This window comes from Hymenobacter artigasi (assembly GCF_012275535.1).
GTDB classification, from domain to species: domain Bacteria; phylum Bacteroidota; class Bacteroidia; order Cytophagales; family Hymenobacteraceae; genus Hymenobacter; species Hymenobacter artigasi.
On record NZ_JAAVTK010000007.1, the window covers coordinates 56,383 to 171,481 of the forward strand.

General features: G+C 60.9%; 97 protein-coding genes and 3 pseudogenes (2 of these 100 running past the window's edge). 58 read left to right on the forward strand and 42 right to left on the reverse strand.

The features are described from left to right. Both HBN54_RS12575 and HBN54_RS12580 read right to left on the reverse strand, forming a co-directional pair. On the reverse strand, positions 1-603 hold the start of the coding sequence (locus HBN54_RS12575; protein WP_168673563.1) for a PD40 domain-containing protein. Its footprint begins 2,676 nt before the window's first position; 603 of the gene's 3,279 nt are visible here — the first part of the coding sequence; it begins with the start codon at positions 601-603; the stop codon falls past the left edge of the window. A gap of 200 nt (positions 604-803) precedes the next feature. Beyond that, the gene (locus HBN54_RS12580) at positions 804-1,880 is read right to left on the reverse strand and encodes an NAD(P)/FAD-dependent oxidoreductase (RefSeq protein WP_168673564.1); all 1,077 of its coding nucleotides are present in this window, start codon (positions 1,878-1,880) and stop codon (positions 804-806) included. 154 nt (positions 1,881-2,034) lie between these two features. Here HBN54_RS12580 and HBN54_RS12585 point away from each other — a divergent pair, with 154 nt between their 5' ends. The 5 genes from HBN54_RS12585 to HBN54_RS12605 all read left to right on the forward strand — a co-directional run bounded on the left by HBN54_RS12585 (position 2,035) and on the right by HBN54_RS12605 (position 10,324). Then, positions 2,035-2,676: an MBL fold metallo-hydrolase gene (locus HBN54_RS12585; protein ID WP_168673565.1), complete on the forward strand. Its 642-nt coding sequence runs from the start codon at positions 2,035-2,037 to the stop codon at positions 2,674-2,676. A 119-nt stretch (positions 2,677-2,795) separates the two neighbouring features. Further along, positions 2,796-3,491, forward strand: a complete 696-nt coding sequence (locus tag HBN54_RS12590; protein ID WP_168673566.1) for a CDP-alcohol phosphatidyltransferase family protein — start codon at positions 2,796-2,798, stop codon at positions 3,489-3,491. Positions 3,492-3,639: 148 nt separating this feature from the next. Then, positions 3,640-7,662, forward strand: a complete 4,023-nt coding sequence (gene porU, locus HBN54_RS12595) for a type IX secretion system sortase PorU (protein ID WP_168673567.1) — start codon at positions 3,640-3,642, stop codon at positions 7,660-7,662. Positions 7,663-7,712: 50 nt separating this feature from the next. Then, positions 7,713-8,936 (forward strand): type IX secretion system outer membrane channel protein PorV, encoded by a 1,224-nt coding sequence (gene porV / locus HBN54_RS12600; protein ID WP_168673568.1) that lies wholly within the window; start codon positions 7,713-7,715, stop codon positions 8,934-8,936. 68 nt (positions 8,937-9,004) lie between these two features. Beyond that, positions 9,005-10,324: a M16 family metallopeptidase gene (locus HBN54_RS12605; RefSeq protein WP_168673569.1), complete on the forward strand. Its 1,320-nt coding sequence runs from the start codon at positions 9,005-9,007 to the stop codon at positions 10,322-10,324. Positions 10,325-10,563: 239 nt separating this feature from the next. Here the strand turns inward: HBN54_RS12605 and HBN54_RS12610 are convergent, their stop codons facing one another. From HBN54_RS12610 to HBN54_RS12620, 3 genes are all read right to left on the reverse strand, one after another. Beyond that, entirely contained in the window at positions 10,564-11,937 is a 1,374-nt protein-coding gene (locus HBN54_RS12610; protein WP_168673570.1) for an NAD(P)/FAD-dependent oxidoreductase, read from the reverse strand. A gap of 42 nt (positions 11,938-11,979) precedes the next feature. Continuing rightward, positions 11,980-12,291: a GxxExxY protein gene (locus HBN54_RS24130; RefSeq protein WP_168673571.1), complete on the reverse strand. Its 312-nt coding sequence runs from the start codon at positions 12,289-12,291 to the stop codon at positions 11,980-11,982. Positions 12,292-12,373: 82 nt separating this feature from the next. Beyond that, positions 12,374-13,060 carry a carboxypeptidase-like regulatory domain-containing protein gene (locus tag HBN54_RS12620; RefSeq protein ID WP_168673572.1) on the reverse strand — a complete coding sequence of 229 codons (687 nt, stop codon included), beginning with the start codon at positions 13,058-13,060 and terminating at the stop codon, positions 12,374-12,376. 101 nt (positions 13,061-13,161) lie between these two features. On the opposite strand from HBN54_RS12620, the gene HBN54_RS12625 reads away from it, so the two are divergent. The 4 genes from HBN54_RS12625 (at position 13,162) to HBN54_RS12640 (ending at position 16,791) form a co-directional block, all read left to right on the forward strand. Continuing rightward, positions 13,162-13,551 (forward strand): ArsR/SmtB family transcription factor, encoded by a 390-nt coding sequence (locus tag HBN54_RS12625; RefSeq protein WP_168673573.1) that lies wholly within the window; start codon positions 13,162-13,164, stop codon positions 13,549-13,551. A gap of 69 nt (positions 13,552-13,620) precedes the next feature. Continuing rightward, the gene (locus tag HBN54_RS12630) at positions 13,621-13,944 is read left to right on the forward strand and encodes a (2Fe-2S) ferredoxin domain-containing protein (protein ID WP_168673574.1); all 324 of its coding nucleotides are present in this window, start codon (positions 13,621-13,623) and stop codon (positions 13,942-13,944) included. 125 nt (positions 13,945-14,069) lie between these two features. After that, positions 14,070-15,338 carry a BamA/TamA family outer membrane protein gene (locus HBN54_RS12635; RefSeq protein ID WP_168673575.1) on the forward strand — a complete coding sequence of 423 codons (1,269 nt, stop codon included), beginning with the start codon at positions 14,070-14,072 and terminating at the stop codon, positions 15,336-15,338. A 214-nt stretch (positions 15,339-15,552) separates the two neighbouring features. Further along, complete coding sequence (locus HBN54_RS12640; protein ID WP_168673576.1) at positions 15,553-16,791, forward strand: glycosyltransferase; 1,239 nt, start codon at positions 15,553-15,555, stop codon at positions 16,789-16,791. Here HBN54_RS12640 and HBN54_RS12645 read toward each other — a convergent pair. Genes HBN54_RS12645 through HBN54_RS12655 form a run of 3 tightly spaced genes read right to left on the reverse strand, consistent with a single transcriptional unit; the run spans position 16,788 to position 19,366 of the window. Continuing rightward, positions 16,788-17,384, reverse strand: a complete 597-nt coding sequence (locus tag HBN54_RS12645; protein ID WP_168673577.1) for a class I SAM-dependent DNA methyltransferase — start codon at positions 17,382-17,384, stop codon at positions 16,788-16,790. The two genes, HBN54_RS12640 and HBN54_RS12645, sit on opposite strands and share 4 nt — an antisense overlap. Then, complete coding sequence (locus HBN54_RS12650) at positions 17,381-18,124, reverse strand: PIG-L deacetylase family protein (RefSeq protein ID WP_168673578.1); 744 nt, start codon at positions 18,122-18,124, stop codon at positions 17,381-17,383. The genes HBN54_RS12645 and HBN54_RS12650 overlap by 4 nt, the downstream gene beginning before the upstream one ends. A 39-nt stretch (positions 18,125-18,163) precedes the next feature. Further along, positions 18,164-19,366 (reverse strand): acyl-CoA dehydrogenase family protein, encoded by a 1,203-nt coding sequence (locus HBN54_RS12655; protein WP_235955518.1) that lies wholly within the window; start codon positions 19,364-19,366, stop codon positions 18,164-18,166. A 184-nt stretch (positions 19,367-19,550) separates the two neighbouring features. On the opposite strand from HBN54_RS12655, the gene purH reads away from it, so the two are divergent. The 8 genes from purH to HBN54_RS12695 all read left to right on the forward strand — a co-directional run bounded on the left by purH (position 19,551) and on the right by HBN54_RS12695 (position 28,772). After that, complete coding sequence (gene purH, locus HBN54_RS12660) at positions 19,551-21,161, forward strand: bifunctional phosphoribosylaminoimidazolecarboxamide formyltransferase/IMP cyclohydrolase (RefSeq protein WP_168673579.1); 1,611 nt, start codon at positions 19,551-19,553, stop codon at positions 21,159-21,161. Positions 21,162-21,523: 362 nt separating this feature from the next. Next, positions 21,524-22,549 carry a rod shape-determining protein gene (locus HBN54_RS12665; protein ID WP_168673580.1) on the forward strand — a complete coding sequence of 342 codons (1,026 nt, stop codon included), beginning with the start codon at positions 21,524-21,526 and terminating at the stop codon, positions 22,547-22,549. Positions 22,550-22,694: 145 nt separating this feature from the next. Beyond that, complete coding sequence (gene mreC, locus HBN54_RS12670) at positions 22,695-23,633, forward strand: rod shape-determining protein MreC (protein WP_168673581.1); 939 nt, start codon at positions 22,695-22,697, stop codon at positions 23,631-23,633. Then, positions 23,630-24,157: a hypothetical protein gene (locus tag HBN54_RS12675; protein ID WP_168673582.1), complete on the forward strand. Its 528-nt coding sequence runs from the start codon at positions 23,630-23,632 to the stop codon at positions 24,155-24,157. The genes mreC and HBN54_RS12675 overlap by 4 nt, the downstream gene beginning before the upstream one ends. Positions 24,158-24,282: 125 nt before the next feature. Beyond that, the gene (gene mrdA / locus HBN54_RS12680; RefSeq protein ID WP_168673583.1) at positions 24,283-26,142 is read left to right on the forward strand and encodes a penicillin-binding protein 2; all 1,860 of its coding nucleotides are present in this window, start codon (positions 24,283-24,285) and stop codon (positions 26,140-26,142) included. A 198-nt stretch (positions 26,143-26,340) separates the two neighbouring features. Beyond that, complete coding sequence (locus HBN54_RS12685; protein WP_168673584.1) at positions 26,341-27,057, forward strand: 3-ketoacyl-ACP reductase; 717 nt, start codon at positions 26,341-26,343, stop codon at positions 27,055-27,057. Between the two features lie 84 nt (positions 27,058-27,141). Beyond that, positions 27,142-27,894 carry a ribose-5-phosphate isomerase RpiA gene (rpiA, locus tag HBN54_RS12690; protein WP_168673585.1) on the forward strand — a complete coding sequence of 251 codons (753 nt, stop codon included), beginning with the start codon at positions 27,142-27,144 and terminating at the stop codon, positions 27,892-27,894. Then, positions 27,894-28,772, forward strand: a complete 879-nt coding sequence (locus HBN54_RS12695; protein ID WP_168673586.1) for an EamA family transporter — start codon at positions 27,894-27,896, stop codon at positions 28,770-28,772. Before rpiA ends, HBN54_RS12695 begins: the two co-directional genes overlap by 1 nt. Before the next feature lie 153 nt (positions 28,773-28,925). On the opposite strand, the gene pgl is transcribed toward HBN54_RS12695, so the two are convergent. From pgl to gndA, 3 genes are all read right to left on the reverse strand, one after another. Then, complete coding sequence (gene pgl, locus HBN54_RS12700; protein WP_168673587.1) at positions 28,926-29,651, reverse strand: 6-phosphogluconolactonase; 726 nt, start codon at positions 29,649-29,651, stop codon at positions 28,926-28,928. A gap of 91 nt (positions 29,652-29,742) precedes the next feature. Next, positions 29,743-31,269: a glucose-6-phosphate dehydrogenase gene (gene zwf / locus HBN54_RS12705; RefSeq protein ID WP_168673588.1), complete on the reverse strand. Its 1,527-nt coding sequence runs from the start codon at positions 31,267-31,269 to the stop codon at positions 29,743-29,745. A gap of 146 nt (positions 31,270-31,415) precedes the next feature. After that, entirely contained in the window at positions 31,416-32,918 is a 1,503-nt protein-coding gene (gene gndA / locus HBN54_RS12710; RefSeq protein ID WP_168673589.1) for an NADP-dependent phosphogluconate dehydrogenase, read from the reverse strand. 169 nt (positions 32,919-33,087) lie between these two features. On the opposite strand from gndA, the gene HBN54_RS12715 reads away from it, so the two are divergent. Further along, a complete protein-coding gene (locus HBN54_RS12715) occupies positions 33,088-33,651 on the forward strand; it encodes a hypothetical protein (RefSeq protein WP_168673590.1) in 564 nt (187 codons plus the stop codon). 182 nt (positions 33,652-33,833) lie between these two features. Here the strand turns inward: HBN54_RS12715 and HBN54_RS12720 are convergent, their stop codons facing one another. The 4 genes from HBN54_RS12720 to HBN54_RS12735 all read right to left on the reverse strand — a co-directional run bounded on the left by HBN54_RS12720 (position 33,834) and on the right by HBN54_RS12735 (position 38,999). Then, on the reverse strand, positions 33,834-34,484 hold the full coding sequence (locus HBN54_RS12720) for a M15 family metallopeptidase (RefSeq protein ID WP_168673591.1): 651 nt from the start codon (positions 34,482-34,484) through the stop codon (positions 33,834-33,836). Positions 34,485-34,569: 85 nt separating this feature from the next. Continuing rightward, complete coding sequence (locus tag HBN54_RS12725) at positions 34,570-35,970, reverse strand: NADH-quinone oxidoreductase subunit N (RefSeq protein WP_168673592.1); 1,401 nt, start codon at positions 35,968-35,970, stop codon at positions 34,570-34,572. 122 nt (positions 35,971-36,092) lie between these two features. Beyond that, on the reverse strand, positions 36,093-37,559 hold the full coding sequence (locus tag HBN54_RS12730) for a complex I subunit 4 family protein (RefSeq protein ID WP_168673593.1): 1,467 nt from the start codon (positions 37,557-37,559) through the stop codon (positions 36,093-36,095). Positions 37,560-37,661: 102 nt separating this feature from the next. Beyond that, positions 37,662-38,999 carry a serine hydrolase gene (locus tag HBN54_RS12735; RefSeq protein WP_168673594.1) on the reverse strand — a complete coding sequence of 446 codons (1,338 nt, stop codon included), beginning with the start codon at positions 38,997-38,999 and terminating at the stop codon, positions 37,662-37,664. Between the two features lie 156 nt (positions 39,000-39,155). Between HBN54_RS12735 and HBN54_RS12740 the strand changes: the two genes are divergently transcribed. Together HBN54_RS12740 and HBN54_RS12745 are read left to right on the forward strand one after the other, a co-directional pair. Further along, positions 39,156-39,548, forward strand: coding sequence for a VOC family protein (locus tag HBN54_RS12740; protein ID WP_168673595.1), 393 nt, complete (start codon positions 39,156-39,158; stop codon positions 39,546-39,548). Between the two features lie 19 nt (positions 39,549-39,567). Beyond that, positions 39,568-40,485, forward strand: a complete 918-nt coding sequence (locus HBN54_RS12745) for a glutamate--tRNA ligase family protein (RefSeq protein WP_168673596.1) — start codon at positions 39,568-39,570, stop codon at positions 40,483-40,485. 92 nt (positions 40,486-40,577) lie between these two features. Here HBN54_RS12745 and nfi read toward each other — a convergent pair whose 3' ends face one another. After that, positions 40,578-41,267: a deoxyribonuclease V gene (gene nfi, locus HBN54_RS12750; protein ID WP_168673597.1), complete on the reverse strand. Its 690-nt coding sequence runs from the start codon at positions 41,265-41,267 to the stop codon at positions 40,578-40,580. A gap of 146 nt (positions 41,268-41,413) precedes the next feature. On the opposite strand from nfi, the gene HBN54_RS12755 reads away from it, so the two are divergent. Together HBN54_RS12755 and HBN54_RS12760 are read left to right on the forward strand one after the other, a co-directional pair. Further along, the gene (locus tag HBN54_RS12755) at positions 41,414-41,992 is read left to right on the forward strand and encodes a DUF1990 family protein (protein ID WP_168673598.1); all 579 of its coding nucleotides are present in this window, start codon (positions 41,414-41,416) and stop codon (positions 41,990-41,992) included. After that, positions 41,985-42,704, forward strand: a complete 720-nt coding sequence (locus HBN54_RS12760) for a DUF1990 domain-containing protein (protein ID WP_168673599.1) — start codon at positions 41,985-41,987, stop codon at positions 42,702-42,704. The genes HBN54_RS12755 and HBN54_RS12760 overlap by 8 nt, the downstream gene beginning before the upstream one ends. 14 nt (positions 42,705-42,718) lie before the next feature. Here HBN54_RS12760 and HBN54_RS12765 read toward each other — a convergent pair whose 3' ends face one another. After that, positions 42,719-43,024, reverse strand: coding sequence for a DUF3817 domain-containing protein (locus HBN54_RS12765; RefSeq protein ID WP_168673600.1), 306 nt, complete (start codon positions 43,022-43,024; stop codon positions 42,719-42,721). A gap of 185 nt (positions 43,025-43,209) precedes the next feature. On the opposite strand from HBN54_RS12765, the gene HBN54_RS12770 reads away from it, so the two are divergent. Beyond that, complete coding sequence (locus HBN54_RS12770) at positions 43,210-44,256, forward strand: NAD(P)-dependent alcohol dehydrogenase (protein WP_168673601.1); 1,047 nt, start codon at positions 43,210-43,212, stop codon at positions 44,254-44,256. Between the two features lie 93 nt (positions 44,257-44,349). On the opposite strand, the gene HBN54_RS12775 is transcribed toward HBN54_RS12770, so the two are convergent. The 3 genes from HBN54_RS12775 to HBN54_RS12785 all read right to left on the reverse strand — a co-directional run bounded on the left by HBN54_RS12775 (position 44,350) and on the right by HBN54_RS12785 (position 49,413). Next, complete coding sequence (locus HBN54_RS12775; RefSeq protein WP_168673602.1) at positions 44,350-46,920, reverse strand: T9SS type A sorting domain-containing protein; 2,571 nt, start codon at positions 46,918-46,920, stop codon at positions 44,350-44,352. Positions 46,921-46,976: 56 nt separating this feature from the next. Continuing rightward, entirely contained in the window at positions 46,977-48,521 is a 1,545-nt protein-coding gene (locus HBN54_RS12780; RefSeq protein ID WP_168673603.1) for a serine hydrolase, read from the reverse strand. 94 nt (positions 48,522-48,615) lie between these two features. Further along, positions 48,616-49,413: a 3'-5' exonuclease gene (locus tag HBN54_RS12785; protein ID WP_168673604.1), complete on the reverse strand. Its 798-nt coding sequence runs from the start codon at positions 49,411-49,413 to the stop codon at positions 48,616-48,618. Positions 49,414-49,574: 161 nt separating this feature from the next. Here HBN54_RS12785 and HBN54_RS12790 point away from each other — a divergent pair, with 161 nt between their 5' ends. The 6 genes and pseudogenes from HBN54_RS12790 to HBN54_RS12810 all read left to right on the forward strand — a co-directional run bounded on the left by HBN54_RS12790 (position 49,575) and on the right by HBN54_RS12810 (position 59,018). Further along, entirely contained in the window at positions 49,575-50,945 is a 1,371-nt protein-coding gene (locus HBN54_RS12790) for a helix-turn-helix transcriptional regulator (RefSeq protein ID WP_168673605.1), read from the forward strand. Between the two features lie 88 nt (positions 50,946-51,033). Further along, positions 51,034-51,414: a hypothetical protein gene (locus HBN54_RS12795; RefSeq protein WP_168673606.1), complete on the forward strand. Its 381-nt coding sequence runs from the start codon at positions 51,034-51,036 to the stop codon at positions 51,412-51,414. 140 nt (positions 51,415-51,554) lie between these two features. Next, positions 51,555-52,253, forward strand: a pseudogene (locus HBN54_RS24135) (carboxypeptidase regulatory-like domain-containing protein); the annotation flags it as partial. A gap of 96 nt (positions 52,254-52,349) precedes the next feature. Then, positions 52,350-54,047, forward strand: coding sequence for an outer membrane beta-barrel family protein (locus tag HBN54_RS12800; RefSeq protein WP_394353995.1), 1,698 nt, complete (start codon positions 52,350-52,352; stop codon positions 54,045-54,047). Positions 54,048-54,386: 339 nt separating this feature from the next. Continuing rightward, positions 54,387-55,289 carry an ABC transporter ATP-binding protein gene (locus HBN54_RS12805; protein ID WP_168673608.1) on the forward strand — a complete coding sequence of 301 codons (903 nt, stop codon included), beginning with the start codon at positions 54,387-54,389 and terminating at the stop codon, positions 55,287-55,289. Positions 55,290-55,358: 69 nt separating this feature from the next. Beyond that, positions 55,359-59,018 carry an ABC transporter permease/M1 family aminopeptidase gene (locus HBN54_RS12810; RefSeq protein ID WP_168673609.1) on the forward strand — a complete coding sequence of 1,220 codons (3,660 nt, stop codon included), beginning with the start codon at positions 55,359-55,361 and terminating at the stop codon, positions 59,016-59,018. An 82-nt stretch (positions 59,019-59,100) separates the two neighbouring features. Here the strand turns inward: HBN54_RS12810 and HBN54_RS12815 are convergent, their stop codons facing one another. The 6 genes from HBN54_RS12815 to HBN54_RS12840 form a co-directional block, all read right to left on the reverse strand. After that, positions 59,101-59,583, reverse strand: coding sequence for a carboxypeptidase-like regulatory domain-containing protein (locus HBN54_RS12815; RefSeq protein ID WP_168673610.1), 483 nt, complete (start codon positions 59,581-59,583; stop codon positions 59,101-59,103). 447 nt (positions 59,584-60,030) lie between these two features. Beyond that, positions 60,031-60,435 (reverse strand): carboxypeptidase-like regulatory domain-containing protein, encoded by a 405-nt coding sequence (locus HBN54_RS12820; RefSeq protein ID WP_168673611.1) that lies wholly within the window; start codon positions 60,433-60,435, stop codon positions 60,031-60,033. A gap of 241 nt (positions 60,436-60,676) precedes the next feature. Then, positions 60,677-61,339, reverse strand: a complete 663-nt coding sequence (locus HBN54_RS12825; RefSeq protein ID WP_168673612.1) for an SdpI family protein — start codon at positions 61,337-61,339, stop codon at positions 60,677-60,679. A 28-nt stretch (positions 61,340-61,367) separates the two neighbouring features. Beyond that, on the reverse strand, positions 61,368-61,622 hold the full coding sequence (locus tag HBN54_RS12830; RefSeq protein ID WP_168673613.1) for an autorepressor SdpR family transcription factor: 255 nt from the start codon (positions 61,620-61,622) through the stop codon (positions 61,368-61,370). Positions 61,623-61,740: 118 nt separating this feature from the next. Then, on the reverse strand, positions 61,741-62,124 hold the full coding sequence (locus HBN54_RS12835; protein ID WP_168673614.1) for a hypothetical protein: 384 nt from the start codon (positions 62,122-62,124) through the stop codon (positions 61,741-61,743). 119 nt (positions 62,125-62,243) lie between these two features. Beyond that, a complete protein-coding gene (locus tag HBN54_RS12840; protein ID WP_235955519.1) occupies positions 62,244-62,846 on the reverse strand; it encodes an RNA polymerase sigma factor in 603 nt (200 codons plus the stop codon). 281 nt (positions 62,847-63,127) lie between these two features. On the opposite strand from HBN54_RS12840, the gene nuoK reads away from it, so the two are divergent. The 4 genes from nuoK to HBN54_RS12860 all read left to right on the forward strand — a co-directional run bounded on the left by nuoK (position 63,128) and on the right by HBN54_RS12860 (position 68,778). Next, entirely contained in the window at positions 63,128-63,472 is a 345-nt protein-coding gene (nuoK, locus tag HBN54_RS12845; protein WP_168673615.1) for an NADH-quinone oxidoreductase subunit NuoK, read from the forward strand. A gap of 98 nt (positions 63,473-63,570) precedes the next feature. After that, complete coding sequence (nuoL, locus tag HBN54_RS12850) at positions 63,571-65,520, forward strand: NADH-quinone oxidoreductase subunit L (protein ID WP_168673616.1); 1,950 nt, start codon at positions 63,571-63,573, stop codon at positions 65,518-65,520. Between the two features lie 311 nt (positions 65,521-65,831). Next, on the forward strand, positions 65,832-67,427 hold the full coding sequence (locus HBN54_RS24005) for an OmpA family protein (RefSeq protein WP_168673617.1): 1,596 nt from the start codon (positions 65,832-65,834) through the stop codon (positions 67,425-67,427). 136 nt (positions 67,428-67,563) lie between these two features. Beyond that, entirely contained in the window at positions 67,564-68,778 is a 1,215-nt protein-coding gene (locus HBN54_RS12860) for a hypothetical protein (RefSeq protein WP_168673618.1), read from the forward strand. A 79-nt stretch (positions 68,779-68,857) separates the two neighbouring features. Here the strand turns inward: HBN54_RS12860 and HBN54_RS12865 are convergent, their stop codons facing one another. Continuing rightward, entirely contained in the window at positions 68,858-71,503 is a 2,646-nt protein-coding gene (locus tag HBN54_RS12865) for a TonB-dependent receptor (protein WP_168673619.1), read from the reverse strand. Between the two features lie 49 nt (positions 71,504-71,552). Further along, complete coding sequence (locus tag HBN54_RS12870) at positions 71,553-71,912, reverse strand: winged helix-turn-helix domain-containing protein (protein ID WP_168673620.1); 360 nt, start codon at positions 71,910-71,912, stop codon at positions 71,553-71,555. A gap of 255 nt (positions 71,913-72,167) precedes the next feature. On the opposite strand from HBN54_RS12870, the gene HBN54_RS12875 reads away from it, so the two are divergent. Together HBN54_RS12875 and HBN54_RS12880 are read left to right on the forward strand one after the other, a co-directional pair. Further along, positions 72,168-72,569 (forward strand): NUDIX hydrolase, encoded by a 402-nt coding sequence (locus HBN54_RS12875; RefSeq protein WP_168673621.1) that lies wholly within the window; start codon positions 72,168-72,170, stop codon positions 72,567-72,569. Positions 72,570-72,674: 105 nt separating this feature from the next. Then, on the forward strand, positions 72,675-74,012 hold the full coding sequence (locus tag HBN54_RS12880; protein ID WP_168673755.1) for a PQQ-dependent sugar dehydrogenase: 1,338 nt from the start codon (positions 72,675-72,677) through the stop codon (positions 74,010-74,012). A 296-nt stretch (positions 74,013-74,308) separates the two neighbouring features. On the opposite strand, the gene HBN54_RS12885 is transcribed toward HBN54_RS12880, so the two are convergent. From HBN54_RS12885 to HBN54_RS12920, 8 genes are all read right to left on the reverse strand, one after another. Next, positions 74,309-75,775, reverse strand: a complete 1,467-nt coding sequence (locus HBN54_RS12885; protein WP_168673622.1) for a hypothetical protein — start codon at positions 75,773-75,775, stop codon at positions 74,309-74,311. Between the two features lie 85 nt (positions 75,776-75,860). Then, the gene (gene uxuA / locus HBN54_RS12890; RefSeq protein ID WP_168673623.1) at positions 75,861-77,027 is read right to left on the reverse strand and encodes a mannonate dehydratase; all 1,167 of its coding nucleotides are present in this window, start codon (positions 77,025-77,027) and stop codon (positions 75,861-75,863) included. A 101-nt stretch (positions 77,028-77,128) separates the two neighbouring features. Beyond that, a complete protein-coding gene (locus tag HBN54_RS12895) occupies positions 77,129-77,950 on the reverse strand; it encodes an SDR family oxidoreductase (protein ID WP_168673624.1) in 822 nt (273 codons plus the stop codon). Positions 77,951-78,132: 182 nt separating this feature from the next. Next, positions 78,133-80,403 (reverse strand): beta-glucosidase BglX, encoded by a 2,271-nt coding sequence (gene bglX, locus HBN54_RS12900; RefSeq protein ID WP_168673625.1) that lies wholly within the window; start codon positions 80,401-80,403, stop codon positions 78,133-78,135. 273 nt (positions 80,404-80,676) lie between these two features. Further along, positions 80,677-82,080, reverse strand: coding sequence for an agarase (locus HBN54_RS12905; RefSeq protein WP_168673626.1), 1,404 nt, complete (start codon positions 82,078-82,080; stop codon positions 80,677-80,679). A gap of 143 nt (positions 82,081-82,223) precedes the next feature. Continuing rightward, on the reverse strand, positions 82,224-84,095 hold the full coding sequence (locus tag HBN54_RS12910; protein WP_168673627.1) for a glycoside hydrolase family 2 protein: 1,872 nt from the start codon (positions 84,093-84,095) through the stop codon (positions 82,224-82,226). Positions 84,096-84,279: 184 nt separating this feature from the next. Further along, complete coding sequence (locus tag HBN54_RS12915; RefSeq protein WP_168673628.1) at positions 84,280-85,782, reverse strand: RagB/SusD family nutrient uptake outer membrane protein; 1,503 nt, start codon at positions 85,780-85,782, stop codon at positions 84,280-84,282. Between the two features lie 188 nt (positions 85,783-85,970). Then, positions 85,971-89,195 carry a SusC/RagA family TonB-linked outer membrane protein gene (locus HBN54_RS12920; RefSeq protein ID WP_168673629.1) on the reverse strand — a complete coding sequence of 1,075 codons (3,225 nt, stop codon included), beginning with the start codon at positions 89,193-89,195 and terminating at the stop codon, positions 85,971-85,973. 308 nt (positions 89,196-89,503) lie between these two features. Here HBN54_RS12920 and HBN54_RS12925 point away from each other — a divergent pair, with 308 nt between their 5' ends. Further along, positions 89,504-90,517: a LacI family DNA-binding transcriptional regulator gene (locus HBN54_RS12925; protein WP_168673630.1), complete on the forward strand. Its 1,014-nt coding sequence runs from the start codon at positions 89,504-89,506 to the stop codon at positions 90,515-90,517. A 210-nt stretch (positions 90,518-90,727) separates the two neighbouring features. Here the strand turns inward: HBN54_RS12925 and HBN54_RS12930 are convergent, their stop codons facing one another. Continuing rightward, positions 90,728-96,100 (reverse strand): carbohydrate-binding protein, encoded by a 5,373-nt coding sequence (locus tag HBN54_RS12930; RefSeq protein ID WP_168673631.1) that lies wholly within the window; start codon positions 96,098-96,100, stop codon positions 90,728-90,730. 500 nt (positions 96,101-96,600) lie between these two features. Between HBN54_RS12930 and HBN54_RS12935 the strand changes: the two genes are divergently transcribed. Then, positions 96,601-97,536 carry an NmrA family NAD(P)-binding protein gene (locus HBN54_RS12935; protein ID WP_235955520.1) on the forward strand — a complete coding sequence of 312 codons (936 nt, stop codon included), beginning with the start codon at positions 96,601-96,603 and terminating at the stop codon, positions 97,534-97,536. An 81-nt stretch (positions 97,537-97,617) separates the two neighbouring features. Here HBN54_RS12935 and HBN54_RS12940 read toward each other — a convergent pair whose 3' ends face one another. Then, positions 97,618-98,289, reverse strand: a complete 672-nt coding sequence (locus HBN54_RS12940) for a T9SS type A sorting domain-containing protein (RefSeq protein ID WP_168673632.1) — start codon at positions 98,287-98,289, stop codon at positions 97,618-97,620. Positions 98,290-99,125: 836 nt separating this feature from the next. Between HBN54_RS12940 and HBN54_RS12945 the strand changes: the two genes are divergently transcribed. From HBN54_RS12945 to clpB, 16 genes are all read left to right on the forward strand, one after another. Beyond that, positions 99,126-99,698, forward strand: a complete 573-nt coding sequence (locus tag HBN54_RS12945; RefSeq protein ID WP_168673633.1) for a hypothetical protein — start codon at positions 99,126-99,128, stop codon at positions 99,696-99,698. A 221-nt stretch (positions 99,699-99,919) separates the two neighbouring features. Beyond that, on the forward strand, positions 99,920-100,096 hold the full coding sequence (locus HBN54_RS12950) for a hypothetical protein (protein WP_168673634.1): 177 nt from the start codon (positions 99,920-99,922) through the stop codon (positions 100,094-100,096). Next, complete coding sequence (locus tag HBN54_RS12955) at positions 100,086-100,661, forward strand: hypothetical protein (protein WP_168673635.1); 576 nt, start codon at positions 100,086-100,088, stop codon at positions 100,659-100,661. The genes HBN54_RS12950 and HBN54_RS12955 overlap by 11 nt, the downstream gene beginning before the upstream one ends. Positions 100,662-100,791: 130 nt before the next feature. Beyond that, positions 100,792-100,971 (forward strand): hypothetical protein, encoded by a 180-nt coding sequence (locus tag HBN54_RS12960; RefSeq protein ID WP_168673636.1) that lies wholly within the window; start codon positions 100,792-100,794, stop codon positions 100,969-100,971. Between the two features lie 67 nt (positions 100,972-101,038). Further along, positions 101,039-101,386 carry a hypothetical protein gene (locus HBN54_RS12965; protein ID WP_168673637.1) on the forward strand — a complete coding sequence of 116 codons (348 nt, stop codon included), beginning with the start codon at positions 101,039-101,041 and terminating at the stop codon, positions 101,384-101,386. Between the two features lie 96 nt (positions 101,387-101,482). Next, positions 101,483-101,764, forward strand: a complete 282-nt coding sequence (locus tag HBN54_RS12970) for a hypothetical protein (protein WP_168673638.1) — start codon at positions 101,483-101,485, stop codon at positions 101,762-101,764. Further along, positions 101,761-102,204, forward strand: a complete 444-nt coding sequence (locus HBN54_RS12975) for a type II toxin-antitoxin system VapC family toxin (RefSeq protein ID WP_168673639.1) — start codon at positions 101,761-101,763, stop codon at positions 102,202-102,204. Before HBN54_RS12970 ends, HBN54_RS12975 begins: the two co-directional genes overlap by 4 nt. 132 nt (positions 102,205-102,336) lie before the next feature. Then, positions 102,337-102,618, forward strand: a complete 282-nt coding sequence (locus HBN54_RS12980) for a hypothetical protein (protein ID WP_168673640.1) — start codon at positions 102,337-102,339, stop codon at positions 102,616-102,618. Further along, on the forward strand, positions 102,615-103,085 hold the full coding sequence (locus tag HBN54_RS12985) for a PIN domain-containing protein (protein WP_168673641.1): 471 nt from the start codon (positions 102,615-102,617) through the stop codon (positions 103,083-103,085). Before HBN54_RS12980 ends, HBN54_RS12985 begins: the two co-directional genes overlap by 4 nt. A 124-nt stretch (positions 103,086-103,209) precedes the next feature. Further along, positions 103,210-103,500 carry a hypothetical protein gene (locus HBN54_RS12990; RefSeq protein ID WP_168673642.1) on the forward strand — a complete coding sequence of 97 codons (291 nt, stop codon included), beginning with the start codon at positions 103,210-103,212 and terminating at the stop codon, positions 103,498-103,500. After that, complete coding sequence (locus HBN54_RS12995) at positions 103,497-103,943, forward strand: PIN domain-containing protein (protein WP_168673643.1); 447 nt, start codon at positions 103,497-103,499, stop codon at positions 103,941-103,943. Before HBN54_RS12990 ends, HBN54_RS12995 begins: the two co-directional genes overlap by 4 nt. Before the next feature lie 140 nt (positions 103,944-104,083). After that, complete coding sequence (locus HBN54_RS13000) at positions 104,084-104,263, forward strand: hypothetical protein (RefSeq protein WP_168673636.1); 180 nt, start codon at positions 104,084-104,086, stop codon at positions 104,261-104,263. Then, positions 104,256-104,678 (forward strand): hypothetical protein, encoded by a 423-nt coding sequence (locus HBN54_RS13005; protein WP_168673644.1) that lies wholly within the window; start codon positions 104,256-104,258, stop codon positions 104,676-104,678. Before HBN54_RS13000 ends, HBN54_RS13005 begins: the two co-directional genes overlap by 8 nt. A 266-nt stretch (positions 104,679-104,944) precedes the next feature. Next, entirely contained in the window at positions 104,945-106,339 is a 1,395-nt protein-coding gene (locus HBN54_RS13010) for an AAA family ATPase (protein WP_168673645.1), read from the forward strand. After that, a complete protein-coding gene (locus tag HBN54_RS13015; RefSeq protein ID WP_168673646.1) occupies positions 106,332-106,796 on the forward strand; it encodes a hypothetical protein in 465 nt (154 codons plus the stop codon). Before HBN54_RS13010 ends, HBN54_RS13015 begins: the two co-directional genes overlap by 8 nt. A gap of 150 nt (positions 106,797-106,946) precedes the next feature. Next, complete coding sequence (gene clpB, locus HBN54_RS13020; RefSeq protein ID WP_168673647.1) at positions 106,947-109,556, forward strand: ATP-dependent chaperone ClpB; 2,610 nt, start codon at positions 106,947-106,949, stop codon at positions 109,554-109,556. Between the two features lie 265 nt (positions 109,557-109,821). Here clpB and HBN54_RS13025 read toward each other — a convergent pair whose 3' ends face one another. Continuing rightward, the gene (locus tag HBN54_RS13025; protein ID WP_168673648.1) at positions 109,822-110,235 is read right to left on the reverse strand and encodes a hypothetical protein; all 414 of its coding nucleotides are present in this window, start codon (positions 110,233-110,235) and stop codon (positions 109,822-109,824) included. 462 nt (positions 110,236-110,697) lie between these two features. Here HBN54_RS13025 and HBN54_RS13030 point away from each other — a divergent pair. Further along, positions 110,698-110,961: pseudogene (locus tag HBN54_RS13030) on the forward strand (hypothetical protein); the annotation flags it as partial. A gap of 114 nt (positions 110,962-111,075) precedes the next feature. Here HBN54_RS13030 and HBN54_RS13035 read toward each other — a convergent pair. After that, complete coding sequence (locus tag HBN54_RS13035; protein WP_168673649.1) at positions 111,076-111,453, reverse strand: hypothetical protein; 378 nt, start codon at positions 111,451-111,453, stop codon at positions 111,076-111,078. Between the two features lie 268 nt (positions 111,454-111,721). On the opposite strand from HBN54_RS13035, the gene HBN54_RS23855 reads away from it, so the two are divergent. The 3 genes and pseudogenes from HBN54_RS23855 (at position 111,722) to HBN54_RS13045 (ending at position 112,956) form a co-directional block, all read left to right on the forward strand. Continuing rightward, on the forward strand, positions 111,722-111,850 hold the full coding sequence (locus HBN54_RS23855; protein WP_262888278.1) for a hypothetical protein: 129 nt from the start codon (positions 111,722-111,724) through the stop codon (positions 111,848-111,850). 346 nt (positions 111,851-112,196) lie between these two features. Next, positions 112,197-112,459: pseudogene (locus HBN54_RS13040) on the forward strand (hypothetical protein); the annotation flags it as partial. Between the two features lie 104 nt (positions 112,460-112,563). Further along, entirely contained in the window at positions 112,564-112,956 is a 393-nt protein-coding gene (locus tag HBN54_RS13045) for a hypothetical protein (protein WP_168673650.1), read from the forward strand. A 229-nt stretch (positions 112,957-113,185) separates the two neighbouring features. Here the strand turns inward: HBN54_RS13045 and HBN54_RS13050 are convergent, their stop codons facing one another. Together HBN54_RS13050 and HBN54_RS13055 are read right to left on the reverse strand one after the other, a co-directional pair. Then, a complete protein-coding gene (locus HBN54_RS13050) occupies positions 113,186-113,530 on the reverse strand; it encodes a DoxX family protein (RefSeq protein ID WP_168673651.1) in 345 nt (114 codons plus the stop codon). Between the two features lie 4 nt (positions 113,531-113,534). After that, complete coding sequence (locus HBN54_RS13055; protein WP_168673652.1) at positions 113,535-113,885, reverse strand: DoxX family protein; 351 nt, start codon at positions 113,883-113,885, stop codon at positions 113,535-113,537. An 891-nt stretch (positions 113,886-114,776) separates the two neighbouring features. Between HBN54_RS13055 and HBN54_RS13060 the strand changes: the two genes are divergently transcribed. Continuing rightward, on the forward strand, positions 114,777-115,099 hold the 5' portion of the coding sequence (locus tag HBN54_RS13060; protein ID WP_168673653.1) for a beta strand repeat-containing protein. The gene runs 4,093 nt beyond the window's last position; the window shows 323 of its 4,416 coding nt (coding positions 1-323); its start codon is at positions 114,777-114,779; its stop codon lies beyond the right edge, outside the window.

A 115,099-nucleotide genomic window follows, 5' to 3' on the forward strand; every position in this document is an offset into this window, starting at 1 on the left:
GTAGCCGTCCATGTCCACGCTCCAGCCCTCGGCGGCGTAGGCCGAGGCCCCGCCGATAAACCAGTCGGGCAGCTGCAGCAGGTAGCTGCTTTGCAGCACTTCCTTCAGCGAGCCGCCGTACATCATGTCATTCAGCAGCACCTCGGTAATCTGGGTGCTGAGCTGGCGCTTGAACTCGGTTTCCTCACCGGTGAAAGCAATCTGCACCTTGCTCATGCGGGCCAGCGGGGTTTCGCCGCCGTTTATCTGCTGCTGCGTGGCGGTGAGGCCGATGTTGCTCTGGCGCAAATCACCCACCGAGTTATAAAACAGCAGCGTTGATTTCGAGTAGGGATAATAGCCGATGAGCGCCGTAATGCGCTGTAGCTCCTTCTCGGCATACTCGGCGGCGCGGCGGGCGCTGGCTTGGCCGCCGTCGTAGTACATCACATTGAAATTCTGCGTGCTAAGCTGCTGCCAATGAAGATTCTTGTATTGCACGCGCACTCGGCCGAAGGGCTCCTGCGCCGTTTGGGCGCGGGCCGTGGGCGGGCAAAGCATCGGCAGCAGCAGCGCCAGGACCCCCAGCGTACGCTTCGTAGTAGTGGATAGTGGAATGGTCATAATGAGGGCCAACGAGCAAAAACAAAAATTAATCCGCCGAAACGCTAAAAAATTTGCGGCCTGCACCGCCAATCCAGGTAGGGCCACCCCGGCGGTGCAGGCTACAATAAAAGCAGTGAACGGAGAATTGTTATCCAGCCGCATATCGGCCGGGCAAACAGGGCGCCACCGCCTCAATATAAGCCGGGGTCAATAGGGTTTCAAGTTACGCCAACGGGCTGCAAGGCGTTGTATCGCTGCAAGCTGGCATCGGGCCAAAGCTCGGTCTGGTGAAGGAGCGAATCGGCCAGCATTACTGCCAGCCGTGGGGCCAGCATCACACCCTTGGACCCGTAGCCGCCGCAAAAGCTTAATGCCGGCACGGTGGGGTGGGGGCCCATTAGCGGCCGGCGGTCGCGCACGGCGGGCCGTACCCCGGCTTGCTGCCCCGTCACGGCAAACGGCAGGTCGGTTACCACGGTGAGCCGGGCGGCCAGTTCCTCGCGGCCCACGGCCGTGGGACCATCGGCAAACGGAGGCCAGCGGTAGGTAGCGCCCACCCGAAACCGCCCCGCGCCCACCGGCACCACGTAGGCGCCCCGGTTGAGCACCTGGTCCGGGCTCAGGCCCGCGCAGTCCACATCCAGCACCTCGCCCTGGTTGGGCGTGAGGGGCAGCCAGCTGAAGTACGGGTTGCGCACGGCCGCCGCGCCTTCGCAGCAGATGACGTGGCGGGCCCGCACCTGCCCGGCATACTCGGCTCCATCGGGCTCGAAAACCAGTTTGGTCCAGTCAAACGTTTCGCGGCGCAGCCAGCCGTCGCGGGTGCCCTCGGCGGCCATGCTCGCCAGCAGCTCGCGCACGGCTACGTGGCCGCCGTGCCGCAGCCAGGCCCCGCCGAAGGGGGCATTCACGCCGGGCAGGTCCGGGTCGGTGGTAGCAAAACCAGCCACGAATTCGCCCCACGGATTATCGGCGCTACGGGCCAGCATGGCGTTCTGCTCTTCTATCGAGCTAAATATTTTAAAAATGGGCGCTGCGCTGAAAAACGGCTGCTGGTAGCGCTGCTCCAGCGCGCGGTAGAAAGCCGCCGCGAAGGGCAGCAGCTCGGCCGCCCGCCAGGTGAGGGCGAAGCGCTTGCCGGCCACGGGGTTCATCAGGCCCGCCGCTACGTTGGAGGCCGAGTTTTCCTGGCCGGGGTCGTACACCAGCACTTGGTGGCCCCGCTCGCGCAATACATAAGCCAGCGTGGCGCCCGCAATGCCGTGGCCCACTACCAGAAAATCACAGTCCGTCATGGCCGGCAAGGTAAGAAATAAGAAATGTTGAATGTTGAGGGTTGCGTTTTAAATGGAAGCCGCAGCCCTGATTTCCATTCAAAACGCAACCCTCAACATTCAACATTTCTTTTCTGCCGTACCTTTCCGCATTGCTCAGAACATCTATTTTGCCATGACAGTCGCTGGTTTTACCTTCAACGCTTTTTCCGAAAACACCTATCTGCTCATCGACGAGGCCACCCGGCAGTGCGCCATCGTGGACCCCGGCTGCTACACCCCCGCCGAGCAGCAGGCCCTGCGCGAGTACGTGGAGTACAATAATTTACAGGTAGTACTGCTGCTGAATACCCACGCCCACATCGACCATGTGCTGGGCAATCAGTTTGTGCTGAGCACCTGGCCCGGCACGCCGTTTCTGCTGCACAGCCTCGATTTGCCCACGCTACGCGCCGTGCCCACCTACGCCGGCAACTACGGCTTTCCGCAGTACCAGCCGGACGAGCCCACCGGCGAGCTAGTGGCCGGCCAGCCCGTGCACATCGGCGAAACGGAACTGGAAGTGCGCTTCACACCGGGCCACGCGCCGGGCCACGTCGTATTCTACCACGCGCCCACGGCCACCGTCATCGGCGGCGACGTATTGTTTCAGCGCAGCATTGGCCGCACCGACTTGCCCGGCGGCGACCACGCCACGCTGCTCCACAGCATCGAAACCGAGCTCATGACCCTGCCCGATGCCACCACCGTGCACCCCGGCCACGGCCCCGCCACCACCATCGGCGAGGAGCGGCGCGGCAACCCGTTTCTCATTTAACAATTAACATTTATCATTTAACAACCACCAGCGGGTACTACTCGTGCCGCTAGCTAGGTGAAGGTTAAAGAAGATAAACGAAGTCGTTAAAGTGTTAAATGTTAATTGATAACTGTTAAATGAAAAGACATCTGCCCAACGCCGTTACCTGCCTCAACCTATTGTGCGGCTGCCTGGCGCTGACCAATATTTTTGCCGGCCGGCTGGAAATCGGGGCCTGGTTTGTGGCTGCCGCCGCAGCCGCCGACTTTGCCGACGGCCTGCTGGCCCGGGCCCTGCGCGTGTCCTCCGCTATCGGGAAAGACCTTGATTCGCTGGCCGATATGGTTTCCTTCGGCGTGGTGCCAGGCGCAATTTTCTTTGAGCTGCTCACGCGGAGCGTGGGTGCGGGCGGGCTGCCGGAATGGGCACCCTATTTCGGCTTCGCGGTCAGCATCTTTTCGGCCCTGCGGCTGGCCAAGTTCAACAACGACACCCGGCAGACAACCTCCTTTATCGGCCTGCCCACGCCAGCCTCCACGCTGGTGGTGGCTTCGCTACCGCTCATTCTGGCGTACGACCAGTTTGGCGTTGCGCCCATCATTCTGAATCCCTGGCTGTTGCTGGGCCTCACGGCGCTGCTCTCGGGGCTGCTGGTGGCCGAGCTGCCCCTGTTTGCCCTCAAGTTCAAGAACCTGCGCTGGGCCGATAACCGGCGGCGGTTTCTGTTTATGCTGCTGGCGGCAGGATTATTGCTGGTACTCAAAGCCGCCGCCGTGCCGCTGGTGGTGCTGCTCTACGTGCTGCTCTCGGTGCCGAAAACGGCCGTTCGGTAGCTGCATTGGATGCAGGGACGCAATAAATAGATTATTTGGTTGTTAAGAAGCCATTGCCGGGTGAACCTGCTGCCCGGTAGTGCTGTTGCGGGAACCACTACGTGACGGGTAGGGCAGCCAGGAAACAAGTCTCAATTTACAAAGGTGTATGCGTCTTTCTTTCCTCTTTGTTGCATTCGTGGGAATCATCGTGGGGGCTACAGCTCCGGCGGCTAAAGCCCAATCGGATGGTACCATAGCCCATGGAGTAGTGAAATGGGGGGGCTACATTGAGGTGCCCAGCCTGAACCCCCGCAAGCAGAAAGTGCCTGGCTTCAGTGAAGCCCAACTGGTGCTCGATGACCAGGTTGGCTGGTTTAGCCTGCGCCTGAGCGGGGACGTGCGTCAGGGCGAGTTCCTGAACATGGTGTACGAGCCGTTTTCGGCGGCCGATGCCAAACTATTCAATCTGAGCAAGCTGCCAGCTGGCCCCGAGGCCCAGCTCGTCACCGGCGTTGAGATGAAGCAGGCCGTAACGTTCCTGCGCCTGCGCCCCGTGCGGCGCGGCCCCCAGAGCGGCCAGCCCGAGCGCCTGGTTTCGTTCGACTACCGCTACACGCCCGCCGGGGCCGGCGTGGCCGCTCGCGGCACGGCTTCCACCCGGAATTACGCCGCCCATTCGGTGCTGCAATCCGGCGACTGGTACAAGCTGGGCGTGGCCGAAAACGGCAACAGCAAAAGCGGCGTCTATAAGCTCGATAAAGCCGCGCTGGGCAAGCTGGGCCTGCCCTCGGGCCTCAACCCCAACAACCTGCACCTCTACGGCAATGCCATGGGCATGCTGCCCCAGGCCAACGCCGCCTACCGGCCCGACGACCTGATGGAGAATAACATCATGTTTGTCAATAGTAATAATGACAACGTGCTGGACGACAACGAGTACTTCCTGTTTTATTCGCCCGGGGCGCATACCTGGGCGGCGCAGGGCGGCATGTTCCGGCACCGCAACAACGTTTACACCGATACGGCCTACTATTTCCTGAAGGTGGATGCGCGGCCGGGCCTGCGGGTGCCAGTGAAGGCCGCCGTGCCGGCCACGGGCCAGCCCGTCAGCATTACCAATTTCACCTACCGCGACTTTTACGAGCACGACCTGGTGAACCTGCTGCACTCGGGCCGCAACTGGGTGGGCGAGGGGTTCCAGGTGGGCGGCAAGCAGGAATTTACCCTCGGTGGAATCAGCGATTTGGTGCCGAATAGCCAGGTGCGTGTTACCACGAACCTGCTGGCCAGCTCCTCGGTGGCCAGCGCCTTCCAGGTCACACTGAATGCGCAGCCCCTGGCTACCCAGCTCATTGAGGCCCGGTCCGGTCAGCCGTTCTCGGCCGAAACCATTGTGTCGTCATCTACCAACCAGCTGAGCCTGAGTGTGCCGGGGAATGAGCTGCGGCTGGGGCTCACCTATAATAGCAACGACCCCGGCGCCAGCGGCTACCTCGATTACTTTGAGATTAATGCCGAGCGCCTGCTCAAGCTCAGCGGCCCGCAACTGGAGTTCCGGACGCTGACCAACGTTGGCCCCGGCCGCCAGAACCGCTACGTTTTTGCCGGCCTGCCCACCGGGGCCGTGGTGTGGGACGTGACCAACCCGCGCCGCCCCGAGGCCATGACGCTCGATGCCAGCAGCAGCTTCATCGCGCCGGCCGATACGGTGCGCGAGTTTGTGGCCCTGCAACCTGGTGGCGACTTTAGCGACCACCCGGTGCGGGCCTTTGGCAAAGTAGCCAACCAGGACCTGCACGCGCTCAACAGCACCGTGGGCGCGCCCATGCTGGACCTCGTTATTGTGACGCATCCGACGTTTCTGGCGCAGGCAAAGCAGCTGGCCGCTCACCGCACCACGCACGACAACCTGCGGGTGGCGGTGGCCACTACCGGCCAGATATACAACGAGTTTGGCTCGGGTGGGCAGGACGTGTCGGCCATCCGCGATTTTATGAAGATGCTCTACGACCGCGCTCCGGCCGGCAAAAACATGCAGCTACTGCTGCTGGGCGATGCTTCGTATGATTATAAGTCGGACCCGTACAACGACAAGAGCGCCGAGCCAGACTGGTGGAAAAAAAGGGTGCCGTTTAAAACCGACGCCAATTTCGATGCCTTCAACCAGAACTACGTGCCCACCTACGAGTCGCGGGAATCGCAGTCGCCCTACCCGTCGTACCCGCCCGGTTTCTACGGCCAGGCCAGCTATTCTTCCGATGACTTCTATGGCCTGCTGGATGACAACGAAGGCGAGTGGGACGAGCAGAACCTGGGCAGCGAGCTGTTTGATATTGGCGTGGGCCGCCTGCCGGTGCGCCTGCCCAAGGGCGAGCTGAACAACACCACCCAGGCCCAGCAGATGGTGAACAAGGTGATTAGCTACGATGCCGCCGCCGCCTATGGCAAGTGGCGCAACCGCATCACCCTGGTGTCGGACGATGGCAACAACAACATCTTCATCGACAGCAGCATTGGCTCCGATGGCATTGCCAACATCATCAACGCCACCGCCCCGGTCTACAACGTGCACAAAGTGTACCTCGACCTGTATGCCCAGCAGGCCGTGGCCGCCGGCCAACGCTCGCCCGATGCCAACCGCGCCATCGACCAGTCGGTGGAGCAGGGCTCGCTGATTGTGAACTACCTGGGCCACGGCGGCCCCAAGGGCTTGGCCGATGAGCAGATTGTGACCAACGCCTCGGTGCTGGCCCTGCGCAACCCCAACAACCTCACGTTCTTCACCACCGGCACCTGCGATTTCAGCACGTACGACAATCCCGACTTCACCTCGGCCGGCGAACAGTCGCTCACCGATAACGCCACGGGCGGGGCTGTGGGCCTCTTCACCACCACCCGCGTAGTGGAGGCCGGCCTCAACGCCGGCCTCAACCAGCGCTACTTCAACCGGGTGCTGCAGCCCATCAATGGCCAGATGCCCAACATCGGCACCATTGTGATGATGAGCAAGAACGACTACCAGGCCGGCGGCATCAACAACCGCAACTACACGCTGCTGGCCGACCCCAGCATGGTGCTGGCCTACCCCAAGCAAACGGTGGTGCTCGACAGTGTGCGCCAGCGCGTGGGGAAAGACTGGGTAACTGCCGACACCTTGCACGCGCTGGCGCGCATTCGCCTGCACGGCAAGCTGCTGAACAACGGTGCCCTGAACGCTACGTTTACCGGCCGGGCCCAGGTTACGATTTACGACAAGCCCACCACCGTGATGACCCTCGGCAACGAGCCCGGCGATACGCCCTCGCCGGTCAGCATTCAGGAGAGCGTGATTTATGGCGGGCAGGCCGAGGTGGTGAATGGTCAGTTCAGCCTGGTGTTCGTGGTGCCCAAGGACATTAACTACCAAGTGGGAATGGGCAAAATCAGCCTTTACGCTTCCGATGTCACCCACAGCATCGACGCCAACGGCTACCAGACGCGGCTGGCGGGCGGGGCGTCCCGCAATGCCCCCGAGGACAACCAGCCGCCGCGCATCAGCCTGTTTATGGACAGCAAGGCGTTTGTGTTCGGTGGCCTCACGGGCCAGACCACCACGCTGCTGGCGGACCTGTCCGACGAAAACGGCATCAACACCACAGGCACGGGCATTGGCCACGACATCACGGCTATAATCGACCACGACCCGAATAAGCTGCTGGTACTGAACGAGAGCTACGTGGCCAATGTGGGAGACTTTACCTCGGGCAACGTGAAAAACCTGTTCAAAGACCTGAGCACGGGGCCGCACTCGCTCACTGTGAAGGCCTGGGACACGTATAATAACTCGGCCGAAAAGGAGATTGAGTTCATCGTAGCCCACGATGTGAAGCTGGCGCTCGACCATGTGCTGAACTACCCCAATCCGTTTGCCCACTCCACTACGTTCTTCTTCGACCACAACCAGGCGGGCAGTGAGCCCGACAACCTGGACGTACAAGTGCAGATTTTTACCGTGGCCGGCCACCTGGTGCGTACCCTCAATGCCATTGTGCCCAGCACCGTAGCCCACCAGCAGAGCATCAGCTGGAACGGCCGCGACGATTACGACGACCAGCTGGCCCGCGGCGTATACGTTTATCGCCTCACCGTGCGTTCGCAGCGCAACAATTCGGTGGCGTCGAAATACGAAAAACTCGTCATCCTCAATTAATCCGCTTTTATTTGCGCCCGGGCTACACCCGGTCCTCATTTCCCACCTCTATGCAGCTTCTTTTTTCCCGTTCGCGCGTGGCGCTTTCAGCCGGCTTGCTGGCCGTAGCGGCCACTGCCCAGGGCCAGACTACTCCCCACACCATTACCACGGCCGTGCCTATTCTGACCCTCAGCCCCGATGCGCGTTCATCGGCCCTGGGCGAGGCGGGCGTGGCAACTTCGCCCGACGCGAACTCGGCGTATTTCAACCCGGGCAAGCTGGGCTTCGTGCAGTATAAGTACGCAGCTTCGGTATCGTATTCGCCCTGGCTGCGCAACATCACCGACGACATGAGCCTGTCGTACCTCTCGGGCTATGCCAAGGTGGGCAAGCGCTCCGCCTTCGGGGCTTCGCTGATGTATTTCGATTTGGGCAGCATTGACTACCGCGATGGCGGCAACCTGCCGGTCGGTTCCTTCAACCCCAAAGAATATGCCCTGGCCGTATCCTACGGCTTGCAGCTGACGGATAATTTCGGGGTGGGCGCTTCGGTGCGCTACATCCGCTCCAACCTGGTGGGGGCGTACGCAAACAACGACGCCAAGTCCGGCAATGCCGCCGCCGTGGACCTGGGAGCCTATTATTCCAAGGATGCCACTATTGGTACCGGCATCTATAACCTGGCTTTTGGGGCTTCGATAACCAACATCGGCAACAAGATGACCTATGCCGACCCGCTCAACCCCAGCTTCCTGCCCACCACGCTGAAACTGGGCACGGCCATCACCCGCGAGATTGACCAGTACAACAAGATTACGGTCACCTTCGACGCCAGCAAGCTGCTCGTGCCTTCGCCATACTACATTGATGGCGTGTCGGCCAATGACCCACGGGTTAAAGACGAGAACACCCGCCGCAACAACCAGAACATCGTGAGCGGCATCTTCAACTCCTTCAGCGATGCCCCCGGTGGTGCCAAAGAAGAGTTGCGCGAAATCAACCTTTCGAGCGGCCTGGAGTACAACTACAACGACCTGCTGTATGCGCGGGGTGGCTACTTCTACGAAAACCCCGAAAAGGGTGGCCGTCAGTACGTGAGCCTGGGCCTGGGCGTGCGCTACCAGGTGTTTGGCATCGACGGCACTTACCTGGTACCCACGGGCCAGAACAGCCAGGCCAACCCCCTGGCCCAGACCATTCGCGTATCGCTGCACTTCAACCTGAACAAGCTGTCTGAGGCGTTCGACGAGAATGGGGCCGGTGGCACCAGCGGCGACACGCCTTCGAACTAACCCGTCCTTTTTTAGTTACCCCACAGCTCCCCTTCTCGGCCGAGAAGGGGAGTTTGTTATTACTGCTTATGCCTTCTTCTTCGACTTCTGCTTCGATGCTCGACCGTACCGTTGCCCCTCCCGTTCAGCCCCTGGCCCGCGTTACGCTTCCCGATGCCGATGTACACACCCTGCCCAGCGGTGCCCGCCTGCATGTACTGGCCAACGATGCCCAGCCCGTGGTGCGCCTGCAAGCCGTGTTCCGGGCCGGCAAGCTGGCCGAAAACCGCCCCGGTCTGGCGTCCCTCACCGCCCGCATGCTGCTGGAGGGCACCACCACCCGCACCGCTCGCCAGATTGCCGACGAGGTGGCCTTCTACGGCGCCTCGCTCGACTGCGACTCCGGCTTCGACCGCTCCACGCTCACGCTCTACTGCCTCACCCGGCACCTGCCCACGCTGCTGCCGCTGGTGATTGACGTGCTCAGCAACCCGGCCTTTCCGGCGGCCGAGCTGGAGCAATTGAAAACCCGCACCATTCAAAATGCGCGCGTCGAGCGCAAAAAGACCAGCTACCTGGCCTCCGAGCGGTTCAATGAGCTGCTCTTCGGAGCCGATACGGCCTACGGCCGGCCTTTCGATGCCGAAGCCTACCAGGCCCTGACGGCAGTGGAAGCGCAGGCTTTTCACCAAACAATGTATTCGTTCAGCAACGCCGAGATTTTCCTCTGCGGCGATGTAGCCGCCGAGCAGGAATTGGTAGCCGCTACCTTCGGCACAGCTCCGGTTACGGCAGTGCCCCTGGCCGCGTCGCCCGCTGTTGACGAGCCTGTCATTTCTGCGCTGCCCGACCGGGTGGCCGTGACCGGCAGCTTGCAGGCGTCCATTCGCATGGGCCGGCCCTGGCCCGCGCCCACCCATCCCGATACCCACCGCCTCCGGCTGCTGGTGAACGTGTTCGGCGGCTACTTTGGCTCGCGCCTGATGCGGAATATCCGCGAAGACAAGGGCCTGACCTACGGCATTTATGCCAGCGTGGCTCCGCGCGAGTTCGGGACAACGCTCGTTATTGGCACCGATGTGAAAGGCGAAAGCGCTGACTTCGCGGTGAGCGAGATTGAGCTGGAGCTGCGCCGCCTGCAGGAAGAGCTGATTCCGGAAGAGGAGCTGGAAACGGTGAAAAACTACATCCTGGGCAAGTTTGCCAACGAGCTGTCCACCGTTTTCGAGCAGTGCGACAAGTACAAGAACCTCGTGTTCCTGAACCTGCCCGCCGATTATTACACCCAATTTGTGCAGCAAACCGAAGCCGCCGATGCCCAAACGCTGCAAGCGCTGGCTCAGTCTTACTTCGCACCCGCAGCTATGCAGACGGTTATCGCCGGCCCGCCGCTGAAGCTTACCGCCTAAGTACTTAAGCTGCGAAGTAGCCGCGTAGCGGTGGCAGGTGTGTAGCCAACCGAATAAAGCCGCGAAAAAGCCGCGTAGCGGTGACAGAAAGCATGAGCAATCTGTCACCGCTACGCGGCTTTTTCGACGCTATGCCGGAAGTTCTACACACCTGCCGCCGCTACGCAGCTACTCCGCAATTTGGCCGCTTTGCAGAGGAGCTACTTCGGCAAACTCAGCATGACCGATTTAATGTATTCCTACGCCGGCTCCTGAATGGCGGGCGGCGTAGCGTTGTACTCAACTGTAGCGGTGCGGTGCTCCGCGCCTTTTTTGCCCTTGTCGTCCTTCACATCGCGGCGGCTGAAGGGCCGGATGATGAGCCGCAACGCCTGGTCGGAGCTGAAGTAGCTGAAGGCCCAGTCCACCAGCGCCACCACTTTGTTGCGGAAGCCCACCAGCGTCATCAGGTGCACAAACAGCCAGGTGAGCCAGCCGAAGAAACCGTTGAAGTGGATGTTGCCGGGCAGGTCGACCACGGCCTTGTTGCGGCTCACAATGGCCATCGAGCCTTTGTTGTTGTACACGAAGTCGCGGGGCGTTTCGCCGCGCAGCATACGCTGGAGGTTGAGGGCCAGGTGGTCGGCGTGCTGCTGGGCCACGGGCGCGAGCATGGGCATGCCCTGGGGCATGTCGGTGGTCACCATGTTGGCCACGTCGCCGATGGCGAAGATGTTGGTCTGGCCCTGCACCAGGTTCCAGTCGTTCACCGTGATGCGCTTGTTGCGGGTCACGGCCTCGGCGGGCAGGCCGGGTACTTCGGCCCCGTTCACGCCAGCGGCCCATACCAGGTTTTCGGTCTGAATAAATTCGGTATCCGAAAAATAAGCCTTGCCGTCCTCGTAGCGTTTAATGGCCGTGTTGAGCTGCACCAGCACGCCCAGGTCGTCCATGTAGCGCTTGGCATCGGCCTGCGAGGCCAGCGACATGGGCCCGAGCAGCGCTGGCCCTGCTTCCACCAGGAAAATCTGCATGGCCTGCAGGTCCAGCTCCGGGTAGTCCTTGGGTAGCACGTGCTTGCGCATTTCGGCCAGCGAGCCGCTGATTTCCACGCCCGTAGGGCCGCCGCCCACTACCACGATGTTCAGCAGCGCCTGCTTCTCGGCCGGGTCGCTGGTGAGCAGGGCTTTCTCAAAATTCTGAAAGATGAAGCTGCGCAGGTTCAGGGCATTCGGGATGCTCTTGATTTGCATGGCGTTGCGCTCAATGCTCTCCAGCCCGAAGAAGTTGGTGAGCGAGCCGGTGGCCAGCACCAAGTAGTCGTATTGGATATGGCCTACGCTGGTTACCAAAGTGTTGGTAGCCGATTCTATCCGCTGCACGTCGGCCATGCGGTAGAAGAAGTTGGTCTGCCCCGCAAAAATCTTCCGAATCGGATACGCAATGCTGTCGGCTTCCAATGCGCCGGTGGCTACCTGGTACAGCAGCGGCTGGAAGTTGTGGTAGTTGTTGCGGTCGACGACGACGACCTGCACCGGGGCTTTGCGCAGCGCCTGGGCCAGGCGCAAACCGCCAAAGCCACAGCCTACAATAACGACGCGCGGCTTATCCGAAACGGGGAGGTTGGTATCCATAGGACCACAAATTGAGTTGATTTCAACTCATTAAACAGATATCTATGGCTTCTGGTTGGCTATTGGCCTGAAATACCTGTATATATTGAGATGGCTAGCGGTTGTGCGTTTGGCGGGTTCAGGCGTTTCAGTAGCCGTTTGATTTCCAGACGGGGGGTGCCGAAATTGAGCATCGGCCCTACCGGAATCCCGAATGCTTCGAGGTCGTTGAGTAGTTGCAGTCAAACTGTCGACTGCTTTTAACCCAACCAATACCTGGCCTTCGACGAAAAAATCGGCCCTTCGGGAGCCGACTTTTTCGTTCTCGTAATAAATGGGCAAGTCAATTTCGCGCTCGGCGTTCAACCTCTTCAACGGGTAAAAGGTAGCGAAAGAAAGTCCGAATCAGAACCATAAAAACCCGTCCAATCGGTCAAAATCCACTTAATCGGTGGTCCTATTCGTCGTCGTAGTTCTTCTTCTTAAACTCGCCTTTTTTCACCTGCTGAATGAGCTGGAGCCAGCTAAATGGGTTGAGCAGCGGGTTGTTGGAGTACTGGTTGGGGGCCATGCCCATGCGGCGGTCGTAGTCGAGCTGCTGGTTGCTCATCGACTGGCGGAAGTTGGCCACCGCGCCCATGGGCTGGGTGCGGAAAATGCGGTTCATCAGTTCCTGGTTCAGGTTGTCGGCGGCGGCGGTGCCGCGCTCGGTGGGCAGGCGCAGGGCCAGGAAGGCTTTTTTGAAGTCGCGCTCGGTGGTGTAGGGAAATACGCGCACCTCGGGCAGCACGGTGGCATCTTCCTTCAGCTGCACGATAACAGAGTAGCTCTGGCGCTGGAAATCCTTCGGGATGATGATGGTCTGGTTGGCATAGCCCAGCGAGCGAATCACGATGCTGTCGCCGGCCAGCACGGCCATCGAGAAATAGCCGTAGATGTTGGACGCCGTGCCCCGGCCTGCCTTGGGCACGTATATCGTGGCCCCGGGCACGCCCAGCAGGCTGTCGCCGGTGGCCACAATGCCGGTGAACTGAATCACCTTGCGCTTGCCCTGGGCGTGCGCGCCCGAGCCGGCCAGCAGCATGAGCAGCAGCGCCGCGGCAAAAAAGAAGGGAAAGCGACGAAGGCGCAAGAAATCAGGCATATTCAGATAGCGGAAAAACAAATATACGGCATCCGATTCGGGGCCGATGGTAACTTTGGGCAGAAAGAACGACGGGCAAACTTCCCCTTCCCAGACAGCAGATGCGCTTGAAACATTTCACGGTTGCTTTTGGGCAGCAACTTTTTAAATCTTTGGGCGATGAAAGCCGCGTGCGCATCCTGCATTTGCTGTGGCGCAACCAGGAAATGGTGGTGGCCGACCTGGAACAAGTGCTGGATTTCACTCAGACCAAAACCAGTCGGCAATTATCGTACTTAAAAAATGCAGGTTTGGTGAATGTGCGCCGGCTCGATAACTGGATGTATTATTTCCTGAAAGAAGAGACGGCCGAGCTGCTCCATGAGTTGCTGGCCTTCATGGAAAAAGACCCCCAGCTGCTGCACGACCAGCAAGTGTACCAAACCCTGTGGTCGAACCGCGAGCTGGCCGCGTATAAGCTGCAAAACCGCCACTGGCACGGCCTGGGGTAGGCTTTAATACAATAACCGTCATGCTTCGCTGCGCTCCGCATGACGGTAAGTTTCTTATTAATCGTCATTATGAGTACCGTTCGCCGCCTTTTTGTGTGCATCAATCAGAAATCCGGGGTAGGGGAGGACGTGGCCAAAGCCCTGCAAAAAGAGCTGAAGATTCAGAACCTGAAAAAGCTCCTGAGTAGCGGCGAGAAGCAGCAGGTACGCATCCAGACCTGCAACTGCCTCGACCTGTGTAAACAGTGCAAAAAAGGCCCCGGCGCGGCCCTCATCGTATATCCCGAAGGCACGGCCTACGGCAAAGTGCGCCCCGCTGATGCCGCCGAGCTGGTAGCCCGGCACCTGGGCCTGGGGCAGGTAGTGGAGCGCCTGCTGCTGCGCGACGAATAGGCCGGCGAAAGCCAGCCTCCGCGGGGCAAAAAGGGCCTTTGGCCGGGCCGGCCGCCGCTACTGCCAACCGTAGGGCTACATAATCCGTTGATAGGGCAATCCATTTGCTTTTCATTCCCGCTCCCATGCGTTTTTCTCTCGCAGCCCTGGTTTTCTCCGGGCTGAGCTTTACCGCCGCCGCCCAGCCAGCTGCGCCCCCCGATTCGGTTTACACCACGCCCCCGGCCGCGCCTCGCAGCGTTGGCCTTGCGCCAATGGCCGGGCAGCAGGTCCGCAGCACCAAGTCTTTCGGCCAGCTGGGTAAGAATGGCAACCTTAGCCTGTTGCCCATTCCGGTGCTGTTTTATCAGGCCGAAACCGGATTTGGCTATGGCCTAGGTGCCTTGCTCAGCGGCCGGTTTTCGTCCGATACCCTTACCCGGCCTTCCAACGCGCGGCTGCAATACTGGACTACCACCGAGGGCCAGTCGCTCATTCAGCTGGTGCACTCGGTGTACACGCCGGGCGAAAAATTTTACCTGAACGGTGAAATCAGCGCCTACGACATCCTGCTGTATTACTACGGCAAAGGGCCGGGCACTACCAGCGCCAACGAGTCGGAAACGGATTACAAGCTGTTCATTATCAACCAGCGGCTTCAGAAGCAGATTGCACCCAAGCTGTTTTTTGGTGCGCTGTACCGCTTCACCAACATCACGGGGGTGAGCGCGCCGGCCAAAACCACCGACGGCAACAGCACCAACTTCTTCTACAACGACTCGCGCATGACCGAGCGCGAACGGCAGAATACCAAGATTTCAGGCCTCGGGCCGGTCCTCACCTACGACACGCGCGATGTGCCGCTGGCCGCTTTCAGTGGTAATCTGCTCGATGTGAGCGCCACCTTCAACGGCACGGGCCTGGGTTCCGACTACCGCTTTACGCGCTATCAGGTCGATGCCCGCCACTTTCAGCCGCTGGGGTCCAACCGTACCATTCTGGCCGCGCAGTTTCTCGGGCAGTTCCACACCGGCGATGTGCCTTTCCGCGAGCTGGCCGGTATTGGTGCCAACCTGGGCGGCACGCTCTACAACAACGCCAACCTGTTGCGCGGCATCTACGAGCAGCGCTACCGCGACCGCCAGATGATTATGTTTCAGGCCGAAATCCGTCATAAGCTGTTCCCCAATGCCAATATCAGCTGGTTGAAGCGCTTCGACGGAGCTGTGTTCGGTGGCGTAGGCAACGTGAACCAGTACATCGACAAGTTCAACCTCAGCGATACCAAGTACGCCGGGGGCGCGGGCATCCGCTTCAACTTCATCCGCCGCGACCGCGTGAACCTGCGCCTCGACTACGCCGGCGGCACCGGCAGCAAGCCGGGCATCCTGTTTGCCATCGGCGAAGCCTTCTAGGAACCGCTGATTCTTGCAATAAGCCTCTTCTGGTTTCAGGAGAGGCTTTTTTGTGGCGTTTAAATTCCATTTTTAATCAAAACAGCTACCGCCGCCAGTTTTCTGATTGTCTGAGGAATAATGATGTTAAAAGCCCGTTAATAAGTGTGCTGGTGCATTATTGGAGTAAGCTGAACCTTATCCTTTGGCCCTTTCCCGGCGTACACCCGGCCCAATGGACCACGCTACCCCCGCGCGTTTCCTGGCGGCCCACGAGGCCACGGCTACCGCTCCCATGTCTTTGCTGCTGCGGCAGCCCCTGCCACCCCGCGACCAATGCGCGGCCCGCCTGCGTCGGCAACTGCCGCCGCCCCGCGCCGGCCTGCGCATCAGCGTCATCATTCCGGCCAAAGACGAGGCCGTCACCCTGCCCGCCGCCCTGGCCGCGCTGGCCGCCCAAACCACCGAGCACGGCCAACCCTTGCCCCCCAGTAGCTTCGAGGTCATCGTATTGGCCAATAATTGCCAGGATGCCACCGCCGCCGTGGTGCGCCGTCAGGCTCGGCGCTTTCCCGCGCTGGTGGTGCACGTGGCCGAGCTGTGCCTGGCCGGCGACACGGCCCACGTAGGCCGCGCCCGCCGCCTGCTGATGGACGAGGCCTGCGCCCGGCTGGAGCAGGTGGGCCAGCCCACCGGCATCATTGCCAGCACCGATGCCGATACCCGGGTAGCGCCCGATTGGCTGGCCACCATTCAGGCCGAAATAGCGGCCGGGACCGATGCCGTGGGCGGCCGCATCTTCATCAGTGAGGAAGAGGCCGTGCCGACGGCGCTTCAGCGCATTCAGGCGCACGACGCGGCTTATCGCCTGCTTTGCGCCCGCCTCGAAGACCTGACCGACCCAGCGCCGGCCGACCGGTGGCCGCGCCACCACCAGCATTTTGGGGCCAGCCTGGCGCTCACGGCCCGGGCCTACCGCCGGGTAGGCGGCCTGCCCGAAGTCCGGTTTCTGGAAGATGAAGCCCTGTGCCAGCAGCTGCGCCGGCACGACTTAACCCTGCGCCACAGCCCCCGGGTGCGCGTGCTCACCTCGGCCCGCCGCCAGGGCCGGGTAGAAGTGGGCCTGTCCTGGCAGCTGAACGAGTGGCTCCGCATGAGCCAGCAGCAGCGCGAGCCGCACGTTGAAAACCCCGTGCAGCTGCTGCGGCAGTGGCAGCTGCGCCGCCAGCTCCGCGCCTGCTGGGCCGGCAGCCCAGGCGCCGAGCCCGATGCCGCAATAGCCCGCCTGGGCCTGCCCGTAGCCACGGTGCTGGCCCAAATGCGGGAGGCGCCCACGTTCGGGGTGCTGTGGGAATGGGCGCTGGCCCACAGCCCCACTCTGACCATGGCGATGGTGCCACTATCGCAGGCGCTGCTGGTGCTGCCCCGGCTTATTCGGAGCGGCGTGGTGGCGCAGTCGCGGCCAGTGGCCTAGCGCTTTTCCAGCAAGTCGAGCCGGTAGGTTTCGTGGCGCTGGCCGGTGAGGTGGCGTAATGGGCCATTGCTCGTGGTTTTGGCCAGGAAGAGTTCATGCACGTCGTCGCCGGTCAGGGGGTAGTCGTGCACGGGCGGCGTCCAGTGCACCAATAGCAGCTGGCCGCCAGGATTCAGGCTGGTGATGAGCAAGTCGGCGGCCCGGGCCAGGTCGGCGGGCGACCAATAATAGCCCACTTCCGAAAGCACGATTAAATCGAATGTCTGCCGGGGAAATTCCTCGGGCACCCGCAGCTGCCGGATTTCCACCTGCGGCAAGCCCACGCACCGCGCCCGTGCCTGCGCCAGTGCCGCCTCGCTCACATCCACGGCCAGCAGGTGGCCGCAGCGCGAAGCCAGCTGCGCCGTGAGCACCCCCAGCGAGCACCCTATTTCAAACACCTCCGCGTAGTGCGGATGCGGCAGGGCGGCCAGCGTGGCGGTGTATTTCCCGCGCTCATAGGGGCTGGTTTCGAAATTCCACGGGTCGCGGTTGGCCTGGTAAACGTGGTCGAAATACTCCGGCGGCAGCGTGTTGGGCTGGTTTTCGTTCATAATTCAAGCGCTTCAAAATAGACTTCGTAGGGCCCGGCAAAGTGCGCCAGCATGTCTGCCGATAATAGAAACCCTTCGGCATCATCGGAAAACACGCCGGGGGCCACCTGCGAGCGGTGTGCCGCAATGGCCTGCTGCTTCTGGCGCAAGCCCACCGCAATGTCCAGCCGGAAGCCCCGCACGGCATCGGCGGCCGTGGGCAGGTCCTCCGGCGCGGCGCGCTCCCAGGCCCACACCACGTATTCGAGGCGGCGCGGTGGGTGCGGCAGGCCGGCCAGGGCGGCTTGCACCAATTGGGCGGTGGCACGGTGGTCGGGATGGGGGTCGCGCCGCCAGGGCACCAGCACGGTAGCGGCCTGCTGGCGCTCCAGAAACTGCTGCAGCCGCGCCACGGCTTCGGTAAAGCCGGGCTCATCTGGGCCGCCGGGCACCCGGCCATCGGGCAGGGCCAGCAGCAGCGGCTCCGTTACATCAGCTCCCAGAAGGGTGAGGGCGTGGCGGAATTCGGCCGCCCGCACCGCCTGCCGCGCCGGTGCCGAAAACAGCGCCGAGCGGGGGTGCGACATGGTGCCATCGCTCACCAGCACGGCCGCCGTGGGCTGCCCGGCCTGGCGCAGCAGGGCCAGCAAGCCGCCGCAGCCCAGGGCTTCATCGTCGGGGTGCGGGGCAATAACTACGGTGGAGCCCAGGCCGGCCGCAAAGCTGGCGGCCCGAGCCGGATATTCGGAGAAAGGAAGCACGCTGAAAAATCCTGACAACTGACAACAAAAAACGGACAGCTAAAACGTCTTGCCTTCGAGCACGAAGCGGCCCACATCGGCCAATGCCCCATCGGGGGCGGGCTGGCGGAGGTAGTGGGTGAGGTCGCGGTGCAGGCGCTCGAACGGCTGGGGGCGCAGCAGGCCGCGCGCGCCCACGCAACGCTCGGCCAGGCGCAGCATCTCTAGGCTGATAGTCTCGATGGCAGTACGCATCATGTTGGCGTAGGCCACGGTGGCTTCGGCACCTTCGGGCGTGGCGGCACTGGGGCGGGCGGCATTTTCGGCGGCCCCGCGCAGCCACTGGCGGCCGCTTTCCAGCAGAATGGCCATTTCGCCGAGGCGCTGGCGCTGGTAGGGGTCGTCGGTGCGACCGAGGCTGCGTAGGAAGTCGCGGGTTTCGTCAAAAACAGCTTCGGCCCCGCCCAGCTGCACGGCCGCAAACCGAATGGCCCCGCCGCTGAACGCCGGCTGCTGGTAGTAGGCATTGGGCGGGCCGATGAGGTCCTCCGGCCCAATTTCCAGCCCGGTCAAATCGGCCCGGAAGCTGGCGGTGGCCCGCATGCCCAGCGGCTGCCAGAAAGAGCGGTCCAGCGCGGGCGGCTGGGCATCGGCCGGCAGCACAAACAGCTGCCAGCCCTGGCCATGCGGCAGTGCCCCGGTAATGAGCGGCCGCGCCAGCTGCCCGGCCCCGGAAGCGAAGGTTTTGGCTCCGCGCAGGCGGTAGCGGCCGTTGGGCAAGTCCTCCAGGTGCACGCCATCGGCCGGGTTTTCAGTGTTCCAAACGCCGAATAAGCGCCCGGCGCGGGCATCGGCCGCGTAGCCGGCCACCTGCGCTGCCGTGGCCAGCTGCTGAATAAGCAGCAGCGCGTTGGTGTGGCCTTCAAATACGCGCCCCACTGCCAGGTTGCCCCGCCCCACGTGCTGCAACACCCGCAGCAGCGGCAGCGTGGCCGCCGGCGCGTGCAGCCCGGCTCCACCCAGGGATGCGGGTAGCGCCGCCGTGAGCAGCCCGGCCGCGTGCAGCCAGCCAAACTCCTGGGTGGGAAAGCCGCCTTCCACATCGGTAGCGGCCGCCTGGTCGAAGAGGCGCGGGGCCAGCTGCGCGGCAGCCGCTTCGGCTTCGGTAGGCGTCATCACGGCCGGGGTGGGCGTTTCAACCGGGGTGGGCGTTTCAATAGGGCTGGGGTCAGTAGCGGGCAAAGCGGCAGCGGTAGTCAGCATGTGCTAGAATGGGTAAAGCAGGGTGCTTTGCTATACTTATCAAAGCGGCGCAGTGTTCGGTCAAAGCTGATTTTGTAGCCGGCGGGCGCGGTGGTAATAATTCGGTAACACTGCCTGCGGACGGCGGGCTAAGGCTGGGCGTACCTTCGTGGCGGCAATTATGCCCAGCTTTTTCGCCCGTTTTATGTCGTCCCGTCCCATTCGCGCCGCGTTGCTTTCCGTGTATCACAAAGACCGGCTGGCCCCGCTGGTGCAGGTATTGCGCCAGCACGGCGTCACGCTGTACTCCACTGGTGGCACCCAGAAATTCCTCGAAGAAGAGGGTGCCGAAGTAACCGCCGTGGAAGACCTCACCGGCTTTCCCGAAGTGTTTGGTGGCCGCGTAAAAACGCTGCATCCCAAGGTGTTCGGTGGCATCCTGCACCGCCGGCACGACGTAGGCGACCTCGCCGAAGCCGAGCAGCATGATATTCCCCCCATCGACCTGGTAGTGGTCGATTTATATCCTTTCGAAGAAACCGTAGCCAGCGGGGCCGAAGAGCAGGACGTCATCGAAAAGATTGACATCGGGGGCATTTCGCTGCTGCGCGCCGCCGCCAAAAACTTCCGCGACGTGCTCGTAATCAGTAGCCGCGACCAGTACGCGGCCGTCACCGAGCTGCTCACCGCCAAAAACGGCGCGACTGACATTGAAGACCGCCGCCACTATGCCGCCGCCGCCTTCGCCACCACCTCGCACTACGACACCGAAATTTTCCGGTATATAAGCAAAGGCACTGAATGGGAGCAGCCAGATTACACGATTGAGTCGCTTCAGGCGAAAGCTGCTCGTGAGAAGAACGAGTTGGGCGGCTTAGTGGAAGCCGGCTGGCATACGACCATTCACCCTGCTGCCACGCCCCTGCGCTACGGCGAGAACCCCCACCAGGCCGGCACGTTCTACGGCGACCTCACGGCCCTGTTCGACCAGCTGCACGGCAAGCAGCTGAGCTACAACAACCTGGTGGATGTGGATGCCGCCGTGGCCCTCATGGCCGAATTCACCGACGGCGAGCCGGCCTGCGCCATTCTCAAGCACACCAACGCCTGCGGCGTGGCCCAGGCTGCCACGCTGCGTGAAGCGTATGTGAATGCCCTGAGCTGCGACCCGACTTCGGCTTTCGGCGGCGTCATCATCGTGAACAAGGAAGTAGACGCGGCCACTGCCGCCGAGCTCAGCCAGCTGTTCTTCGAAGTCCTCATCGCCCCCGGCTTCGCCGCTGATGCGTTGCCCGTGCTCCAGAGCAAGAAAAACCGCATTCTGCTGCTACAAAAGCCGGTGGAGTTCCCGAAGAAGCTCGTCAAGACCCTGCTCAACGGCATTATCGAGCAGGATGCCGACCGCCAGACCGAAACCGCCGCTGATTTCCGCACCGTAACCCAATCGGCCGCGACTGAAGAGGAAACGGCCGCCCTCGTTTTCGCCGGCAAAATCTGCAAGCACACCAAGAGCAACACCATCGTGCTGGCCCGGGCCGGCCAGCTGCTGGCCTCCGGCGTGGGCCAGACCTCGCGCGTGGATGCCTTGCGCCAGGCCATTGAAAAAGCCCGCACCTTCGGCTTCGACCTGCACGGCTGCGTGATGGCTTCCGACGCCTTCTTCCCCTTCCCCGACTGCGTGGAAATTGCCGGCGCGGCCGGCATCCGCGCCGTGGTGCAGCCCGGCGGCTCCATCAAGGATGCCGACAGCATTAAGGCCTGCGATGATTTGGGCATGGCCATGGTGCTCACCGGCGTGCGGCATTTCAAGCACTAGTTCTCGTCTGTCATTGCGGGCGCCCCCATTCCCGGGCCACGCGAAACCTCACCCCCTGACCCCCTCTCCAAAAAAGAGGGGGCACCGGACTTGTTCCAAACGTAAAGGATTTGAATACAAAGAGTCCAGTGCATTGCGCTGGACTCTTTGTTCTTTTAACATTCTGTCCGAACCGGTGCCCCCTCTTTTTTGGAGAGGGGGTCAGGGGGTGAGGTTTCGCATGGCCCGGGAATGGGGGGCGCCTGCAATGACAGAGCGGAATACCATAATCCCGTTCACCAACCCCGCGCAAACCTTCCGTACCTTTGCGCATTATTCTGCCCGACCCTATAATCGGGCTCCGCCTTATTGCAGCTAACTCAATGGGTTTCTTTAATTTCCTGACCAGCGACATCGCCATCGACCTGGGTACGGCCAATACGCTCATTATTCATAACGATAAAATCGTGGTGGATGAGCCGAGCATCATCGCCAAAGACCGAACTACGAATAAAGTCATCGCCGTGGGCCGCCAGGCCCAGCAGATGCACGAAAAAACGCACGATAACATCCGTACCATCCGCCCCCTGAAGGACGGCGTGATTGCCGATTTCCACGCCGCCGAGGAAATGATTAAGGGCATGATTAAGATGATTGACACGCGCAAGCGGCTATTTCAGCCCTCGCACCGCATGGTCATCTGCATCCCGTCGGGCATTACCGAGGTAGAGAAGCGCGCTGTGCGCGACTCCGCCGAGCACGCCGGAGCCAAGGAAGTGTGGATGATTCAGGAGCCCATGGCCGCCGCCATTGGCATCGGCATCGACGTGCAGCAGCCCGTGGGCTCGATGATTATCGACATCGGAGGTGGTACCACCGAAATTGCGGTAATCGCACTGTCGGGTATTGTGTGCGACCAGTCCATAAAAACGGCCGGCGACGTGTTCAATCAGGACATTCTCGACTACATGCGCCGGCAGCACAACCTGCTCATCGGCGAGCGTTCGGCCGAGCGCATCAAAATTGAAGTTGGCGCGGCCCTCACCGAACTCGACGTGCCGCCGCCCGACCACGAAGTGCGCGGCCGCGACCTGATGACGGGCATTCCGAAAGTTATCAAAGTAACCTTCTCGGAAATCGCCATTGCCCTCGACAAATCGGTGGCTAAAATTGAAGAAGCGGTATTGAAAGCCCTCGAAATTTCGCCGCCCGAATTGTCGGCCGATATTTACGAAAACGGCATTCACCTCACCGGTGGCGGCGCCCTGCTGCGCGGGCTGGATAAGCGCCTGGCCGCCAAAACCAAGCTGCCGATTCACATTGCCGAAGACCCGCTGCGCGCCGTGGTGCGCGGCACGGGCAAGGCTATTAAGGACATTCAGGCCTTCAAGGGCGTGCTGCTGACTTAACTCAAGCTGATAATAGTTGAACGTCATGCAGAGCGCAGCGAAGCATCTTTACTGCGTAGGTAATCAGATTTACTACAGCGGTAGAGATGCTTCGCTGCGCTCTGCATGACGTTCTATGTTCTCCGACAAAAAGTAAAATACCTCCGTGCGGAATCTATTTCTTTTCCTATTTCGCTTTCGCGGGGCGCTGGTATTTGGCTTATTGGAAATAATCAGCCTGTATTTATTCATTACCAGTAATTCGTACCAGCGGGCGGCGTTTTTTAATTCGGCCAACTCCTACGCGGGCACGGTGCTGGCCCGCCGCACCCAGATACTGGACTATTTCCAGCTGGCCGAGATAAACCAGCAGCTGGCCGCCGAAAATGCGGCCCTCCGCCAGCAACTTTTTCCGGCCGATTCGACGCGCCGCGAGGCCGATTCGGTGGCCCTGGCCCCGGCCCGCGCCGATTCGCTGAAGCGCGTGCGCTACCAGCGGCCGGCAACCAAGCCCGATACCTTATTGCTGGGGCAGCAGCTGGTAGCGGCCCGCGACCCAAGTTATCCACTTATTCCGGCCCGGGTTATCAACAACATGCTGCATAATGTGGATAACTATCTCACGCTGAACGTGGGCAGTGCCGATGGCGTGGTGCCCGGCAAGGGCGTGGTGGCGGCCGGGGGCGTGGTGGGCCGCGTGAAGGTGGTGAGCGCGCATTATGCCACCGTCACGAGCCTGCTGCATTCGCAGACGCGCATTGCCTCCAAAATCAAGCGCGATGGCACGTTCGGTACCATCAAGTGGCAGGGCGACGACCCCACCCACGCGCTGCTCGATAACGTGCTGCGCGAAACCAAGCTGGTGAAGGGCGATACGGTGCTCACGTCGAGCTACAACTCGGTATTTCCCGAGGGCATTTTCATTGGCACCATCGACTCCTTTGTGAAGGAGCCGGACAAGAATTTCTGGACTATCCGGGTGAAGCTGGGCGTCAATTTTGCCAACCTGACCTACGTGTACATCGTGACCAATCGCAACAAGCCCGAGCGCGACACCCTGGAAACCCACACGGGCATGCTCCCGAAAGGAGGGACGCGTCCATGAGCGGCCTGCGGTTCATTTTTTTGCAGGTGCTGCGCTTCGTGCTGTATGCGGGCGTGCACGTTTTGCTAATCAGTCGGCTGGTGCTGTTTGATTTGGGCTGGTGCTTTTTCTACCTGGGCTTTTTGCTGTTTTTGCCCATCACCACGCCCATCGTGGTGCAGCTCCTGCTCTCGTTTGCGATGGGGCTCACGATGGATATTTTTTACGACACGGGCGGACTGCACGCGGCGGCGGCGGTGCTGCTGGGCTTTTTGCGGCCGTGGGTGCTGCGCCTGCTCACCCCGCGCGACGGCTACGACAGCGCCGACGCCGTGAACGTGCACCAGATGGGCTGGCAGTGGTTTGGCGTGTACATGACGCTGCTGGTGGTGCTGCACCACGCCGCGTTTTTCCTGCTGGAGCTGGGCAGCTTCCGGCATTTTGGCACCACGCTGGGGAAAATGCTGGTGAGTGCACTCTTTACCAGCCTCGCGCTGTTGATTGTGCAGCTGCTGTTTTTCCCGGTGCGCCGGGGACGGAGTTAATTTATTATTTCTGTCATCCTGAGCGGAGCGAAGGACCTTATCACACTAGATTGGTTAGCAGCAATTTCAAACCGATGCAGACGTGATAAGGTCCTTCGCTCCGCTCAGGATGACAAACGTGAACTATGCAATACCTCGAAGGCCGTAAGTACGTGGTGCAGGGCATCTTTTTGTTGGTGGCCCTCATCTTCCTCACCCGCCTGTTTTTCATGCAGGTGCTGGACGGGACGTATAAGCTGGCCGCCGACAAAAACACCCTGCAGCGCCTGGTGCAGATTCCGTACCGGGGGCTGATTTACGACCGCAAAAACCTGCCCCTGGTGCAGAATACGCCGGTGTACGACCTGGTGGTGGTGCCCCGCGAAGTGAAGCAGCTCGACACGCTCCGCTTTGCCGAATTGCTGCAAATACCGCTGGAAGACCTGCGCGCCAGCCTGAAAGCGGCCAAAAAGTATTCGCGCGTGAAGCCCTCGCCCATCCTGCAAAACCTGACGACGGCCGATTTGGCGGTTATTCTGGACAAGCTGGGCGACTTCCCGGGCTTCCGCACCCAGACGCGCATGGCGCGCGCCTACCGCACGCCCAACCTTGCCCACGCCCTGGGCTACGTGGGGGCCATCACGCCGGCTTTTCTCGAAAAGCCCAAGTACGCCAAGTACCAGCCCGGCGAGAACGTGGGCATTTCGGGCCTGGAATCTTACTACGAGCAGACGCTGATGGGCCGGCGCGGCGTGCAGTACAAGATGGTGAACGTGCGCGGCATCGAAAAAGGCAAGTTTCGCGGGGGCGAGTTCGACACGCTGTCGGTGGCCGGGCAGGACCTGCACCTGAGCATCGACGCGGAATTGCAGGCCTATGGGGAGCAGTTGCTGGCGGGCCGGCGCGGCTCCATTGTGGCCATCGACCCCAAGACGGGCGAGATTCTGGCCTTCGTCTCGGCCCCGCACTACAAGCCGCAGCTGCTTACGGGTAAGGGCTCGGGCAACCGCTACATGGCCCTGCTCAACAACCCCGACCGTCCGCTGTTCGACCGCCCGCTGATGGCTACCTATCCGCCGGGCTCGGTGTTTAAGCTGGTGAATGAGCTGGTGGCCTTGCAGTTGGGCGTGGTGCAGCCCAGCACCGGCTTCGAGTGTAACCAGAAGCTGGTGAAATGCACCCACCGCCACGAGTACCCGGCCAACGTGAGCCTGGCCATCAAAAACAGCTGCAATCCTTATTTCTACCAGGTGTTGCGGGCAGCGGTGGTCCGCGGGCAGGCCAAGAATAAGTACGACGATGCCCACATCGGCCTGGGGCAGTGGCAGAAAATGGTGAAGTCTTTCGGCTTGGGCGAAAAGCTGGGCGTGGACATGAGCCAGGAAAAGCGCGGCCTGATTCCGTCGCCGGAGTTTTACGACCAGAAGTTTTTTGATAAGAAGCACAACCGGCAGCACCGCTGGAGCTTCCGCAACGTGTACTCGCTTAGTATTGGGCAGGGCGAAATCGGTATCACCGGCCTGCAAATGGCGAATGTGCTGGCCACCATCGCCAACCGGGGCTGGTACTATACCCCGCATTTCGTGCGCGGCATTGGCCAGGGCGGACCGCTGCCCGAATTCCGGCAGAAGCACTACACGGCCGTGGATACAACGCTGTTCAAGTACATCATCCCCGGCATGGAGATGGTGGTGGACGGCAACGGCGGCACCGGCAACCTGGCCTCGCTCTCGCAATACGGTATCACGATGGCCGGCAAAACCGGCACCGTGCAAAATCCTCACGGCTTCGACCACGCCACGTTCGCGGCCTTCGCCCCGGTGCAGGACCCCAAAATTGCCATTGCCGTGTTCATCGAGAACAGTGGCTTTGGCGGCACCAGCGCCGCCCCGGCCGCTGGCTTGATGATTGAGAAATACCTGCGCGGCAAAGTAGCCCCGCACCGCAAGCGCTGGGAAGACTGGGTGATGTACGGCGACTTCACCAAGCATCTGCATGGGATGTAGGAGCTGCCGGTCAAGGAAGAACGTCATGCCGAGCGCAGCCGAGGCATCTCGCGTGGGGTAGTAATCCAATCAACTGGATTTACTGCTGCACGCGAGATGCCTCGGCTCCGCTCGGCATGACGTTATACATTATGCAGCCGAGCCCCCAACCTTTCGGCCCCAAATCTGGTTCTACCCCTTCACAACCCCAGAAAAAACATGGAATCCCTCCAAGGAAAAGTCGCCCTCGTTACGGGCGCAGGCAAAGGAATTGGCCGTTCGGTGGCCCTGGCGCTGGCCGCCGAAGGCGTACACGTTGGTCTGCTGGCCCGGACTGAAAGTGACCTGCAAGCCGTAGCCGGCGAGATTATCGCCGCTGGTGGCACCGTTATTACGGCCGTGGCCGATGTGGCCGACCGCACCGCCGTGAACCTCGCCGTGGCTAAAATCCACCAGGAGCTGGGCCCGATTGACATCCTCATCAACAACGCCGGCATTGGCACGTTTGCCAAGTTTCTGGAGATGGAGCCCGAGCAGTGGGAGCACATCATTCAGGTGAACCTGATGGGTACATACTACGTGACCCGCGCCGTGCTGCCGGTGATGATTGCGCGCCAGACCGGCGATATCATCAATATTTCGTCCACGTCGGGGCAGCGCGCTGCCGCTGGCAGCAGCGCCTACAGCGCCTCGAAGTTCGCGGTGCTGGGCCTCACCGAGTCGCTGATGCAGGAGGTGCGCAAGCACAATATCCGCGTGTCGGCCCTCACGCCCAGCACGGTAGCCACGCCACTGGCCCTCGAAAACAAGCTCACCGACGGCAACCCCGACAAGGTGATGCAGCCCGAGGATTTGGCCGAGTTCATGGTGTCGCAGCTAAAGCTGAACCGCCGCATTTTTATTAAAGAAGCCGGTATGTGGTCGACAAACCCGTAATTTCGGGCACCCAATTGTTGGCGAAGCGCCCCCGCAGCCTGGCTGCGGGGGCGCTTCTGGTTATCACCAAACGCTCCAAGCTCCATGTCAAGCCCCGAAACCCAGCAGCAGCAGCTCGCCCAGGAAAAACAACTCGTTGCCGCCACCGCCGCCGGGTGGGTGCGCGATGGCATGGTGGTGGGGCTGGGCACGGGCAGCACGGCCGCGCCGTTTATTGAGCTGCTGGGCCAGCGGGTGCGCGAGGACGGCCTGCGCATTCAGGCCACGGCCACCTCGCGGGCCAGCGATGAGCTGGCCCGCGAGGTGGGCATCCCGATGCTGGAGCCCCGGCGCGGCCTGCGCTTCGACCTGACCGTGGACGGAGCCGACGAGCTCGACTCGCAGCTGCGCCTCATAAAGGGTGGGGGCGGGGCCTTGCTGCGCGAAAAGGTAATTGCCACCGCTTCCGACTACCTGCTCATCGTGGCCGATTCGTCGAAGGCCGTGGCGCAGCTGGGCCGGTTTCCGCTGCCGCTGGAAGTAGTGCCCTTCGCCCTGCCTTGGGTGCTGGATGCCGTGGCCGCCCTCGGCGGTGCGCCCGTGGTGCGGGTGAACAAGCTGAACCCCGCCGAGCTGGCCCAATCCGACCAGGGGAATTTATTGGTGGACTGTCATTTCGAGCAAATTGAAGACCCGTCCGCCCTGGCCCTCCAACTGAAAACCATCCCCGGAATGGTGGAGCATGGGTTGTTTCTGGGGTTGGCGCGGGCGGCCATCATCGTGCAGGGCGGGGCGGCGCAGGTGCTGCGCCCGGGCCAGGCGGCGGTGGCGGCCGCCGCATTTTCGGCGCTGCCCTAATGGTTGATTCCGGCCGATTCACGTTCCCGGCGGTGCCTGCCGTGCTGCTTTCCATTGTGAGCGTGCAGGGCGGGGCGGCCATTGCCAAAGGGCTGTTTCCGGTACTGGGGCCAGCGGGCACTACCAGCCTGCGGGTGGGTATTTCGGCGCTGGTGCTGCTGCTGGTGGTACGCCCGCAGCTGGGGCGCTTGTCGGGGGCGCAGTGGCGGGCAGTGGTGCCCTACGGCCTGGCCCTTGGGCTGATGAACCTGCTGTTCTACTTCGCCCTGGCCCGCATTCCGCTCGGGCTGGCCGTCACGCTGGAATTTGTGGGGCCGCTGGGCCTGGCGCTGGCCGGCTCGCGCCGCTGGGCCGATGCGGTGTGGGCGCTGCTGGCCGCCGCGGGCATCGCCCTGATTGCGCCGTGGCACAGCCAGGGGATTGACCTGCTGGGCCTGGCTTTTGCGCTGGCGGCTGGCGGGGCCTGGGCCGTGTACATTGTGCTGGGCCAGCGCACGGCGGCGGTGCTGCCGGGCCAGCAGGCAGTGGCTATCGGAATGCTATTTGCGGCGTTGCCGGTGCTGCCTTTTGGCGTGGCCAGTGGCAGCTTGCTGGGCCTTACGCCGCATTTGCTGCTGCTGGGCGGGCTGCTGGCGTTGTTTTCCAGCGTATTGCCTTTTTCGCTGGAAATGCAGGCGTTGCGCACGTTACCCACCCGCACCTTCAGCATTTTGATGAGTCTGGAGCCGGTGGCGGCGGCCATATCCGGCTGGCTGCTGCTGGGCGAGCGGCTGCTTTTGGGGCAGTGGCTGGCGGTGGGCTTCATTGTGGTGGCCAGTTTGGGGGCCACGCTGACGGCTGGAGCCGGGCCGGCAGTGCCGGCCGTGGGTGGGGAATAGGCGCGAGATAGAGGAGCTTTACTGCCACTACTTCGGTCGCGTGAACCCGGCCGCGCTTTGTGCAAATGGTAACGAAAAGGACCCCGGAAATTATTGCCAGGGCTCTTTTTTGTTGCTCAAAAATGAAACCGGGGCCGCAGCTCCGGTCTGGGCTTAGCGGGCCAAATCGGCCGCGGCGGGCTCATCCAGAAACCAATGCCGCTCGTTGGCCGAAGGGGTGATGAGCTGGGCCGGAAACTCCTCGGTGTTGCGCGGGCCCTGGCGCACCCGGCGCACAGCCGCCGCCTTATCGGCCCCAAAAACCAGGAAGGCCACAGCCCGGGCTTGGTTAATGAGCGGAGCTGTGAACGTAAGGCGGAACATACCTACCTCGGGCACAAATACGGCCTGGGCCTCGGCCACGGTGGCCTGCAATACCTCGGTGTGCGGAAACAGCGAAGCCGTATGCGAATTATCGCCCAAGCCCAGCAAAATCAAATCGAGCCGGGCGGGCTTGGGGCTGAAAAAGTGGTTGATTACCTGGGTGTAAGCCTTGGCCGCCTCGGCTGGCGGCAGGGCCGTATCGAAGCTGAAAACATGGTCGTCGGTAATGTTCAGCGGGGCCAGTAGGGCTTTTTTGGCCATCAGGTAGTTGCTCTGCGGGTCGGTGCGGGGTACGTTGCGCTCATCGCCGAAAAAGAAGTACGCTTTGGTCCAGTCAACCTGGTCGCGGTAGGCGGGCGAGGCCAGCAGCTCGTAAAGCTTTTTGGGCGAGCTGCCGCCTGACAGGGCCACGGCAAAGCGGCCGCGCGCAACAATGGCCTCGGCGGCACATGCCACAAAATAGTCGGCCAGGGCATGCAACGTGGCCTCAACGGTAGGCTGGATGTGTAGGTGCATGGGTTGTTTCAGGGGGGAGGCGAGTGTGGAAAAGTGCGGTTGCGTAGCGGAGGCTGGCATGCCGCGCGCAACCGAGGCATGCCGGCTTCCGCTACGCTTTTTTCTTGTCGCTGCTTTTCAGCGGCAGCGTAAACCAGTGGAAACCGTCGCGGGCAATAAGGGCTTCGGCCACTTCCGGGCCCCACGAGTCGGCCGAATAGTTGGGGAAGTTGAGGCTGGCGCGGCCCTGCCAGGCGTTGAGAATGGGCATCACCAAATCCCAAGCTTCCTCCACCTGGTCGCCGCGCATGAATAGCGTCTGGTCGCCGAGCATGGTGTCAAGTAGCAGGGTTTCGTAGGCTTCCGGCGCTTCGGCGGCGTAGGTGCCCTGGTAGTCGAATACCATGTCTACGGTGTTGAGCATCATGTCGAGGCCGGGGCGCTTGGCCTGCACTTGCAGCCGAATGCTCATTTCGGGCTGAATGCTGATAATGAGGCGGTTTTGCTGCCAGCTCTCGCCCGTTTCGGGTGGGAAAATGACGTGTGGCACGTCCTTAAACTGAATGCTGATGATGGACGCCGAGCGGTGCAGCCGCTTACCGGTGCGCACGTAGAACGGTACGCCCTGCCAGCGCCAATTATCCACAAAAAACTTCACGGCCGCGAAGGTTTCGGTGTTGGAAGCGGGGTTGGCGTCCTTTTCCTCGCGGTAGCCGGGTACCTCCTTGCCCTCAATCCAGCCCGCGCCGTACTGCCCGCGCACGGCCGACTCGCGCACCTCCTCGGGCGTGAAGCGGCGCATGGCGCGTAGCACGTCCACCTTGCGGTTGCGCACTTCATCGGCCGTAAAGTTCACGGGCGGCTCCATGGCCACCAGGCACAGCAGCTGCAGCAAGTGGTTCTGAATCATATCGCGCAGCGCGCCCGAGCCGTCGTAGTAGCCGGTGCGGTCGCCCACGCCCAGCTGCTCGGTCACCGAAATCTGGACGTGCTCGATGCTGTTGCGGTTCCAGAGCGGCTCCATGATGGCATTGGCGAAGCGGAAGGCCATGATGTTCTGCACCGTTTCCTTGCCCAGATAGTGGTCGATGCGGTAAATCTGGCACTCCTGGAAGTGCTGGGCCAGCAGCTTGTTCAGTGCCCGGGCCGACTCCAAATCGTGCCCGAAGGGCTTCTCAATCACGATGCGCACCCGGGTGGGGTCGCCCTCGGTGTGGCGTTGGGCAATGCCCGTGGCAATGATGGGGAAGAACTCCGGGGCCACTGCCAAGTAGTAAATCACATTGGCCGGGGTGTTCCATTGCTGCTCGAAGGCCGAAATGCGCTGGCTGAATTCCTCGTAGGCGGCCGGCGTTTTCACGTCGGATACCTGGTAGTAAATGTGTGGCGCGAACTTGTCCCAGGCCTCTTTTTTGGCCTTGCCGCTACGCGAAAACTGGTTGAGGTCGGCCAGCAGGTTGGTGCGGAACTGCTCGTCGGTGAGCTTGGTGCGGCCCGTGCCGATGATGGCAAACTGCTCGGGCAGCCAGCCGTCGAGAAACAGATTATACAGCGCCGGCGAAAGCTTGCGGGCGTTCAAATCGCCGGTGCCGCCGAAGATGACGAAGACGGTGGGCTTGATGTTATGGTTGTTGTTCATGATAAAAAGCGGCGTGAGGATGCAAGTGAAAAACGGCTGTCATCCTGAGCTTGCGAAGGACCTTATTACGGCTGCGTCGTTTGCATTATTGCTAACTGCGCAGCCGTGATAAGGTCCTTCGCAAGCTCAGGATGACAGACCAGGACCTAGTTATTCGGCTTCACTGGCTCCTTGGTCGAACTATTTTCCTCCACCTGCGCATCCTGCTTATTGGTTGCGTCCTCGTGCTCGGGCGTCCACTGCGTGTGGAATACGCCTTCCTTGCCAATCAGCTCATAGGTATGTGCCCCGAAGTAGTCGCGCTGGGCCTGGATGAGGTTGGACGGCATCCGCGCCGTGCGGAACGTATCGAAATAGCTCAGCGAGGCCATGTAGCCGGGCAGGGCCAGGCCGGCGGTGGCAGCGGCGGCCACTACGGCGCGGCTGCCGGGCACGGCTTCGTTCACCAGCTTTTGCACCTGGCCATCGAGCAGCAGGTGGGCCAGTTTCGGCGCGTGCTGGTAGGCGTCAAAAATCTCGTTCAAAAAGCCCGAGCGGATAATACAGCCGCCGCGCCAGATTTTGGCGATGTCGGCCAGGTTCAGGTCGTAGGCATAATCCTCCGAAGCCTTCGAGAGCAACTGCATGCCTTGGGCGTAGGTGATGACCATGCTGAAGTAGAACGCCTGCTCCAGCTGCGCCAGAAAGGCCTCGCGCGCTACCGGCAGCGGGCCGGCCACCGGGCCGTATAGCCCCGCCAGCTCCCCGCGCAGGGCTTTGTACTTCGATAGATTGCGCATGGTCACCGCCGTGTCGATGGTAGACAGCGGCACTTCTAAATCCATGGCTACCTGCGATGTCCACTTGCCGGTGCCCTTCGAGCGGGCCTCGTCCTTGATGTCGTCGAGCAGCAAATGGTCGGTATTTGGGGCTTTGAAGCCGAAAATGTCCTTGGTAATGTCGAGCAGGAACGACTGCAGCCGGCCCTCGTTCCACTGCGTGAATACCTGGCCAATGGCCGCGTTATCCATCCCCAGGCCGGTTTTCAGCACCGCGTAGGTTTCGGCGATGAGCTGCATCAGGCCGTACTCGATGCCGTTGTGCACCATTTTTACGAAGTGGCCGGCCGCGCCGGGGCCGATGTACGTCACGCACGGCTGGCCATCGACCTGCGCCGCAATGGCTTCAAACATGGGCTGCATCACGCGGTAAGCCTCTTTGTCGCCGCCGGGCATCATGCTGGGGCCGAAGCGGGCACCTTCCTCGCCGCCGCTCACGCCCATGCCGAAGAAGTGGAAGCCGGCCGCCTCCACTGCCTTGGCGCGCCGCTCGGTGTCGGTGAAGTGCGAGTTGCCGCCGTCGATGATGATGTCGCCGGGGGCCAGCAGAGGCTGCAGCTCGGCAATCACGCTGTCTACAATGGGGCCGGCCGGCACCAGCAGCATCACCGCGCGTGGCGTTTGCAGGCCGTTGAGGAATGCCTGCAATTCTGTGAAGCCTTGTACGGGCTTGCCCGCGCCTTCTTTGGCCAGCAGGGCAATTTTATCGGCATCCTTGTCGTAGCCGGCTACGGGAAAGCCGTGGTCGGCCATGTTCAGCAGCAGGTTGCGGCCCATGGTACCGAGGCCAATCATGCCAAAAGAAGGCTTGGAAGCGGGAGTTGCACTCATCAGAAAAGAGGGGTTTAGGAAGCAGTGTTCAGGCTAAGGAAACGAGTTACGCCGGAAAAAGGCGAAACCGGGGCGAAAGTTTTGGCGGGTGGGGCGCTGGCGCGTCTGCGCGGCTCTACCGATTCGGTTATATTCGTACACAATATTCCTTTCCTTTTTTGATACTATCATGAAAGCACGTTACTTGCTATTATTGCTGCCTCTGCTGGGTATGCGCAAATGCGAACGGGAGCCTGTGCCCACGTTCAAGCTCCCGGCCGTCACGCAAGACGGAGCCAACACGATGGGGTTCGTCATCGATGGCCGGGTGTGGCAGAATTATGGCTGGTTGCCCTATACTACTGGTGCAAGCGACAACCTGAGAGCGACGTATTCGCCTCGCTATGGCTCAAAAAACTTTAGTTTGAACGCCGGCCAGATTGCCCGTGACGTGTACGAGAACTTCTATTTATCAATAGACAGTCTGACCAGTATCGGGACCTATCAGGCTAGTAAAAACCGCCTTTTAGGGGTCAGCGTCCGGGCAGAGCGCGGGTTTGTATTTGAGAACAAAGAATCTCAAACGGTATATAGCTACCTGTACAAAGGCAGTACTGCCACGATTGTCATTGCCAAGCTTGATACTGTCGAGCACATCATCGCCGGTACATTCGAGGGCACCCTGCGGCAAGGCAATGATTCTACCAAGCTCGTACGCATCACCGACGGCCGGTTCGATGTTCGCTATCAGTAGGCTCGCCTTGCCAAATTTAGAAAAAGCCTCTTGCACAATAAGCCCATTTTGAACAACGGTTATTTCTGCGCCGCTTCAGTGCCCGCCCGTTCCCGGCGCACCAGTTTCAGCAGATGCATGTAGGTATAATATTCCAGCTTCATCTTGCTGAAAATACTGTCCCCCGGCTCGGGGGAGCAGTGTCATAGCTGATTAAACGGCACATCTTGAATGGGATAAGATTTCCAGTCCTGATAGTCATAATGCCACCACTCGGCAGGTAGCACCGTGAAGCCATTGCGTTCCATCGTGCTACGGAGCAAGTCGCGGCGGGCTCGTTGCTCCGTCGTTCCGCCAGCGTAAGCGGCGTAGGAGCGAGGGCTCATTTCGTCGTATTCGCCGGGCATGGGCACTTCTTTATTGGCCGCGATATCCCATAGGCTGAGGTCCACGGCACAGCCCCGGTTGTGGCGCGAGCCTTTTTTAGGGTCGGCCACAAACTCCTTTTTGTCGGCGGGCGTGTGGTCCCACATCTGTTTGGTGATGCGCCAGGGCCGGTAGCCATCGAATACAAGCAGGCAATAGCCCAGTGGTTTCAGCTCGGCATTCACCCGCACCAAGGCCTCGGCGGCGGGACGCTGCAAGAATGCCCGCGCCTGCGGATACAGTACCCGGCCCATGAAATTGTGGGTAGTGGCGTAGCGGATATCCAATCGAATGGTCGGGTCGCGCCGGACCAGCTCCACCAGCTCGCCGGGCTGGAACGGGCCGGCTTCGTGCGGCGGCCGGGCCGCGCAGCCGCCGAAGATGCTCAGGAAGCACAACAGCCACAGCTGTAGCAGGACACGATTCATAGCGAAAGCCAATTGTCGAAAAGCCAAATAAACAGAAAAAGCAGCCCGTTGGACTGCTTTTCTACTTTTTGATAAATAAGATTGTCTACAAAATCCCGCTCATGAAGCCAGGCACCACGCCCAGCGCAATAGTGAGCAGCGCCAGTACCACCAGCGTCATCGTCTGAATACCATCGACCGGCACGGGGGTGGCACCCTCGGGGGCGGGCTGCATGTACATGGCGATAATGGGCCGCAGGTAGTAGTACAGGCCTACCATGCTCATGATAACCGCGAACACTACAAGGCCGATATAGCCCTGGCCCACGGCCGCCGCCAGCAGGAAAAACTTGCCGAAGAAGCCACCCGTGAGCGGAATGCCGGCCAGCGAGAGCATGGCCACCGTCATCACGAAAGCCAGCAGCGGGTTGGTTTTGCCCAGGCCGTTGAGGCCAGCGTAGGAGTCTTCCTGGCGGTGTTCGGCCACCAGTTTCAGCACGCCGAAAGCGGCAACTGTAGCAATGGAATAGGCCAGCGAATAGAAGAAAATGCCGCTGGTGGCATCGCCCGTCAGCATGCCCTTGCTGGCCACGAGGCCGATGAGCAGGTAGCCGGCGTGGCTCACGCTGGAGTAGGCCAGCATGCGCTTGGTGTTGGACTGGGCCGCCGCGCCCACGTTGCCGAGCAGCAGCGTGAGGGCGCACATGGCCTGAATAGTGGGCATCCAGAAGCCCTGGGCAGCCGGCAGGGCCACGGCCAACAGCTTGAGAAACGCAGCGAAACCGGCCGTTTTCACCACCGTGCTCATGAAGGCGGTGAAGAACGTGGGCGTGCCCTCGTACACGTCGGGCGTCCAGAAGTGGAACGGCGCGGCCGATACTTTGAAGCCAATACCGATAATCATCATCAGAATGCCGATGTAGAGCATCGGCTGCAGGCTGGCGTTGGCGGGGTTGGCTACGGCCGCGCCCAGCTGCGAGAGGGCGAAGGTGCCGGTGGCGCCATATAGCAGCGCAATGCCGAAGAGCAGGATGCCGGTGGCAAACGCGCCCATCAGGAAGTATTTCAGGGCGGCTTCGTTGCTGCGGGAGTCGCGCTTGTTGCTGCCGGCCAGCACGTACATGCTGATGCTCAGAATTTCAATGCCCACGAAGAGCATGATGAGGTGGTCGTAGCCAATCATCATGATGGCTCCCACCAGCGAGAAGAGGAGCAGGGCGTAGTATTCGGCCAGGTTGGGCTCGCCCGAGGTTACGTAGCTGCGCGAAAAGGGCAGCAGCAAAATGGTAGTGAGCAGCACAATGCCGGTGAAGGCTACCGTGTAGTTGTCCACCACCAGCATGTTGTTGAAGTAGGGCGCGTGCGCCACGTTCCAGTCGGCGTAGTTGGCCCCGAACACGGCCAGCAGCAGCAGCATGGCGCCGGGCAGCAGCACCTTGTTCGAGCGCAGGAAGCCCAGGAACAGGTTGAGAATGCCGAAGACGGAGAGGAGAATGATGGAGGTCATATCGGGTCACCCCACCCCCCGGCCCCCTCCCCTCCGGGAGAGGGGGAGCCAGACGATACCTTGGGGCTCTTGGTTAAGTAATGCAAAAGCCCCTCCCCTGGAGGGGAGGGGTTGGGGTGGGGTTAGCGCCCGACCAGCGCTAGGATATTCGTCACGGCCGGTTCGGAGATGTGCAGGAAGATATTGGGGAACAGGCCAATCCAGAACACCAACGCAATGAGCGGCACCAGTACCAGCAGCTCGCCGCCGGTGAGGTCGGTAATGGTTTCGGAGAACGACGAATCCGGCCCAAGCATGACGCGCTGGAACATGCGCAACAGGTACACGGCCGAGAAAATGATGGTGAGGCCGGCCACCGCGCCCACCCAGGCGTTGTATTCGTACACGCCGGCCAGCAGCAGGAACTCGCCCACAAAGCCACCCGTGAGGGGCAGGGCCACCGTGCTCAGCAGCATTATCAGGAAGCAAACCGAGAGGATGGGTGTGCGGCGCGTGAGGCCGCCCAGGTCGGGAATGTAGCGGGTGCCGGTGCGGCGCTCGATGGCATCGGCGATGAAGAACATGCCGACCACGTTCACACCGTGGGCCAGCATCTGGACCACTGCGCCCTGCAGGCCGATTTGGGTGAGCGAGAACACGCCGGCCGCCATCAGTCCAACGTGCGAGAGGGAGGAATAGGCGATGAGGCGCTTCACGTCGCGCTGGCGAATGGCGATGATGGCCCCGTAGATAATGCCGATGACCGAGAGGATGATAACCGGTTTCTGCCACTGGCTCACGCCGAGCGGCACCACGGGCAGCAACCAGCGTAGCGTGCCATAGATGCCCATTTTCAGCATGATGCCCGAGAGCAGCATGGTGGCGGGGGCGGGGGCTTCGGTGTAGGTGTCGGGCTGCCAGGTGTGGAAGGGGAAGATGGGCATCTTCACGGCAAAGGCGGCGAAAATCAGCCAGAACAGCCACGACTGCTCGGCGGCGCTCAGCTTCAGGTTGTAGAAGGCGGTAAGCTCCGACGAGTGCTGGGCCAGCGAGCCGGCGGCGGGGCCGGTTTGCAGGTAGAGGTACACGAAGCCGGCCAGCATCAGCAGCGAGCCGACTACGGTGTAGAGGAAAAACTTGAGGGTGACGGCAATGCGGCGCTCGCCGCCCCAGGCACCCGCCAGCAGGTAAATCGGAATCAGGGCCACTTCCCAGAAGAAGTAGAACAGGAAGGCATCGAGCGAAACGAACACGCCCAGCAGGCCCGTCTGCATGAACAGCACGAGGGCGTAGAACGTGGACGGGTTGTCGTAATCGCGCTTAAAGGCGCTCAGCAGAATGAGCGGCACCAGAAAGGTGGTAAGCAGCACCATCAGCAGGCTCAGGCCATCGAGCCCGATGTGAAAGTTGATGCCAGCCGAGGCAATCCACCGGTAATCGAGGTTGTAGGCAGTTGAGCCGTGGCGGGTGAAATCGAACGCGACGTAGGCGGCGATAACGAATTCGAGGAGCGAGGCCCCGAAGGCGAGGGCGCGGGCGGCGGCTCCCTTAACGACTAGCAGCAGCAGGGCGGCGGCCAAAGGGAGAAAAAGCAGTACAGCAGTCAGCATCAGCAGGCGGGTTGGGCGCGTTGCAGGGTGGGGGAACCCACCCGCAAATTGACCGCAAACTTACGCACGGAGTAGGAAGGCACCACCGTTTTTGTGCAACTTCTACTGGCGGGCCACTTTACGGCTCATCAGTACGTGCCCACTGGCATCGAGCCATTGCGCCGCGTAGAGCCCCAGAGCCAGGCCCACAACGGAAACCGAAGTCTCGCAGGCGGCCGTGGGCTGGCGCAGTACTTCGCGACCCAGGGCATCGAGCAGGCGCACGCTGGTGGCGGAGCGGGCCGGCTGGCGCAGGATGAGCGTTTCGGCGGTAGGGTTGGGGAAGGCGAGGAAGCCGGCGGCTTCGGCCGCGGCGGCCGTGGCCGTGGGCCGGCAGGACACGGCGGCCATGATTTTCGCCCATAGCTCATTATCGAACGACGAGGCGGCGAGGCGGCTGGCCCCGGCGGTGTTGCCCTGGCGCACCACCACGAGGCCCAGGCTGAGCACCACATAAATCTTCTGGTCGTTTTTGCCGAGCGCGGCGATGAGGTCGGTGGGAGCGGAGGGAATGAGCGGGCCGGGCAGCGTGATTTGGGCGCCGGGCAGGCGGTAGCTGGGTTGGCCGTTCAGCCACCAGAGGTAGCCGTAGCTGCGGTTCAGGGCTTGGCTGGGGGTGGTCATGCGGCGGAAGTAAGCCGTGTCGGTCATGATTTGAGTACCGTTCCAGGAGCCACGCGCGAGAATAAACAGGCCGAAGCGGGCCATGCTGCGGGCTTTGCTGTAGAACACGTCGTTGGCCCAGAGGCCCGTCATACCAATGCGAGTGCCGAGGCGCTGATTGGTGTAGGCCGTCATGCTGGCCGCGCCGCTGGCCTGCATCAGCACGTTTTGCAGGGTGCGGTAGGCGCCGGTGTGGTAGGCCCAGCGGATGGCGGGCGGGGCAAGGTAGCGCAGGCAGCCGGGCGTGGTGCTCTCGTTGTCGCAGGGCGCGGGCGGGCTGTCGTCGAGCCCGGTGGTCATGGTGAGCTGGTGCAGCAGCTGAATCTGGCGCTGCTGCGGGCGGGTGGCGCTGGTCCAGCGGCCGAGGTATTTGGAAGTGCTGTCGGTCAGGCTCAACAGGCCATCCTGCCGGGCCAGGCCCACGAGCGTGGCCGTGAGCGACTTGCCCGCCGAGGCCCAGTACCAGGCCGAATCGGCGGTGTAGGTGCCGTAGTATTGCTCCACCACCAGCCGGCCATCTTTCAGAATCAATAAAGAATTGCTGCTTTTACGCCCGGCAAACGCAATGAGCGAATCGAGCTGCGGCTGGCACCAGCCCAGGCTGGCGGGCGCGGTAGTGGCCCAAGTGCTGCCCGTGAGGGGCGGGAAATACAGACTGGACGTCTGGGCCTGGGCCTGATTAGCTGGCAGGAGTAATGAGAGAGTGAGCAGGCCCGCCAGGAGTAAATAGTTTTTCATCGGCACAAAGAACTTCAACAGTTGAATATTCAGCTTGACTGGCTGGTGCTGTTCAGGTTTAACACCGTAGCGCGAACTTTGTAGTTCGCGTTCCCGCACCGTTAGAAATGACTTTGACGGCGCGGAGACGCGAACTACAAAGTTCGCGCTACTACCATGACGACTCCCATTCTGCGCGTGGCCCGGCCCACCGACAACCTGCCCGCGTTGCTGCGCTTTTATTGCGATGGCCTCGGCTTGCAGGTACTCACATCCTTCGCCGCTCACAACGGCTTCGATGGCGTGATGCTGGGCCACCCGCACGCACCCTACCATCTGGAGTTCACGCACCAGCCCGGCCACGCCGTGGGCCGCGCCCCCACGACTGACAACCTGCTCGTATTCTACCTGCCCGATGCCGCCGAATGGCCGGCCGCCGTGCAGCGGATGCTGGCAGCCGGCTTCGCGCCCGTGTCAGCCTATAACCCGTATTGGGACCAGCAGGGCCGTACTTTTGAAGACCCCGACGGCTACCGCGTGGTGCTGCAACAGGCGGTCTGGACGCTGTAGAACTCCTTTATTGCTAAAGATGCCTGACCACTCGCCCGTCGTTTCGCGCCTCGCGCCCACGCCCAGCGGCTACCTGCACCTCGGCAACGCCGTGAACTTCGTGCTCACCTGGCTGCTCACGCGAAAAGCCAGCGGCACGCTGCACCTGCGCATCGACGACCTGGACCGCGCCCGCCTGCGTCCGGCGTACCTGGATAATATCTTCCGCGTTATCGACTGGCTGGGAATTGATTACGACCACGGACCCAACGGCCCCGACGATTTCCTGCGCCACCACTCGCAGCTGCTTCACCTGCCCGACTACAACCGCGTGCTGCGCCGCCTGGCGCAGCAGCCCGGTTTGCTCCGCGCCAGCCAGCGCACCCGCACCGGCGGCCCCGAAGCCCCGGTTTCGCTCGAAACGCCCGGCGCGGCGTGGCGGGCGCAGGTGCCGGCTGATACCGCAATCAGCTTTTTTGATGGCTGGCAGGGCGAAACCAGCGTGCCGCTTGGCGCGCTGATGCCGGATTTTGTGGTTCGCAAAAAGGACGGCGTAGCCGCGTACCAGGTGGCTTCAGTAGTCGATGATTTGCGCCTCGGTACCAACCTGATTGTGCGCGGGCTGGACCTGCAGACCAGCTCCACCGCCCAGCTCTGGCTGGCCGCGCAGCTCTCGGAAACAACTGCTTTTAATAGAACACAGGTGCATTTTTTTCATCATTCGCTGCTGACCGATGCGGCCGGCCAGAAGCTCTCCAAGTCGCAGCAGCTGCCGGTCGATGCGGGGGTACTAGCGCAGCGGCAGGGCCAGCAAGCGGTTTTTGAGGCGGTGGCCCGGCTGCTGGGGCTGCCGCTGGCGGCAGGGGAGTCGCTGGCGGCGCTGCAAAAGGGGCACCTCACCCCCGGCCCCTCTCCTTGGGGAGAGGGGAGCCACGGCGGCGCGGGAGTAGCCTTGTAGCACTTGCTTTAGCTTGTGCATCGTTGCGCGGTGTGCTACAAACCGTCAGGCTCCCCTCTCCCCAAGGAGAGGGGCCGGGGGTGAGGTGACCCCTACCGCACTTCTTTCTTGAACTGCTCGGCCCAATAATCGGCCAGCCGGGTTGGCTCCGGCAATTTGTAGCCTTTCAAACACGCCAGGGTGAGGCGGGTGGCGGTGGCTTGGTCGCAACGGTGGCCGGGGCTCACGAACAGCGGCAGCACCTTATCCTTGCTGCGAATAACCTCGCCGATGAGCTCGCCGGATTTCGCATCGAGCAGCGGCTCGACGTTGCCGCGCTCGATACCGGGCTCCTGAAAAATGCCCGTCAGCTTATTCTTGGCCACGCCGAAGGTGGGCATGTCGAGCAGCACGCCCAGGTGCGCGGCAATGCCCATGCGGCGCGGGTGCGCAATGCCGTGGCCATCGACCATAATCACATCGGGCTTGTTTGCGAGCTTGGCGAAAGCGTGAATCACGTTCGGCGCTTCGCGGAAGGAGAGGAAGCCGGGCACGTAGGGCATGTCGACGGGGCCGTAGTTGTACACTTTTTCCACCAGCTCCAGCGAAGGGAATTTCAGCACCACGAACACCGACAGAATGGTGTCGGGCGTGGGGAAGGAGGAATCGCAGCCGGCAATGAGGCGCGGCTCCTGCGGCAGCGGCTCGTGGCGCACGCGCTGGCGCATTTCGTGCTGCTGCTCGGTGAGGCTTTTAACGAGGGCCGGGTCGGGGGGCGGGCCGGGCGGGCGGTAGTAGGCCATTGTTGGGAAGAGTTGAGGATTGAATTTTGAGTGATGCGTTTAGGTAATACCACTAGCCGGCTGCCAGTAGTTGGCCCCGAATAGCTCAACCGTAGCATCCTGCGGCGGTATGGGGCGTATGAAGGCCATACGTTTCTTCGATGGCCATGTCTGATTCCACTCCCGAACAACCCGCTTCCACCGGCTCCGGCCCGCTACTGGAGCGCCGCTATTTTATTGACGTGCAGCGGGCGCGGCATTCGCCGGCCCAGCTTATGGCCGAGGTGCAGGCCGATGTGCCCCGCTTCTCGCCCGAGGCGCTCGCCGATTTCGAAAAGACAACCGGCGACGCGGGCCCCATCAAGACCGGCGACGAATTCCACATCACCATTCGCGGCCCGTGGAACGGCAGCGTGCGCGTCACCGATGTCGGGGCCACTTACTTCGAGTTCATTACCCTCGAAGGCCATCCCGAGGCCGGCCGCATTCGTTTCGAAGCCCACTACCTGGACGAGTCGCCCGACGTGCTGCGGTTTGAAATTCGCTCCTCGGCCCGCTCGCGCGATGGGCTGGTGGCTTTCGCCTACGACACCCTGGGCGGCGGCAAGCTGATGCAGGAGGCTACCTGGGTCGAATTCTGCCGGCGCGTGGCGGCGGCCAGTGGCGGCCACGCCCTGGCCGACGTAGTAGTCGAAACCTTCCGGCACGACGAAGCCGGCCACGTGCAGCACACCCGCCATGAGTAGCCCAACTATTGCCGTGCCGGCCTCGGCAAAGCCGCCCGCCTGGGAACAGTACCGCGCCCGCCTCGATGCCTACCGCAACGCCAAAGTCAACTACGACTTTTCGCGCCAGAACGAGCACACCAGCGCCACCGGCTGGCGCCTCGACGATTACGAAACCGACCTGCCCGCCGAAGCCCCCGGCCCGCCCGAGGCTGCCGGCTCCTTCGCCGCCGCCCAGGACGTGCTGCGCCGCTACGCCTTCCCGCCGCCCGACCTCATCACCGGCTACTTCGACCCCAGTGTGCCGCTCGAAAAGCGCATTATGGTGCTACGGGCGCACTTTCTGGTCTTCAATTTTTACTTCGGCGTGCGCGTGAGCGAGGTTACCGATGAGGAAGCCCGCCCCACGCCCGGCGGCCCGGCCGGGTCGGGGCCGGAACGGGTGTGGGGCTACGGCTACCGCACCCTCGAAGGCCACTTCGAGCGCGGTCAGATTGACTTCACCATTCACAAAAACCTGACGACCGGCGCGGTGCATTTTCGCATTCACGCCGTGTCGCAGTCGGGACAGATTCGCAACCCGTTCTACTGGGTTGGCTTCAAGCTGTTTGGGCGAATACTCCAGCGCAAGTTTGCCCGCGAGTCGTTGCGGCGCATGCGGGAGCTGGTGGGCCAGGCTTTGGCACAGGGCGCGCCAGCCGCCGCCGCCGCCGGGGCACCGCGGCCGGGATAATAAGCTGCGACGTTTTAGTGGAACAGCCGTTTTTCAGCCCAAAAGGTGCCGAATGGCAGCACGGAAACGGCCAGCGCCAGCAGCGCTTTTCCAAACGACCAGCGCCGCTCAATGGCCACCTGAATAACCAGCAGCACGTACGCCACAAACAGCACCCCGTGCGCCATGCCCACGTAGCGCACCGCCAGAGGCTGGCCCGCCAGGTATTTTAAGGGCATGGCAATGCCCAGCAACACCAGCAACGAAATGCCTTCCAGAAAACCAATCAGCCGCAGGCGACCCAGTGAAGTGAGGAAAAGATGACCGGGCGTGAGGGGCATAGCAACGTGCGTTTGGGTGGAAACGCAAAGCTACCCCATGCCTTTCGGCCCGGCTCCGCAAACTTTAGCGGCGCTGTCTGGTTATACACTTCAGGGTTTCCGGTACTTAGGCAATGAGCGTGTTCCGCCACTGCCGTTGTGCCGACTTAATGCCCTAATTATTAAAGCTTACAACACCCCCAATTATGCTTCCAACGAAAGCCTACGCCGCCCCGGCTCCCAGTGTCCCCCTCGCGCCCTTCGATTTTGAGCGCCGCGAAGTAGGCCCGCACGATGTGCTCATTGATATTCAGTTTTGTGGCGTGTGCCACTCCGACCTGCACCAGGTGCGCGACGAGTGGGGCGGCTCGATGTTCCCGATGGTGCCCGGCCACGAAATTGTGGGCCGCATCAGCAAAGTGGGCGACCACGTGAAAAACTTTAAAGTAGGCGACCTGGCCGGCGTGGGCTGCATGGTGGACTCGTGCCGCACCTGCCCCAGCTGCCAGGAAGGCTTGGAGCAGTACTGCGAAACCACCGGCATGGTGGGCACCTACAACAGCCGCGAGATTGGCAGCGGCGCGCCCACCTACGGCGGCTACTCCAGCCAGATTGTGGTGGACGAAAAGTACACCCTCAAAGTATCCGATAAGCTGGACCTGGCCCGTGTGGCGCCGCTGCTCTGCGCCGGCATCACCACCTACTCGCCCCTGCGCCAGTGGAAAGTGGGCCCCGGCCACCGCGTAGGCGTGATGGGCCTGGGCGGCCTGGGCCACATGGCCGTGAAGCTCGCCGCCGCCATGGGTGCCGAGGTAACGGTGCTCAGCACCTCGCCGGGCAAAGAAGCCGATGCCAAAGAGCTGGGCGCCCACAAGTTTGTGGTAACCAAAGACGAGGCCCAGCTGAAGTCGGTAGGCAACTACTTCGACTTCATTATCAACACCGTATCGGCCCAGCTCGACCTAGCCACCTACGTGAACCTGCTGCGCCGCGACGGCACCATGATTCTGCTGGGCGTGCCCACCGAGGCCCCGCACATCCACGCCTTCAACCTCATCAGCAAGCGCCGTCGCATTGCCGGCTCGCTCATTGGTGGCATTGCCGAAACCCAGGAAATGCTGGACTTCTGCGCCGAGCACAACATCATGTCCGATATCGAGCTGATTGACATGAAGGACATCAACGAGTCGTATGAGCGCATGCTGAAAGGCGACGTGAAATACCGCTTCGTGATTGACATGGCCACGCTGTAACAACCAGCAGCCACTCGATTATTAAACGCAAAAAGGCGGCTTTCCGCGAGGGAAGCCGGCTTTTTGCGTTTGGCCGATATATTGGATTCGGGCTTATTCAATGGCAATGCGCTGCCAGCTTTGGCCGGCCGTGGTGGCAATGCCCAACAGGTACAGGCCCGGCGCCAGGCCCGCCAGCGGTACGGTGCCATTGGCCTGCGCCAGCGCCCAGCGGCGCACCGTGCGGCCCTGCAGGTCGGCCAGTAGTACGGGGCCGGTGGGCGCGGCGGGCAGGCGCAGGGTGAGCTGGTCGTGGGCCGGGTTGGGGAAGGCCTCGGCCAGCGGCACTGCCGTGGCGGCACGCGTGGCCAGGGCCACGTTCACGAGGCGGGCCAGCCCGTAGCGCGGCTGCCCGGCCACGCTGGTGAAGTTGCCGCTGAGCACAATGGCATTGGTGCCGGGCTGGAGGTAAACGGCCGCCGCCGCGGGCGAAAACGACTCATTGCCCACCACTACCGCCTGAAAACCAGCATCGAAGCTGCCGGTGGTGGTGAGGCGAACCAGGCGCTCGGTTTGCGAGGTGGTGCCGGGCGACATGATGAGCAGCTTGCCATCGGGCTGTTCGGCCAGCGTGTGGGCGGCGCTGGCGGCCGTAAAGCCGGGGTCGGGTGCGCCGCTTGGCAGCAGGCGCAGCAGGCCGTAGGGCGCGGCCTGCCCGTTGAAGGTGGTGAAGTTGCCATTCACCATAATTTTGCCGCCGGCCACGGCCACGATGCTGAACAGCGAGCCAAGGCCGCCGCCCGTGCCAATCGAGAAGGTGTTGTCGATGGTGCCATCGAGGTTGAAGCGGTCCACGTAGCTGCGGGTGGCATCGTTCCAGAGCACCAGCGTCTGGCCGTTGGCCAGGCCCACGGGGTAGCGGAAGCCGGCGGTATTGCCCACGCCCATATTGGGCACCTGCCACGCGGCGTTGGTGGGCGGCGCAAACTGGGCATTGAGCGTGCCATCGGCATTGAGGCGGGCCAGCGTCCGGCGAGGCTGGCCATTGACGGTCGTGCTGAGGCTGGTCACCAGCACCCCACCGCCGGGGTGCGCGGTAATGGTTGCCCCAAGGCTGTAAAACGGGTACGGGCGGCTCCAGCGGAGTTCGGCCGCGGCAAAAGCGGCGTCGAACGTGCCATTGGCCAGCACGCGGCGCACCAGCGCGGTGCTGTCGGTGTGCTGGTAAGCGGTGTAAAAGGTGCCGTCGGGCTGCGGAAATGCGGTGTATGAGTAGCTGGAGCCATTGGGCCGGGTAGTGCCCGGCGGCAGGGCAATCAGGGCGTTGTAAGTACCATTGGCATTAACCCGATGAAAGTGGTAGTAGCCCTGAGTGCTCACCGCCTGGCCGTTGAAGGTGGTGAGGCCGTAGGAGTTCAGCACGAGCTGCCCGTTGTTTTGCGGAATGACGAGCCCCGAGGCGACCATTTCCAGCAACATGGTGTAGCTGGTATCGACGTTGCCAGTGGCCAGCAGGCGCGCCACGCCGCTGCTTGGCTGGCTGCCGAAGCTATCGAAAAAGCCAACCGCGAGGTACTGGCCATTATTCAGCTCTACCACGCGCATCACGGCCCCGTAGTTGCCCTGACTGCCCGCCGCGAAAGCGGCATCAACCGTTCCGGTTGGGTTCAGCCGTAGCAGGCCGGTGCCGTTGAGCCCGCCGAATGAGCTAAAAGAACCCGTTACCAGGATGCTGCCATCGGCGCGGAGGCCGAGGCCGAGCACTATTCCGCTGGCCGCCACGCGGGTAAAAGCGGGGTCCAGCGCGCCGGTGGGCAGCAGGCGCACCACCAGGTTGGCCCCGTTGGACGAGCTGGTCACCGTGTTGCCCCCGAGCACGAGCTTGCCGTCGGGCTGCCGCACCATATCGAATACAAACGCGTAGCTGACCAGCGGCGAGTTGAATGAGGCATCGCGGCTGCCGGTGGCGCTAAGGCGCGCCACGCCGGGGCAGGGCTGCCCGTCCACGGCATCGAACTGGCCGGCCACCATAATGGTGCCGTCGGGCTGCGCGATAATGCGCCGGATTTCGCCGTAGCCGCCCGCCCCGTTGGTGAACCCGGCTCCGGTGGCAAAGCTGGTATCGAGCCGGCCGGTGGGCAACAGCCGAATCACGCCCTTGGTGGGCTGCCCGTTGAAGGTGGCCTGCAATACGCCGCCTACCACAATCTTGCCATCGGCCTGCACGGCAATGCTGTAAACGCTGCTCTGCCACCCGGTACCACCCGAGCTGAACGAGCTGTCGAGGCTGCCATCGGCATTGAGGCGGATGAGGTTTTGCACGGGTGTGCCATTGTAGCCCACTACGCCATACTCGCCCCCCAGCAGGATTTTTCCGTCGGACTGGAGCGCCAGCGCGGTAATGTTGGCACTGGGGCCGCTGCCGGCCTGCGCCCGGAACGTGAGGTCGGGGGTGCCGTCGGCATTGAGACGGGCCACCCGGGGCGACGGCTGCCCGTTCATCAGCTGAAAATGGCCGGTGATGAGCACCTTGCCATCGGGCTGCTTAAGGGAAGCGAAAACCCCACTGCCGGGGGCCGTGAGCGTGCTGGGCGCAAAGCTGGGGTCGAGCTGCTGTGCGGCGGCGGAAAGCCAGCTGCCGCAGCTCAGCAAAACGGCCGCGAGAAACGAATAAAAAAGACGCATGAATTTGGAAGGAAAGGAATTAACGCAGGATTTATTCAATCAAATTTAAGGCTTGCTTATTGTTTCGTGAACAGGTACGGGTCTTGCTCCAGCCCGTCATTCACCCGGATTTCCAGGGTTTTCACCTGCCCGTTCTCCACGGCGAAGGGAGCCGGGAAAATCCCGTAAGCCGCGTTGGAAAAGGTGCTGCGGAAGGTGTCGCCGTCCATATAGTCCAGCGTGGTGGTGAGGGCGGGGTGATGCGAGAAACGCACGAGCAGCTGCTTGCCTTTGGGCTCGACGGTGATGGTGCCATATACCGGGTGCTGGTAGGTGCCGGCGTAGTCTTTGAGGCTGCGGGCGGGCTTGTTTTTCTTCGCCACGCGGGCGGCCAGCTCGGCCACGCTTTTGGCGGTTTCGGCGTTGCCTTTCTGAGCGAAGGCGTAGAGCTGGCGGCTGCGGTCCACGTAGGGCACGCCCAGGTAGGCATCGAGCAGCTGGTAGCGCAGGGCCTCGAAGAAGCTCTGGTTGTCCTGGTTGGTGAGTACGGCGAGGCCCAGGTTTTCCTCGGGCACGAAGCACACGTTGGTTACGAAGCCATTGGCCCCGCCGGTGTGCCAGTAAATCTGGCGGGCGTTATAGTCGGCCGAATACACGCCCAGGCCGTAGGTGCGGAAGTGGCTGGGGAAGATGGGCGACTTACTGGCGCTCACCAGCGTGTTGCCTTCGCGGGTGCGGCGCAGCGTGGCCCAGGGCATGATGCGCTGGCCGTTGTACTGGCCGCTGTCGAGCTGGAAGCGCAGCCAGTGGCCCAAGTCATTCACGTTGGAAACCAGGCTGGCGGCCGGCCCGAAGTTATCGACCTCATCGAACGGCACTCGCGTGAGCGCACCAAACGCCGTGGTGTAGGGCAGCGCCACGTTGGCCCGCTGGCTGGCCCCGGCCGTGCTGGGGTACGTATTGTTCATACCCAGCGGGGTGAGCAGGCGCTGCTGCACGAAGTCCTGCCAGGTGGTGCCGCCGGTGGCCACGGGAATGATTTCGCCGGCTGTGAGGAAGCCGTAGTTGCTATAGCCGTACTGCTGCCGAAACAGCCCCACAGGCTTCAGGTAGCGCACTTTTTGCAGGATTTCGGCCCGGCTCAGGTTGGAGTCCCAGAAGGTGAAATCGCCCTGAAACGTCTTGGTGCCCATGCGGTGCCCCAGCACATCGCGGATGGTGACGAGGCGCGTGCTGACGGAGTCGTAGAGCCGGAAATCGGGCAGGTACTGGCGCACCGGGTCGTCGAGCTTCAGCTTCTTTTCCTCGACCAATTGCGAAATAGCGGTGCCGGTGAAGAGCTTGGAATTGGAGGCAATGAGGAAGAGCGTGTTGCCATCTACAGGCTCGGGCTTGCCCACGGCCTTCACGCCAAAACCCTGCGACACCACTACCTGCCCATCCTTCACCACCGTCACGGCCAGGCCGGGAATGTTCCACAGTTTGAGGCCGCGCTGCACGTAGCTGGCCAGGCTGTCGCGCACGAAGGCGTTGCCGGCATTGGGCGTGGTCGTTTGGGCGTGGGCGGGTAGGCCAAGGGCGGCGGCCGCAGCCAGGGTTGCCAGGAAAAGGGTAGGGCGCATGGGTTGCTATAAAGTTAAAAAAGAGTCGGCTGAAACGCTCATCAGAGCATCTCAGCCGACTCAAAGCTAAGCAGGTGTCGGATGGAACCCGCCACTACACCACCCGGCGCATGGGCACGGGCGTGGCGTCGGCATACACAATGTGCTCGTCGCGCACGGGGGCCTCGCCCCGGAATTTTTGCAGAATGCGGGCCGTCGTGATGATGTCCTTCTGGCAGTAGTGGGCAATGCGGGCCAGGTCGTTGTCCTCCCAGTACACTCTCGCCACGTCGGCTCCGGTAATGTCGTCTTTGGGCGTGGGAATGCCGAAGAGGGCGGCCAGCAGGTTCAGCGAGGTGTAGGACTTGCGGTCGCCGAATTTCCAGAGCTCCATCGTGTCGTGGTGGGGGATTTCCCAGGGCTTCTTGCCGGCCATGTCCAGCTGCGGCGGCAGGGGCAGGCCATTCACCAGCAGGCGGCGGCCGAGATAAGGGAAGTCGAACTCCTTGCCGTTGTGGGCGCAGAGCAGGAATTTGGGCTTGTTGGCCAGCAGGCCGGCGAAGTCGCGCAGCAGTTGCTTTTCATCGTGGTCGGCATAGCTTTTCACGCGGAAGCGCACGATTTCCTCTTCCTTATCAACCACAAAATAACCCACCGACACGCACACCACTTTGCCAAACTCGGCGTAAATCCCGGCCTGCTCAAACAGGCTGGCGGCGGTGAGGTGCTCGGGAAAGGGCTCGGCGGCCTGCGGGCGGCCGGTGTAACCCTGTTGGCGGCGCAGGCTCTCGCTCTTGTGCTCCCAAAGCTGCCGCAGCATCTCGTCGAGGCTGTCGTGGCAATCCACGCAGGGCACGGTTTCGATGTCGATGACGAAAAGCTGGTCGAGCGGAGTACGGTGCAGGTGCTGCATGATAGAGGCGGAAAAGCAGTTGAAACAGCCGAATATACAGCGGCGCAACGGCCCAATGAAAATGCGCCGACGGCGAACAATAGCCGCCGCAAAACGGATTACCTGGAACCGGGCTGGAATCAGCGGGCCGTTGCCTGTCGCTCAGCCGTATTTTCGTCGCCATGTTATTCCAATTTGGTCTGCATAGCTCGTTGCTGCTGCCCTTTGTGGTGCCGGGCGCGGTGGCCACGTGCTGGCTGCTGGCGCGGGCGTGGCGGCGCGGCAGCCCCGCCGATGCCCTGCTGGCGCTGCTGCTATTGGTGCCCACCCTCAGCGTGAGCCAGTGGATGCTGGGCTACGCCGGCTGGTTTGATAGCCACGACGGCCACTCCACCGTGATGTTCTACGTACCCTGGCGGGCCAATATGCTGCTGGGCGGGGCGTACTACCTCTATTTCCGCAGCCTCACCAACCAGGATTTTCGCTGGCGGCCCGCCCTGAAGCACCTGCTGCCGGGCCTGCTGGAGTGGGGCGCTTTCGCCGCCGTGGCGGCCTACGACCTGCTCTGGTACCACGGCCTGCGCGGCCGGCCGCTGCCCGATTTCTTCGGTACCAAAGGCCCCGGGGCCACTGCGCTCGACGAAACGGCCCTGCCCGCTGCCCTGCTCAGCTCGGCGCTGCTGCTGGTGTATGGCCTGCGCGTGCTGGCCGACTACCGCCGCTACCGCCGCTACCTCAACGACAACTTCTCGGACCCCGAGCGGCTGCGCTTTGCCGGCCTGCGGCAGCTGCTGGCCCTGCAAGCACTGGTGCTGGTGCTCAGTCTCTTATTTACGACGCTGAACCAGGTGTTCGATTTCAGCTACGACGCGGCCTGGTATTTCTTCGCCCTGCGCGGGGTGCTCATTTATGGGCTGATTGTGGTGGGCATTCAGGCTAACTACGCCGCCGCTACCACCTCGCTGCGCTTCGGGGCCGGGAGCGCAACGGCCGACGAAGCCGCCGCGCTACTGCCCACTGCCGGGGTGCCGGTAGCGCCAGCAGTTGCGGACGTGCCCGCTGCCGCCCCGGCGGCCGCCCCAGCTGCCCCCGAAGCTTCGATAGTGGCAGGAGCGACCACCCCGGCGGCCAGTGGCGCCACCACGGCGCCGTCGGCAGGTGGTGCCGGGCTGCTTGCCGATGCGCCGCCGGCCCCTGCCGAGTTGGCCCCGGAGCTGCACCCTTGGCGCGAGAAGCTGCTACGCCTGATGGCCGACGAGCAGCCCTGGCTGGAGCCCGAGCTCACCCTCACCGAGCTGGCCCACCGCCTGCGCACCCACCCGGCGCTGCTTTCCAAAGTCATCAACGCGGGCTGCGGGCAGAACTTCAACGACTTCGTGAACACCTACCGGGTGCAGGAAGCCCGCCGCAAGCTGGCTGATGGCCGCTTCGCGCACTACTCGCTGGTGGGGGTGGCGCTGGAGAGTGGATTCAACTCAAAATCAACGTTTAACCGCGTGTTTAAGAAGCTGCTGGGCCAGGCTCCCAGCGAGGTGATGCGGCCCAAATCATAAGTTGGGACGGGCCAGATAATGGTTTGGAGCGCCGGCCATAGGGCAGGGCAGGACCTTTGGGTCATTGTTTCACCAAACCCCCAATGTCATGCGCACCTTCTTTCTCGCCCTGCTGCTGGCCACGGCCTGCTGCGCCACCGCAGCGGTATTCCTGCCCAGCGGCATCCACTCGCACCTGCTGATAGATGCCGGCAAACAGTTCGTGCTGGGCGGCGACCAGGTGGGCCCATTCCGGGTAAGCGCCCGCAACTCGGGCCGGGTAGCCGTGCTGTTTCTGGAGCGGGCCGATGACCGGAGCGCGGCCGTGGAGCGCGGCCGCCTGGAGCCGGGCCAGTCGGCGCAGCTCCGCTTTGGGGCGGGGGCGGCCGTGCTGGTGCGCAACCTGGGCCGCGAGCGCGCCGAGGTCGACGTCGACATCAAGGGGCCCAGCAACAGCCGGATGACGTATGAGCCGGCCGCTGGCAATTGAAAAATAACATGGCTCGCTGTAACGTTTGGCCTTCGGCTATGATAGTCGAGGCGCCGCCGGCAATTATTCCGGCGGTCGCAGGCAACCTGGTTGCTCATCCTTTCATCTTTTTTTCGAATCCCCTTTCCTTTTCCCTGCTGATGAAAACTGCTACCCTCCGTGCGCTGGGCGCATTTCTGGCGGCCCTGCTGCTGGCCCGCCCCGCCGCCGCCCAAACGCCTGCTGCTGCCGCTACTCCGGCGGTGGCGGCCACTGGCTCGCTCACCGGCACCGTGCTCGATTCGCTTAAGAAAGAGCCCGTGCCCTACGCCACGGTGGTGCTACTGCCGCCCGCGCCCAACGACAAACCCATCACCGGTGTGGCCGCCGACGATGCCGGCAAGTTTTCGCTCACCAAACTAGCGCCCGGCCCGTTTCGCCTGCGGGTGAGCTACGTGGGCTATGGCACCCAGACGCGGGCCGTGACCATTACCGCCGGCGCTACCGACGCGGGCACGTTCCGGTTGCCCGTGGCTGGCACGGCACTGGCCGAAGCCGTCATCATCGGCCAGAAGCCGGTGGTGGAAATCCGGCCCGACCGCATCGTGTACAACGCCGACCAGGACGCCACCAACGCCGGCGGCACCGCCGCCGACGTGCTGCGCAAAGCCCCGCTACTGGCCGTGGACGGCGACGGCAACGTGAAAATGCGTGGCTCCAGCAACTTCAAGGTGCTGGTGAACAACAAGCCCTCGCCCACGCTGGCCAGCAACCTGGCCGAAGCCCTGAAAGGCATTCCCGCCGAGCAGATTCAATCGGTCGAAATCATCACCACGCCGCCGGCCAAGTACGACGGCGAAGGCACTGCCGGCATCATCAACATTGTGCTGAAGAAAGGGGTGGAGCAGGGCCTGAACGGCCGCATTGGGGCGAGTGGGGGCAGCCGCAACTCGGGTGTGAACGGCTCGCTGAACTTCAAGACCAAGAAGCTGGGCTTCACGTCCTCCGGCGGCACGGGCGGCTGGTACGGGCCGAACCGGTCGGAGCGCACCCGCTTCGGCAAGACGGACAACTCGACCCTGACCCAGCAGGGCGTGGGCAACTACAGCGGCCAGTGGATGTACGGCTCAGTGGGCCTCGACTACGACCTGAGCGAGCACCAGAGCCTGTCGCTGGCCGCCTCGGTGAACCGATACGCCGGCCACGACTACAACAACATGCTGAACGACTTTGTGTCGCCCGCCCGCCCGCAGGACAATCAGCTCTTCACCCGCGCCACCAACAGCAAGTTCAGCGGCCTGAATGGCGAGCTGACCGGCACCTACACCAAAACCTTCGCCCTGCCCCGCAAGGAGTGGAGTGTGCTGGGCCAGTACGCCAACAACAGCGGCACCTTCGGCTACGATTTCGACCAGTACCTGAACTCCACGACCAACCTGGAAGTGGGCCGCGCCAACTACCGCGAACGCAGCCGGGGCCGCACGCCAGGCAGCGAAGTGACGCTGCAGACCGATTTGGTGCAGCCCTTTGGCGACAAGCAAACCCTGGAAACCGGCCTGAAAGCCATTTTTCGCAATACCGGCTCGGTGGCCAACGTCGACGGCCTGACCCGGGGCGTGACTGAGGATTTTGTGCGCCTGCCCGGCCGCTCCACCGACTTCAGCTACGCCCAGAACGTGCAGGCCGGCTACGCTACCTACACCAATAAGCTGAGCAAGAAGCTGAGCGTGAGCCTGGGCAGCCGGCTGGAGCGCACCGCCCTGTCGGCCGATTTCCGCACCAACGATACCAGCTTCGTGCGCAGCTACCTCTCGCTGCTGCCCAACGGCAACGCGCAGTACGCCTTCAGCGACAACAACAGCGTGCGGGCCGCCTACAGCCGCCGCATTACCCGGCCCTACATCGACTACCTCAACCCCTTCGTGGACCGCTCCGACCCGAAGAACCTCGTGTACGGCAACCCCGCCCTGAGTCCTGAGCTGACCGATTCCTACGAGCTGAGCTTCAACACCAACGGCAAGGCCGGCTCGCTCAACATCGCGGCCTCTATGCGCCGCACGGGCAACGCTATCGAGTCGATTCGCCTGGGGCCTGATGCCAGCGGCGTGACCCGCCAGACCTTCGCCAACGTGGCCTCCAACGCCTTTTACCAGCTGAACTTCTACGGCTCGGCCAAGCCGGCCAAGGGCTGGGACATCAGCGGCGGGCCGGATGTTCAGTACATCGTGCGCCGTAGCCCCACACTGGGCATCGAGCGGCGCGGCTTCACGGCGGGCCTCAACCTGAATTCCTCCTATAAGCTGCCCAAAAACTTCATGCTGCAGGGGTACGTGTATGCTTCGCTGCCCTCGCCCGACTTGCAGGGCCAGGGCGCGGCCAACCTCTACTACCAGATGGGGGTCAAAAAGACCTTCCTTAAGGACAAAGCCGACGTGGTGCTGAATATCGCCGCCCCCTTCAACGACTACTGGCTCTACCGCAACACCACCGACACGCCTACTTTCAGCGAAACCAACCGCAACTACTCCTATCAACGCTCATTCCGCCTCAGCTTCAACTACCGCTTCGGCCAGGCCCAGCAGGGCAAGCAGCGCAAGTCCATCTCGAACGACGATGTGAAGGGCGGCGGCGGCAGCAAGCAGGGCGGGCAGTAGGGCGGGATGGTGCTGAATCTATGGCATCGCTGCTCTTTCGGAGTTGCACGTTGCTCTTTCGGAGTTGCACTCCGAAAGCCGCGCTGTGGCGGAGTTATACTCCGCTTTGTAAATCGTTGCTGGCATCAACGGGGAGTATAACTCCCCACCAAGGCAGCTTTCGGAGTGCAACTCCGAAAGAGCAGAGGTCTTAGCAAGGCCTTTTATTACCCTTCAGGCAACCCCCTCGCCGGGCCGTGCATCTCTTTGGTCAACTCCCTGTAATGAATCGCCACCTCTGGCGATTCCTGGAGCGCACAGTACCTTCCGGTTTACATCCTTCATATTCTGCAAAAAAGCATGGCCCTTACGATTACCAATCTTTCCAAAACATACCCCAACGGCACGCAGGCCCTCAAAAACGTCACGCTCGACATCCCCAACGGGATGTTTGGTCTGCTGGGCCCCAACGGCGCGGGCAAGTCCAGCCTGATGCGGACCATTGCCACGCTGCAGGATGCCGACACCGGCTCCATCATGCTCGATGACATTGACGTGCTGCGCGACAAGGAGGCCGTGCGCCGCGTGTTGGGCTATTTGCCGCAGGAATTCGGCGTGTATCCCAGCGTGAGCGCCGAGGAACTGCTCGACCATTTCGCTACCCTCAAAGGCATTGCCAACGGCCGCGAGCGCAAGGAGATGGTGGCCGCCCTGCTCCACCAGACCAACCTGTATGACGTGCGCAAAAAGCACGTGGGCGGCTACTCTGGCGGCATGAAGCAGCGCTTCGGCATTGCCCAGGCGCTGCTGGGCAACCCGCGCCTTATCATTGTAGATGAGCCCACCGCCGGCCTCGACCCTGCCGAGCGCAACCGCTTTCATAACCTGCTTTCGGAGATTGGCGAAAACCTAGTGGTGATTCTCAGCACCCACATTGTGAGCGATGTAGCCGACCTGTGCCGCCACATGGCCATCATCAACAAGGGCGAAGTGCTGCTCACCGGCGACCCGGTTTCGGTGATGGGCAACCTGAAAGGGCGCATCTGGCGCAAGCTTATCGAGAAAACCGAGCTGCCGGCGCTGCAAGCCAGCCAGCAGGTTATCAGCTCGCGCCTTTTTGCGGGCAAAACCGTGGTGCACATCCTGGCCGATTCCGCGCCCGACAGCGGGTTTGAGGCCGTGAATCCGGACTTGGAGGACGTGTATTTTTCGGAAATTAAAAATTATGAATTAAAAATTAAAAATGGCCCCGTCATGGCCTAATGAGCTTATTGTGAGCAGTTTGTGCCCATCTCATTTTTAATTTTTAACTCATAATTTTTAATTAATGACATGTTCCTTCCAATACTTCTTTTTGAACTCAAGTACCGCCTCAAGCGGCCCGCCACCTGGATTTATTTTCTGCTGCTGTTTGCCATGGCTTTTCTGCTGGTGACGGCAGCCGGCGGCGGCTTCGGTACGGGCGTGAAAGTGGCCCTTGGTGGTGACGGCCAGACGGTGAAAATCAACGCTCCGTTCTCGCTCAACATTATCACGGCGGTGCTCAGCGTTTTCGGCGTCATCATCGCCTCCTCGCTGATGGGCAACCCCGTGTACCGCGACTTTGAGTACCGCACGCATTCGCTGTTTTACACCACGCCCATCAGCAAGTTTGGCTATTTGGGCGGGCGTTTTTTTGGCTCTTACCTGATTTCGGTGCTGGTATTCAGCGGTATCGGGCTGGGCGCGGCGGTGGCCGGTATGATGCCCTGGGTGGCGGCCGAGCGGTTTCTGGCGGTGGCCCCGGCCGGTACGTATGTGTGGCCCTACCTCGTGTTGGTGCTGCCCAACCTGCTGTTTTCGGGCGCTATTTTCTTCACGGGAGCCACGCTTTCGCGTAATATTCTGAGCACATATATCGGCTCAGTGCTGCTGCTGGTGGTATACCTGGTGGCCACGGCCTACCTGCAGGACCTCAAGAACGAGCACCTGGTAGCGGCCCTGGATGCCTTCGGCATATCGGCCATCGAATTCACGACCCGCTACTGGACTTCGGCCGAAAAAAACTCCCTGTTGCTCCCGCTCTCCAGCTACGTGCTGCTGAACCGCGCTGTGTGGCTGGCGGTTGGCTTGGGTCTGCTGGGCTTGTGCTACGCCCGGTTCCGGTTCTCGGCTTTCGCCTCGGATAAGCCCGATAAAAAGAGCCGCCGCGTAGCCGCCGCCGATGCCCTGGCGGCCGAAGTGGCTCCCGCCGCCCAACCCGGCGGCCTGCGCCTGCCGCGCGTGGCCCAGGTATTCAGCGGGGCCATGAGCCTGCGCCAGTGGTGGAGCCTGACCAAGCTGGAGTTTCGCGGCATTGTGCGCAGCCGCTACTTTCTGGCCATTGCGGGCGCGGGCGTTATCCTGCTGCTGGCCACCTCGTCGCAGGTCGGCCGCACCTTCGATACCGCTACTTATCCCGTCACCTACGAGGTGCTGCAAGCCATCACCGGCTCGTTTTTCCTGTTCTTTCTGGCCATCATCATCTTCTACAGTGGCGAGCTGGTGTGGCGCGAGCGCGAGGCCGGTGTGGCCCAGATTACCGATGCCGTGCCCGTACCCAGCTGGGTGCCTTTCCTGAGCAAGCTGGCCGCGCTGGGGCTGGTGCAGGTGGTGCTGCTGGCCGTGGTGATGGTGTGTGGCCTGCTGATTCAGACTTTCAAAGGGTATTTCCACTACGAAATCGGCCAGTATTTGCAGGCGCTGTTTCTGTATGAGCTGCCGTTCCTGCTGCTGCTGTGCGTGCTGAGCATGGTGACGCAGGTGGTGGTGAACAACAAGTACCTGGGCTTCGCGGTGATGGTGATGTACTACGTGGCCAATATTTTCCGGAGCCAGATTGGTTTTGGCCACCGGCTGCTGGGCTACGGCGGTGGCCCCACGCCCGGCCAGTATTCCGACATGAACGGCTACGCCCATTTCCTGCCGGCCTTCTGGTGGACCAAGCTGCTGTGGTTTGGCGTGGCGCTGCTGTTGGTGCTGCTGGCCAGCCTGCTCTGGACGCGCGGCACCGATACCACCGGCCGCCTGCGCGAAGCCCGCCGCCGCTGGAGTGCCGGCAGCAGCACCGCCCTTGCCCTGGGCCTGCTCATCAGCCTGGATGCAGGCGGCTACATCTTCTACAACACCAATGTGTTGAACAAATACATGACGCCCAAGGAAGGCGAGAAGCGCCAGGTAGCCTACGAGAAGCAGTACCGCCGCCTCAAAGACGTGGCCCAGCCCCGCATCACGGCCGTGGATATGAACACGGAGATTTTCCCCAGCACCCGCGCCGTGCGGTTCCAAGGCCAGTTTACGCTGGTGAACAAGCACGCCCGCGCCCTCGATACCGTTATCGTGAGTATTCCCGTGGAGCAAAACCCGCGCGTGCATTCCATCACGTTGGGCCAGCCCGGCCAGGCCACCCTGGCCCTGAACGACACCACCTACGGCGTACGCCTCTACCGCCTGGCCCGGCCGCTGGCCCCCGGCGACTCGCTAGCCCTCGGCATGGATATTCTGTACCAGGAGCGCGGCTTCCCCAGCACGGGCTCGAATACCGACATCGTGTACAACGGCACCTTCATCAGCAGCAACTACCTGCCCGGCCTGGGCTACCGCGAGGGTGCCGAGCTAAGCGGCGACCAGGACCGCAAAAACTACGGCCTGAAACCCAAGCCCCGCATGGCCCCCGTGAACGACCTGCAGGCCCGCCAGAATACCTACATCAGCCAGGATGCCGACTGGATTCGCTTCCGCACCACCGTGAGCACCGAGGCCGACCAGACCGCCATTGCCCCCGGCTACCTGCAAAAGGAGTGGGTGAAAGACGGCCGCCGCTACTTCACCTACGTGATGGACCGGCCCATGCTCAACTTCTACACCTTCCTCTCGGCGCGCTACAAAGAGTATAAGAGCCAGTGGGTTGATACGGCCGGGCAGCGCACCATTCCCATCACCATCTACTACCAGCCGGGCCACGAGTACAACCTCAAGCGCATGGCCGAGGGCGCGCGGGATGCCCTGGCGTATTGCTCCAAAAACTTCTCGCCCTACCAGCACCGTCAGCTGCGCATTCTGGAGTTTCCCCGCTACCAGTCCTTCGCCCAGAGCTTTGCCAACACGGTGCCCTTCTCCGAGGCCATCGGCTTTATTGCCAACGTGAACGACAAAGACCCCGAAGACCTGAACTACCCCTATTACGTGACGGCCCACGAAGTAGGGCACCAGTGGTGGGCGCACCAGGTAATTGGCGGCAACGTACAGGGCAGCACGCTTCTGGCCGAAGCCATGGCCGAGTATTCGGCCCTGATGGTGCTGCGGGCGCACAATGGCCCGGCCACCATGCAGCGCTTCCTCAAGTTCGATATGAACCGCTACCTCACTGGCCGCGCTTTCGAGCAGAAGAAGGAAGTGCCGCTGGCGCTGGTCGAAAACCAGCAGTACATCCACTACGCCAAGGGCTCGGTGGTGATGTACGGCCTGCAGGACTACCTCGGCGAGGCCACCCTGAATGCCGCCCTCAAGAAGTACGTGGCCGCCGTGGCCTACCAGCAGCCGCCCTACACCAACTCCACGGAGTTCATCGGCTACCTGCGCCGCGCCGCCCCCGATTCGCTCCAGTCCTACCTCACCGACCAGTTCGAGCGCATCACGCTCTACGACAACCGCGTGACGGCCGCCACCAGCAAAAAGCTGCCCGATGGCCGCTACCAGGTCGATTTCACCGTGAAATCGGCCAAGTTCTACGCCGACAGCCTGGGCACCCAGCGGCCCGCCGACCAAACCCGCGACGCCCTGCCCGTGGCCATTTTCCCCGAAATGGGCAAGGATAAACAGCCCGTGGCCCCGCTGCTGCTCCAAAAGCGCCGCCTGCGCCCCGGCGACAACCAGCTGCGCTACGTGGTGAGCAAAAAGCCCGCCTCCGTCGCCATCGACCCCTACCACCTGCTAATGGACCGGCAGCTCGACGACAACACCAAAGACCTGTAGCGCTGGAAGCACAGGCGCACAAAAAAATCCCCGGTCACTCTGGCCGGGGATTTTTTTGTGTCTGGACACAGCCGCTGCGCGCTTATTTGCGCACCTGGCGCAGGTCGCGCTTCACTTGCTTGTGGGCCGTTTTGAGGTAGCGCTTGAGTTGCTGCTTGCGCGATACCACGATTACGCGGGCATTGGTCAGGCTCACCGTTGACTCGTCGGCCGAGGCATTCAGGGTCATTTTTTCATCGGCGTAGCCGGCGTAGGTCACCACGGCATCGAGGGCTCCGGCGTTGGCTGGCACTTCAAATTCGAACTCACCGTCGGCGTTAGTCACGGCCATTTGCTTGGAGGCCGTCAGGATAACCACGGCGCCGGGCAGCGGGCCGGCCGGATTGGTGATTTTGCCCATGAGCACCATCTTCTCCGGCTTAGTGCCCGTGGTCCCGCCGTCGGTATCAGTCGCCAGGGCAAGAGCAGTGCTGGTAAAGCCACGTTGGGCCTGCGCCGTAAAATCAGCCAGGTTGATAACACAGGCGAAAACGGCGGCGGCGAGTACAGAGAAGGAGAAGCGCATGGCGGTGATGAGTATCAGATGTTTTTGAATGATACAAATGTCGCATTGCATTTATGGGATAATGACCCGCCTCGCCCAACTGTCTCAATCCGCCGGTGAATGACTGGATTTGCCAACGCAATGAACTAGTGAACGCATTTGTACTCCTCGCAGAGTGTATTGTAAGAATGGTATAGGGATGCTACGTTTTGCACCTCGCCATTGCCTAACCCACGCCAGGACCGTCGAGTAATTTTCCTTAATAATGAGCCGTAACCTATTGTGCCAGTCCCTGCAAAGCTTGCGAAAGAGCAGTTCTGCATCTCCGGCCGGGCTTGTGCCCGCACCTTGCTTTCTTTCGGAGTATCAAATAGAAAAACCCTGGCCTCGTAGGCCAGGGTTTAGCAATTGAGGTTGCAGAAAAGAGGTGTGGTAGCTAGTAGCAGGAGGAAAGTGGGCGGGAAGGAATTATTTGGTAGCCGGGCCTTTATCGCGCAGCAGGTACACCGAGCCCAGTGCCTGCACGGCCCCCAGCCGCACTACTTCTTCGCGCAGGCCCCCGTAGCCGCAGGTCAGCTCCACTTCTTTCGTGTTGCTGGGCACGCGCAGCTCGAATTCACCTTCCGAGTTGGTTACCACAATGGTACGGCTGCCGTGTAGCCAAACCGTAGCTCCAGGCAGCACACCGGTTTTGCCCTGTATTACGCCATGAATAACTTTGGTAGTGACGGTTTTAGCGCCTTCTTCCGGGTCGGTGCCGGCTGCTTCTTCCATCTTTTCACCCGGTTTGGTGTAAGCATATTGTGCCTGGCTGGGCATGGCGGCCAACAAAAAGCCGACGGCAGCAACGATGGAAGTAAGGCCGAACTTCATGACGAATTGCACTAATGATATTATTTATTGCAGAGTACAAACGTACAATAAAATCATAGCATGTTGCAAGTGTTCATGATAATATATTCGCTTTTATTCTGGGATAAGCGCAATTACTTGTTAGGGCACCGGCTCAGCATCCATAAAAAAACCTCCGCACTATTAGTGTGGAGGTTTTGTATTGAAAATAACTTATTGTTATATAATTAGTTAACATAGAATTATTGTCGTGATAGGCAATTCAGGCCACGTTGCGCCGTTGCTCCTCCTGCCGGAAAACGAAGTAGGAGTAACCATAGCAGAATGCCGTTGTGAGCAGTATCAGCCCCACGAGTACAATATTCATCTGCCGGGCCGGTACTACCAATGCCAGCCCTACAAGCAGGACCCCCACCAGGCAAAAGACCATGCCTCCTATGCGGTGCGTACGGGCCCACACGGTAGGGCTTTCCAACGTCCAGGGCGTGCGGATGCCTACGAAGTAATTGGGCTGTACCGTGGTTAAATAGTTGCCCATAAAGGCCAGGAACAGGCCCAGCAGCACTGTTATCCCCCGGCCTGTGGTGCCGGGGTGCATCCCTATATACATGCCGTAGGCTAACAGCCCTCCCAGCATGGCCACCATTGCAAGGCGCAGCTTCTGGAAATTTATGCTGCTACTGTCGAGCCGGCGCTTGGGGTCGAGATAGGGCAGCACGGTGAAAAAGAAAGCCACCGCCAGCGGGGCCCCTAGCATGAGCAGCCACATGTGGTCGCGCCCGATGTAGTCGTTGGGCTGCCCGGCGCTGTCGAAGTGCGTTGGCACTTGGGCCGGCAGCTGCGGCCACACAAAAAGCAGGTACAGCGACGGGGCCAGCATGGCCACCAGCGTCAGCAGTTGCCAGACGAGTATGTTTTTCTTCATGAGTAGGGCAAAAAGAGCGGTGAAAAGGTTAGGACTTGAATTGATAAAGCCAGCCTAGCAGCTCGTCTAATACGGTCATATTGAGGGTGTATACCACGAACTGGCCTTGCTTCTGGCTGGTCACGAGGTCGGCCTGGCGCAGCAGGTCGAGATGGTGGCTGATGGTGGGGGCCGAGAACTGGAACTGCTCGGCAATAGCCCCGGCGGTGGCCGGCCCGCCGCGCAGCCGCTCCAGAATGGCGCGCCGCGTGGGGTCGTTCAGGGCTTTGAAAAGAGCATTCATACAGGGTGTTTCAATGATTAGACAAATATCTAAATAAAATCGAAATAAAAAAGCGCGACCCCCGAAAAGGGCCGCGCTGCTAACGTCGTTTATGGATTGGGCCGAACCTTACCAGCCGCTAGGCCGGCTGCTGCGCCGGGGTTTCGGCGGCCGTTTCGGGGCGGCGGCCCCAGGAAGCCATGCCGCAGCGGCTTTGCATCTGCTGGCGGAATTTCTCGCGGGCTTCGGGGCTGAGGTGCTCCATGCGGCCGGCCATGCGCTGCTTCCACTCGCGGCGCTTGCGGGCCCAGCCGCCGGGCTGCCCGCCCCGGAAACCACCAAACAGGATACGGCTCAGCAGGAGCAGCCCGTAGGTTTGGCCCAGCGTGATGGCCGGCAGGCGGAACAGCGCCGGCATCAGCCAGTTCCAGAGGGCCTGCGTGGCAAACCCGACTACGGCAACAAAAAGCGCCGCAAAGAAAAAGAAACGAAGGCCGCGCAGCAGCCAGAATTTACGGTCCATGATAGGTGATATAGTGAAAGGGTGAGGTGGCGAGGGGGTTAGATAGACTAGGATTTGATGCGGCCAACGAGGTTGGCAGAACATCAAGACCACTGTTTCACCACTTCACCAGTTCACCTTTAGTCGGTGAATAATTCAGTGTAGAGCTTTTGCAAGCGCTTGCGCAGGTGCAGCACGGCGTAGTGCTTGCGCGAAATCAGGGTTTTGAGCGGCACGCCGGTTTCTTCCTCCATCTGGCGGAAGGTCTTATCTTCCAGCTCGTGCCACACAAATACTTCGCGCTGAGCCACCGGCAGCTCTGCCAGCGCATCGCTGAGGGCTTCCATGAGAGTTTCGCGCAGCAGGCGGTTTTCGGGCGAGTCGTCGGGGGCGGGCAGCAGGTCGGCCAGCAGCAGGCCTTCGCCGTCGTCGCTGGCTTCGGCGGCGCCAAAGGCTGCCTCCAGGCTCACCGGCCGCTTGCGGCGGTAGAGGTCGGTGATGCGGTTGCGGGCCACCCGGAAGAGCCAGGCCGCCGCCTGTTCCACGGGTTTGAGCAGCCGGTAGCTTTCCACCAGCTCGGCGAAAACGTCCTGCAGGAGGTCTTCGGCCTCGGCCTCATCCGGAATGCGCCGCCGGATGAACTGCAGCAGCCGGGGCCGCTGCTGCCGCACGGCTTCGGCAATCTGGCGGTCTTGCTGCGAGGCCGACATCGGCAGGAGGGGAGAGGGGAGCGAAAGTGCCATGGTTGTCATTCTGAACAAACAGACGCTGACCTGCCGAAATTACTTTAAGTTTTTTCGGCACAATAGTTTCAATAGCACCCCATGCCGGGCTTACCGGAGCGACTTTGTCGCCCCAGCAATTCGATTGCTGGGTATCCTTCTGCGGTAGTGATGCTTCGGCAAGTTCCGCATGACACTCCGAATAGTGTACTGCCTGCAAATTCAACCCCTGTTTTTTCGTTTTTCAGGGTACCTTTGCCGGCCGGCCGGCTGCACGTTGCCTATTTGCCGGCTCTTCCTGTATGGACCCAACCGTTTCCCAAACCATCCCCGAAGTCATTCGGACCGTTCCGCTTCAGTACTACGTCTTTTTCGCCTCGGCCCTGTTTGCCATCGGGGTCACGGGCGTGCTGGTGCGGCGCAATGCCATCATCATCTTCATGTGTGTCGAGCTGATGCTCAACGCCGTGAACATCCTGCTGACGGCTTTCTCGGCCTACCGCTCCGACCCCAACGGCCAGATTTTCGTGTTCTTTATCATGGCCGTGGCCGCCGCCGAGGTTTCGGTAGGCCTGGGCATCATCGTCATGATTTACCGCAACTTCCAGACCACCGACGTCAACCTGCTGAGTAGGCTAAAATGGTAAATGAGCAAGTGAGTAACTGAGTAAGTGGCTACCAGCCGCTACTCCGATTTGCTCATGCCCGCACTCATTTACTCAGCTACTCAGTTACTCATTTACCAATGGAAACCGTTCTCCCCGGCGCCAACGCGCCTTACCCCACGTTGCTCTACGTTCTCATTCCGCTGCTGCCCTTCCTGGGGTTTCTGCTGAATGGGCTGCTGAACCGGAAGCTGTCCGGCACCGTGGCCGGCCTCATTGGCAGTGCCACCGTGCTGGGCTCGTTCCTGATTTCGCTGGTGCTGTTCCTGAATTTCCAGTACCAGTACACGGTGCAGCTGTTCGACTGGATTTCGGTGGGCTCGCTGCAGATTCCCTTCCAGTACCAGATTGACCAGCTCAGCCTGATAATGCTGCTGCTGGTGACGGGGGTGGGCTTCCTGATTCACGTCTACAGCATCGGCTACATGCACCACGACGAGAACGTGGGTAAGTTTTTCAGCTTCCTGAACCTGTTCATTTTCAGCATGCTGCTGCTGGTGATGGGGGCCAACTTCGTTATCCTCTTCATTGGCTGGGAAGGCGTGGGCTTGTGCTCCTACCTGCTCATCGGCTTCTGGAACAAGAACACGGCCTACAACAACGCTGCTAAAAAAGCCTTCATCATCAACCGCATTGGTGACCTGGGCTTTCTGCTCGGCATCTTCCTGATTTACCTCACCTTCAACTCGGTACAATACGCCGAGGTGTTCCAGAAAGCCTCGCTGGGCCAGTTCGGGACATACGGCGTGGGCATCTGCACGGCCATCACGCTGCTGCTATTTGTGGGCGCGATGGGCAAATCGGCGCAGTTGCCGCTCTATACCTGGCTACCTGATGCCATGGCCGGCCCCACGCCGGTTTCGGCCCTTATCCACGCTGCAACCATGGTTACGGCCGGCATCTACATGGTGCTGCGGGCCAATGTGCTGTTCACGCTCTCGCCCGATACGCTGCAGGTAGTGGCCATTGTGGGCGCGGCCACGGCGCTGTTTGCCGCCACCATTGGCCTGGCCCAGAACGATATCAAGAAGGTACTGGCTTACTCCACCGTTTCGCAGCTGGGCTATATGTTCCTGGCGCTGGGCGTGATGGGCTACTCTACGGCCCTGTTTCACGTGCTCACCCACGCCTTTTTTAAGGCGCTGATGTTCCTCGGGGCCGGCTCAGTCATTCATGCCATGAGCAACGAGCAGGACCTGCGCCGCATGGGCGGCCTGCGCAAGGCGCTGCCCATTACCTTCCTGACCTTCCTAATCGGTTGCCTGGCTATTTCGGGCATCCCGCCGTTCTCGGGATTCTTCTCCAAAGATGAAATCCTGGCACATGCCTTCGAGCACAATAAAGTGCTGTGGGCCATGGGCTTGCTCACGGCTTTTCTCACGGCTTTTTACATGTTCCGCCTGTTGTTCCTAGCTTTCTTCGGTGAGTTCCGGGGTACTGCGGAGCAGAAGCACCACCTGCACGAATCGCCCGCTTCGATGACCTTTCCGCTCATCGTGCTGGCCATTCTGGCAGCTGTGGGCGGCTTCATGGGTGCGCCCATGTTCACGGGCGGTCACCACTACTTGGCCGAGTACCTGGCTCCGATTTTCACCTACTCGCAGCGCCTGATGCCCGAGGTTTTCTCGGCCGAGTTGGACAAGGGCACTGAATACATGCTGATGGGCCTGTCGGTAGGGGCTGGGTTGCTGGGCATCATCCTGGCTTATGTGATGTATGTGGCCCGCGCCCAGCGCCCCGCCGAAGACGAGGCCCAGCGCTCGGCCCCCGAGAGCCTGGTGTACCACAAATACTACATCGACGAGCTGTATAATAACCTGTTCACGCGGCCCGTAATGGCACTGTCGACGGGGTTGTACAAATTTGTGGAAAACGGCGTTATCAATCCTGTGGTGGGGGTTTTTGGCCGCGCTGTGAACGGCGGCGGCCAGCTGCTGCGCTACGTGCAGACCGGAGCCGTGGAAACCTACCTGATACTGATGGTTGTGGGTATTGTGCTGATTCTGGGGCTGAATTTTGGCCGGTTCTAAAGTTGGAATTTGCTTGGTATTTTTGGGAAAGCCGCCTGTGAAAACAGGCGGCTTTTTTATGTGAGAAACTGTCGGCTGGGTGGCTATAAAATGGCTTTATTTAAGTGAATGGAACTTTTGATGGCTGGAGAAAGCCAAACATTTGGTTTGACAAGTGCCTGATTTATAAAGTATTTATATTTTTATAATTGGGACTTGCAGGGTTAGGATAGCAACTTTTTTAGCTGAAAGTGGTATAGCAGCACATCTGAAGCAACGATGGGCCGACTGGCTCGCGGCGGATAATGCATCTATCTCCAAACCTAAAATTTATGGTCTCAAAACCTAATCTCCTACGTGGCCTCGCCCTGGGAGCAGTCGTGCTTGGCATGGCAGCTCCGCGTGCTCAGGCCCAAACCGCCGACCGCAAAACGGCGCTGAGTGCAAACATCGGTTTGCTGCAGTACAGCGGCAATATGGGTTCCGACTTCTGGAACCGCTCCGGCAACGACCTGTCGGTGGGCGGCGGCGGAACCATCACGCGCTACCTGTCGCCTTCGTTCGACGTGGCTGTGCTGGGTTATTACGAGACCTACAAGTTCAGCAGCGAGCTGACGAAAGGCTCCAACTTTGAGGCCCGTATCGGCATGGTGGACCTGGGCCTGAAGCTCAAGCTCAACAACGGTAAGATTCTGAAAGAAGACGCTTTCATTCAGCCTTATCTGATGGGCGGTGCCGGCATGTTCCTGGCCAACAGCTCGGGTCAGGTTTCCGGCAAAGGCTTTGGGGTTACGCAGATTCGTCGGCCCGAAGTATTTGGCCTGGCTGGCCTGCGCTTTCGTTTGAGCGATGCGGTGTATCTGGACCTGACTACCAGCCAGCACTACCCCTTCACCGAGCGCGTAGACAACCTGAGCAGCCCCAGCGACAAGCTGTATGACCGGTTCCTGTTGCACCAGGCCGGCATTACGGTGGCGCTGGGCAAAATGCAGGACGAGGACAAAGACGGCGTTTCGGACAAGAAGGACAAATGCCCCGGCACCCCGGCCGGCGTAGCCGTGGACCCCAACGGCTGCCCGCTCGACAAAGACGGCGACGGCGTGCCCGACTACCAGGATAAGTGCCCCGACGTGAAAGGCGTAGCCGCCCTGCAGGGTTGCCCCGACCGTGACGGCGACGGCGTGACCGATGCCGACGACGCTTGCCCCGATACCCCCGGCAAAGCTGAGCTAAAAGGCTGCCCCGATGCCGATAACGACGGCGTAATCGACCAGAACGATAAGTGCCCCAACACGCCAGCTGGTGTGAGCGTGGATGCCAATGGCTGCCCGCTTGACCGTGACGGTGACGGTGTGCCCGACTACCAGGACCGCTGCCCCGACCGTGCCGGCCCCGCCAGCAACAAAGGCTGCCCCGAGATTAAGGCTGAAGCCAAGAAAATCCTGAACGAGGCCACCAAATACATCAACTTCGACTTCAACAAGGCCACCCTTAAGCCTTCGTCGTACCCGAAATTGCAGCAAATGGTGCAAATCATGAACGACTACCCGGACTACAGCCTCAGCATTGCCGGCCATACCGACAGCAAAGGCGCTGATAACTTCAACCTGGGCCTGAGCTACGAGCGTGCCAACGCTGCCCGTGCCTACATGCTGAGCAAAGGCATCCCCGCCGACCGCATTGAGGCCCGTGGCTATGGCGAAACCAAGCCGATTGCTGACAACGCTACGGCTGCTGGCCAGGCGCTGAACCGTCGGGTTGACTTCGACCCCTACCTCACCGGCGAAACCAATGCCGCCGAAGTGAAGTATGGCGCTGCGCCCACCATCCAGGAAATCAAGGCCACCGGCAAGCCCGTACCGACCCGCGCCAACAAAGTGGTGCCGAAGAAAGCACCTGCCAAGAAGGCTCCGATGAAGCGCAAGTAGATTGCCCCAGCGGCAAGCGCTAAGTGAAAAGGCCCGCTCGATGAGAGCGGGCCTTTTTTGTGCGTAATTGGCGGCTGGTTGGCTGGTATTCTTTTCACCTAGGCAACCTACAAGAACACTCTACCTTCTTACAAACATGCTGAAGTCCATAATTACCATTGCCTGCCTATGCAGTCTACTTGCGCAACCGGCCCGGGCGCAGGATACTACGATGACCCGCTTGCTGCGGGCAAACGTTTACCCCCTTACGGCGGCTAAAGCGCAGCTAAGCGGTACTGGCTGGGAACGGCTGCAAGCCAGTATTGCCAAAAGCCAGTTTGTGCTGGTAGGAGAGGACCACGGGATGGCCCAGATTCCGCAGTTTACCCAAGCAGTAGCCCGCGAGCTGCAACCGGCCGCTTTCATCACCGAAATTGACCGTTATCAAGCCGGTGCCCTAACTCGCCTAACTGCCACACCTGGTCCGCCCACGGCCTATCTAAAGGCCAGCCCGGGCGCGCTGTCATTTTTCAGTTGGGAAGAAGAGTATGAGCTAGCCCAGCAATTGCGGGCGCAAAAGGCTCAGATTATTGGCATCGAACAAGTGGGCGTTTTCACGCCGGGCCGCTTCTTCGAGCAACTAGCGAACCAAGTAAGAAGCAAGACTACTCGTATCTACCTGCAGCAACGCCGCGTCGTTTATCAGCAGCACGACAATGAACAATCGCGTAGTGGTGGCCACGCATATAGCATGGTAATCCAACACCAATCAGCGCTCGATAGCTTGGTGGCGATAACGAAATCCGAAAGTCCGGAAGTCCGCCGCATGGTGCAGGAGTATTTGCTGAGCTACCTTATCTACAAAGACCAGGTAAAGGGTTTAGACAGCCATCAGGCCCGGGTGAACCTGATGAAGCGCAACCTGTTGGAGGCCTTGCGCCCGCTGGCCCCACAGCCCGGCCAGCCGCTGCCCAGGCTGCTGTTCAAGTTCGGGGCCAGCCACATGGCGCGCATGCTCAGTCCCTGGGCGGGCATTACCGACGTGGGCAATCTGGCCCAGAACTTGGCCGACGTGCAGGATGCCCGCTCGCTGCACCTGCTGGTGATGGGCCGGCAGGGCACCCAAGTGGGAGGCTTCAACCCCGACGACCCCAGCAAAAACGTCGTGCCTTTCGATATTTCGAAAGAAACCTACCTGAAGCCATTTGCCGACATCACCACCGGCCCTGCCTGGCAGGTATTCGACCTGCGCCCGGCCCGTCGGGCCCTGCTGAACGACAAGCTGAAACTGACGGACCAGATGCTGGTTGCCTTGTTGCTAGGCTACGACTACTTCATTCTGATTCCGAATGCTACGGCCAGCCACAGCTAATATCCGTGGTTCTAGGTATGAATTAACAACGTCCAGCTTCGGCCAGCGCAGCAGGACGTTATTTTTGCTTTTAATAAAGCTACTTCACCGCATACATCACCGCCAGATAGTACAGGCCGCCCACGCTGGGGCCGCCGAGGTAGGACACGTAATAATTGTTGAGCAGGTTGCTGGCACCCAGCTTGAAGCGTAGGTTGGGCGCGGGCATGGAATAGCTGAGCTGAGCGTCGAGGGTGTGGTAGGCCGGCACGGTACCGTTCACCAAAAAGGTCTGGGAGTAGTAGCCCTGCTGCCAGCGGTAGTTGAAGCCGAAACCGAAGTTCTTGTAGGCGTTTTCGTTGCCCAGACTCAGGTTACAGGCCCAGCGCGGGGTGTTGAAGCTATCTTCGAGGCCGTCGCCGTTTTCGGTGCGGTCGAGGCGGGTGTAGGTGGTATTGGCCCCCACGAGGTAGCCACTGGGTAACACGTAGCGCAGACCCAGCGAGCCGCCATAGTTATACACCTGGCTCTGCGAGTTGGTCCAGAGGCGGTAGCGGGCCTGGGTAGGTGCCGGGCCGGTAAGGTTCGTGTTATTTAGGGCCGTGGCGATGGCGTTAAGGCCGGCATCGGCCGGCAGGGGTGCGCCGCCGCCGGAAGCTACCGGCACGTAGGCCTCCACCTGCGCAATGAAGTCGCGGTAGGAATTATAGTAAAAATCGACATCGGCCAGCAGCCGGCCGCCCGGCCCGAAAGTGGCTTTATAGCCGGCTTCCAGTGAGCGGATGTGCTCGGGCCTGAGGTAGGTGTAAGGATTCTTCACCAGCAAGCCTTGGTTGGCGGCAATGGCTTGGGCGCGCGTCTGGCCCTGCGTGCCGTTGATGCCCGCCGTCACGGCCGCGTTGAAGCGGTCGATGCTGCTGCGCAGGTAGCTGTTCTCAAACACGCCATCCGACATCACCCGCAGCCCGCCAATGCGCTTCACCTGCCCGCTGTTCACGTTCGAGAAGCCCTCAAACAGGCTCGGGAAGCGGTAGCCGCTCTGGTAGCTGAGGCGGAAGTTCTGGCGCGGCGTGGGCGATAGTACGGCCGTGAAGCGCGGGTTGAATTTCAGGTCGAAATAGTCGTTTTTATCGGCCCGCAGCGTGGCCGTGAGGCGCAGCTTCTCGGCGAAGAACCGACCGCCGGCCTGCACAAAACCACCCGTTTTGGCGTAGGTCAGGTTGTCATTGAGCGGGTCTTTGCCGGGGTTGGGGTTGATAAAATAGTTGCCGTCGGGCACCACGATGTAGGTGCGGTGGTCGGCCCCGGCCAGCAGGTCGAGGGTGGCGGGCAGGTGCGCGCCGCCGCGCCGCAGGGCCTCGGCCAGGTTGGCCTGGGCCTCGGCGTGCAGCAGGCTGGCCCGCACGCGCAGGGCCGCGCCCACGTCCCAGTTGTTCACGTCCTGCAACTGGCTGAGGCGCTGGTTGAATGCCGCAGTGCCGGGCTGAAGGCGGCCGGCATCGGCGGCGGCGCGGGCACTGGCCAGGGCCTGGGGCACTGGCTGGCCGCTGGCCGTGGCCGCGTTCCAGGCCGTGGCGAAGTCGCCGTACCAGGCATTATCCGGCTTGTAGCTGCGGTCGAGGTTCTCGCCCATCGAGCGCAGGTTGTAGCTGCGGCCGGTATTTTCCCGGGTGAAGTAAGCGCGGGCCTGCACCACGGGCGTGGTCAGGCTGAGGGCGTGCTGCTGCAGGCGGTAGTCCTGCAGGCGGAAGCGGTTGGAGCGCTGATACACATTGTCGAAACCGGCCACGCGGTACGTGTAGGACAGCTCCGTGCCGGGCCGGAAGCGGTAGTGCAGCGCCGCGTCGGCCTTCAGGGTCCGGAGGTTGTAATCGACCAAGTCCCGCTCGTCGTAGCCGGTGCGGGCCACCGAGTAGCTCTTGCCCCCCAGCGTGAGGTTGCGGCGGTCCGACGACTCGTTGCCGTAGTGGTTCACCTGGTCCTGGGCCGGGTTGCTGGCCCCAAATAGGCCGGTGGTGGCGTTGCCGTTGGGGTTGATGTCGGTCTGGTCGTTGGCCACCCAGTCGTAGCCGCGCAGAAAGGTGCCGTTCACCTTGAGCGCCAGCTTATCGGCCACCAGCACCCTGGCGTAGCGCAGGCTGGTTTCGGAGAAGATTTTGGCCCCGCTATACGGGTCGCCGACGTGGTTGACGCCGGTTTTCTGCTGCACGCTCAGGCCCTCGAAGCTGAAGGGGTTTTTCGTCCGGAAGTTGGCCAAGCCGTTGATGGCGTTCAGCCCGTAGAGGGCAGCGGCCGTGCCGGGCACAATTTCCACCGACATGATATCCAAATCGCTCGGCCCCAGGATATTCCCAATCGGCCCGCCGATGTGGGGGGCTTGGTTGTCCACGCCATCCACGAGCTGGGCAAAGCGCACGTTGGTGGTGTTGGTGAAGCCCCGGGCATTTAGCACCTTGAAAGCCAGGCTGGGCGTAAGCACCTGCACACCTTTGAGGTGCTCAATAGCATCGAAAAACGACGGGGCGGGCGTGAGCCGCAGCGCCCGCGCGTTGAGCTTTTCCACCGTCACCGACGACTGCAAAAAGCTCTCCTCGACTTTGGAAGCAGACACCACTACTTCCTCCAAATCGACTTTCTGGTGGGTCGTATCGGCTGGAGCTGCCTGCTGGCCTTGCGCGGCAAATACGGATAGCCAGGCCGCTGCAAGCAGCACCAGGTGGGTGCCACGGAGTAAGAAGGGGAGCATAAAAACAGTCGTTATATCCGTAAAGATATAACGGATTGCTGCCTGCCAACTACTCGTGCAGTCTGTTTGTTTCGCGGGCCATGAATTCCTGAAAACGGGCTTGCAAGGCCTGGAACGCCACAATGGCAGCCTGGCCGGCCTCCGTTACAACTGCCCCGCCGCCTTTGGAGCCGCCGGTTTGGGTGCTCACCAGCGGGGTGGCCGCCTGCGCGTTCATGGAGCTCACCAAATCCCAAGCGCGCTTGTAGGACATGCCCATGGCCTGCGCGGCTTTCGAGATGGAGCCCAGCGCGGCAATGTGCTCCAGCAGCTCCAGCCGGCCGATGCCGAGGAACCGGCCGTCGTCGGTTTCGAGCCAGAGGCGGCCGTTGAGGCGATAGGAGTGGGTGGGCCGCAGCAGGGATTTCATCCGGCAATGATACACGCAACGGCCCTTTGCCGGGGCCATACTACAGCAGTTGCTGCATCTGCCGGGCATTTTCCACCCCCACAGCCCCGATGCCGTTGCTACCTTTCGGCTATGCCCGTCAGCCCCGGCTTATAGCGTAGTGTTGCCGCTTATGAAAAAAGCGGCACAACTGGTTACCGACCGATGTGCTGACGGCGCTGGTCCGAACAAGGCAGCATTTTCCTGCTTAATGGTTTCCGATTAACCCTATTTCCAATGTCTGTGATTGATAAAATAGCCTGGCTGCACCTGCGCGATGGCGCGGTGCTGAGCACCCGCAGCCACGGCAAAGACCGGTATTACTTCCCCGGCGGCAAGCGGGAGCCCGGCGAAACCGATGCCCAAACGCTGCTGCGCGAAATTGAGGAAGAGCTGACCGTGGCCCTCGACCCGGCCAGCCTGGTGCACGCCGGCACGTTTGAGGCTCCCGCCCACGGGCACCCGGCGGGCGTGCTGGTGCGCATGGCCTGCTACTACGCCGGCTACAGCGGTACGCTGCAGCCGGCCGCCGAAATCGCGGAGGTAACGTGGCTGACTTATCGGCACCGCGCCCAGGTATCGGCCGTAGACCAGTTGATTTTTGACTGGCTGCAAGCGCAGGGATTACTGGATGAATGAGGCCGCCGCCAGCTGAGCCGTAACCAATTCATCATCCGGGAGTAAAAACAGAAGCCCTGCTGCGCCCCGAACCGGCCGCCCGGGCTCACTTATCTCTCCGCTATGATGCCAAAAAACGCGCCGCTATTGCTGGCCGGCCTGGGCCTGCTGGCCGCCTGCACTGGCCCCAGCAAACAGGAAAAGCAGGAAGCCGCCGCCAACACGCCGGCCCAAATCGTGACCACGCCAATGGCCGACTCTGTGTACCTGCCCGCGCCGTACGCCACCAAATCCGTTTCCAACCGGGTGAATATTCAGCCCTGGCCGGCCGGCAAAACGCCCGTAGCCCCCGCCGGCTTCACAGTGGCTGAGTATGCCGGCCAGCTGGACGGCCCGCGCTGGCTGTACGTGGCCCCCAACGGCGACGTGCTGGTGGCCGAAGCCAGCACCATTGCCATGAGCGTGCCCCTCAAAATAGTGGCCGCGCTGAAGCTCGACAAGTCCCGCTCGCTGCGCGACCACAGCGCCAACCGCATCACCCTGCTGCGCGATACCAACCACGACGGCGTCCCCGACGTGCGTACCACCTTCTTGGCCAACCTGAACCAGCCGTTCGGGATGCTGATTATGGGCAACTACTTCTACGTGGCCAATACAGATGGCGTGCTGCGCTTCCCGTACCAGCCGGGCGCTACCAAAATCACGGGCACGGGCCAACGCATTATGGGCCTGCCCCAAGGGGGCTACAACAACCACTGGACCCGCAACCTACTGGCCGCGCCCGACGGCTCGAAAATCTACGTAACGGTGGGTTCGGCCAGCAACGTGCAGGAGCACGGGGCCGAGGAGGAAGTGCGCCGCGCCAATATTCTCCAGATAAACCCCGACGGCACGGGCGAGAAGGTATTTGCCAGCGGCCTGCGCAACCCCATCGGCCTGCAATGGCAGCCCGGCACCGGCAAGCTCTGGGCCGTGGTGAACGAGCGCGACGAGCTGGGCGATGAGCTGGTGCCAGACTACTTCACCAGCATACAGGAGGGCGGCTTCTACGGCTGGCCCTACTCGTATTTCGGCCAGAACGAAGAGCCCCGCCGCAAAAACGAGCGGCCCGACCTGGTAAAAAAAGCCTTGATGCCCGATGTAGCGCTGGGGGCGCACGTGGCCGCCCTCGGCCTCGCATTCTATGACAAAGACGCTTTCCCGGCTCGGTACCACAACGGGGCGTTCATCGGCGAGCACGGCTCCTGGAACCGCAAGCATTATTCGGGCTATAAGGTGGTGTTCGTGCCCTTTGATAATGGTCGGCCCGGCCAGCCAGAAGATTTTCTTACCGGTTTCCTGGCCGGTGGCGATTCGGGAGATGCCTACGGCCGGCCGGTGGGCGTGGCCACGCTACCCGACGGCTCGCTGCTGGTGGCCGACGATGCCGGGGATAAAATCTGGCGCGTGCGTGTGGCTAATTAACTGCTGGTATGCCGGTAGACCAGCGCGGACTATAAAGTCCGCGCTACAACTCAACGCCCGCTGTTTGAATGGGTGCGTAATAGCACTAATCAAGCCAAGTTGAGAAGTGCCACAACAGCCGCGTAGCGGCGACAGGTTTGTAGCAGGGCGGTGGACAAAGGAGGAAAAGCCGTGTAGCGGCGACAGAAAAAACGGGTGAATCTGTCACCGCTACGCGGCTTTTTTCGGTTTACCCCTCTTTTTCTACAAACCTGTCGCCGCGCTGCGGCTATTCTGCAACTTGGGTTAAGTAAGCCTCAATTCGCGGCGGGTAAGGGCTTTTGGTAGTACAGCCGGGGCGATTCGATAATACCCCAGTGGTACATCATGTCGGTGTTTACATCCGACTTGTGGTAGTCGGTGAGCGGTTCCCAGCTCATGAGGGGGCAGTCGGAGGGCAGCAGCACGACCGGCGCGGCCGACTGGGCCAGCGTGGCGAATTGCTGCCGCTCGCAGGTGTTAAAATCGCGGGCCCGGGGCTTATCGGCCACCGTGAAGATGGCCGCGAAAACGGCCATGGCTGCCGCGTAGCGCCGCCGGGCCACGGCCGGCAGGTGCGTGAGTAGGTAGTAGCCCGACAAGGCAAAGCAGCCAATCATGCCCAGAATAATGGGTAGAATGCTGTCGCGCCGGATAACGTTTTCCCGGTAGGCGCGATAGCCGCCCAGTGGCAGCAGCAGGATGTAGACCAGCGCAAACACCCCCAGCCACTGCAGCGCCCGCTGGGCTTTGGCTCCCAGTGGCGTGCGTACGGAACGGGCTATCAGCCAGGCATTGATAAGTAGCATGAGCAGCAGCAGCGGCAATCCCAGCTTGCCCGTGAGCGCATCGTAGACTCCGAACGGCAGCCGGGCGTAGCGCTCGGACAGGGGAATAACGGCCCACTCGTTTTCGGAATTATACCGGCCAATGTAGAGCGAGTACAGGCTCAGGGCGCTGAACAAAGCAAACAGGCTGACCTTGCGCCAGGGCAGTGCCCCCACGGCCACCGTGGCCCGCCGAAACCAGCCCAAGCCGCTAGCCAGCGTGGCAAAGTGCCCGCGCCAGGCCAGCAGTAGCGCCGTGGGGCACACCAGCAGCACCACGGCCGGAATAATCGGCCCGTTCAGGGCCAGCACCACCACCAGCCCCAGCAGTCCGACGTATTCCAGCGCCGACAAGCGCAACGGTGTGCCATGCAGCGCCGCCCGCAAAAACGGCAGGAAAAACAGCAGCAGCAGGCTCATGGGCAGCGCGTAGAAGGCCGCGTACGTCACCGACCAGTCGATGACGCCCATCTGGCCGCCGTAGCCCTCGGCCTGCAAAAGCGGGGTAATGAGCACTGCGGCCAGCAGAAACCTGCGGCCCAGCACGTTGCGCGAATTGCTGATGGCCACGGCCAGCACGTACACCAGCAGCGCGTGCACGGCCAGCTTCAGCAGGGCGCACGCCGCGTACACACTGTCGAGGGGGCTTAGCGCGCCTTGCAGCAGCAGGGGTACGCGCCGGAAGTATTCATGCAGGAGCAAGTGCGCAAAAAACCGGTTGGGGGCCGGGTAGCGCTCATGGCCCAGCAGCGCCCGCAGCCCAAATGGGTCGTGCAGCACCGTGCTGTAGGCCTTGCCCGGCAGCACAATGGCCGCGAGGTCGCCATCGAGGGGAAACTGAAAATATTGCCAGCCGGAGTACGCTAAGTCGCCAATCAGAAAAAGGAGCAGGAGATAATGCCAGTTTCGCTTCAGCATACGGCGCAATAGGGGTAGAACGAGCCCGGCCACTGCGGCCGGGCCGGCCAAAATTACACCAGGCCGGGCCGGTAAACCCCGGAATCTAGGTTAGGCTGCGGCTGATGCCCATTTCCAGCCCGCGCAGCTCAGCCAGCCCGCGCAGGCGGCCGATGGCCGAGTAGCCGGGGTTGGTTTTCTTGTGGAGGTCGTCGAGCATCTGGTGGCCGTGGTCGGGGCGCATGGGCAGGCTGATGTTGCGTCGGCGCATGGTCTGGATGAGGGCGCGCATCACGGCGTACATATCCACGTCGCCTTCGAGGTGGTTGGCCTCGTAGAAATTGCCGTCGGCATCGCGCTGGGTACTGCGCAGATGAATAAAGTGGATGCGGTCGGCAAACTGGCGTATCATGGCGGGCAGGTCGTTGTCGGCCCGCACGCCAAACGAGCCAGTGCAGAAGCACAGGCCGTTGGCCGGCGAAGGCACGGCGGCCGACAGTTCAGCCACATCCTCGGCGGTGCTCACCACGCGGGGCAGGCCCAGAATAGGGTAGGGCGGGTCGTCGGGGTGAATGGCGAGGTTGATGCCTACCCGTTCAGCCACCGGCACAATTTCTTGCAGAAACAGAATCAGATGCTCGCGCAGCCGGGCCGTGTCGATGCCGTCGTACGCATCCAGCGCCTGCTGGAATTGCTCCAGCGTGAAGCTCTCCTCACTGCCCGGCAGGCCGGCGATGATGTTGCGCTGGAGCTGCTCCTTCTCCCCGGCGCTCATGGCGGCGAAGCGGGCTTGGGCCTTGGCAAGTTCTTCGGGCGTGTAGTCCCGGGCAGCATTCCGGCGCTTCAGCAGCAGCGTATCGAAAGCCACAAAGGCCGCTTTCTCGAAGCGCAGGGCGCGGGAGCCGTCCTCGACTTCGTAGGCCAAATCGGTGCGCGTCCAGTCCAGGACGGGCATAAAATTATACGTTACCGTGTAGATGCCGCAGGCCGCCAGGTTGCGCAGCGACTCCTGGTAATTGATGATGTAGTGCTGGAAATCGCCGGTGCGGGTTTTGATGTTTTCGTGCACGGGCACGCTCTCCACTACGCTCCATGTGAGGCCGGCGGCGCGGATAATTTCCTGGCGCTGCCGGATTTCGGCCTGGGTCCAGACCTCTCCATTTGGGATGTGGTGCAGGGCTGAAACCACATCGGTCGCGCCGGCCTGGCGGATATCGGCGAGGCTTACGGGGTCGTTCGGGCCGTACCAGCGCCAGCTTTGGATAATGGGCATTGTTGGGGAGGGATTTGGTTTCTACCAGCACGTCATGCCTCGGTCTCTGCTTGATGCGCAGAATGCTCGGCATGACGTTTTTTTCGTTCAAAACAAACAGACTAGACTCCACTAAAGGCATTAAATCCGCCGTCCACCACCACCGTTTCACCATTCACAAACCGCGAGGCGTTGCTGAGCAGGTAAATCAGCGTGCCGGTCAGCTCCTCCGGCTCGCCGAAGCGCTGGAAGGGCGTGTGGCTGATAAACTTGGTGGCCCGCTCGGTGTGCGAGCCGTCGGCGGCGATGAGCAGGTCGCGGTTTTGCTCGGTGAGGAACACGCCCGGCGCGATGGCATTCATGCGGATGCCACCGCCGTAGCGCAGGCCCAGTTCGGTGGCCATCCACCGGGTGTAGCCCTCGATGGCGGTTTTGGCCAGGGTGTAGCCCAGCACGCGGGTGAGGGGCCGCTGGGCAGTGATGGAAGAAATATTAACGATGGAGCCCGTGCCCTGGTCGGCCATCACGCGGCCGAAAACGGTGGTCGGAATCACGGTGCCGAACAGGTTCAAATCCACGGCCCGACGCGTGTCTTCAATGCCCACGTCGAACAGGTTTTGGTCGGGGCCGATGGTGGCGCCCGGCATATTGCCGCCGGCCGCATTCACCAGCCCATCAATGCGGCCCCAGGTGCTCATTATTTTGTCGCAGGCTGCGGTCATCTGCCCCACGTCGAGCACATCGGCCAGTATAACCAGCGCCTCGCCGCCCACGGCCCGGATGGCGGCGGCGCGCGCTTCGGCCCGCTCGGCATTACGGCCCATAATGGCCACTTTAGCGCCGGCCTCCGCCACCGCCAGCGACATCGACGCGCCCAGCACGCCGGTGGCCCCGGTGATAACGACGACTTTATTGGCGAGCGAGAATTGGGATAGAAAAGGCATAAGGTGTTGATATGTAGAAGTTGGTGGCGTCCGGTCTGACCGCCCTAGGCGGTCTGACCGGTTGTCGTTGTTTACCGGAACGTGCTCGCTTCAACCGGTCTGACCGGTTGTCGTTGTTTACCGTAACGTGCTTGCTTCAACCGGTCAGACCGCCTAGGGCGGTCAGACCAGGGCGGTGGTGGTTATGGCAGCAGCTCCAGCGTGCCGTCCAGCCGGATATCGTCTGAGGCACTGCCGACCATGAGGTTGAATTTGCCGGGTTCGGCCTGCCATTCCAGCTTGGCGTTGTAGAAGGCCAGCTTTTCTTTGTCGATGGTGAAGGTCACGGTTTTGCTTTCGCCGGGTTTGAGGCTGATTTTGCGGAAATCCTTCAGCTCCTTGAGCGGGCGTACTACGGAGGCCACGGGGTCGCGGAGGTAGAGCTGGGCCACTTCCTCGCCGGCTGTTTTGCCGGTGTTGGTGAGGGTGAAACTGACCTGCACCAACTCGCCGGCCTGCATTTGCGGGCGGCCGATTTTCAGGTCCGAATATTTGAACGTGGTGTAGCTCAGGCCGTAGCCGAAGGCGTAGCGCGGCGTATTGGGTGAGTCGATGTAGGCCGATTTGTAGCGGATGTCGCTGGGCCGGGTAATGGGGCGGCCGGTGTTGTACTGCTGGTTGTAGGCAATTGGAATCTGGCCCACGCTGCGGGGGAAGGTGATGGGCAGCTTGCCGGCGGGGTTGTAGTCGCCATAAAGCACGTCGGCCAGCGCGGTGCCGCCTTCCGAGCCGGGCCACCAGGCGTAGAGGATGGCATCGGCCTGCTCGGCAATGGCGTCGAAGATGAGCGGGCGGCCACCGAATACGACTACCGCCACGGGTTTGCCGGTGGCTTTCAGGACTTTGAAAAGCTCCTCCTGCACGCCGGGCAGGTGGATATCGGTGCGCGATTTGGCCTCGCCGCTCATGTCCCAGCTTTCGCCCACGGTGAGGATGATGAGGTCGGCACTCTGGGCGGTGGCTACGGCCTGCTCGAAGCCGGCGCGGCTCTCGCCCGAAACCTCGCAGCCTTTGGCATAGCGCAGCTCGGTGGTTTTGCCGGCGCGTTGGCGCAGGCCGTCGTAGAGCGAGGTGATGCGGGTCGTGTCGGTGTCCACGGTCCAGCTGCCGTTGAGGTCGCGCCTGGCCTTGGCGAGGGGGCCGATGACGGCGATGCGGCGCAGCGTGTTGGCGAGGGGCAGGGTGGCGTTTTCGTTCTTGAGCAGCACCAGAGATTTCCGGGCCATCTGGCGGGCGGCGGCGCGGTTTTGCGGGTCGTTGAGGACTTGCTTTTCGCGCTTCTCATCCGAGAACCGGTAGGCGTCATCAAACAGGCCAAGCTCGAATTTCTTGCGCAGAATGCGGCGTACGGCATCATCAACTAAGTCAATTTTCACCTTGCCGTTGGTCACCAGCTGCTCCAGATTTTTATGGTAGGCGTCGCTTTCCATGTCCATGTCGGAGCCGGCGGTGAGGGCTTTTTGGGCGGCATCGGCCTTGTCCGTGGCATAGCCCCAGTTGGCCATTTCGCCGATGGAGCCCCAGTCGCTCACCACGAAGCCGGGGTATTGCCACTGGCCTTTCAGGATGTCGCGCTGCAGGTAGGCGTTGCCGGTGGCCGGAATACCGTTCAGGGTGTTGAAGGAGTTCATGAACGTGGCCACGCCGGCATCGGCGGCCGCTTTAAAGGGCGGTAGGTAGATTTCCCAGAGCTGCTGCTCGCTCATGTCCACGGCGTTGTAGTCGCGGCCGGCCAGGGCCGCGCCGTAGGCCGCGAAGTGCTTGGCGCAGGCCATCACGGCATCGGTGCCGCCCAGCGTTGAGCCCTGGAAACCCAGTACGCGGGCCTTCGCAATCTGGGCGCCGAGGTAGGTGTCCTCGCCCGCGCCTTCCATCACGCGGCCCCAGCGCGGGTCGCGCCCCACGTCCACCATCGGCGCAAACGTCCAGTGAATACCGGATGCGGCGGCTTCCCGGGCCGCCACGTGCGCGCCCAGCCGAATGGCATCCAAATCCCAGGAAGCGGCCTCGCCCAGCGGAATCGGGAAAGTGGTCTGGTAGCCGTGAATAACGTCGAGGCTGAACAGGAGCGGGATTTTAAGGCGCGATTTCAGGGCTTCAGCCTGGATTTCTCGGGTGTCCTTCACGCCCTTCACGTTCAGCATCGAGCCCACCTGCCCGGCGCGGATGCTGGCGAGCAGCGTGTTTTTGCGGTCGCTGGCCGGGCCGGTCACCTCGCGGCCGGAGTACTGGTTGAGTTGGCCCACCTTCTCCTCCAGGGTCATCTGGGCCAGTAGGGCGGCCACGCGCCGTTCCACATCGGCGGGGCTGGCGGCGGTCGGGGCCGGGGCCGGTTTCTTCTTTTGCGCCCACGCTGCCTGGCCGGGCAGCAGGCCCAGCAACAGCAGCAGTGATTTAGGAAACGAAAAAGTCATGCAATTGCGAAGGAAAAGCCCGGTCGGGACTTGGGAAAAGATATAGTGCTGTCTGGCGGCCACCGGCCACCGCTGCCCCGGCCGGGGCCTCATTTGTACGTTCCCACCATTCTCGTGAGGCGTAATTCCCGGCCGGGAAAGCGGTTTTCGGACTCCGGGATGGCCAGCGGCCGCCAGGTAAGCACAGGTTTGGGTTGTAGCGACGCATCCTGGCGTCTCGTCGTTGAACGATTTGGGCGAACGGCGCGGATGCCGAGGCGCCAGGATGCGTTGCTACATCGGTGGCCGACTATCAAAAAAATCGGCCAAGTGATACATCTGTTGATTTAGCTCTTTCATTTGGTCGAGCAGCGCCGGGTAGGGCTCCAGGTTGTTGTCCACGATGCCCTTGTTGGCGTTGGTGTTCGAGGGCTCGGCCCCTACCAAAGTCGGGTCGTTGTCCTGGTATTTGAACCAGTGCCAGCCCACGCAATTCTTCGATTCGAGCAGGCCAAGGGTGAAATTCTGGTAAAAGCGGCCCCGGTCGGCCTGGGTCTTCACCACCCAGCCGGCCCCGGCGGTGTTGGCCAGGCCGGGGGCATCCTCGCCCTTCACGTACCACTCGGTAATGATGAAGGGCTTGCCGGCGGAAATTTCCCAGTCGCGCACCCAGTTCTTCTCGGGCGTCCAGTTGTTGTAGTAGTTGATGCTCACCGCGTCGAGGTACTTGCCTGCTACCTTCATCAGTTCCGGATAGTAGCGCTGCGCGCCGTGGAAACGGCAGCCCAGGTACATGTGGTTGGGGTCGTACTTCTTCATCGCCGTGGCCACAATGCTGAAGTAGCGGTCGGCGGCGAAGGCCAGGAAGTCCTGCCGGTTCTGGTCGGTGATGGTTTCGAGGGTGATGCTGCGCTCATCGGCCCACTTTTTGGCGGCCACGTAGCCGGGCTCGGTGGCGGGCAGCGTCAGGTAGCCGTCGAGGTTTTTGCGCAGCAGTGGCATCTCGTTGTCGGAGAAATAGCCGAAAAGGTTCTTATCCTTTTTGTTGCTGGCCAGCTTCCTGGCCTGCTCCTCCACGAACTCCGGGAAGCCGGGGTCGAAGGTGAAAATTACGTCGTTGGGGTAGCCCTTGTGGCCGGGCTGCACGTAGGTGCCGCCGCGCTTGCTGCCGTAGCCACTCATCAAATCGAGGTTGATGGTGTAGGCCAGCGGCTTATCCGCCCTGGCGTTTTCCGCCTGAATCTCCTTGGTGGCCGACCACGCGCCGGTGCCGTTGAAGCCATTGGCCAGGAGGAACTTGCGGGTAGCCGCCATCCAGCCGGCGCGGTCGCCGTACTTGGCCTTCAGCGCCTTTTGGGTGCGCTCGGAGTTGCCGGGCTGCACGTCGTTGGGGGCGTTGTGCAGGTAGTAGTAGCCGTCGGGGTCCACGGCCCACCAGCGGTCAGCTATTTTCTCGACGTGGAAAAAGCCGGTGGCTTTGGTTTTCTTGTCGAGCCGCCCGCCGTACTTGTCCAGCTTGATGGTGGCCGGGGTGAAGCCTTGCAGGGTGGCGACGGTGCGTGTGGGGTAGTTCTTATACTCCGCGAAGCCCGCCTTGCCGTCGATGGTGGAGTTGTTGATGGTCTTTTTCGCGGCCACGCGGAGGGTGTATTCGGCGCTGTCGCGGGAGGTTTGGGCGTGGGTGGTCAAACCTACCATTAGAAGTGCGAGTGTCAGCAGGCGGCTCACCTCACCCCCCGGCCCCCTCCCCTCTGGGAGAGGGGGAGCCAGACGCAGGTTCTTGGAATCGTTGAACGCACCCCCTCTCCCAGAGGGGAGGGGGCCGGGGGGTGGGGTGTTTCTCATTTCCCGGTATCGTATTTAGCCGCCTGCTGCCGGTAATATTCCTGCAGCACATAAAATGCCTTCTTCTTCTGCCCGGTGTTAGAAATCAGGCCCTTGCGGTTAAACCCGTTCTGATACACCGGATGCTGCCGCCGCGTGGCGCGGAAGTCCACCAGAATCCAGGGCGTCATGCCGCGCAGGCCCTTGATGGCACTCAGCATCTTGATTTGGTTCACGTAGAGCGCCTCCTGGTACTCCTCGCTCCAGCGGGTTTCGGCGTCGCCGTGGTAGCCGGCCAGGGCGCTGCCGCCCAGCTCGCTGATAACCACCGGCTTGTTGTACTTAATGTCGAAGGTGTACTTGGTGATTTCGCTGGGCTTGCCGCCCCAGTACCAGCCGGCATACTCGTTGAAGCTGGCCAGGTCTAGGAACTCGCCCAAGGGGTCGTCTACGTGCACCACGTTGTCGGGGGTGCGGTGCAGCTCCAGGGCGGCGGCGATGAGGCGGGTGTCGTCGAGGGCGCGGGCTTTGGTGGCCAGGCGGCTCATGAATTTCAGGCGCGGGTCGCCGAGCGGCGTTTCGTTGCCGATGGACCACACCACCACGCTGGCACGGTTTTTCCCCATCGAAATCAGGTCCGAAAGCTGCTGCTCGGCGTTCTGGTAGGTGGTGGGGTTTTCCCAGGCAATGGTCCAGTACACCGGCACTTCGGCCCATACCAGCAGGCCCATCTCGTCGGCCAGCTTCAGCATGATTTCGTTGTGGGGGTAGTGGGCCAGGCGCACGTAGTTGCAGCCCAGCTCTTTGGCCCAGGTGAGCAGCATGCGCAGGTCGCCCTCGCCACGCGCCCGGCCCGGAATCAGCGGGTTCTCATCGTGAATGGAAATGCCGCGCAGAAAAATGGATTTGCCATTCAGCAACAGGTCCTGCCCTTTGGTCTGAATGGTGCGGAAGCCAATTTTGTCCTGCACTGTTTCGCTGCCGTTGGTGAGCGACACGGCGTAGCGCGTAGGGCTCAGCGGCGACCACAGCTTCAGCTTTTTAGCGGGCAGCCGGAAGGTAGCGCGGCCTTCGCCGTCGGTTTTCAGAGTTTGCCGCAGGCCGGCTTCGGCAATGTTGAGCGTCACCGACTGGCCAGCTTTTTCGGGGCCATCGAGCTGCACGTAGCCGGCCAGGGTGCTGGCATCGTCCTTGGCCAGCTGCACCTTGTAGTCCACGATGAAGGTGCCGGGCGTTTCGGCAATGAATACGTCGCGGGTGATGCCGCCGTAGTTCCACCAGTCGGTGTTGATGGTGGGTACTTCCTCGGTGTGGCGGGTATTGTCGGCCTTAACCACCACGAAGTTGTCGCCGGTGGCGCTCAGCTTATCGGTGATTTCCAGCTGAATAGGTGTGAAGCCGCCCTTGTGCATACCCAGCTTCTTGCCGTTGAGGTAGATGTGCGACTCGTAGTTTATCGCCCCGAAGTACAGGAAATACCGCTTCCCCGCCGTGGGCTTCAGCTTGAAATCCTTCTTAAACCAGATGGTGCCTTCGTAGTACAGCAGCTTGATATCCTGCGAGTTCCAGTCGCCGGGAATCTGCATGGCGGCCGAGTGGTCGAAGTCGTACTCAATCAGCTCGGGCTCCTGCGAATTGCTGGGTTTCTGGTTGTCGTAGTAGCCGCCTTTGCCGGTGGCCGACTTGTCGAAGGCCTCGCGGCGGTAGTCATAAAAGCCGTTTTCGTAGGGGTCGATGATGTAGTTCCAACTGCCGTTAAGGCTGAGCACGCGGCGGCCCGGGGCATTCTGAATCAGGCTGGTCTGGGCCTGGGCGGCCGGGCCAGTGAAGAGGCTGAGGACGCCCAGAATGAGGGACAATAGCAGCTTCAGCGGAGTGGGTGGGGTCATGTGGAGGGAGGAGGAGGAAAGGGGTGTTAGTGAAATAGTATGGGGTGAAAAGTTGTCGTCCTGAGCTTGCGAAGGACCTTGTCACGCTCGTGCCAGTTGAATTACTGCAAACTGTTCTGCTGTCGGAAGGTCCTTCGCAAGCTCAGGATGACAGCCGCCCACCCATCCTGTTTTCACCAATTCACTAGTTATAGCCGGGGTTCTGGGTCAGAATCGGGTTGGTCTGGATTTCCTGAATCGGGAGGGGAAACACCAGGTTGTTGGCGGTGATGGGCTTGATGCCGGTGCGCGCAAACAAGGCGTTCATCACGGGCAAGGCGCGGTCGGTGCGCACGAGGTCGAACCAGCGGTGGCCTTCGAAATTCAGTTCCAGGCGGCGCTCCAGCTCCAGGCGGGTGCGCAGGTCGGTTTGGCTGATGGTGGCGGGCAGGTCTACAGCCGGGGCGGCGGTAGCCACGGGCAGGCCGCGCGAGCGGCGGATGACGCGGTTCACGGCGTCGAGGGCGGCGGGGGTAAGGGTGCCGCCTTCGTTCACGGCTTCGGCGTACATGAGCAGCACGTCGGCGTAGCGCAGGATAATCCAGTCGTTTTCGGCGTCGTAGGCGCTGGTGGGCACGTCGCTGTACTTCTTGGTGTAGTAAAGGATGGCAGCGCCCGTGCCCGAAGAGCCGAAGGAAGCGGCGGCCCGCACATCGGAAGCGCCGCTGGTGGCAAAGGCGGCCACCAGGTCGGGGTCTACGGAGTTGAACTGCTGGCCCTGGCTGGCGTTGTTGTTCACGGTGAGGGCCAGGGCGGTGGGCAGAATGGGCATAAACCAGGTGCTGAAGTAGCTGCCGATGCCCAAAGCACCCCGGCTGTAGCGGGCGGCGGCCAGGATTTCGGTGTTCATCTCGTTGTTGGTCAAAAAGATGCTGGCGTAGGTGGCCTGCAGCGCGTAGGCATTGCCGTCGATGACCTTTTTCAGGGCGGTGGCGGCCTCGCCGTACTTCTTCTGGGTTAGCAGCACTTTGCCCAGCAGGCCCTGCGTGGCCCCTTTGGTGGCGCGGCCCAGGTTGGCTCCGGTTTGGGTGGCGGGCAGGTTGGCTTCGGCAAAAGCCAGGTCCTGCTCAATCTGGGTGTACACCTGGGCCTTGGGGGCACGGCCAAACTGGTAGGCATCGGGAATAGATGTGATTTCGCTGGTTACCAGCGGCACATCGCCCCAGATTTGCACGGCATTGAAATACGCCAGCGCCCGGATGAAGCGCACCTCGCCGTAGAAGCGGTTGCGCGTGGCATCGGTGAGCTTCACGGCGCCGGCCCGGCTCAGGATGATGTTGCAGCGCGCAATGGCCCGGTAGGTCACCAGCCATTGGCTGGGCAGGCGCGGGTTGAGGCCGGAAAGGCTGAAGTCGTTGAACTCGTTGAGCGCCTCGCCCGACGTCACCGCAAAGCTGTTATCGGAGGGAATTTCGGCGTAGACGAACAGGCCCCGGTTGCTGCCATTGCCATACATGTCCTGTAGGGAGGAGTAGGCCGCCGTCACGCCGGTCACGATGCTCAGCGAATCGGTATAGCCCAGGGAGCTGGGCAGGCGGGTAGGGTCGTTCAGGTCGATGAAGTCCTTGCTGCACGACGTGGTGCCCAGCGCGGCCAGGCCCAGCAGCGCGGCGAAGGACGCGCCTTTGAAAAGTTGAGATATAGTCATGGTGGGAATTGAATTAAGAGATTGGTGCGGAAAGCCCGTCATGCTGGATGGGCTGTCATGTAGCCGAACGTTCATGCAGAGCGCAGCGAAGCATCTTTACTGCTGTAGTAATCAATGCTGATGGCAACGAAGCGGGCAAGATGCTTCGCTGCGCTCTGCATGACCGTTCTGCTACCTGGCGTGGCGTTCTAAAAGCCCAGCTGCACGCCCAGCGTGATGGTGCGGGCCATGGGGTAGGCGCCCTGGTCTACGCCGTAGGTGGGGGCGGTGGTGTTGCCGTAGTTGTTGGCTTCGGGGTTGTAGCCGAAGTATTTCGTGAACGTGTACAGGTTCTGGACGCTGGTGTACACGGCCAGGCTCTGCAGGCTGGCACGCTTTATCCAGTCGCCGGGCACGCTATAGCGCAGTGTCACGTTGCGCACGCGCAGGAACGAGGCATCGTGTACGTAGTAGGAGTTGAACACCGACTTGAGGGAGCCGCGGAAGGTGGCCAGGGGCGTTTTGCCATCGCCGGGGTTTTCCGGCGAGCGCCAGCGGTTCAGCACCTCCACGCGGGCGTTGGTGCCGCCGGCTCCGTTCACGGTGTAGCGGTCGGCCCCGTAGAGCACGTCGTTGCCCTGCGAGCCCTGCAGTGTCACGGCCAGCGACAAAGCCTTGTAGCCGAAGGTGTTTTGCAGGCCGTAGGTGAATTTCGGGAACGGATTGCCGATAACGCCGATGTCGAGGGTATTGATAACGCCGTCGCCGTTCACGTCCTTAAACTTGAAGTCGCCGGGCCGTACCACGGTGCCGCTGCCGGTCCATTTCGGGCTGGCGTCCACGTCGGCCTGGTTCAGGTAAATACCTTCCTGCTGATACCCGTAGAACACGCCCAGCGGCTGGCCCGGCACCACCCGAATGGAGCTGCCGTAACCAAATACGGCGTCATAGGTCAGCTGCTCGTTGGTGCCGGCCAGGGCAATTACCTGGTTGCGGTTCACGGAAAGGTTGGCCGAAGTGCTCCAGGTGAAATCTTTGCCTTGGAGGTTGGCCGTGTTCAGCTGGAACTCCAGGCCACGGTTGCGCACCTCGCCCACGTTGGCCAGCGCCCGCGACGAGAAGCCCAGAATGGCGGGGATATTGCGGTTCAGCAGCAGGTCGGTGGTGTTGCGCTGGTAGGCGGCCACGGTCAGGTAAATGCGGTCGCGGAACAGGCCCAGGTCGAAGCCGGCGTCGTACTGCGTGTTGGTTTCCCAGCTCAGGTTGCGCACGGCCACGCCGTTGGGCGAGAAGCCGAAGGCGCGGGTGCCGTTGCCGGCGCCAAACACGTAGTTGGCCCCCTGCTGGTAGTTCTGGTAGTTATAGTCGCCGATGTTGTTGTTGCCGGTCACGCCGTAGCTGGCCCGCAGCTTCAGCTCGCTGATGGCCGCAAACTGCTTGATGAAGGGCTCCTCGGCCACGCGCCAGGCCAGGGCTACGGAGGGGAAAGTGGCGTACCGGTTGTCGGGGCCGAAGCGCGACGAGCCGTCCGTCCGCAGGGCGGCGGTCAGAATGTAGCGCTCCTTAAATGCGTAGTCGAGCCGCCCGAATACCGACGTCAGCGCATTGGACGTGTTGAACAGGCCGGAGCCAAACAGCTGGCCGGCGGCCGTGGGGTACTCGATGCTGGTGTTGGTGTAGGTGCCCGTCTGGCCCAGTACCGTGCTGCCTTCAGCCGTGTTGTACTGGGCCGCGTAGCCGGCCAGCAGGGTCACGCTGTGGTTGGTGGCGAAGGTGCGGTTGTAAGTGGCCGTGTTTTCCCACACCCAGTTCAGGTTGGTGCTGTTGAGACGGCGGGCGTCGATGTTGTTCAGCACGGGATTCGACAGGTTGGCTCCCTGGTTGCCGTTGGTGGGCAGCGTGGCGGGCACGTAAATGGCGCGGCGGGAATTCACCAGCTCGGCCCCGAAATTGGTGCGCAGGTGCAGGCCGCTTATCACCTCAAAATCGAGGAAAGTAGAGCCTAGAATGCGGGCGGCGTTGTTGCGGTCCTGGTACAGGTCCAGCGGGGCCACGGGGCTCAGCAGGTCGCCGGGGTTGGTAATGCCGTTCCGGGTACCGGTTTTCAGGCTGGCGTAGTCGCCGTTGGCCAGGCGCACCGGCACAATGGGCGGCATGATGAGGGCGGCCGTAATGGAGCCGGTTTCGCCGCCTGGGCCACCGCCCGAGATATTGCCGCCGTTGTAGCTGCCCGAAGTGGGCACCACGTCGGTGCGGGTGAAGTTGGGGGCCAGGCTCAGGCCCAGCTTCAGCTTCTTGCTCAGCTGGGCATCGTAGTTGGCGCGCAGCGAGAAGCGCTCGAAGCCCGAGCCCTTCACAATGCCGCTCTGCTTGAAGTAGCCGCCCGAGATGTAGAAGCGCGACTTGTCGTTGCCGCCGCTGGCGCTCAGCTGGTACTGCTGCTGCACGCCGGTCTGGAAAATCTCCTTCTGCCAGTCGGTGTCGGACAGGGTTTTGGGGTCGGTGGCCAGCAAGGCCAGCACATCGGTATTGGTCACCACTTGGCCACCGTTGGTAACGGACTCCCGGAAGTAGTCCAGGAACTGGTCGCGGTTCAGTAGCTCCATGCGCTTGGCTACCTGCTGAATGCCCGTATTGGCCGAGAAGTTGAAGCGGGTAGTACCGTCGGTGGCCCCGCGCTTGGTGGTCACAATCACGATGCCGTTGCCGCCGCGCGAGCCGTAGATGGCGCAGGCCGCCGCGTCCTTCAAAATCTGGATGCTCTGGATGTCGCCGGGCGCAATCTGCGCGTAGCTGTCGGCATTGTTGAGCGGGTAGCCGTCCACCACGTAGAGCGGGTTGTTGCCGGCCGAAATCGAGCCCAGGCCGCGAATGCGGATAACCGCGCTGGCCCCCGGCTCGCCCGAAGGCTCCGTAATCTGAGCTCCCGCCACCAGGCCCACCAGGGCTTCGGAAGGCGAGGCCACCGGAATCAGCTCTACCTGCTTGGCCGAGATGGTGGAAATGGACGTGGCCAGCATTTTCTTTTCCTGCACACCATAACCCACCACCACCACCTCGTCGAGGCCCCTGGTGTCGGGCACCAGCGCGGCGTTGATGGCCGTGCGGCCGCCCACGGCCACTTCCCGGGCCGCGTAGCCCACGAAGGTGAAAATGAGGGTGGCGTTGTCGCCGGCTTTAATGCTGTAGCGGCCGTCGGCATCGGTCTGGGTGCCGTTGCTGGTACCCTTTACGATGACGTTGACGCCGGGCAGGCCCGCGCCTTTCTCATCCACAATGCGGCCCGTAATCGTGATGTCGGCCCGCACGGCGCGGGGGATAGGGGGGAGGTCGGCGGCCGAGGCCAGGTGCAGGCCGAGGCCCAGGCTCAGGGCCGGGAGCAGCACCAGGGGCCGCAGGCAGCGCCGGAAATCAAGTCGTAAAGTGACCGTCATAATTGGGGGGTGGGAGTTTGGTGACAAGAAGTGGAGAAGCCAGCCGGCGCACGGCCCAGGGGGCGTGCCCATCGGGGGCAATGCAGGTCCGGAATGCAACAGTGGAGCTTAAAACCGGGGTTTTGCTCTGCGAATTACCGGGTTCTAAGCTGCTATCTAATGCAATAGCAAGCCTTTATTTACGTAAACGTTTGCAGCAAATCGGGCCATTCCGGACGGTTAATGGTTGAGGTTTGTAACTTGCCAGACATTCATCAGCCCATCCCAAAGGCTGTTTCCCCTTTTCTCTGTCCGAAAGCTGCCCCGTCATGACGCCTGTGAACCTGAAGTCGCTGGCTAAAGAGCTGAACATGTCCATCGCCACGGTGTCGCGGGCGTTGCGCGACAGCCACGAAGTATCCGAAGCCACCAAGCAGCGGGTGCGCGCCCTGGCCGCCGCCCGCCACTACGAGCCCAACGCCTACGCCAGCAGCCTGCGCCGCAACATCAGCAAAACCATTGGGGTCGTGATTCCCAAGGTGGCCAACCACTTCTTCGCGCTGGCCATCAATGGAATAGAGGAAGCGGCGCGGCAGGCCGGCTACCACGTCCTCATCTACCTCACGCACGACGACTACGAGCGCGAAGTCTCCATCGTGCAGCACCTCAAGGGCGGCCGGGTCGATGGGTTGCTGATGTCGGTGGCCAGCAGCACCCAGGATTTTGCTCACCTTCGGGGCCTGAAGGAAGCCAACATTCCCATTGTGTTTTTTGACCGGGTGTGCGCCGAAATCAACACCGCCAAAGTCACCACCAACGACTACGAAAGCGGCTACCAGGCCACCGAGCACCTCATTCGGGCGGGCTGCCGGCACATTGCCCACCTGCTCATTTCCAATAACCTGTCCATCGGCCAGTTCCGGCAGCAGGGCTACCTCGATGCCCTCATGGCCCACGGCCACGCGCCCGACCCTGGCCTCATCCTGCACGGCGTGATGGACAACGAGCAGAACGTGGCCCTCATCCGCGAGCTGCTGCTGCGCCGGCCCGATATCGACGGCATCTTTGCCTCCGTCGAGCGGCTGGCCATCAGCACCTACCATGTGTGCAAGGAGCTGGGCCGCCGCATTCCGGAAGACATCAAAGTCATCGGCTTCTCCAACCTCGAAGCCGCCGCCCTGCTCGACCCGCCGCTGTCCACCATCACCCAGCCGGCCTACGATATTGGCCGCGAAGCCGCCAAAATCCTCCTCCGCGCCGTGGAGAAGAAGAAAGCCGTGCTGCCCGGCCAAAGCGTGGTGCTGGAATCGGCCCTGTTTGCCCGCCGGTCTACGGCCGGGTAAAAGTCCGGTATTCCGGTATCTAAAATGCTGGAAAAGTCGGCTGTAAGTCGTTGCACCGGTCCGACCGCCCTAGGCGGTCTGACCGGTTGTCGCGAGGACGGCGCCAGTGCTTATTGGGCCGATGCCAACGACAACCGGTCAGACCGCCTAGGGCGGTCAGACCGGCGCAACGCGACTTCCTAAACCGCTTCATCAGATGGCATGACGTGCTTATTCCACCACCACGCGCCTGGCCAGCGTCTGCTCCTCGGCCTGCAAGCGCAGCGTGTACACGCCCGCCGCCAGCGCCGTGGTCTGGAATTCGGCCGTGGCTCCGGCCGCATTCAGCGCAATGGTGCGACTCAGCACCACCTGCCCCAGCGCATTCAGCAGCGTGGCGTGCACGGCCGCCTGGCCCGCCAGCGGCGGCAGCAGCACCGTGAAGCGGCCGTGGGCCGGGTTGGGGTAGAGGCTCACTGTAGCAGCCGTCAGCTCCGGTTTGGTGGCCGTTACCGCAGCGGGGCGCAGCACTATGCTGAAGCGGCTCGTTCCCGCCGTGACCGAAGCCAGCGTGAAGGCGTAGCGCCCACCTGCCGCCAGCAGCTGCTGGGTACCTGTCAGGGCATCGCGCAGGTACACCGAAGTGCTGCCGAAATTGGCCAAATCAGCCACTTCAAACGTGAAGCTGCCGGCCTGCGGTACGCGTAGGTGCAGCGGTACTACCACTTCGGTGGTGCCCAGCGGGGCCAGGCCGTTGATGGCCAGCGGGCGGGTGCTGCTCAGCGTGGCCAGGTCCAGGCCGGCGGGGTTGGATAGCTTGGTGGCATCGTATTCGGCATCAACGCCGGCCGTGGCTCCGGCTTGCAGGTAAAGGAATGCATCGTCGCTCAGGCTGGCCCCGGCCAGCTGCAGGTGCAGCTGCGGCCGGGTATCGTTCGCGCCGCGCCCAAACACGGGCTGCGGACCGAAGCTGGTGACGCGGTTGGCGTTGGTCAGGTTCACCGCGCCGGGCGTGCCGGGGGCGCTCACGCGGGCGAAGTAGCCCGAGCCGGCCACAATCAGCGGCGAAGTGCCCACGCCGTTGGCATAGCTGCGGTAAGTGCCGGCATACTGGCCGGTGCTTTGGTAAACGTACATGGCGGCGTCCATGCCGGGGCGCTGAGCGGCGGTCACAGTGCTCCAGTCCAGCGGGGCGGGGTAGGGGTTGCCCAGCAATTGCCAGCCAGCATCGGCATCGGTGCCCCGGCTGAGGGTGCCCGATGCCTGCGCGGCGTTGTTGAAGGTGCCGGTGAAGGCCACGGGCGCGGCCGTGGCGGGCGCGTTCACGGCGTAGCCGCGATTCGGCGTCATCAAATCCGTCGCCGCATCGGGCGAAAAGTAGCCCTTGTCGAACGCGCTATAGTTCGATGTCACCGTGGCAATACGGCCTTCATCGTACCCAAATACCGTGGGGAAGGGCGACACCGAGCCCGGCGTGGCGCTGGTGTTATAAGCCGGGTTGAACGTCGGGCTAAAACCCGTGGTAGCCAGGCTGCCAAACGTGGCCCCGGCCACCGGCGAGCTGAAGTGGCGGTAGGCCGGCCCGGTCACGCTGCTGGTGACGGCGCGCTGCATGGTGCCGCTGCCGGTTACCACGCCGCCGCTGTTGTCGAGCAGGGCCGTGCCATCGGCCGAGGACAGCAGCGTGAAGCCAAAGCCGCTAGTGGCGAGGTTGCCGCTTTGCAGGCGGGCCACCTGGGCAATGCGCACGCTTTGGCTCAGGGCGAGGCCGAGGGCGTTGTTCACGGTCAGGTTGCGCACCTGGCCGGGCAGGCCCGCGCCGGTGGTCTGGGCCGTGGTGCCGTTGTAGGTGTAAGTTGCATCGGCCGAAAAGGTGCGGGTGCCGCCCACCCGAATGGCCCCCGTAGCGCCCGTGGCCGCAATGCCCGCCGGGTCGCAGATTTGCAGCTCGGCCCCGGCCTGCAGCGCGAAGCTGGCCGCGCCGCTCAACGTCTGGCAGTTGCTGCTGAGCAGGCCACCGGCCTGCACCTGCACCGTGCTGGCCACCGTGGTAGCGCCCAGCAGCGTGAGCGTGCCGCCGCTCTGCACCGTGATGCTGTTGTAGGTGCCGCCGGCCGACATCGTCTGGCCGCTGGCCACCACCAGGTCGGGGCCGGTCACGGCATTGCGCAGGCGCTGGATGTAGTCGATGTTGGGCTGGCCGAAACCGTAGCCCCAGTTGAAGGCGGTGCTCTTGCTCAGCGCACCCTTGTTGGCCCCGTTGTAGTCGGTCACGTCCTGGGCGGCGTTCAGGGGGTAGTGGAAGGTGCCGCCGCCCGCGTCGCCGCTGTCGGGCGAGGTCAGCTTGGCCCCCGTCACCGACTGGTACAGGGTAGAAGGGCCGCCGCTGCCGCCGGTTTTAGTGCCAAACGTGTGGATGGCCCCGGCCACGCCCGCCGCCGTGCCGGTCTTCACCATCACCATGTCGTACTGCGTGATGTTGAAGGCGTTGCCGGTGGCCAGGTTCGTGAGGTAGGTCGAATTATCCAGCAGTAAATCCAGCGTGAAATCCGACGCGTTGGCATCCTCAACGTAGCCCGTGGGGCCGGCCAGCCGGCGCAGCACAATGGTGGTGCCGCTGCGCAAATCACTCCAGAAGGCCGTGTTGTTGAAGCGGTATTTGCCGCCGTTGTCGGCCGTGTTGTTGGTTTCGAAGTCCTTCACAATCAGGTTGCGCACATCGAGGTGGTCCTGAACCACGAGCAGCTCCATGGCGTCCTGGTTGCCGTTGGCGTCGTTGGTGGCATTATACACGCGGTTCACCACGATGGCGGGCGGCGCGAAAGCCTGATTGCGCAGCAGCTGAATGTAGCTGATGTTGCCCGTGCCGAAGCCGTAGCCCCAGTTGCGGCTGGTGCTGGTGCTGCTGGCCACGCTGGTGCCGTTGTAGTCGGCGGTGCTTTGGGCGGGGTTCAGCGGGTAGAGGAAGGCGCCCGTGCCCAGAGTGCTGCTGAACACCAGCTTCGGTCCGGTGAGGCCGGTGTAGAGCGCATTGGCGCTGCCGTTGTTCGAAACCAGGGCGTGCACCGGGTTATCAATCCCGCTGGCCGCGCCGGTTTTCAGCAGCACCATGTCGGTATTGGTCAGGTTGAAATTCTGGCCGGAGCCCGATAAATCCGCCAGATACGTGGTGTTTTCCATCAGCATGTCCACCGTGAAATCCGACGCATCCACATCCGTCGCGTAGCCGGTAATGCCCGAAGCCAGCCGGCGCAGAGCTATGGTGGTGCCCACGCGCAAATCCTTCCACAGCACATTGTCCCGGAACTGAATTTTACCGCCGGTGTCGCTGGTCAGGTTGCTCTCAAAATCCTTTACCACCAGCCCGCGAATGTCGAGGTGGTCCTGCGTCACGAGCAGCTCCACGGCATCGGTCGAGCCGTCCGAAGTCGAGCTGCCGTTGTACACGCGGTTCACCACGATGCCCGTCAGGGGCTGTTCCACAAACGTCAGCTTCGAGAAGTTGAGGCTGGCGCTCACAATGTCAAACTTCAGCGTAGCATTGGGCGAGGCTTCTAGGTACACGTTGTTGATAACCAAATCCTGGTAGGTGCCGAAGCCGCCCGTGGCGGGCACGGCTACCGCGCCGGTGCGGTCCACATCGTTCACCGACAGCCGGAACGCGCCGGTCGAAGTAGCGCCCGTCGACACCCGCACCGTGACGCGGTAGAGGCCGGTGCGCAGCACGTTCACCGTGTATTTCAGCCACTCGCCGGTGGCCGAGTAGCCCACGTTGCCGTAGCCGCCATCGCCGTTTTCGGTGTCCACGCCCTCGGTGGGGCGGGGCACGGTGGGGTCGGTGGCCGCGCCCCGGTTAGCCGCGTCCGAGTCGTGGTAGGCCACGCCCTCGCCGCCATTGTCGTACTCCACGGCCCGCACCACGCCCGGAATCACGGGAATGGTGCTGGGGTAGGGCGTGCGAATGCAGGCACTCACCTGCACATAGTTCGACTTCGTGACGGTGATGGTCGTGTCCGGGTTCACCAGCGTCATGGTCACGGTGGGGCTGCCGGGGCTGGCGTAGGTCACGGCCGGCGGGTTTTTGCCGTTGCCGGTGGCCGGCGTGGCGCCTGCCCCAAAATTCCAGCTTATCGACGTGAACTCGCCCAGTACCGTGGCCGCGTACGTCACGGCTTCCGGTGCCACGCAGGTAAAGGTTTTGTCGGCCGTGAAGCTGGCCAGCGTGAACGTCTGGCCGGGGCTGAGGTAGGTAGGCGGCAGCGTTTGCTGCGCGTGCTGTAAGGAATACACGATTTTTCGCGTCAGCGCACCCTGTGCATTAAACAGCAAAACCAACGTCGACTGCGCATAAATCTTATCGTTGTAGAAATTACTGATGCCGGCCGGCACGTTGATTTTCAGGGCTGCCGCGCCCGGCACCGTGGCCGTACTCAGCTGCACCGTGAAATCGTAGTCTGTCGCGTCGCTTTCGTTCAGCACCATCACGGCCGTGGTGCCGTTATCGGTGCTGCTGAGCACCTTCACCAGGGCCTGGTTGTCGGTAGCGTTGAGGTTGGTGCCGTGCAGGTTCTCCGACACCAGCATCTCGTGCCAGAACGCCGAGCGCGGCTTAACCGTGGCGGCCGTGGGGCCATCCAGATAGCCCAAATCGCCGGTGCCCCGGCCGCCGCTGCCCTCGTGAATAGACCACGGCTGCATCGACACGGCCTCATACTTCATGCCCACGCCAAACACCTCGGCCCAGAACTGCCCGTTCAGAAACGAATGCACGCCCACGCCCTCCACGGTGTTGGTGGCGGGGTTGGCGTAGTCGATGTTGAACTCGGTGAGGGCCCAGCGCAGGGCACTGGCCCCGGTGCGGTTGTGCAGGGTGTTGGCGTTGGCCATCAGGCCCAGCAGGTTGGTTACGTTGCTGGTCAGGTTGTTGGTGCCCGTCACCACGCCGGCGCGGGTCTGGGTGCCGTTGAAAGGGTAGGTGTGAAAGGAAATAACGTCGATGTAGTAGCGCCCATTGGCATCGGTGCCGGTAATGTCGTTGGCTCCGCCCACCAGCGCGGGCATGTAGCCGCCGCCGTAGGAGGCATTTTCCGGCCCCACCGTCAGAATGGTGGGGTCCACGGCCTTCATGGCAGAGGCAAACGACTTGATGTAGGCTTCCACGCCCGCCACGCTCACCGGGTTGGTCTGCGAGGCGTTGTTCAGGTCGGGCTCGTTGCCAATAATCCAGTACCGGATATTGCGGCCCCTCGTAACGTTCACGTACTGCACCACCTGGGCCGCCTGGGCCGCCGTGAACCGGCCGCGCCCTTCCGAAACCTGCACCATGGGCTCGGCCCCGATGCGCCGGATGGAGTCAATCAGGGCAATGTATTGCGCGTTGGTCACCAGGTTGGAGTTCACGCCGTTGCCGCCAATGCGAATCATTTTTACCTTCGACTGCTTCACCACAGGCCACAGCTGGTCGAGCTGTCCGTTGAACACCTGCGTGCCCAGGGCCGTGGGCAGCCAGGCATTCTGGCCGGCGAGGTAGGGCGAAATGGGCTGGCTGTGGCCAATGCGCAGCGTTAGCCAGCTTAGCAGCAAAATCGATAGCAGTTTCTTCATCGGGGTGGGCATTTGGTTGATGGTTAGCGTGGAGTAGGGCAGGGGCGGCCCATACCGGCGAGGGCGTAGCGAGCCGGCCCGCCGAAATCATCGGCGGCGAATTGGAACCAGAAAAAGCAGGGGCTGAAACCAGCGCAGCCCACGTCGGCCGAAACGGCGCACATCGGCGCCGCCCGGGGCCGAACAGCGCTACCCGGCCGGGCCAAAACCGACCCGGTGAGGCGAACAAGTGGCTAAAGGTATCGGGCTGCCGCGCCTAAAAACTAGGAAGTTAGCGGATTTATCTACGAAAACGTTTGCGGTAAAATCCGGTGAACCAGCATCTGCCCGGGCAGGCAGTACCCACCCTCGCTCGCCGCGTAGCGCAGCCGATGGCCCGCCGCCACGCGGCAAGCCAGAGCCACTGAAACCATGTGGTTTAGGCGTAGCTTGCGGCCGGCGTACTGGCCACGCCCCGCCTCCCGCCAGGAGGTTTCATCCAGTAAATTCACGGTTTCGCTTTGGCACAACATCAATCAAATCCCCCGCTCCGCCCTGGGGCCGCGCCGGCCCCCATCGTGCTGGCCGGGGCCACCGGCGACCTCGGCTTCCGCATTGCCCAGGAGCTGCTGAAGCGCGGCGCGGCCGTGCGGGCGCTGGTGCGGGTGGGCAACACCAAGCCGGAAGTCACGGTCCTGCAGGACCTGGGGGCCGACATTGTGCCGGTTGATTTCAACAGCGTCACGGCCCTTACCAAGGCCTGCGCGGGCGCGGCCTGCGTGGTGTCGGCGCTGTCGGGGCTGCGCGAGGTGATTGTGGGCACCCAAAAGCGCCTGCTCGACGCGGCCGTGGCGGCCGGCGTGCCCCGCTTCATCCCGTCGGACTTCTGCATCGACTACACCAGGCTGCCCGCCGGCTCCAACCGCAACCTCGACCTGCGCCGCGAGTTCAACCAGCGGCTCGACCAGGCCCCCATTCACGCCACGTCCATCCTCAACGGCATGTTTACCGACCTGCTCACCGGGCAGGCCCCGGTGGTGCTTTTCGGCCTGAAGCGGGTGCTGTACTACGGCGATGCCGACCAGCCGCTCGACTTCACCACCACGGCCAACACCGCCGAGTTCACGGCCGCCGCCGCCCTCGACCCCACCACGCCCCGCTACCTGCGCGTGGCCGGCGAGGTAGCCAGCATTCGCGGCCTGCAAAAAGCCGCCACTGCGGCCACTGGCACTCCCTTCAAGCTGCTGCGGGTGGGCGGCCTGTGGGTGCTGGGCACGATGATAAAAGTGACCAAAACCCTCATGCCGACCACCGACGACGTGTTTCCGCCGTGGCAGGGCATGCAGTACCTGCACAATATGTTCACCGGCCTACCCAAGCTCACCCCGCTCGACAACGCCCGCTACCCCGAAATCCGCTGGACGCCGGTGCGCGAAGTGCTGGCTGCCCGGAAATAAAACCGCCCCCGCTCCATCCGTTTCCGGGCGGGGCGGGGGCGGCCAAAAACCCGGGGCTTCATCAGCCCCGGGCGGCAAACACTATTCTACCACCAGGCGGGTGGTCTGGGTCAGGGTACCGGTCTCCAGCTTCACCAGGTAGATACCCGAGGCGAGGTTCTGCAGGGGCAGGCTCTGGCTTTGCAGGCCGGCGTTCTGGCGTACGGCCGAGAACTGACGTACCGACTGGCCCATCAGGTTCTGCACCGTGATGGCGGCCGTAGCCGTAGCGGGCAGTTCGTACGACACGCTGGCCGTTCCCGAAGCGGGGTTCGGCGAAACGGCCATTTTCAGGATAGCTGCGCTGGCCGACTGAGTAGCCGTAACGATAGAAAACGAATAAGCACCGCTCTGGTCGTTGAAGCGAACAGTGTAGCGGCCAGCCGGGGATACCGGGATGTTGGCACCATTGTACGTAACAGCGGCGGGAGCGCTGGTCGGGAACGCCGTCGAGCCCCAGCTGTTAGCCCAGAGGTTGTCGGCGCGGAACTTCATCTCGTTTGCCGAGAATTGCATGGTAATCGTCCAGTCGTGGCCGCCGGCCACCGTCCGGGTCATCGCAATAGAGTTGTCCCAGCCGGTAGCGGCACCGGTTGGGCTCGTAGCCGTGCCGATAACACCGATGGTGCCGTATGATGCCAGCTGTGCCATCGAGGCGGTGGCGGAGAACATGAAAGCCAGCAAAAAGCCAAACTTGAGCGTAGATTTTTTCATATGGGTAATGGTTGAAAATGTTGGTTGGGAATTATGCACCAAAAGTAAGTCGGAATTGTGTTTTATTGTACCCGGCGTGATACAAAAATTTTGGCCTGAATGAGCAATGCTATGCTAAGATATATTCCGTCAAGCTACCTCAAGGCCCGAAAGTAGTTGGCTTACATACCTTCTCAGGGCCGTTTGGAGGAGGTACAAACGTTTGCACTTTGGCGGGGCTTTTGCCAATAAAATATTGCTATCGGGCAAAATAAAAAGGTCGTTTTGCTGAATTTTTTCTCGAATTTTATGCGCTAGCAGGCGAAATCGTCTCGCGGTGCTACCGCAAATTGCCCGCCCCGGTGCCGCTGCCCCGCCGCCCGCCGCCAGCCAGCCCGGCCGCTGCTGGCAGAAACAGCCAGCAGCATCTCTTGCACCGGCCCGAACTTATGAGCGCGTGCCGGGAATGATGCCCGGGGCGGTGCCTCCCGGCTCCGCGCTGCTTCCCAGTACCTTGTTGTCCGGAAAGCTTGCTGCTGCGCGTCAGCGGCGCTACAGCTTCCACTTTAGAGCAGATTTCGGGTTTATGTACAGCTTAGGAGGCCAGCAGGCAGTAGCGCGAACTTTGTAGTTCGCGTCCCCGCGCCGTCAGCGTAGTTCTAACGGCGCGGGGACGCGAACTACAAAGTTCGCGCTACGTGTACACGAATCTGAAAACTGCTCTAGTATCGGGCACGCGCCACAAGCGTGCACCATTGTGGAGAGGCGTTTGGCCAGCCGGCAACTTCTGCCCCCGCAACGCAGTATCTCTGTACAAACTGCAAACCAGGCTTTACGGCCTTCTTATTCTTCCGCTTATGAGCAACGTGCACATTTTTTCCGCCGATACGGAAGCCACCCTCTGGCAGGAGGTAGCCGCTAATATTATCCAGGAAGGCAACTTGTTCGACTACACCGCCGAGCTGATTCAGGACGGCTACCACATGCAGCTGGATATTGAGATTGACCTGGGCGGCGGCTTCGAGGGCGGTTTCCAGAGCACCCGAATGGCCGCTCTGGTGCCCAACCATACCCCCCTGCACTTTGCCCTGCACGAGCAGGACTGGCTGCACGAGCTGGGCAAGCTGCTGGGCATGACCGATGTGGAATTGGGCGACCCGGAGCTGGACGCCGCCTTCATCATCACCACCAACGATGTGGCCGCCCTGCGCGAACTGCTGCTGCCCGATGCGGCCCTGCGCCAGACCCTGCTGCGCCACCAGCAATGCCGCCTCACGCTGGCGCCCGCCTCCCACGAGGCTGGTGCCAACGTGTACCTCACCTTCACCAAGGAAACAGCCCTCACCGACCCCGCCGAGCTACGGGAGGTTTACCACGCGCTCTATACCCTGCTGCGGAAAATAGCCCCACTGCCGCATGCTACGACGTAAGGGCTCATCAGAGTAGAATGGGGGAAGCAATAGTGCCGGCCATCCCCGCCGCGCCCGCCGCCTACACCTCCGCCCTACAAGGGCTGTTCCCGCCCCGTCCTGCCCCCCCCCGCCCGCTGCGCCCGCCGTTGAAGAAACGGGAGCTTCTCGGGTAAAAGCCGTAAACTTTCGGCTTATCTTCGTGGTATTACCGCTTAGAGCATTCAGCAACTTCTCGTTTTATGGGAATCACCGATAATAAACCTGTCCGCCCTTTACCAACCGCCAGCACCGTTAAGATGACCAAGGGGGCGCGGCTGGCCCAGGCCCGCGAATATGCCAAGCAATTCGTGTTCGATACGCTCTCGGCGGAAGACCTGAAAAAGATGCGCCGCAACGCCTACGCTTATGCCATTTAAGCGCACGCTGGGCGAAGGCTATCCGTTTACATACCGCAAAGGGCCGTCTCACAAGGACGGCCCTTTGGTTTGCGTGCATCACTACACGTTCCGGACGCGCAAAAACCGTCGCTATTTAGACGATGCTGAGGAGTATCAGCACCACACGTACGTGCTCAAATATTACCCGCTGTCGCACAAAAGCTCGCCCAATAAATATCGCGTGCTTACTAACGACGGCGACGCTTTCCGGATTCTAACCACCTGCACGCAGGTCTTTCTCGATATCTGCCGCCGCGACCCGTTGGCATCGGCTGGTTTCGTGGGCGAAGCACTGGTAGGGGAGGGTGTGGCCAATACCAAGCGGTTTCGGGTGTACCTGCAAACCGTTTCCACCTTCATCGGCCCGAACCGCTTTATTCATCACCCCATGCCGGCCATCAGCGCCTATTTTCTGGAGTGCCGCGCCAACACAGAGCCGGGCTTGAAGGAAACAGTGGAGCAAATGTTCCGTGAGTTGTACATCGTGCCGCAAGCCCTGGAAGCAGAAAAGCCTTCACCGTTGGACAGCGGTAATGGCGGCTGAGTAGCCCCCGCTACGCCCGCCGCTGCCGGACCTAGCGCTTCTGCCCCCGCCGCCCCGCCCGCTGAAGAAACAGGAGACTCTGCGTAACTACCTCGAACTGATTTCCAGCACGCAGCGTATCTTAGTAACGATGAAAACGACTGCTCAATTTCTGCCAGATGCTTCGGCCCCTGATGTAGTGCTTAGCGAAGCACGCAAGCGGGCGGCATTCAAAGCCCTGCGCCAGCGCTATGAAGCGCATGAAAAGGCAACAGGGCTCAAGTCCAGCGAGGAGTTCACCAAACTGCAAGAAGCTGGCAAGCGTGCTTGAAGACCCGCATTGTCTGCGGTGCGAGTGTGACCGACACGGTGGCTATGTCGAATACGGCATCCGACACTTGCACCCCGATTGGGACATCCTGACCCAAACCTATGAAATCCGCTCGATGACCGACGATGGGCGATTCATTTACCACAGCGACTTTCAGTTATTCCCGCTCGGTAGCAGCATCCCGGCCGATTTCAGCCGCTACCCGCGAGAAGCAAAAGCAGCCCTGTGGCAAGCCATTTTCCGGGTGAAGCGCTACTACTTGACCACGTTCGAGCCCGATATCGTGCAGCACCTCATCAAGCAGCCGTTTTCAGTGCCGCAGCGGTTCGCCTTCTACCGCCAGCACCTGAGCCTGTCCACCTACGACATCACCCACGACCGGTACAGCATCTGGTACGTGCTCCAAACAGAGTAACCTCGTTGCCGCTGCCGCACCTAGCGCTTCTGCCCCCGCCTCCCCGCCCGCTGCCCCGCCGCTGAAGAAACGGGAGCTTCTGTGTAACTTAGACCTATGAAAATTGCCCTCGAATTAGAGTTTCCCGACGAGCAAGCGGCCGCGTTTATGCAGCGGCTGCAAAGCTTGCCAGGCCTCACGGCTCGCTTCTTGCGTCTGCGCCCTGAGCCGCAGGTCAGCCCTAGCGCGGCTGAAGTAACCGATGAATTAACCGAAGCCGAGCAAAAGGCCTTGCTGTATAAGGTATTTGGTAGCTGGCAATCGGATGTGAGTGGGGATGAAATGGTGCGCCAGATTTACGCTGACCGCCGCGACGAGCCGCGCGAAGTGAATCTATGAGCCGCTTTTTACTTGACACGAACATCTGCATTCACTTCATCAACGGGCAGTTCGACCTTGCGGCTAAGATTGATAAAATAGGGTTGACCCGTTGCTTTATTAGCAGCATTACCATTGCGGAATTGCTCTACGGCATTGCGAATAGCGCCCCAACCCGCCAGCCAAGGAACAGGCAGAATCTGGCTGAGCTACAGCAACTTTTCAGCGGGCGTATCCTGACCTTCGAAAGTGCCTTGGAAACCTACGCCGTACAGAAAGCACACCTGAAGACTATAGGCCGGCTGCAAGGAGATTTCGACATGCTTATTGGGAGCACTGCACTCACGCACGACCTCACGCTTGTCACGCGCAACACCCGTCATTTTGCCGAAATGCAAGGCATTGTGCTGGAGGATTGGGTCACCGAATACCTGGCAGGACAAATAAGTCTCAGCCAGTAGCCCCGCCTCCCCGCCCGCTACCTGCGCCGCTGGCACGATACCACCGCTGCGCCCGCCGCAGCCGCCCCTACTGCTTCTGCCCCCACCGCCCCCGCCGCTGAAGAAACTCAAGCTTCTGCGTAACTTAGTAGCATGAGAGTTGCCCTAGAACTAGAGTTTCCCGATGAGAAAGCTGCGCTGTTCGTGCGGCTGCTGCAAAGCCTGCCGCCGGGCCTGACGGCCCGCTTTTCGCGCCCGAAACCCGGCCAATCGACAGATTTTGCCGAAGCCGAATCAACGGAGCTGACTGCCGCCGAGGAAAAGCAACTGATGCACGAGCTATTTGGCGCGTGGAAATCCGATGTGAGCGGGGAAGAAATGGTGCGTGAGATTTATGACGCCCGGCAAAGCGACCACCGCGACGTGGAGCTATGAGCCGCTATTTGCTGGATACCAACATCTGCGTTCATTACCTGAAAGCTGAGCACGACCTGGAAAACAAGGTGCTCGCGGTGGGTTTGCACAACTGCTTTATTTCCGAATTGACCATTGCCGAAATGCTCTACGGCCTGGCCAAGTGCGACCCCACGTATGCCGTACAGCAGCGGCAACACATCGGCCAGCTGCGCCGCCTGTTCAATACGCGCGTGCTGCCGATTGCCGATGCCTTCGATTTGTACGGCCCGGAAAAGGTGAAACTGCTGGATAAAGTGAAGCGGGGCGAAATCGGCAAGTTTCCCGGGGAGTTCGATGTGCTCATCGGCTGCACCGCGCTGGCCCACAACCTGATTTTAGTTACGCGCAACACGCGGGACTTTGCGCCGCTTACTGGGTTGAGTTTAGAGGATTGGATAAATGATTCTCCGCTACCACCAGCCGCACCCCTACGGCAGTACCGTTAATAATCCCCCCGCTCGGTGCCCCCGCCGCTGAAGCACCTAGCGCTTCTGCCCCCGCCGCCCCGCCCGCTGCCCCCGCTGCCCCCGCCGCTAGCCCGATACCCCAGCTTCTGCGTAACTTAGTCACATGAGAGTCGCCCTTGAATTAGAGTTTCCGGATGAGCAGGCCGCTTCCGTCATGCGGAAGTTGCAGGACTTGCCGGAAATGACTATCCGCTTTTTGAAAACCGATGCATTAGCGCCGCAGAGTCCGTTGGCTGTACAACATTTCATTGGGAAAGCCCCCTTGTCGGAACAAGAGCAAAACGAGCTACTCGATAAGGTATTTGGCTCCTGGCAACAGGAGGAAGGGGAGGAAAATTTGATGAGCCAGATTTACGGCTCCCGGCGCGATACCCCGCGGGAAGTAAATCTATGACGGCCTATCTGCTTGACACCAACATCTGCGTTTACCTCATCAATGGCAAATACGAGTTGGCTTCCCGCTTAAAGCGCGCCAAGCTCCCCAATTGCTTTCTGAGCGAGTTGACCGTGGCTGAGCTGCTTTATGGGGTAGCCAACAGCGCACCCACGCACCAGTTGGCTAACCGCCAGCGCCTGGATGATTTCCTCTCCTTGTTTGAGGAGCGGATTCTGCCCATTTCTGATTCGCTGGAATCCTATGCCCAACAGAAAGCGCATCTAAAACGCCTGGGGCGCTTGCAAGGCGAGTTCGATATGTTGATTGGCAGCGTCGCGGTAGCCCATCGTCTGACGCTGGTCACGCACAACACTGCCCACTTTGCAAGTATGGCCGGTATCGTATTGGAAGATTGGGTACAGGAATACGAGGACGAGCAGGAATCGGCCAACGCCAAGTAGCCCCCGCTGCGCCCTCGCAGCCGCCCCTAGCGCTTCTACCCCAACCGCCGCCCCGCCCGCTGCCCCCGCCGCTGCAGAAACGGGAGACTCTGCGTAACTACCTCGAACTGATTTCCAACACGCAGTGTATCTTAGTAACGATGAAAACGACTGCTCAATTTCTGCCAGATGCTTCGGCCCCTGATGTAGTGCTTAGCGAAGCACGCAAGCGGGCGGCATTCAAAGCCCTGCGCCAGCGCTATGAAGCGCATGAAAAGGCAACAGGCCTCAAGTCCAGCGAGGAGTTCACCAAACTGCAAGAAGCTGGCAAGCGTGCTTGAAGACCCGCATTGTCTGCGGTGCGAGTGTGACCGACACGGTGGCTATGTCGAATACAGCATTCGGCACCTGCATCCCGATTGGGACATCCTGACCCAAACCTATGAAATCCGCTCGATGACCGACGATGGGCGATTCATTTACCACAGCGACTTTCAGTTATTCCCGCTCGGTAGCAGCATCCCGGCCGATTTCAGCCGCTACCCGCGAGAAGCAAAAGCAGCCCTGTGGCAAGCCATTTTCCGGGTGAAGCGCTACTACTTGACCACGTTCGAGCCCGATATCGTGCAGCACCTCATCAAGCAGCCGTTTTCAGTGCCGCAGCGGTTCACCTTCTACTGCCAGCACCTGAGCCTTCCCACCTACGACATCACCCACGACCGGTACAACATCTGGTACGTGCTCCAAACAGGGTAACCTCGTTGCCGCTGCCGCACCTAGCGCTTCTGCCCCCTGCCGCCCCGCCCGCTGCCCCCGCCGCTGGCACGATACTACAGCTTCTCTCCAACGCAACGCCCGGCAGCCCCCAACGTCCCCCGCCCGCTGCCCCCGCCGCGGAAGAAACGGGAGCTTCTGTGTAGCTTGCCACAGCATAGAGAATGGATTCGTTCTTGATAGCCGGCTTGTGGCAGTACTGTGTATTAAAAGCCACTTAGGAGCATGGTTGTCATATAACATCGTATATGGAAAGACTAGATGTAAAGTTTTTTGGTCCTCTTAGGGATATTTCCTTAGACATCAAGGAAGTCAATATTTTAATTGGTCCTTCATCTACTGGTAAGAGTCTTTTAGCAAAGCTTTTTTTGTTACTCAAGGATTACGAACAAGTTAAAAAATTTACTACTTTCCAATCCGCTAAACACATTTTTGAGCGTTATGGCATGGGTGACATGCTGACAACGCAAACTTATATAAAATATGAATCTGATAACCATACTCTTATTGTAAATAAGGGTGCAGTTAGAAGGATAAAAAAGAAAAGTAGCTTGCTTAAGGCGTATAATTCCTTGATAAAAAACAGTGATATACTATCTGAAATAGATTCCGACGATTTAGAAGAGTACTTGAATCGTACGCTCTTCAATAGCATTAAGGTGCTAGTAACTCCAATGTACAGAAACATTGACCAGTTGCCATACAAACTATATTTTGAGCTCAAAACAATAGTTCATCTAAGTGGTGAAATTCTTGCGAGAGCAAAATATTATGCTTACACGGACTTGGATGAATTTGTGGATTCAATTCACTCTTATTCTCACTTAGAAGAGAGTGACGACGAACTGCTTGCAGAGCTTTATGATGATATTGAAAGGTTGATTCAATATACAATATCGTTTTCGCAAAAGACAGTTCCGCAATTAAAATCAGTTCAGAACACTCTGTATATTCCAGCAGAAAGGATTCTGTTTTCGCTTATTTCGGAAAAATACTTTACTCTAGAAAGTTCAAATGCCTCTTTGCCTAAGGCCTTGATAGATTTTGGGGTAATAGTAGAGAATGCGCGTAAGGGAAATCACATCTACAAGATTGATTTCATGCGCTTGGCCTATCAGTTTAAGGATAATAAGAATACAATTTCACATGATGAGTCTCGTTTCACACTTGCTAACGCGGCAAGCGGTATTCAAGCACTTGTACCCTTGTTCATGGCAATAGATTTTACCAACAGAGTGTCTTCATCAAATAACAATCATTTTATCGTTGAAGAGCCTGAGCTAAATCTTTACCCTTCGCAACAAAAAGGCTTGTCCGAATACCTTATAAAATCTTGCGCTCATGGTAATAATGGTATTACTATCACAACACATAGCCCATACGTATTGACTTCTATAAATAATCTGATTCAGGCTCATAATGCATATGTTGCTTTTCCAGCTAAGGAGTTAGATATTGAGGATATTGTTGCCAGGGAGTGTTGGTTGCCGTACGAAAAGGTTAGCGCATACTACATTAATGAGGGATATGCGCAAAATATTATGGATTCAGAAATGAAGGCAATAGGCGCAGTGCATATTGACGAGATTTCGGAAGAACTTGGTGAAGAATTTAACAAGCTTACTGATATTATATATGGCTAAGCTGGCTAAATTTACAATGGGAGGAATTGATAAATTCTTTCACATCTCCACTCACGGGTGCTTCTCTAATAGCACCACTGCCACAGAGAAGAACAAGACATTTAGGATAGCGAGAAAACCGAATGATTGGGTAACTAGAATAAAAGTTGATGGATGCTTGATAAATGGCAATATTATTAGATGTGATTTTGCTTTCGTTTTAGAAGATAAACAATCTATAATTTTTGTTGAGCTTAAAAGCGAAGACATTAATCATGCTTACGACCAGATTGTTAATACAATAGCGTTTTTTAAATCTTTTATGTTGCTGGATAAACAGCAAATCGAAGGTTGTATTGTTAGCTCATCAGTGCCAAGACATGCTAATCTTAAATTTCAATCACTTGTTGCGAAATTTAAAAAAGAGCATGGCACAAGTTTATCGAAACATACTAACCAGTGTATTAGGGGAATTTAGACAATCGTCTGTTGCGAAATTTTGACAGTATTTATTAACAATGTTTTGGCTTTTCCCGCCAAAAAGTCCGAAAAACCACCCTCGCACCCCATTTGCTAGTCCCTGCGTAGAGCTTCCCACTCGGAAGCCATTACCTAGCGACGAACGAAAATGGACTTTAAAAACTTCACCATCAAGGCACAGGAGGCCGTGCAGAAGGCCACCGAAATTGCCGGGGGCAACCAGCAGCAGGCCGTCGAAACGGGCCATTTGCTGAAGGGCCTCTTCCAGTGCGACGAAAGCGTCTTCTCGTTTCTGGCCAACAAGCTGGGCGCCAACCTCAACATTCTCACGCCGCGGCTCGATGCCATTGTGGCCGCCTACCCCAAGGTGAGCGGCGGCTCTCCCTACTTCGCCAACGACGCGGCCGCTGCCGTGCAGCGCGCCAACACCGTGATGAAGGACCTCGGCGACGAGTTCGTGTCCGTTGAGCACCTGCTGCTGGGCATCCTCGGCGGCAAGGACGCCGTGGCCACGCTGCTCAAAGACACTGGCTTCAACGACAAGGACCTGAAGGCCGCCATCCAGGAGCTGCGCGGCGGGCGCAAAGTCACCAGCCAGAGCGCCGAAGACCAGTACCAGAGCCTGAACCGCTACGCCGTGAACCTCAACGAGCAGGTGCGGCGCGGCAAGATGGACCCCGTGATTGGCCGCGACGAGGAAATCCGCCGCGTGCTGCAAATCCTCTCGCGCCGCACCAAAAACAACCCCGTGCTCATCGGCGAGCCCGGCGTGGGCAAAACCGCCATCGTGGAGGGCCTGGCCCAGCGCATCGTGGCCGGCGACGTGCCCGAAAACCTGCGCGACAAAGTCATCATGAGCCTCGACATGGGCCTGCTAGTCGCAGGAGCCAAGTACAAGGGCGAGTTTGAGGAGCGCCTCAAGGCCGTCATCAAGGAAGTGACCGACTCCGACGGCCAGATTGTGCTCTTCATTGACGAGATGCACACCCTCATTGGGGCCGGCGGCGGGGGCGAGGGTGCCATGGACGCCGCCAACCTGCTCAAGCCCGCCCTGGCGCGCGGCGAGCTGCACGCCATCGGGGCCACCACGCTTAAGGAATACCAGAAGTACATCGAGAAGGACAAGGCCCTGGAGCGCCGTTTCCAGGCCGTGACCGTGGACGAGCCCAACCAGGAAGACGCCATCAGCATCCTGCGCGGCATCAAGGAGAAGTACGAGCTGCACCACGGCGTGCGCATCACCGACGACGCCGTGATTGCCGCCGTGGAGCTGAGTTCGCGCTACATCACCGACCGGTTCCTGCCCGACAAGGCCATCGACCTCATGGACGAGGCCGCTGCCAAGCTCCGCATCGAGCTGAATTCCATGCCCGTGGAGCTGGACGAGATTCAGCGCCGCATCATGCAGCTCGAGATTGAGCGCGAAGCCATCCGCCGCGAAGACAACCGCGACCGCGAAGCCATCCTGAGCAAGGAGCTGGCCGAGCTGAACGACAAGCGCGACACCTTGAAGGCCCGTTGGGAAGGCGAAAAAGCCGTCCTCACCGGCATTCAAACCCAAAAAGAAGCCATCGAGCAGTTCAAGCTCGAAGCCGAGCAGGCCGAGCGCCAGGGCGACTATGCCCGGGTAGCGGAGCTGCGTTACGGCAAGATTCAGGAAGCCGAAGCCAAGCTGAAAACCCTGCAGGAAGAAGCCGCCGCCAACAAGGACGGCGGCACCATGCTCCAGGAAGTCGTGACCAGCGAGAGCATCGCCGAAGTGGTGGCCAAGTGGACGGGCATCCCGGTGAGCAAGATGCTGCAGTCGGACCGCGAGAAGCTGCTAAGCCTCGAAGCCGAGCTGGGCAAGCGCGTGGCGGGCCAGGCCGAGGCCATCGCGGCCATTTCGGATGCCGTGCGCCGCTCCCGCGCCGGCCTGCAGGACCCCAAGCGGCCCATCGGCTCGTTCATTTTCCTGGGCACCACGGGCGTGGGCAAAACCGAGCTGGCCAAGGCCTTAGCCGAGTATTTGTTCAACGACGAAAACGCCATGGTGCGCATCGACATGAGCGAGTTTCAGGAGCGCCACGCCGTGTCGCGCCTCATCGGGGCACCTCCCGGCTACGTGGGCTACGACGAGGGCGGCCAGCTCACGGAGGCCGTGCGCCGCAAGCCCTACTCGGTGGTGCTGCTCGATGAAATCGAGAAAGCGCACCCCGACGTGTTCAACATCCTGCTCCAGGTGCTCGACGACGGCCGCCTCACCGACAACAAAGGCCGGGTGGCGAACTTCAAGAACACCATCATCATCATGACCTCGAACACCGGGGCCGACATCATCCAGAAGAACTTCAAGGACCTCAACGAGTTCAACCACGAGGAGGTCGTCGACCGCACCCGCGACGAAGTGCTGGAGCGCCTCAAGCAGCACATGCGCCCCGAGTTCCTGAACCGCATCGACGAAATCGTGATGTTCCAGCCCCTCAAGCGCAAGGAAATCCGCAAGATTGTCGACATCCAGTTCAAGCAAATCCAGCAGCGCCTGGCCGAGGCCGGCATCCAGCTGGAGGCGACTTCCGAAGTGCTCGACTACCTGGGCGAAGCCGGCTTCGACCCGCAATTCGGCGCGCGGCCGTTAAAGCGCGTGCTCCAGCGCGTGATTCTGAACGAGCTGTCGAAGGATATTCTTTCTGGGCGCGTTTCTAAGGATGCCGTGGTAGAAGCCGTGCTGGAAGACGGCGCGGTTAAGTTCGAGAACGTGGAAATGCCGGCGGTGTAATTCGTTGGAGTTGGTTTTGTAAATGGGAAAGCCCCGTCAGCGTTGTGCTGGCGGGGCTTTTTATTGTTTAGTGATTCTAACTCTACTTTGGCAGGTTATCGGTTGGGTGTAGGGGCGGGGTCGTACCCGGTAGGGCTTGCCCCCGCCCGTTGTTCGCGCCATGCCGACGGATTTCGTTCAACGGTGGGCGGGAACAAGCCTTACCGGGTACGACCCCGCCCCTACATCCTGGAAGCCTCAAGTAGCTCAACCTGCCAAAGTAGAGTTAATTGTTGAAATACTTTCGCTTGAGTCTGCGACGAATTGCATTTGGTAATGTCTTGTTCTTTTCAAAATCATTTACAATTTTAGCTTCTTTGCTTACACTAAATCGCACAATCTTTCCAAAACCAATTACGGCCGGTATTCCACCAAAAACAACTACAAAAACACCTGCTGGCACGGTGCCAACCGTGCTAATAGCAATGCGCGTGAAAATCACGGCGCCTCCAGTCAAAATATAGCCGCCGGTGCGATGGCTTTTAAACAACTTATGAATGGCTTGTACCGTGTCGGATGAAACAGCAGGCGAAGTTGTTACAATGGGTGTAGAAGTAAGCGGCTGCGTATTCTGAGCCTGCGCAAAAGCGGAAGTAGAAATACCAAAAAGTAGTGCCGAAACGAGTAGGTGCTTATGCATTTCAAGTTTTAATAAAAGGAAGACTAGTTCCTGCAAGCTACAGATTGGTAAGGTAGTGCGGCCTGGCCGACTACGCTGCCCGTCGCAGTGCGCGCCGCTCCACGCGTTCGCGGTAGTGCCGGGTGCGGTACATTTGGTGCAACACCGCAACGGTTTCAGCGGCAGTGTACTTGGTAGCACTGGTTTCGGGAGGAGAGGTATGGGATGCAGGAGTAGAGACGGCTTGTCCGCGGACGCAAAGCGAAAGAAACAGCAGGAGGCAGGGGAAGCGTAGCATTGGCGTTGGGTAGGTGTTTTGAAGGATAAACGGCACTTTGCAAAACGACCAAATCGCTATGTGCTAAACTTGTTTCAGAAGCCAGCTAGTATTAGAAACGCTTATTGCCTGACCGCGGCACGGCGGCGGTGGGCGTGAGACGAGGGGCAAGCGAGTTTGACTGATTACAGAGCGGGCGGGCCAGCATCCAGTTTCGCCAGATTCAGCAGCGCCTGGCCGAGGCCGGCATCCAGCTCGAAGCCACCAGCGAAGTGCTCGACCACCTGGGCGAAGCCGGTTTCGACCCGCAATTCGGCGCGCGGCCGTTAAAGCGCGTGCTCCAGCGCGTGATTCTGAACGAGCTGTCGAAAGATATTTTGTCTGGACGTGTTTCGAAGGATGCCGTGGTAGAAGCCGTGCTGGAAGACGGCGCGGTGAAGTTCGAGAACGTGGAAATGCCGGCGGTGTAATTCCGGTAAGTGTTGTGAATGGGAAAGCCCCGTCAGCGTTGTGCTGGCGGGGCTTTTTTATGGGTGAGATTTTTCTGCTTGCTAATTAGTCATTCGCTACTGCCAATCTGAAAATTATTTAAGCGGGAGAAGACGTGCTGATACTAGTTCTTTTTCAATTTTACTGGGTAACACATTGGTTTCTTGATACAACGCAATATTTAATTTCTCGATTTTCCTGGAATGATTTAACAGAGTATTACCACCAACAATCATTAAGGGTATAGAAATTACAAGTCCTATGCCCAAGCCGCCCGCAAAATTATAAAGACTTCCGTAGCTATTGTAGTTAGAGGGGAATTGAGCAGCAACTATCGGGGATACCTCCAAAGCCAAGGCACCAAGCCCTAGCAATGTAAAACCGCCCGCGCGGCGGGTGCGGTATATTTTGTGTAGTGCTGCAACCGTGTCGGCTGCTGTATACTGGGGTATGAGAGCTGCGGAGGTATTCATACTTGTCAGAGGATGAAGGGAAGCTTGTCCACAGACAGGAAATGAAAATAGCAGCAGAAAGCAGAGGACGCGTAGCATAGAACTCGGGTAAGTACTTCGAAATATACATTCTGGTTCTCGGACCGAGCAAGTTGTGGTGCGCTTAAATCGTAGCCGTATTGCTTGTAGAACCCCCCGTCGCCGCCGCGCCGGCCCCGGCGGCGGGGTGGGGGAGAAACCAGACGCCAGCGGCCGGCGTTATCTTTACTTCAACCAAATGCCTCTGGCTATGTCCATTACCCTTGAGTTGAGCGACGAAGTGACGCAGCAGGCCAAGCAATATGCCCGGCAGCAGGGACGCAGCCTGGCCGACTACGCTGCCCGCTGCAGTGCGCACCGCTCCACGCGCTCGCGGTAGTGCCGGGTGCGGTACATTTGGTGCAACACCGCAACGGTTTCAGCGGCAGTGTACTTGGTCGCACTGGTTTCGGGAAGAGAGGTATGGGATGCAGGAGTAGAGACGGCTTGTCCGCGGACGCAAAGCGAAAGAAACAGCAGGAGGCAGGGGAAGCGTAGCATTGGCGTTGGGTAGGTGTTTTGAAGGATAAACGGCACTTTGCAAAACGACCAAATCGCTATGTGCTAAACTTGTTTCAGAAGCCAGCTAGTATTAGAAACGCCTATCGCCTGACCGCGGCACGGCGGCGGTGGGCGTGAGACGAGGGGCAAGCGAGTTTGACTGATTACGGAGCAGGCGGGCCAGCATCCAGTTCCGCCAGATTCAACAGCGCCTGGCCGAGGCCGGCATCCAGCTCGAAGCCACCCCCGAAGTGCTCGACCACCTGGGCGAAGCCGGCTTCGACCCGTAATTCGGTGCCCGCCCGCTTAAGCGCGTGCTCCAGCGCGTGATTCTGAACGAGCTGTCAAAGATATCCTCTCGGGCCGCGTGTCTAAGGATGCCGTAGTAGAAGCCGTGCTGGAAGACGGCGCGGTGAAGTTCGAGAACGTGGAGATGCCGGCGGTGTAATTCGTTGGAGTTGGTTTTATGAATGGGAAAGCCCCGTCAGCGTTGTGCTGGCGGGGCTTTTTGGTTTAGATTTGACGCATTCATCTACCAATAATTCAAGATTCATGAAAACGGCTTTCCCCAATTTCCTCTTGGCACTCTTCTTTTTATGCTTAGCGCATGCTAATGCCAGTGCACAGAGTAATTCAGTCGCCAGTACCATGCCCGTGGCCGCCAATAGTGAAATTGCAGTGATGCGGGTATATGAAGGGCGAGGCATGTACGGCTCTAGAATTGTAGTAGCCTATGAGAGCGGGAAAACCGATGAAGTAGCACTAAAGGACTTTAAGTCATCTGAATTTTACTCCAGTATGACGCAGCAAGTGCAGATAGCCATGTCCAAACTATATAAAGCGGGCTATGTACTGGTGCAAAGCACAGGCGGCGGCGGGATGAGCGAAACCAGTACCACTACCAACCTTATAATTATTGAGACTTTTGTTTTTCGTAAATCATAGTCCTTGTCTCAAAATTGCCCCTATCTGGCGCGAGTTTAGGCGCAGCCGTAACTCGTGACCAGCCATGACGTGGAGGCTGTGCCTCCACTGCCGCAACGCGGCAATAGCCAACTGCGCCGTTAGCACGTTCCAGCGCAAGTCGTTCTGTTGCGAGGCGCAGCCTCGCCCGGTGTTCAGGCACGAGTTACGCTGCGCTAAACTCGCGCCAGTTACGCCAGTTGCAGAACAGCTAAGCGGTATAGCGCTGCCACGTTACGTAGCAGATGTAGCCGTTGAGCAGCATGAACAGGAAAGATGGCAGCGACAACCAAAAACCATCGCCGATTTTCATCCGCACGCCGAAGCCCAGCAGCATAAGCAGCGCCAGCCCTCCCGAAGCGAGCAGCAGAATGAGCGGCGAGATTAACCCGACGAGCAAGCCAACGGCACCCAGTAGCTCCAGTATCGCCGTCAGCGGCCCAAATTTCTGCAAGCCGTAGCGCACAAACTCCTGCTGCAGCTGCGCCGATTTGAAATAGCTTATCCCGTAAAACAGAAACGAAATACTGGAAATCCAGATAAGGATAGTCGTCATTTAGCTATACTGAAATCACGCCTGCATAAGCCGCCGCCACAAACAGCGACAGCAATAGCAGCACAAAAGAAGGAACATACTTGTACCAGGGGTTGCGCACTTTAATGTGCGCCAGTTGCGCGCATAGCATCAAAAAAGCCATAATAAGGGCCGGTACCAGTACCAGCTGCGGAAACCAGATGCCGGCAATCAGCAGCGTAGCCAGCGAGATTTTGGTTGCGCCCACCATGTTGCGTACCAAATCCGGCAGCCCATACTGTTTGAATTCCTTAACGATGTTATCGAAACGGAATACCCACACCACAACAATGGAAAGGGCGATGATGATTTGGGCGAGTACAACTATTCCACTCATATTCGATATTGTTTAAGAGGTACGCATTCTCGCAGGTCACCACGGCAGCCCTCTTCCTGCCGACGCTTCCCGTCTCGTGGTAGAAGTTACACCGAGTTGTCTTACATCCTGGTGTACACTCTACGGGCTCAGTTTATATTTGGTTGATTGTCAATATTATTTCCTGCTCAATAGCTTGTGCTTTAAATGCGGCCGGGCCAGCGCTACTGCCGCGCTCAGTGACGGCCGGAGCGGGGAATAGGGTGCGGGGCCTGCCCACGCCCGTCGTCGAACGATTCAGGCACAAGCCGTTCAACAACGGGCTACTGCAATCACCTTGAGAATGCTTTTGAAACAGCAATAGCTGATAAATGATTTTTTGCCTAAAGCCGGATTGCCTCATGTGTTTTCCGGTAGCGCCGGCGAGGGCTATGCGCCGCCTAATGGTCGTGCAACCTTCTGCCCCAGGGGGCGACTCGTAATGGTGCTGGTTTTGGAAGCCGCTACGCAACGAAATGCAGGGCTGGGGCGCGGGTATTATACCCCACTTAACAGCTCAGAAAATACCTTTTGGGGTTGGGGTGGAATAACAAAATAGTGAAAGTGAATGTCGCGCTATGTCCCGCTTTTAGATGATTCAGCGTCAGTAAATAGGCCGTTGCCGGGGCGGGAAAAATAAACCGGGTGCCGGTCAGGCAAAAGCTCAGAAAAAGCCCCCATATTTACGCTCCCTTTTCTCATGTTATCTGCCAACCCTGAAAATCTACTATGGTGTATCGCCTCAGGATTTGACAACCCAACCTTGCTTTCAGTACGGGCTTTCGGCGTTTGGCTGTTGACGTTTTACGTCAGCAGCCTGGGCTATTGCTTTTAACATTTTTCTCATTTTTCCCACCCTTTTCATTTTGCTTCATGCAGCATAATTTACCTTTTACCAATGCGTCGCAATCCCTGCTCGTGGGGAGCCGTCGGCCAGTGGCTGGCCGGAGCTGGCGGCCCATGGTGGCCGCGGCCCTGGGCTTGTTGTCCATCTCGGTGGGCGCTTCGGCCCAGAACCGGGCTTTCCCCCTGCCGCAGGCGGCTGAGAAAGTAGCCCGGCCGCTATCGGCGGCCCCGGTCGCCGTGCAACCCGTGCGGGCGGTAGCGGCCCGGCAGGTGCTGTCCGCTATCAGCTCGACGGCGGCGGGCGGCAACTGGAGCGCCCCGGCCACCTGGGTGGGCGGCGTGGTGCCCAC

Bases quoted from the DNA above. Each gene is read 5' to 3' on its own strand.
- HBN54_RS12580 (WP_168673564.1), bottom strand. From the start codon at position 1,880: ATGACGGACTGTGATTTTCTGGTAGTGGGCCACGGCATTGCGGGCGCC.
- HBN54_RS12585 (WP_168673565.1), top strand. From the start codon at position 2,035: ATGACAGTCGCTGGTTTTACCTTCAACGCTTTTTCCGAAAACACCTAT.
- HBN54_RS12590 (WP_168673566.1), top strand. From the start codon at position 2,796: ATGAAAAGACATCTGCCCAACGCCGTTACCTGCCTCAACCTATTGTGC.
- porU (WP_168673567.1), top strand. From the start codon at position 3,640: ATGCGTCTTTCTTTCCTCTTTGTTGCATTCGTGGGAATCATCGTGGGG.
- porV (WP_168673568.1), top strand. From the start codon at position 7,713: ATGCAGCTTCTTTTTTCCCGTTCGCGCGTGGCGCTTTCAGCCGGCTTG.
- HBN54_RS12605 (WP_168673569.1), top strand. From the start codon at position 9,005: ATGCCTTCTTCTTCGACTTCTGCTTCGATGCTCGACCGTACCGTTGCC.
- HBN54_RS12610 (WP_168673570.1), bottom strand. From the start codon at position 11,937: ATGGATACCAACCTCCCCGTTTCGGATAAGCCGCGCGTCGTTATTGTA.
- HBN54_RS12620 (WP_168673572.1), bottom strand. From the start codon at position 13,060: ATGCCTGATTTCTTGCGCCTTCGTCGCTTTCCCTTCTTTTTTGCCGCG.
- HBN54_RS12625 (WP_168673573.1), top strand. From the start codon at position 13,162: ATGCGCTTGAAACATTTCACGGTTGCTTTTGGGCAGCAACTTTTTAAA.
- HBN54_RS12630 (WP_168673574.1), top strand. From the start codon at position 13,621: ATGAGTACCGTTCGCCGCCTTTTTGTGTGCATCAATCAGAAATCCGGG.
- HBN54_RS12635 (WP_168673575.1), top strand. From the start codon at position 14,070: ATGCGTTTTTCTCTCGCAGCCCTGGTTTTCTCCGGGCTGAGCTTTACC.
- HBN54_RS12640 (WP_168673576.1), top strand. From the start codon at position 15,553: ATGGACCACGCTACCCCCGCGCGTTTCCTGGCGGCCCACGAGGCCACG.
- HBN54_RS12645 (WP_168673577.1), bottom strand. From the start codon at position 17,384: ATGAACGAAAACCAGCCCAACACGCTGCCGCCGGAGTATTTCGACCAC.
- HBN54_RS12655 (WP_235955518.1), bottom strand. From the start codon at position 19,366: ATGCTGACTACCGCTGCCGCTTTGCCCGCTACTGACCCCAGCCCTATT.
- purH (WP_168673579.1), top strand. From the start codon at position 19,551: ATGTCGTCCCGTCCCATTCGCGCCGCGTTGCTTTCCGTGTATCACAAA.
- HBN54_RS12665 (WP_168673580.1), top strand. From the start codon at position 21,524: ATGGGTTTCTTTAATTTCCTGACCAGCGACATCGCCATCGACCTGGGT.
- HBN54_RS12675 (WP_168673582.1), top strand. From the start codon at position 23,630: ATGAGCGGCCTGCGGTTCATTTTTTTGCAGGTGCTGCGCTTCGTGCTG.
- mrdA (WP_168673583.1), top strand. From the start codon at position 24,283: ATGCAATACCTCGAAGGCCGTAAGTACGTGGTGCAGGGCATCTTTTTG.
- HBN54_RS12685 (WP_168673584.1), top strand. From the start codon at position 26,341: ATGGAATCCCTCCAAGGAAAAGTCGCCCTCGTTACGGGCGCAGGCAAA.
- rpiA (WP_168673585.1), top strand. From the start codon at position 27,142: ATGTCAAGCCCCGAAACCCAGCAGCAGCAGCTCGCCCAGGAAAAACAA.
- HBN54_RS12695 (WP_168673586.1), top strand. From the start codon at position 27,894: ATGGTTGATTCCGGCCGATTCACGTTCCCGGCGGTGCCTGCCGTGCTG.
- pgl (WP_168673587.1), bottom strand. From the start codon at position 29,651: ATGCACCTACACATCCAGCCTACCGTTGAGGCCACGTTGCATGCCCTG.
- zwf (WP_168673588.1), bottom strand. From the start codon at position 31,269: ATGAACAACAACCATAACATCAAGCCCACCGTCTTCGTCATCTTCGGC.
- gndA (WP_168673589.1), bottom strand. From the start codon at position 32,918: ATGAGTGCAACTCCCGCTTCCAAGCCTTCTTTTGGCATGATTGGCCTC.
- HBN54_RS12715 (WP_168673590.1), top strand. From the start codon at position 33,088: ATGAAAGCACGTTACTTGCTATTATTGCTGCCTCTGCTGGGTATGCGC.
- HBN54_RS12720 (WP_168673591.1), bottom strand. From the start codon at position 34,484: ATGAATCGTGTCCTGCTACAGCTGTGGCTGTTGTGCTTCCTGAGCATC.
- HBN54_RS12725 (WP_168673592.1), bottom strand. From the start codon at position 35,970: ATGACCTCCATCATTCTCCTCTCCGTCTTCGGCATTCTCAACCTGTTC.
- HBN54_RS12730 (WP_168673593.1), bottom strand. From the start codon at position 37,559: ATGCTGACTGCTGTACTGCTTTTTCTCCCTTTGGCCGCCGCCCTGCTG.
- HBN54_RS12735 (WP_168673594.1), bottom strand. From the start codon at position 38,999: ATGAAAAACTATTTACTCCTGGCGGGCCTGCTCACTCTCTCATTACTC.
- HBN54_RS12740 (WP_168673595.1), top strand. From the start codon at position 39,156: ATGACGACTCCCATTCTGCGCGTGGCCCGGCCCACCGACAACCTGCCC.
- HBN54_RS12745 (WP_168673596.1), top strand. From the start codon at position 39,568: ATGCCTGACCACTCGCCCGTCGTTTCGCGCCTCGCGCCCACGCCCAGC.
- nfi (WP_168673597.1), bottom strand. From the start codon at position 41,267: ATGGCCTACTACCGCCCGCCCGGCCCGCCCCCCGACCCGGCCCTCGTT.
- HBN54_RS12755 (WP_168673598.1), top strand. From the start codon at position 41,414: ATGTCTGATTCCACTCCCGAACAACCCGCTTCCACCGGCTCCGGCCCG.
- HBN54_RS12760 (WP_168673599.1), top strand. From the start codon at position 41,985: ATGAGTAGCCCAACTATTGCCGTGCCGGCCTCGGCAAAGCCGCCCGCC.
- HBN54_RS12765 (WP_168673600.1), bottom strand. From the start codon at position 43,024: ATGCCCCTCACGCCCGGTCATCTTTTCCTCACTTCACTGGGTCGCCTG.
- HBN54_RS12770 (WP_168673601.1), top strand. From the start codon at position 43,210: ATGCTTCCAACGAAAGCCTACGCCGCCCCGGCTCCCAGTGTCCCCCTC.
- HBN54_RS12775 (WP_168673602.1), bottom strand. From the start codon at position 46,920: ATGCGTCTTTTTTATTCGTTTCTCGCGGCCGTTTTGCTGAGCTGCGGC.
- HBN54_RS12780 (WP_168673603.1), bottom strand. From the start codon at position 48,521: ATGCGCCCTACCCTTTTCCTGGCAACCCTGGCTGCGGCCGCCGCCCTT.
- HBN54_RS12785 (WP_168673604.1), bottom strand. From the start codon at position 49,413: ATGCAGCACCTGCACCGTACTCCGCTCGACCAGCTTTTCGTCATCGAC.
- HBN54_RS12790 (WP_168673605.1), top strand. From the start codon at position 49,575: ATGTTATTCCAATTTGGTCTGCATAGCTCGTTGCTGCTGCCCTTTGTG.
- HBN54_RS12795 (WP_168673606.1), top strand. From the start codon at position 51,034: ATGCGCACCTTCTTTCTCGCCCTGCTGCTGGCCACGGCCTGCTGCGCC.
- HBN54_RS12805 (WP_168673608.1), top strand. From the start codon at position 54,387: ATGGCCCTTACGATTACCAATCTTTCCAAAACATACCCCAACGGCACG.
- HBN54_RS12810 (WP_168673609.1), top strand. From the start codon at position 55,359: ATGTTCCTTCCAATACTTCTTTTTGAACTCAAGTACCGCCTCAAGCGG.
- HBN54_RS12815 (WP_168673610.1), bottom strand. From the start codon at position 59,583: ATGCGCTTCTCCTTCTCTGTACTCGCCGCCGCCGTTTTCGCCTGTGTT.
- HBN54_RS12820 (WP_168673611.1), bottom strand. From the start codon at position 60,435: ATGAAGTTCGGCCTTACTTCCATCGTTGCTGCCGTCGGCTTTTTGTTG.
- HBN54_RS12825 (WP_168673612.1), bottom strand. From the start codon at position 61,339: ATGAAGAAAAACATACTCGTCTGGCAACTGCTGACGCTGGTGGCCATG.
- HBN54_RS12830 (WP_168673613.1), bottom strand. From the start codon at position 61,622: ATGAATGCTCTTTTCAAAGCCCTGAACGACCCCACGCGGCGCGCCATT.
- HBN54_RS12835 (WP_168673614.1), bottom strand. From the start codon at position 62,124: ATGGACCGTAAATTCTGGCTGCTGCGCGGCCTTCGTTTCTTTTTCTTT.
- HBN54_RS12840 (WP_235955519.1), bottom strand. From the start codon at position 62,846: ATGGCACTTTCGCTCCCCTCTCCCCTCCTGCCGATGTCGGCCTCGCAG.
- nuoK (WP_168673615.1), top strand. From the start codon at position 63,128: ATGGACCCAACCGTTTCCCAAACCATCCCCGAAGTCATTCGGACCGTT.
- nuoL (WP_168673616.1), top strand. From the start codon at position 63,571: ATGGAAACCGTTCTCCCCGGCGCCAACGCGCCTTACCCCACGTTGCTC.
- HBN54_RS24005 (WP_168673617.1), top strand. From the start codon at position 65,832: ATGGTCTCAAAACCTAATCTCCTACGTGGCCTCGCCCTGGGAGCAGTC.
- HBN54_RS12860 (WP_168673618.1), top strand. From the start codon at position 67,564: ATGCTGAAGTCCATAATTACCATTGCCTGCCTATGCAGTCTACTTGCG.
- HBN54_RS12865 (WP_168673619.1), bottom strand. From the start codon at position 71,503: ATGCTCCCCTTCTTACTCCGTGGCACCCACCTGGTGCTGCTTGCAGCG.
- HBN54_RS12870 (WP_168673620.1), bottom strand. From the start codon at position 71,912: ATGAAATCCCTGCTGCGGCCCACCCACTCCTATCGCCTCAACGGCCGC.
- HBN54_RS12875 (WP_168673621.1), top strand. From the start codon at position 72,168: ATGTCTGTGATTGATAAAATAGCCTGGCTGCACCTGCGCGATGGCGCG.
- HBN54_RS12880 (WP_168673755.1), top strand. From the start codon at position 72,675: ATGCCAAAAAACGCGCCGCTATTGCTGGCCGGCCTGGGCCTGCTGGCC.
- HBN54_RS12885 (WP_168673622.1), bottom strand. From the start codon at position 75,775: ATGCTGAAGCGAAACTGGCATTATCTCCTGCTCCTTTTTCTGATTGGC.
- uxuA (WP_168673623.1), bottom strand. From the start codon at position 77,027: ATGCCCATTATCCAAAGCTGGCGCTGGTACGGCCCGAACGACCCCGTA.
- HBN54_RS12895 (WP_168673624.1), bottom strand. From the start codon at position 77,950: ATGCCTTTTCTATCCCAATTCTCGCTCGCCAATAAAGTCGTCGTTATC.
- bglX (WP_168673625.1), bottom strand. From the start codon at position 80,403: ATGACTTTTTCGTTTCCTAAATCACTGCTGCTGTTGCTGGGCCTGCTG.
- HBN54_RS12905 (WP_168673626.1), bottom strand. From the start codon at position 82,080: ATGGTAGGTTTGACCACCCACGCCCAAACCTCCCGCGACAGCGCCGAA.
- HBN54_RS12910 (WP_168673627.1), bottom strand. From the start codon at position 84,095: ATGACCCCACCCACTCCGCTGAAGCTGCTATTGTCCCTCATTCTGGGC.
- HBN54_RS12915 (WP_168673628.1), bottom strand. From the start codon at position 85,782: ATGACTATATCTCAACTTTTCAAAGGCGCGTCCTTCGCCGCGCTGCTG.
- HBN54_RS12920 (WP_168673629.1), bottom strand. From the start codon at position 89,195: ATGACGGTCACTTTACGACTTGATTTCCGGCGCTGCCTGCGGCCCCTG.
- HBN54_RS12925 (WP_168673630.1), top strand. From the start codon at position 89,504: ATGACGCCTGTGAACCTGAAGTCGCTGGCTAAAGAGCTGAACATGTCC.
- HBN54_RS12930 (WP_168673631.1), bottom strand. From the start codon at position 96,100: ATGAAGAAACTGCTATCGATTTTGCTGCTAAGCTGGCTAACGCTGCGC.
- HBN54_RS12940 (WP_168673632.1), bottom strand. From the start codon at position 98,289: ATGAAAAAATCTACGCTCAAGTTTGGCTTTTTGCTGGCTTTCATGTTC.
- HBN54_RS12945 (WP_168673633.1), top strand. From the start codon at position 99,126: ATGAGCAACGTGCACATTTTTTCCGCCGATACGGAAGCCACCCTCTGG.
- HBN54_RS12950 (WP_168673634.1), top strand. From the start codon at position 99,920: ATGGGAATCACCGATAATAAACCTGTCCGCCCTTTACCAACCGCCAGC.
- HBN54_RS12955 (WP_168673635.1), top strand. From the start codon at position 100,086: ATGCCATTTAAGCGCACGCTGGGCGAAGGCTATCCGTTTACATACCGC.
- HBN54_RS12960 (WP_168673636.1), top strand. From the start codon at position 100,792: ATGAAAACGACTGCTCAATTTCTGCCAGATGCTTCGGCCCCTGATGTA.
- HBN54_RS12970 (WP_168673638.1), top strand. From the start codon at position 101,483: ATGAAAATTGCCCTCGAATTAGAGTTTCCCGACGAGCAAGCGGCCGCG.
- HBN54_RS12975 (WP_168673639.1), top strand. From the start codon at position 101,761: ATGAGCCGCTTTTTACTTGACACGAACATCTGCATTCACTTCATCAAC.
- HBN54_RS12980 (WP_168673640.1), top strand. From the start codon at position 102,337: ATGAGAGTTGCCCTAGAACTAGAGTTTCCCGATGAGAAAGCTGCGCTG.
- HBN54_RS12985 (WP_168673641.1), top strand. From the start codon at position 102,615: ATGAGCCGCTATTTGCTGGATACCAACATCTGCGTTCATTACCTGAAA.
- HBN54_RS12990 (WP_168673642.1), top strand. From the start codon at position 103,210: ATGAGAGTCGCCCTTGAATTAGAGTTTCCGGATGAGCAGGCCGCTTCC.
- HBN54_RS12995 (WP_168673643.1), top strand. From the start codon at position 103,497: ATGACGGCCTATCTGCTTGACACCAACATCTGCGTTTACCTCATCAAT.
- HBN54_RS13000 (WP_168673636.1), top strand. From the start codon at position 104,084: ATGAAAACGACTGCTCAATTTCTGCCAGATGCTTCGGCCCCTGATGTA.
- HBN54_RS13010 (WP_168673645.1), top strand. From the start codon at position 104,945: ATGGAAAGACTAGATGTAAAGTTTTTTGGTCCTCTTAGGGATATTTCC.
- HBN54_RS13015 (WP_168673646.1), top strand. From the start codon at position 106,332: ATGGCTAAGCTGGCTAAATTTACAATGGGAGGAATTGATAAATTCTTT.
- clpB (WP_168673647.1), top strand. From the start codon at position 106,947: ATGGACTTTAAAAACTTCACCATCAAGGCACAGGAGGCCGTGCAGAAG.
- HBN54_RS13025 (WP_168673648.1), bottom strand. From the start codon at position 110,235: ATGCATAAGCACCTACTCGTTTCGGCACTACTTTTTGGTATTTCTACT.
- HBN54_RS13035 (WP_168673649.1), bottom strand. From the start codon at position 111,453: ATGAATACCTCCGCAGCTCTCATACCCCAGTATACAGCAGCCGACACG.
- HBN54_RS23855 (WP_262888278.1), top strand. From the start codon at position 111,722: ATGTCCATTACCCTTGAGTTGAGCGACGAAGTGACGCAGCAGGCCAAG.
- HBN54_RS13045 (WP_168673650.1), top strand. From the start codon at position 112,564: ATGAAAACGGCTTTCCCCAATTTCCTCTTGGCACTCTTCTTTTTATGC.
- HBN54_RS13050 (WP_168673651.1), bottom strand. From the start codon at position 113,530: ATGACGACTATCCTTATCTGGATTTCCAGTATTTCGTTTCTGTTTTAC.
- HBN54_RS13055 (WP_168673652.1), bottom strand. From the start codon at position 113,885: ATGAGTGGAATAGTTGTACTCGCCCAAATCATCATCGCCCTTTCCATT.